Here is a 115,343-nt window from a genome sequence, read left to right on the forward strand (position 1 = left end):
GCCAGCAGGTCGAAGACGCCGTAATGCAGCCCCTCGCCCCCGGCGGAGAGCGCCGCCTGCAGGGCGGAGAAATCGGTGCGGCCGTCTGCCGTCATCGCCGTCATCTCGCCGTCCAGCAGCACGCCGTCCAGGCCCGGCCGTGCCGCCAGCGCCCGGGCGATGCCGGGGAAGCGGTCGGTCCAGTCGAGGCCCGATCGGGTGCGGATGACGGCCCGGCCGCCCGACACCGCGGCGAGGGCGCGATAGCCGTCGAGCTTGATTTCGAACACCCAGCCGGGCCCGCGCGGCGGCCGGTCGGTCAGGGTGGCGAGCATCGGCGCCACGAAGCCGGGCAGGGGGGCGGCCTCGCGCTTCGGCTGAACCGCCACGCTGCCGGGGTGGCGGCGGGTCACCTCGCCCGTCGGGTCGGCATCGGCGTCGTCGCGCTTGATCAGCAGCCAGTTCTCGGCCTTTTCCGGCGCCCGTCCGGCCTTGGCCGCCGGTTTCATGCGCACCAGCACGAAACGGCCGCGCAGCCGCTCGCCATGGAGGATGAAGTCCAGCCGGCCGGCGGCGAGCCCGTCCTCGGCATCACCCACCGGCTCCCAATGGCCGCGATCCCACAGCACCACTTCGCCGGCGCCGTACTGGCCCGCGGGGATCTGCCCTTCGAAACCGGCATAGGCGAGGGGGTGGTCTTCGGTGCGCACCGCCAGCCGTTTCTGCCTGGGGTCCAGGCTGGGGCCGCGGGTGATCGCCCAGCTTTTCAGCACCCCGGCCCATTCCAGCCGGAGATCGTAATGCAGCCGCCGGGCGTCGTGCTTCTGGATGGCATAGGTCAGCCTGCCGCCTTCAGGGGTGCGCCCGCTCCTGGCCTCCGGCTCGGGCGTGCGGTCGAAGCGACGCTTGCGGCGATAGCTGTCGAGCGGGTCGGCGGCCATCGGCCTCACCCCGCCTTGCGCCGGCCGCTCCGTGCCGCCCGTGTCTTGCCACTGGCCTTGCCGCTGTCCTTGACCGAGCGACGCAGCGCCTCGACCAGATCGACGACCTTGCCGCCGCCGCCGGTCTCTTCCGCGGCCTCTTCGCCCAGCTCGACCGATTTCTCCGCCGCCTTGGCGTCGATCAGCTGGCGCAGGGCCCGGGTGTAATTGTCCTTGAACCGCCCGGGCTCGAAGGCCGAGGTCTTCCGCTCGATCAGCTCGGCCGCCAGGTCGAGAAGTTCCGGATCGCTCGCCTCTTCGTCGATCGAGGTGAAGAAGGGGGCGGCGCGCTGGACCTCGTCGGCGAAGCGGAGCGTCTCCAGCATCAGCCCCTGGCCGCAGGGCTTCAGCGCCGCGACATATTCCCGCCCGCGCATCACGAACTGGCCGAGGCCGATCCGTCCGGCGCGTTTCAGTGCATCGCGGAGCACGGCATAGGCCTCGATCGCCAGCTCGCCGTCGGGGACCACGTAATAGGGCCGCTCGAACCAGATCGGCGCAATCTCGTCGGGGCCCACGAACTGCACCAGATCCAGGGTGTGGCGGGCCTCCACCTTCAGCGCATCGATCTCGTCCTGGTCGATCAGCACCCAGCGACCCTGGCCCAGGTCGAAGCCCTTTACGATCTCGTCGGTATCGACCGGCCCCACCCCGGGCACGATTTTCTGATAGCGGATGCGCCGGCGCGAGGGCTCGTGGACCTGGTGGAACCGGATCCGCGCGCCGCTCTTCACCGCGGCATAAAGCTTCACCGGCACCGACACCAGGGCAAGCCGCATATTGCCGGTCCAGACCGGGCGTGCCGCGGGGCGATTGGCCGCCGCCTCGCCGTCATCCTGTCGTTTCGGTTTCGCCGCCTTGCGCGCCATGGGTCGCCTCTCGTCTTCTCCGGGCCTGATCCCGTCAACCCGGCCGCTGCGGCAGCGGTTCCCGAGACCCCGGACCCCCGAGACCCCGGAACCAGGGGGCGGGCTGCCGGGTTCGCGCTGCAAGGGTAAGACCAGCCGAAGGAGGTATCCGACCCATGTCAGATGCGCGCACCACCACCGATCACGACGAAATCCGCCGCTGGGCCGAGGCGCGCGGCGGCCACCCCGCTGCGGTCAAGGCGACCCACAAGGGCGGTGACGCCGGCATCCTGCGGATCGATTTCGACGACGGCGAGCCCGATCCGGGGCTGGAGCGGATCAGCTGGGAAGATTTCTTCCGCAAATTCGACGAGACCGCCATCGCCTTCCTGCACCAGGACAAAACCGCCGACGGCAAGACCAGCCGCTTCTTCAAATTCGTGCGGCGCGAGGAGGGGTGATCCATGGCGGGGCCGAAAACGATCCGGGCTTTCGGCATCAACTGCACGCTGAAGGGCGGCGATGCCGAAAGCTCGACTGATCTGCTGCTGTCGCAGTTCCTGGCGCGGCTCGGCCGTGACGGGGTGGAGACGGCGAGCATCCGCGCGGTCGATCACGACATCAAACCCGGCATCACCGCCGATGAAGGGCCGGGCGATGCCTGGCCGGCGATCCGCCGCCAGGTGCTGGACGCGCAGATCCTGGTGATCGGCACGCCCATCTGGCTGGGCCAGCCCTCCAGCGTCTGCAAGCGGGTGCTGGAGCGGCTGAACGCCTTCCTGACCGAAACCGACGAGGCGGGGCGGCTGCGCTCTTACGGCCGTGCGGTGGCGCTGGTGGTGGTGGGCAATGAAGACGGCGCCCATCATGTCGCGGCCGAGGTCTATCAGGGCCTGGCCGATGTCGGTTTCACCATCCCGCCCAATGCCGTGGTCTATTGGGTGGGAGAGGCGATGGGCAAGACCGATTACAAGGACCTGCCCGCCATGCCCGACAAGATCGGCACCACCATCGATCTGGCGGCGCGCAACGTGCTGCATCTGGCCCGGCTGCTGGCCGAAAACCAGTATCCGCCCGATGGCCAGCCGGCGAAGTTTCGCGAGGATTGAGCCGGCGGGGGGATTGAGTGATGGCGGGCGCACTGCCCGGTGCCCGCCATCATCTGCGTCAGGACTGAACGATGGTCCCGCCATTCGGATGCAGCACCTGACCGCTCATGTAAGACGCCTCCTCGCTCGCCAGGAAGACATGGCAGGCCGCCACCTCGTTGGGCTGGCCGGCGCGGCCCATGGGGGCGCTGCCGCCGTGTTCGGCGACCTTTTCGGGCGGAAAGCTGGCGGGGATCAGCGGGGTCCAGATGGGGCCCGGGGCGACCGCGTTGACGCGGATCTTCCGGTCGACCAGCAGCTTGGACATCGATCGGGTGAAGGCCACGATCGCGCCGCGGGTGGCGGCATAATCCACCATGCTGGGATAGCCCTGATAGGCGGTGATCGAGGTGGTGTTGACGATGGCCCCGCCGTCGGGCAGATGCTCCAGCGCCGCCTTGGTCATGAAGAAACAGCCGAAGACATTGGTGCGGAAGGTCCGCTCCAGCTGTTCGGCGGCCAGATCGGTGAAGTCCTTCACCTCGTGCTGTTCGGCGGCATTGTTCACCAGCACGTCCAGCCGGCCGAAGGTCTTGACCACTTCGCGGACCATCCGGCGGCAGACCGCCTCGTCGCCGACATCGCCGGCGATGTGCATGGCCTGGCGGCCTTCGGCTTCGACCAGACGCACGGTTTCTTCGGCGTCGCGATGCTCGTTCAGATACAGAATGGCGATGTCGGCGCCCTCGCGCGCCATGCCGATCGCCACCGCCCGGCCGATGCCGCTGTCGCCGCCGGTGATCAGCGCGACCTTATCCTTCAGCCGGCCGGTGCCGGGAAATCGTGGCATGTAATCGGGGGCCGGCGACATTTCATGCTCGCGCCCCGGCTGCTGATTTTGCCTTTGGGGTGGTTGAAGATGATCCGACATATCCGTCCCTTTCCAGGCTCTGTTGCAGACATGTCGCGTGAACGCTTCCAGATATATTTGGTTCCGGCATAGGAGGAACAGTATGCCATCCGTTCAAGTTCCGTCTCCGCGTGCCGCGTGACGTGCGGCCGTCCGATGAATTAAACTGCAACGGAGGTTGATCCACCCGATGACGAACGACGTAAGAAAGGTCGGGTGCCCCCAATCCGACGTCTGGCTTCCGGAGACGGCCAGGCTGGTGACTGCCGAAACCGAAGCCTCGACCGGCCGGCGCCCATGCATCATGCATCATGGCCCGAGGCTGCCTTCGGCAGGATGATCCCATGACGAAGGAACACCCCCAACCCATGGCAAGCGCACATCCCGGACGTCGCATCGACGGGACCGACCCGAAACGGCAGGCCGAGCACGACGACCGCTCGCTCGACCGGGCCCTCCAGGATCTCTACGCCGCTTATGGAGACGACACATCGCCGCCCGAAGAGCTGATGGCTCTGGCGCGCGAGGCTGCTGCGGCTCTGGTCGGCAACCCCGTCTATGACGATGCCACGCCGAAGGATGCATCATCCGAGGCATCTTCCCAGCCGGACGCCCCGCCGGCCGACGCCCTGCCGGCCGATACCGTGCAGGGCGGCGGAAAGCCCCGATCGGACGAGCACACCTCCTGATCCGATCCGGCACCCGCAGCGGGGTGCACCGGATGTCGTCGCCGGCCCCCCATGATGCGGGGCGTCAGCGGCGGCGGCAGAGATAGATCTCGTCCGCCGGACGGGACAGGATCGTGAACCCGGCGCTGCGCAGCATCGCTTCCGTGCAGGCCCGGTTCGGGATCCACCAGTTGCTGGGGTCGCCCGCATAGGCGTGCTCCACGAAATGCAGCCGCGGATAGTCGTCGCGATCAAAGATCGCGTGTTCCGAGAAGTCATGATCCGCGGCGAGTGCGCCGGCCGTTCCGGCGCCCCGCTCCAGCGACTGCACCACCAGCAGATCCGCCGCCGCATGGGCGTGGATCAGGTCCAGCGCCAGCAGCGGGTGGCGCAGGTGGTACAGCACCCCCATGAACAGCACCAGATCGAAGCGCTCGCCCAGCCGGGGCAGGTCGTAGACCGACATCTCCCGGAACTCGACCGCGACCCCGGCGACCTCTGCCGCCAGACGCGCCTGGGCCAGATAGCGGGGGTCGTGATCCACCGCCAGCACCCGGGCGGCACCTTCCTGCTTCAGCCGGATCGAGAAATAGCCGGCATTGCAGCCGATATCGAGCACGTTGAGACCGCCGAGATCCGCCGGCAGGGCCGGGCGCAGTCTTTCCCACTGAAAGCCCGGATAGTCGCCGAGGAAATGGTCCGGCGCGGTCCGGATGCCATCAAGTTCCATGTTGTGGAACCATGGCCCGAGTTCGTCGATGCGGCGCCTGAGATCGTGATTCGGGGTGTGGTCTGGCATGGGTCGGGTCCGTCTGTCGTCGGGAGTCATGGCCCTGCGAACAGCAGCGCCACCAGCGCTTCGGCGCGGGTGCGGCGGCCGCCGGCACGGGCACGGGCGTAAAGGCCGGCCAGACGGCCGGTCTCGAAGGTCTCGATCAGCCGCTGATGGACATAGCTGCGCCGGGCGACCGCCGGGGTATTGCCCAGCATCTCGGCCACCGCACGCATCACATGCGCGATCTGCCGGCGCCGGCGGGTGACCGATCGGGCGGGATCGGTGGCGGCAAGCGCCGCACCGGCGGCGGCAGTGGCGGCGAGGGTGCGGAAATCCTTGGCCGTGACCGGGGTTTCCACCGGGCCGCGGCCGCGGGCGATCTCGGCCAGATAGGCGTTCACATCGGCCGCAGTCACCGTGTGCGGCCGGCCGTTGCCATCCGGATACTGGAACAGCCGCGTGCCCTTCAGCCCCGTCAGGCGGGTGAGGGCGGCGGCCAGATCGGCATCGTCCAGGGTGCAGGCGATCGCCCGGCCGCTCTTGCCGCGGAAATCCAGCGCCACCGCGCTTTCCGAGATCGACACCTGGCGCTTCAGCAGGGTCGCGGCGCCGCGGCTGCGGCCGGACTGAACATAGTCCTCGCAGCCGATCCGGATATGGGTGAGGTCGATCACCCGCACGATCGCGGCCAGCGCGCCGTCGCGGGTCCGGCCTGCCTGTTCCAGATCGCGCGCCACCCGGGCGCGGATGCGGCCGATCGCCCCGGCCAGCGTCGCCAGACGGTCGATCTTGTCGCGCTCGCGCACCTGTTCCCAATCCGGATGATAGCGGTATTGCAGCCGCCCGGCGCGATCGCGGCCCGTGGCCTGAAGATGGGCGCGCGGGTCGGCCGCGATGCGGACCTCGCGATAATCGGGCGGGATCGCCAGCGCCTTGATCCGGTCGATTTCGGCCGGGTCGGTGATCCGCCGGCCATCACCGTCCAGATAGACGAAGCCGCGCCCTGCCCGCCTGCGGCGGATCGGCAGGGCATCGGCCGCGGCCCGGTGCAGCCCTGCCGCGCGCATCCGCGCCGCCCGCCGGCGCTTGCGCCCGCGGGCGGGCGGCGCGCTACCCTCGCGGCTCAATGTTCCGGCGCCGCCAGGCCCAGAGAGACCGCAGCGCCGCCGGCCGGCTCGCGCCGCCGGGCCGCGGCACCGCGCAGCTCTGCCGCGGGCTTCGCCACCAGCCGGCCCTCTTCGGCCAGCAGCTCGGCGAACCAGTCGATGGTGGCGGCAAGCCCGGTGCGCAGCGGCACCCGGGGTTCCCAGTCCAGCAGCCGGCGGGCCAGGGCAATATCGGGGCGCCGGCGGCGCGGATCGTCGGCCGGCAGCGGATCATGGGTGGTGCGGATCCGCCGGCCGGTCAGCCGGCCGATCATCTCGGCCATCTCCAGGATCGAATATTCTTCCGGATTGCCCAGATTGACCGGGGTCTCGGGCCGCCGCTCGACCTCGATCAGCCGCACCAGCCCCTCGACCAGATCGTCGACATAGCAGAACGACCGGGTCTGACGGCCAGAGCCGTAGATGGTGAGCTTCTGCCCGGTCAGCGCCTGGGCCACGAAGTTCGACACGATCCGCCCGTCATCCAGCCGCATGCGCGGGCCATAGGTGTTGAACACCCGCGCCACCCGGACATCGGTGCCGTACTGGCGGACGAAGTCGTAGCACAGCGCCTCGGCCATGCGCTTGCCTTCGTCATAGCAGGCGCGGGGCCCGGTGGTGTTGACGCAGCCGCGATAGCTTTCGGGCTGGGGATGCACCTCCGGGTCGCCATAGATTTCCGAGGTCGAGGTCATGACGAAGCGGGCCTCGGCCTGGGTCGCCAGTTCCAGAAGGTTCAGCGTGCCGACCACGCTGGTGGTGGCGGTGCGGATCGGCTGGTCCTGGTAATGCGGCGGCGAGGCCGGGCAGGCCAGATTCCAGACCTGGGCCAGGCCGGCGATCTTGGGCAGCGGCCGGCGGATGTCGTGCTCCATGAACACGAAATCCGGATGATCGGCCAAGTGGGCCAGATTGCGGGCAAGCCCGGTGTGGAAGTCGTCGACCCCATAGACCCGCCAGCCGTCGTCGATCAGCCGGGTCGCGAGATGCGAGCCGAGGAAGCCGGCGGCACCGGCGATCAGGGCCACCGGGCGGTTCGGCCGCGGCCCGCGGCGGTTGGTCTGCGGGGTGGGGCCGTTCATGGGGCGATGATCAGGCAGGTGAATGCGCATCGTCTCCGGTCCTTTCGCGCTGCCCGGCCATGGTCTGCCCCTCCATGGCCTGGATGACGGGCGGGTGGGCCTCGTGAGGCCGCACCAGCCCTGCGATCAACTCGTCTGCCCGGTGCCGCCCGGTATGGGCGCCGAGCACCGCCGCACGCGCCGCGGCGGCGATGCGCGCGCGGGCCCGGGCGTCGATGGTGGTCAGCAGGCGCACCACCTCGTCGGTGGTGTCGGCGATCAGGATTGCGTCGCTCTCGGGGAAGATCGCCTCCAGCCCGGGCTGACGGTCGCTGATCACCGGCGTGCCGCAGGCGCCGGCCTCGAACAGCCGCACGCTGGGCGACCATCCGGTCGCCATCATCTCGGCCCGTGTGACCGACAGCGTGAAGGCCGATGCGGCATAGAAGGCGGGATGGTCGGCCGGCGCGACATGGTCGACCCGCTCGACATTGGCGGGCCAATTGATATCGTCCGGATATTGCGGCCCGGCCACGATGAAGCGGCGGTCGGGCAGGCGGCGGGCCGGCTCGATCAGCAGCCGCTCCAGCCCCGGCTGACGATCGGGCGAATAGGTCCCCAGATAGCTGAGATCATAGAGCGGCCGCCCGCCCGCCGGGGCGTAACGGTCGGCATCCACCGCGCAATACAGCGGCAGCGCCCGGCGTGCGCCGTAATCGCGTTCCAGCCTGTCCAGCAGCGGGCCGCCGGTGAAGCTGAAATAGACGTCGAAAGCCGGGATCAGCATGCGCGACAGCCAGCTGCACTGGTCTTCATCCAGCCGGGCGAGTGTCACCGGCGTGTCGATGTCGTAAAAGCCGACCGGCCCGCCGGCGATGGTCATCACCCGGCGGATCACCTCGATCCCGTCGGGCACGTAAGACCCGATCAGCACCGCATCGGCCCCCGCGATCAGCGCGCGATGCCTGGTCTCCAGCTCGGCCGGGCGGTCGTAGAAGACCAGCCGGCAGAAATCCGGGTCGGCCAGGTCGCGCTGGCTCGCGTACCAGGGCACGTCGCGCTCCAGAAAGGTGACGCGATGGCCGCGGGCATGGAGGCCGCGGATCAGCGCCCGGAAGGTGGTGGCATGGCCGTTGCCCCACGACGAACTGAGCGAGAGGCCGAGAATGGTGATGTCGAGCGGGCGGGTCATGCGGCGCGTTCCCTGGCTTTCCGGTCGCTGAGCCGGCGGAGGATCTGGTCCACCTCGCGGCCGCGCCGGTCATAGGTGTGGTCCTGAACGATGCGGGCACGGGCCCGGGCGCCGATGTCCGCCGCCCGTTCCGGCATCACCTGGCCCAGCATGGCGAGCACGTCCCGGCCGTCCCTGGCCACCAGGATCTCGCGGCCCGGCTCGAAGAAGGTTTCGATGCCGGGCCAGTGATCGGTGATCAGGCAGGCGCCGGCGGCGGCGGCCTCGAAGATCCGGGTGGGGGGCGAGAAACCGCGTTCGGCCATGCTGTCGCGGTTGACGTTCAGCACCATGCGCGGGGTCACGTTGAAGGCGTTGTGGTCTGCCGTGCCGACATGGCCGATCGCGCGGACATTCTGCGGCAGCTCGTCCTGCACCCAGCCGGCACCGCCCAGGATCATCCGGCAACCAGGTGCCGCGGCCGCAGGTTCCAGGAAGAAGCGCCGCACCCGCGTTTCGCGGTCGGGCAGGCGGTTGCCGAGGAAGGCGAGATCGGCGGCGAAGCGCGGATCGGGCGCCACCGGATGATGGGTGTCCAGATCGACGGCATTGTAGACCGGCAGGCAGGCGCGGGCGCCGGCCCCGGTATAGTCGGCCACCACCCCCGGCCCGCCGCCATAGGTGAGCACGGCATCCAGCCCGGGCAGCGCCGCCGCCAGAACCCGTTCGCCGCCGGTCGCCATGGCGTGCAGCGTGGCGGGGGCGTCGACATCCCAGAACAGCCGCAGGGCATCGGGCCGGGCGGCGGTCATCACCCGGTCGAGCAACTCGTCGTCATGCACGCCGACCCCGCTCGCCTTGATCACCACATCGGCTTTGGCGGCATGGGCGACCGCCATCTCCAGCCCTTGGGCATCGGGCTGCCAGACCACCACCCGGCACCAGGCCGACGGGTCGATGTCGCGGCGTTCCTGGCGGCCGAAGGCGTCGGGCTCAAGAAACGTCACCTCGTGGCCAAGGCCCGAGAGCGCGCGGACGATGCCGCGGTAATAGGTGGCGGCACCGTTCCAGTAGCTGGACAGGATGCTGGAGCCGTAGAAGGCGATCTTCATGAGGAAACGGCCTCCGCTGCCGTGGCATGAGGGTGGACGCCAGGGGCGTGTGTTGCAGGCCGGTCGGGGGCGATCTGCCGCAGGATCTCGAACAGCTCGTCCACCCGGTGTTCGCAGCCATGGCGGGCAAGGATGGTCTCGCGGCCGTTCCGCGCCAGCTCCCGCGCCATCGCCGGGTCGTCGAGCACGGCCCGCATGGCGCGGCGCATGGCCGGGCCGTCTTCGACCCGGAGGTAGTCGGTGCCGGTGCGGAACAGCCCCTCGCTGTCGTCCCAGGGGGCGCTGATCAGCGGGATGCCTGAGGCCAGCGCCTCGAACATGCGGATGGTCGGGATGCCGGGCAGCTCGCGCGCATAGAACCGGCGGGGCACGTGGATGGTCATCCGGTGGCGGGCGAAGGTTTCGGGCACATCGGCATTGGCGATCCAACCCGGCTGGTCGATGCCGGCGCGGGCCAGCGCCACCCGCGCCGGTTCGGGATAGCGCACCCCATGGACGGTGGCCGACAGGCCGAGCGCGCGCACCGGCTCGACCAGGAATTCGTCCAGCTCCGCGCCGCGCTCGCCATCGCCCCAATTGCCGATCCAGACCAGATCGCGGCTGCGCGGGATCTGGGGATGGGGTTTGAACAGGGTCAGATCCGCCGCCTCGTGCCAGACATGGACCTGATCGGCCCAGCCATGGCGGCGCCAGGTTTCGGCCAGCACGGCGCCGAAGGCGAGCACGCCGTCATAGCCGTCCAGATCCAGCGCCGCCATCTCTTCGGGGGCCGAGACCGCCCGGTGGTGGGTGTCGTGGAACAACAGCACGAAGGGCGCGCCCCGGGCCCGCATCCGGCCCAGCCGGCGGACCAGCGCCGGATCGGTCCATTCATGGACCAGCACCAGCCCGGCGCCGTCCAGCGCCGCCTCGATCTCTTCGAAACCGCGATAGTCGATGCGGTCGATATCGGGGAAGCGGCGGGCGAAGCCCGGGGCCGGATCTTCGCCGATCGCCTCGGCCAGGTTCGACCGGCTCCACCCGCCCACCGGTTCCAGCGCCACCGCCTGGTGGCCGCGCGCGGCCAGCGCTCTCAGGATGCCGCGCTGGAAATGGGCATTGCCGTGGTTCCAGCACGAGACCACCGAATGGGTGAACATGACGACCTTCATGGCACGGCGTCTCCTCTGTCGGCGGTGTGGCGGGCGAGCACCCGGGCATAGACGGCGAGCATTGCGTCGGCCTGGCGGGCGTGGGAGAAGGTGGCGGCCCGGGTGGTGGCCAGCAGGCCCATGCGGCCCAGGGCCGCCGGGTCGCGGACCAGCCCGTCGAGCGCGTCGCGCACCGCGTGCGGGTCGTGCGGGTCGACGAAACAGGCGCAGTCGTCCCAAAGCTCGCGATGGGTGGGGATGTCGGACAGCACCAGCGCCGCACCGGCGCCGGCCGCTTCCAGCACCGACAGGCCGAAGGGTTCATAGAGCGCCAGCGAGACGAAGATCGCGGCCTCGGCCATGCGGGCGCGGAGGGCGCGATTGGGCAGGCTGCCCAGATGGGTGACATGAACCGGCCGCGGCCCAGCCCCTCCCGACCCGGCCCCTCCCGACCCCGAACTTCCTGGCCCCTCCAGCGGGCCGGCGATCTCCACCGGCCAGAGCGCGCCCTCGGCGGCGGCATCCAGAACGGTCAGGTTCTTGGCCGGATCCCACCAGCGGGCGGCGGCGAGCGCCACCTGCCGCTTCCGGCCCGCCATCACCGGCACGGCGGCATTGGGCACCACCGCCAAGTCGGGAAGCGCGCCATAGATCGCGGTCATGGCGGCGGCGAAAGCGTGGCTGGGGCTGATCACCGCATCGGCCGCCGCCAGGCCCCGGGCGGTCGCCGCACCATGCCAGGCGAGGTTGAGCGGCGGGGTCTCGCCCCGCACCGCCTGCCACCAGGTCGACAGGCAGGAATGGGCGGCGGCGATGCGCGGAAGATGCGGGCTCAGAAACGGCAGCAGCGGCGGGTTGTTGACCTGCACCAGATCGGCGCCCGCGGCGGTGACCGCGGCGGCGAGCGCCCGGCCGCTTTCGGACAGGGCCTCGGGCCCCTCGACCTGCCAGTCGAGCGGCCGGTCGATCCAGTCCAGCGCGACGCCCGCCTCATAGGCCTCGTCGCGCTGCGCTTCCGACGGCCGGGGGCCGAGGCCGATCAGCAGGGGCTCCACCACCTGCGGTGCGTCATCGGCCACCGCCAGCGCCCGGCCCTTCAGCGTGCCGGCCAGGTCGAGCGCATAGCGCCACACACCCCCCACCGCATCGGTCGTGATCACCAGATTGAGCGGCGGGCTCAGCGTCCGCATGCCGCCTCCAGCCGGTCGAGGGGTACCGGGCGTTCGTCCTGAATGTCGCTGAACCGGTCGAAGGCCGCCAGATAATGCTCATGCGCCCGTTCCCAGGCCCGGTCGTCCGGGCGGCCCCAGAGCGCGTGATATTGCGGCGAGGCGGGGTAGGGATAAAGCGGCACGGGATCATTGGCCCAGACGCCATGGGCCTGAACATGGGCGCGCCAGGCGGCGATGTCGTCCGGGTCGTCTTCGGGCGTGCCGATCAGATTGGCCTGGACGAAGGGCACATGGCGGCGGGCCTCGATCAGCAGCGCGGTCAGCTCGTCGGTGCCGATGCGGCAGCGCTTGGCCAGGGCATCGCGGCCGGCGACGGTCAGGCTTTCGACGCCCGCCTCGATCGACACGCAGCCCGCCCGGCCCAGCAGCTCCAGCATGCCGGGTTTCCAGAGGTCGATGCGGGTCTGGATGCCGAAGCGCAGATCGCGCGCGACCAGCGCCTCCAGCAGCGGCTTCTGCGGCAGGAAGATCTCGTCGATGAAATAGACGTAAGTGACGCCCTGGTCGATCAGCCGGTCGATCTCTTCCAGCACCAGATCCAGCCGACGGCGGCGATAGCCGTCGCGGAAATCCAGCTTGGCGCAGAAGCTGCAGGCATAGGGGCAGCCGCGCGAGGCCTCCACCTCGGCCCCGGGGCCGTCGGGGGCGGCGTCGAAGCGGTGGTGGTGATGGTCGTGGCGCTGCAGCCATTCGGTCGGCCAGTGCAGCGCCGGCAGATCCTTGAAGCCGCCGATATGCGGGCGGCCATTGACCAGGGTGTCGCCGCCGGTCCGCCAGGCGGTGGCGGGCACGCGGCGCATGGCCTCCAGGCCGGGCGCGGCGGCGAGGCTGGCGATCACCTCTTCGCATTCGCCCATCACCACCGCATCGGCGGTCAGCTTGCGCAGCGTCGCCCCCGGGGTGGACGAACCATGGGGCCCGACCGCGATCCGGATGCCGCCGCGGCCGCCCAGGCGGTTGAGGAAGGCGGCCGGCACCCGCAATTCGGGCGGCGCACAGCGCCAGAACAGATAGCTGGGCGCGGTGGTGACCACGGTCATGGCCGGCGCGAAGGCGGCGACGCGGGCCACCGCCGCGGCCTCGTCCAGCCCTTCGAGATGGGCGTCGATCAGCAGCACCTCGTGGCCGGCCTCGGTCAGCAGCGCACGGGCATAGCCCAGTTCCAGCGGCAGATGCGGCTCGCGGCAGCCGAAATAGATGCTGCCGTCGAAGCTCCAGGGCGGGTTGACGAGTGCGATCTTCATGCGGTGAGACTCCAATCCGCCGGTGCGGTGGCATCGGTGGCGGCGATGCCTTCCGCGACCAGCCAGTCATGCAGGTGTTTCAGCCCCGCCGCCCAGTCGATCCGGCGCTGCCAGCCGGTTTCGGCCTCCAGCCGGCGGGTATCGGCCACGAACCACAGCTGATCGCCGGTGCGCGGCCGGTCGTGATCGAGGGTGACGGGACGGCCGGTCAGGCGCCGGATCGCGTCCAGCACCGTGGTCAGGCTGACGGCATTGGCGGGGCCGCCGCCCAGGTTGAAGGCGCGGCCGGCCAGGCGGTCGATATTGCCGCGCACCGCCAGATAGGCGGCCACGGCATCGTGGACATGCAGCACGTCGCGCACCTGAAAACCGTCGCCGAACAGGGTGATGGCCTCGCCCTTGAGCGCACGGATCAGGAAATGGGCCACCCAGCCCTGATCCTCGGTGCCGAACTGGCGCGGGCCGTAGATGCAGCTCATTCTGAGCACCGCGGTCGGCAGGCCGAAGGAGGCGGCATAGTCCAGAACGTACTGATCGGCCGCTCCCTTGGAACAGCCATAGGGTGTCGCAAGGTCGAGCGGCCGGTCCTCGCCGATGCCGAAGCGGCGGAGCCCGGGATCGGCCGGCAGATGGCCGGCCGGGGTCAGCTCCGTCGCCACGTCGCCCAGATGGCCATAGACCTTGTTGGTGCTGGCGAAGACCAGCGGCGGCGGCACCGGGCGCGCGCGCAGCGCCTCCAGCAGATGCAGCGTGCCGCCGGCATTGATGGCGAAATCCTCGACCGGGGCCACCAGGCTTTCGGTCACCGCCACCTGGGCCGCCAGATGAAACACCGAGGCGGCATCGCCTGCGGCATCCCCCAGGGCATCCAGATCGCGGATATCGGCGGCATGCAGCGTCACCCGGTCGCCATGGCGGGCGCGCAGCCAGTCGACATTGGAGGCGACGCCCGGCCTCGACAAATTGTCGAAGAGCAGAACTTCCTCGCCTTTCGCGAGTAGGGCATCGGCCAGATTGGCGCCGATGAACCCGGCGCCGCCGGTGATCAGCACCGGGGCGGCGGCACGCTGCGATACCGCCCCCGCCTCGCGGGTGGTGGCGATCTTGCGGCGCACCGCTTCCACCCCGCCCCGGCGCAGCAGCCGGGCCAGCAGCTTGTCGCGGCCGCGGGTGTCGAGCACGCCCATATGGTAGTGCCGGATGTCGAAGCCGCGGCCTTCCTGGATGGCGGTCTCGGCCGGCAGATCTTGCAGCGCATACCAGTAGAGCCGGTCGGCCGGGGCATCCAGCGCATCGAGGAAGCGGCGGGCCTGTTCGCGCTGATCATGGCGCCAGGTCGAATAGCCGGCCTCGGTGATCCAGATCTGGGCGTCGGGGCGGTAGCGGTCCAGCAGCGTGCGCAGCTGGCCGATATGCGCCTCCCAGCCGCCCCAGACCCCCGCCTCGCTGTCCCAGGTGCCGGGAAACCCGTGCAGGCCCACGGCCGAGACGGTGCCCAGGATGCCGCGTTCGCCCATCAACTCCAGCCAGGCCATGTCGAAGGGGCAGGGCCCCCCCAGCACCACCGGCCAGCCGCGCTTTTCCGCCCACCAGGCGGCGGCGCCGATCATCTCGCAGAAGATCGACCAGTCGCGATCCACCCGCCAGTCCCAGTCGAGCAGGTTGTTGGGCTCGTTCCAAAGCTCGATCCGCGGGAAATGGCGGCCGTGGCGGGTCAGGACATGGTCGACGAAATCGGCCAGATCCCGCGGCCGCCGCGGCGGGCCCGAGGCGGTGCCGGTGACCGAGAGCGAGGGCGGGGTATAATGGATGCAGGGCAGCACCTCCACCCGGGCGGCCAGCGTCGGCAGCAGCCAGTCGTACCAGTCCTGGCCGCCCTCGGCGTGATAATCGGCCCAGGAGAGATGCGTGCGCAGCCACGACACGCCCATCGCCTCCATATGGTCCAGGCAGGCATGCACGCGGTCGTGATCGCCGGGCCGGAACCATTCGGTCAGGCCGAAGGCGGGGCCGGATGGATTGTGATCGGGGGGAAGCGCCGTCATACCACCAGCCCCCGCGTCTCCAGCTCGCGCCGGGCATCGGCGACGCGGTCGGCCGCCTGCTGGGTGGACACCCAGCGCACCAGTTCGAACACCGTCTCTTCCAGCGGCAATTGCGGCTCGAAGCCGAGACGGGTGCGGGCATGGGTGATGTCGGCGATGCAGTGGCGCACGTCGCCGACCCGCGATTTCTGCAGGATTTCGGGGACAAGATCGTCGCGATCCATGGCGCGCGCCAGCAGGCGTGCCACGCCTGAGACGGTATAGACCCGGCCGCTTGCGATGTTGAACACCTCGCCGCCGATGCCGGGGGTTTCCAGCGCCAGGCGGAAGGCGCGGGCGACGTCGCGGACATGGACGAAATCGCGCTGCTGTTCGCCGTCTTCGAAGACCAGCGGCGGCTGGCCGTTGAGCAGCCGGCCGGCGAAGATCGCCAGCACCCCGGTATAGGGGTTGGACAGCATCTGCCCGGGGCCGAAGGTGTTGAACAACCTGAGCGCCACGGCATCGATGCCATAGGCGGCGCCCAGCATCAGGGTCAGCCGTTCCTGATCGTATTTGGTGAGGGCATAGACCGAATTGAGGTCGGGGCGCTTGCTCTCGGGCGTCGGCGCCGGCACGAGCGGCCGGCCGTCGGGTGCCACAGGATCCCAGCGGCCGGCCTTCACCTCGTCCGCCACCCGGCGGACGTCATCCACCGCAGCGCCATCCCCGGCCGTGCGGTACAGCCCCTCGCCGTAAATGCTCATCGACGAGGCGACGATCAGGCGGCGGATGCCCGCCTTGACCAGCTGCTGCATCAGCACCGCGGTGCCGAAGCTGTTGACCGACACATAGCGGTCGATCTCGTACATGCTCTGGCCGACACCGACATCGGCGGCCAGATTGATCACCGCATCCACGCCATCCAGCGTGCGGGCGACCAGATCGGCATCACGGATGTCGCCCCGCACGAAGTCGACCGCAGGCGGCAGGCCGCCATCCGGGGACGGATCGGGGCCATGCGCCTGGTCGATCAGGCTGTCCAGCACGCGGACACGATGCCCGGCGCCGAGCAGTTCGGTGCAGACGTGGCGGCCGATGAAACCGGCGCCACCGGTGACGAGGACTGTACTCATGCGGCAACTTCCCGGAGGTCGTCTTCCCTGAAGGGCCGGACCGTCCGGCCCGGTGTCTGACAATCAACCGGCCGGGGAAGAAAAGGTTGCCTCTGAGCAAGATGCCGTTGAAGACGAAGCCGTCAGGTGGAGAAGAAGAGGAAGATGCCGCGCGCGCCCTCAGGCGCCGGACCCTCAGGCGCCGGACCCTCAGGCGTCGGACCCTCAGGCGTCGGGGCGCGCCGGCCGCCGGTCGGTGTCGTCCGCAGCGATACGGCTGCGACGGCTGCCACCGGTGATGTCGTCAAGGAAGTCGTGTTCGTCCTCGCTGTCGAGCAGGCGGAGCAGGGCCGTGCGGGCCCGGCTGACCCGGCTCTTGATCGTGCCGAGGGCGCAGCCGCAGATTTCCGCGGCCTCTTCGTAACTCATGCCGCCGCCACCCACGAGCATCAGTGCCTCGCGCTGATCGGCGGGAAGCTTGCGGACGGCCTCTTCGACCATGCGCAGCTTCATCGACCATTCCTGAGCCGGCTTGACATGCACGCCGGGCAGATCCTCCACCACCAGCACGGGTTCACGCTGCTGCTTGTGATAAAGGGTGTAGAAGGTGTTGCGCTGGATGGTGAACAGCCAGGCGCGAAGGTTGGTGCCGGCGGTGAACTGGCCGGCATTGGCGATCGCCTTCGTCAGCGTTTCCTGAACCAGATCATCCGCTTCGCACGGATTCCTGGTCAGCGATCGGGCGAAGGCGCGCAAGGACGGGATCAAGGCAACGATTTCATCCTGAACGACCTGTTGGTGATGTTCCATCATGCGTGGCCCCTGTCCATTGTCATCGGGTCCGTGGTGGCTATCGGCTTTGGCGTGTCCGGGTGTCGGCGGAACCGGCTGGTGCCTCCGCTCCAGGGCGGGGCCGCCGGAAGATGTGGCGCGACCGGATGCGGCCTCCCTGCCGCCGGCCTGGAGTGGATCAGTCTGCGCGCCGTGCTGTGGCATCCGTATGTCCTCCCTGTTTCAACGGGTGGTCGCGGATCGTCGCGTGGTCATGACCCGAATTTGCGTGGCATTTCAGGCAAAAGGAGCCGATCTGCACCGGTTCCTCCGCCCCTCCCGGTCAGCGGTAGATCCTTCTGCAAAATGCGAGGATATTCACCGCAGCAGCGGGGAGGAATTGACCCACTCAGGAACCTTAATGCGGCCGCGGTAAGGATTCTTTAATCTAGTTTAACCGTTCCCGTGGTCACATGTGGCGTTTCACGAATTGTTGATGTGGTTGATATCACGGGATTTTCCCGGGCGACTCTCCCGGGGGCCCCAAATCGGGCGCGGCGGAGCGGCGGACGAGCGGGGCGCGGTTCGCCCGCAGATTGAGGGTTCGTGCCCGCCTCGGGGTAGGGGGTTCGGCCAGATGAGACTGACAATTGCAATCGGCCACGATGTGGTTGCCCGAGGTGCGATTCATCGCACCAACAGTTCCACGGCCACGATCATGCCCATAAATATAATCGTTATGACACCAACCAGATAAAGCCCGCGGGGCAACCGCCGCGGTTGGCCACCGGGGGAGGGTTCCAGCCGGTCGCCGTCCAGCCCGGGGGCCGAAACCGGGTGATGAACCGTCTCTGCCGTCGCCGCGGCCGCGATGTCTGCCCCCTGGGGCGGCGTGCCCGCCGCTTCGTCATCGGTGCCGAGCGGCGCGGCGGCGGGGTCGACCACCGGCACCTTGTCGCCCGTCTGCCCCCGATCGATCCGGTCGCGCAGCTCCGCACTGGTCGGCGGCGCATCCGGCCGCACCGGCGGCAGATCCCCTGGTGCCGGCGCGATCGGCGCCGGATGCTCGCCCGAGGGCCGGGTGTCGCGCGGATCACGCGCGCCCGCTTCCATGTCGCGCGGATCACGCGCGCGCGCTTCCATGTCGCGCGGGTCTTGCGCGCAGTTTCTGGCTTCGGTGTCGCGCGGGTCGGTCATGATGTCATATCTCCGCAGACGGGGGCTCTTCGCCCGTCAATCCGCTGCGGGGGCGGCTGTTCCGCCGGGGAGCGTGTCACGATATCCCCGCCCCTTCTCCCCCCGCGCCAGCGCCGCCGCGACGGCCCTTATGTCCGCATCCGACAGGCCGCTCGCGGCGCGGGTCATCACCTCGGCGCGGGGGCCGCCGCCGCGGGTGCCGGCGCGCCAGAGGTGGAGCTGGGTGGCGAGATAGCCGGCATCCTGGCCGGCGAGGCGAGGGATGCCGGGTTTGGGGTCGGCGCCGCCCGCACCGTGGCAGGCGCTGCAGGCGGGCACGCGGGCTTCAGGCATGCCGTCGGAGATGATCGCGGCACCCTGGGCCAGCCGCTCGGGATCGGCGTGGGCGGCGGGGTCCGGTTCCGGTCGTTGGCCGGCATAGTGGCGGGCGAGGCGGGCGATGGTGTCGTCGTCGAGACCGGCGGTCGCGACCTGCATGATGCCGCCGTCGCGGCGGCCGTCGCGGAAATCGATCAGTGTCGCCGCCAGATAATCGGTCCGCTGGCCGCCGATCACCGGCACCGCGCCGCCGTCGGACCCGCCATCCGTGCCGTGGCAGGCCACACATCCGGCCCGGGCGGGCAGGCTGTCGCCGGCGTCCGCCGTGGCGGCGCGGCCGGAAAGCTGCGCATAATCGGCTGCGTCCATCTGCGGCAGGGCGCGCAGGAAGGCGACCATCGCCCAGACCTCGTCGTCGCGCGCCGGCGCCGGCCAGGCGGGCATGCCGCTGAATTTGATGCCATGGCCGACGATGCGGAACAGCTCGGCCGGGCTCCAGGCATCGGCGGCGTGTTCAAGCCCGGGCGGGCGCGGGGTCATGTTGAAGGGCAGTGGCCCGGCCGGGGCGCCCGGCGCGCCATGGCAGAAGCGGCAGGCGGTTTCGAAATGGCCGGCGGCGCGGCGCACCAGAACCGGGTCGTCGACCTCGGCGGGCGTTTCGACGAACAGCGCATCGGTGCGCACGGAATTCTGCATCACCCAATGCAGGAACCAGGCGGTGATCCGCCAATGGCCCGAACTGGCGGTGACCGGCATCAGCCCGGCCCAGAGCGCCACCAGCGCCGCAGCGGCCAGCCCGCCCAGGCCGTAGAGCAGGTGGCGGAGACGGATCCTGCGGTTCATGGCATGGTCCCCTCACCCTGGCTGTCGCGGAACAGCCGCGCCATCAGCGCCACCCCCCCGATCAGATAGGCGAGCCCGCCGCCCAGCAGCATGATCACGCCCCCGGCCTGCTGGTCGGCGATCAGCTGCGCCGGATCGACCCCGGTGCCATGCAGCCCGGCAAGGCCGTGGGTGTAGAGCGGCCGGCCGGCGAAAGCGATCAGCGCGCCCAGCAGGGTCATGTGCATCGAGGTCAGCAGCAGGCCGACGGTGCCGAGGGCGGCACGGCGGGACCGGCCATCCGTCTCACCGCCTGCCAGGCCGTGGCCGAGACAGGCGGTCCAGACCCAGAGCCCGACGGTCAGGAAGCTCAGCTGTTCGGCGGCATGGGCGATGGGATCGGTGCGGGCGGCGGCATGCAGGGCCGGCAGGTGCCAGCCCCAGACCGTGACGAATTCCGCCGCCGAGGCGATCAGCGGCCCGAAGAGCACCGGGTGGCGCGCCGACGGGTCGAAGCGCGTGCCGGCAATGCCGGCGGCGAGCAGCGGCGCCACCACCGCCACCAGCCCCATATGCACCGCCATATGGGCGGCGAAATCCTGCTGCGAGGCCCGCATCAGCGGCCCGCCCCAGAGCAGCGCCAGCAGGATGAGCCCGGTTGCCACCAGCACCCGGCGCATCATCGGCAATCCGGGATGAACACGGCCGGCAGGCTGGTGAAGATCACCGCCACGAAGCTCAACGCCGCGACCAGGAAGGTGGCTGCCCCCATCTGGCGCATGCGGGCGCCCCGGGTCGGGTCGTCATGGGGGGGTGTGTCGGTGGTGAAGCCGGTATGGCGGTGGGCGGCGCGGGCCGCCAGCACGATGAAGACCAGCGCCGCCGCGGTGGCAGCGGCGATCACCAGCCGCACGGTGCCGAGATCCCACCCCTTGGCGCAGGCGATGGCGGCCAGGATATAGGCGGTCAGGAAATGCAGCGCCCAGACGGTGGGCGGGGCGAGCAGGGTGACGATGGTGGCGCGGTCGGGGCGGGTCAGCATGGATGGCTCTCCCCTCAGCCGGTCGCCAGCGGGAACAGGCCGATCACCGCCATGGTGATGGCGAGCGTGGCCGTAGCGAAATGCCAGTAGAGCGCGACGTTCTGGATGTCGATGTCATGGACCGGCGTCATGTGGCCGGCAAGGCTGCGGGCCAGGCAGTAGAGCTGCATCAGCACGCCCGCCGCCAGATGCAGCGCGGTCCAGATCACCAGCACCCAGACGGTCGCGTCATAGACATGCACCACGGGGTCGAGCCCGGTGGTCAGGATGGCGGCGGCCCCGGCGGCGATGGAGGCGAGCGCCAGAACTGCGCCTGCCCCCAGCGCCAGCCTTGCCGTCATCACCCGGCCGGTGCGGTTGGTGTGGCGGGCGGCCAGCACCGCCGCCCAGGCGGCAAGCCCGGTTGCCGCCGCGATGCCCGGCCAGGCGAGCCCCGGGCCGGTCGCCTGGGGCGGCGGGAATTCGGCATGGATGGTCCAGTAGAAGAAATAGCCGAAGACCAGGCTGATGAAGGCGGTGGCATCGCCGACCATGGTGATGCACATCGCCCACCAGCCGACTGAACGCGGCCCCGAGGCATAGAGCGGCAGGGTCAGCCCGCGGCCGACATCCATCATGGCCGCCTCGGGCGGGCGGGCGGTGCCGGTCCAGAGCCAGCCCAGGATCACGCCGATGCCGATGATCCCGCCGGCCGCCGCCAGCCACCACCATTCGAAGGTGGCGGCGATGAAGCAGGTGCCGATGAAGATGGCGGCGGCGAGCGGGCGGAAGGAATTGGCCGGCAGGCGCTGCACCTGTTCGGGCGTCGCATCCAGCACGCCGGTGATCAGGGTCTCGCGCTTGCCCGCGGCGGCGTCGGGCAGATAGCCCTGGCCGCGGTCCATCTCGTCGAGCACGCCCGGCTGATCCCAGAGGGGATAGCGGCTGGAGATCTGCGGCACCGAGCGCACGCCCCAGGCCTCGTCGGTGGTCTCGGCCGTCCATTCCAGCGTGCCGGCATTCCAGGGATTGCGCGGCGCGGGTGGGCCGTGGCGCAGGGCGCGGACCACGTCCACCACCACTACAAGCACCCCGATTGCCATAATATAGGCACCAAAGGTAGAAATCAGATTCAGCCAGTCCCAGCCATGGCCGGCGGGATAGGTGAAGACCCGCCGCGGCATGCCGCGCAGCCCGGTGAAATGCATCGGCAGGAAGGTGATGTTGAAGCCGGTGAAGATCAGCCAGAAGGCCCATCTGCCGAGCCGGTCGGACAGCATGCGCTTCGTGGCGAAAGGGAAGAAGTAGTAGAGCCCGGCGATCAGCGGCAGCAGCATGCCGCCGATCAGGGTGTAGTGCAGATGGGCGACGACAAAATGGGTGTCGTGGGCCTGCCAGTCGAAGGGGGCCAGCGCCACCATCACCCCGGTCAGCCCGCCGAAGACGAAGACTGCGAGCGCGCCGGCCGCGAACAGCATCGGCACCGAAAAGATCACCCGGCCGGTGGCCATGGTGGCGATGAACACGAAGATCTGCACGCCGGTCGGGATCGCCACCGCTTCGGATGCCGCCGAGAAGAAGCCCAGCGACAGCGCCGGCAGGCCGGTGGTGTACATGTGATGGGCCCAGAGCCCGAAGCTGAGGAAACCGGTGCCGACGGCGGCCAGCACGATCCAGCCATAGCCGGTGATCGGCACCTGGGAGAAGGTCGGCACGATCATCGCCATCAGCGCGATCGAGGGCAGGAAGATGATGTAGACCTCCGGATGGCCGAAGATCCAGAACAGATGCTGCCACAGCACCGGGTCGCCGCCGCGGTCGGGGTCGAAGAACGGCCAGTCGAACATCCGTTGCAGTTCGAACAGGATGTCGCCGGCGATCAGCGGCGGGAAGGCGAACAGGATCATCCCGGCCACGATCAGCACATACCAGCAATAGAGCGGCATCAGATGGATGCGCATGCCCGGCGGCCGGCATTTCAGCACGCCGACGATCAGCTCCACCGCCGCCGCGATCGAGGCGACCTCGATGAAGGACAGGCCGAGCAGCCAGATATCCGCGCCGATCCCGGCCAGATCCTTGTTGGTGGCGAGCGGCGGATACATGAACCAGCCGCTGGCCGGTGCGGCATCGAAAAAGATCGAGCCGGCGACGAACACCCCGCCGATCAGGAAGCACCAGAAACCGAAGGCCGAGAGCCTGGGAAAGGGCAGGTCGCGCGCCGCCAGCATCTGCGGCAGCAGCAGAATGGCCACCGCTTCGAAGATCGGCACGGCGAAGAGGAACATCATCATCGTGCCGTGCAGCGTGAAGGCCTGGTTGTAGAATTCCGGGGTGACCAGGTCGTTCTCGGGCACGGCCAGCTGGGCGCGGACGATCAGCGCCAGCACGCCGGCGAACAGGAAGAAGCCGAAAGAGGTGACGATGTACCAGATGCCGACCTCGGTATTGTTCACCGCCGACCAGTAGCGCCAGCCCCGGGGCGTGGCCCAGACACGGCGCAGACGCGCCGCCTGTGCCTCGGCAAGCTGCTCGCGGGAGAGATCGTCACTCATTGCAATCCCTCCAGATAGGCGGCAAGGGCCGAGAGGTCGTCATCGCCGATCCCGCCATAGGCCGGCATCAGCACGCCGGGTTTGACCGTGCCGGTGGCCGAAATGAAGTCGGCGATATGGTCGGCCGTGTTGGGCAGGATGCCGGCGCCGATGCTGTGCCGGCTGCCCAGATGGGTGAGATCGGGGCCGATCGTGCCCCGGGCGGCCGTGCCGCGGATGCTGTGGCAGGCGCCGCAGCCCTGCTCGTCGAACACTTCCGCCCCGCGCGTCGCCGCGCTGCCCGGGGCGGGCGGGGCGGCATCCCGGCTTTCGGCGGCCAGCCAGCGGGCGAAATCTTCCGCCGGCATCACCTCGGCGGTGAAGGCCATCAGCGTGTGGCCGGTGCCGCAGAATTCGGCGCAGGCGCCGCGATAGAGGCCGGGCTTCACCGGCTTCAGCAGCTGGCGGGTCACGCGCCCCGGGATCATGTCGGTCTTGCCCGCGATCGACGGCAGCCAGAAGGAATGGATGACGTCGGGGCTGGTCAGCTCCAGCTCGACCACCGCGCCCGCCGGCAGGCGCAACTCGTTGGCCGAAACCACCGGCGGGCCGTCTTCGGGCAGATAGGTCACCCGCCACCAGAACTGTTCGCCCTGAACCCGGATCTTCAGGTCACCGCCGCCGGCCCGCAATTCCGGCATCAGCCTGAGACCATGGGCGAGCAGCAGGGTCAGCACGATGGTGGGGAAGATCGCACCGGCGCCGATGATGAACCATTGCGCCCGGTTCTGGCTGACCGGCGGGCCCTTGCGGCGTGCCGTGGCGATGGCGGTGGCCATCACGCCGGTCCAGATCACGGCGGCACCGGCCAGCATGATCCAGAACAGCGTTGCCACCCGATCGGCGGCCTCGCCGGCGGGGTCGAGCGTCGATTGCATGCCTGAGCAGCCGGCGAGTGCCGCGCCCGTGGCGGCGATGGCCCAGCTCCGCGGGGATGTGCGGGCGGCCGGGCTGCGCCGTCCGGGCGTCACGGCTTCGAGCGTCACGGCGATCAGCCTCCCCCGTCATCGGCGGCGGGTGGCAGGGCATAGGCGATGATCGCATCCCCCGCCTTTGTCCCCAGCGAGCCATGGCCGCCGGCCACCACCAGCAGATATTGCCGGCCGTCGGGGCCCCGATAGGACATCGGCGTCGCCTGGCCGCCGGCCGGCAGCCGGTCTTCCCAGAGCCGCCGGCCGGTTTCGAGGTCGAAGCCACGGACATAGTAGTCGATAGTGCCGCTCATGAAGGCGACGCCGCCGGCGGTGACCAGCGGCCCGCCCAGATCGGGCACGCCCATTTCGAAGGGCAGCGGCACCGGGGCGCGGTCGCGGACCGTGCCGTTCAGATGCATCCAGGCTATGTCACCGGTGCGCAGATCCGCCGCGGCGACATAGCCCCAGGGCGGTGCCTGGCAGGGCAGGCCGAGCACGGGCGACAGCATCGGGCCGATATCGACCGCGAAGGGCGCGCCGAAATTCTCGTTGAGCCCCGGCTCGCCATCCGAGACATAGGTCCGGTCGTCATCCGTGCGCCGGATCAGCCGGATGACGAAGGCGAGATAAGAGGGCGTGGCCACCACCACCTGCCGTTCCGGATCGACCGCGACGCCGCCCCAGTTGAACACGCCGAAATTCCCCGGATAGACCAGCGTGCCCCGTTCCGAAGGCGGGGTATAGGCACCCCGATAGTCCAGGCTGCGATAGCGGATCCGGCAGGCGAGCTGATCGAACATGGTGGCGCCCCACATATCGGCCTCGGCCAGCGGCGGCGGCCGGAACGACAGGGCGGAGGCGGGCTGGGTGGGGGCGGCGTAATCACCCTCTGCCGCCCCTTGAGCGGCGGGTTCTTCGGTGACCGGCAGGATCGGTTCGCCGGTGCGACGGTCGAGCACGAAAATGTCGCCCTGTTTGGTGGGCTGAACCAGCGCCGGAACGGGACCATTGGGCATATCGAGATCCACCAGTGTCGGCTGGGCCGGCACGTCGCGGTCCCAGAGATCGTGATGCACGGTCTGGAACACCCAGCGCACCCGGCCGCTCGCCAGATCCAGCGCCGTCACCGATGACGAAAACCGCTCGGCAGCCTCGGAGCGCCGGCCGCCCCACTGGTCGGGCGGCTGGTTGCCGATCGGCAGATAGACCAGCCCCAGCGCTTCATCGACCGAGGCGACCGACCAGACATTGGGGGAATTGGCGGTATAGCTGGCGCCCTTTGCGAGCGGTTCGGTCGCCTCGGGATTGCCGGTGTCGAAATTCCACACCAGCGCGCCGGTCTCGACGTCATAGGCCCTGACCACGCCCGAGGGCTCGGTCACCGAGACATTGTCGTTCACGGCACCGCCCACGATCAGCAGATTGCGGGTCACCACCGGCGGCGAGGTCGAATAATAGAAGCCCGGCTCGACATTGGGCATGCCGCGCCAGAGGTCGATCTGGCCGTTGTCGCCGAAATCCGTGCAGACCCGGCCGGTGGCGGCATCGAGCGCGATCAGCCGGGCATCGGCCGTCGGCATGAAGATCCGCCGCGCGCAGGGCGTCGCGGGATCCGCGCCCTCGCGGGCGTGATACGACACGCCCCGGCAGGTGAGGTGCTGGCGGTTGATGTTGTCGGGAACCTCGGGGTCGAAGCGCCAGCGCTCCCGGCCGGTGCCGGCATCCAGCGCGATGACGTAATTATGCGGCGTGCACAGATAGAGGGTGTCGTCGATCTTGAGCGGCGTGACCTGATAGGTGGTCTCGACCGGATCGGTCGGCCGGCGCATGTCGCCGGTGTGATAAGTCCACGCGACCTTCAGCCGGTCGACATTGCGGGGGGTGATGTCGCCGAGCGGGCTGTAGCGCTGCCCCGCCGCGGTGCGGCCATAGGCGTGCCAATCGCCCGCCGGAACGCCCCCGCCTGCCGGCATCCCGCCCTCGTCGGGCGTCAGCTCCGCCACCCGCTCCATAGACAGCCTGCCCGAAATGCCGTGAGAGGGGGTGGCCATCGCGATCCCGGCCACCACCACCGCCAGCACCAGCGATGCCGCCAGCGGCAGGCCGCCGGGGGCAAGGCTGCGCGTGCCCAGCCGCCGGGTGATCCAGGGCATCCAGAGCCAGAGGCCCAGCAGCACGATCACATCGCCGCGCGGCGCCAGCTGCCACCAGTCGAAGCCCACCTCGATCAGCGCCCAGACCAGCGTGCCGGCCACGATCGCCGCATAGACATGCAGCGCGGCAGCCCGCCGCCGGTGCAGCAGCCAGGCGGTGACCAGGAAACCCAGCCCGGCCAGCAGATAATACCACGACCCGCCCATGGCCCCGAGCCAGCCGCCGGCGCCGATCAGCCCCAGCGCGATCAGCAGGAACAGGATCGCGGTGGCGGTGATCAGCCAGGACCGCGTGCGTGTTTCAGGCGTCGGCTCGGCCATGGGATCCCCTCCGCGTCGAACTGCCGGCGAAGGGTCAACGCGGGCAGGGGGCGAAGGTTCCATGTCATGGGCCGTCGTGGGGATGCGCACATCCCGATCTGCCACCGCCCGATCCCGGTCCAGGCCAGAACCAGCCTGAGCAGTGTTTCTCCGCCCCGGATCTGCCGCGGCCGCTCGTCATGGATCCGGACGGATGGCAGGGGGCAGGTCAGCGCCTGTGCGTGAAGGCGGCGGGGCAAAAGAAGCGAAGGCTCCCGTTGCTGGGGAGCGGTTTCGGGCCGCGCCCGCAAGGATGCGACTCTTGTCGACGACAGCCTCAATCTGAGACTGCCCGCTTCAATCCACGCACCCGCAAGGGTGCGACTCGCCTACGCCGAGTTGCCGGATCCCATCGCCGGGTTTCAATCCACGCACCCGCAAGGGTGCGACCTGATCTTCCACCGACACCCCCATCCAGACGTTCGGTTTCAATCCACGCACCCGCAAGGGTGCGACCCTATATCGGCAGCGATGCCGACAAGGAGGCCAAGTTTCAATCCACGCACCCGCAAGGGTGCGACGCGGGGAGGGGGCTACCTCCACCTGGGGTCACGCGTTTCAATCCACGCACCCGCAAGGGTGCGACGGCGTAAATCTCTATTCGGCATCTGAAGTCTCTGTTTCAATCCACGCACCCGCAAGGGTGCGACTGGAGATAGCCCGGGGACAGCGCCTCTTGCAGGTTGTTTCAATCCACGCACCCGCAAGGGTGCGACCACTCCTCAGCCGAATAGTATCCCCCGCCCGGAGGGTTTCAATCCACGCCCCCGCAAGGGTGCGACCGTCATGGACGGCTACCGCGATGAGACATTGCGGTTTCAATCCACGCACCCGCAAGGGTGCGACGCCGATAATCTGGCCGCCCGAACTGCGCGCCTGGTTTCAATCCACGCACCCGCAAGGGTGCGACCTCGCTCATTTCGGCTCCCTTTCGACGGCGTCGGTTTCAATCCACGCACCCGCAAGGGTGCGACAATTCGATCTGACCGCGGAGGTGCGCGATCAGATCGTTTCAATCCACGCACCCGCAAGGGTGCGACGGCAGGTCGCCTTGGCCACCAGACTTGATATCGCTGTTTCAATCCACGCACCCGCAAGGGTGCGACTCTTGTCGACGACGGCCTCGATCTGGGAAGTGCTGTTTCAATCCACGCACCCGCAAGGGTGCGACTATCACGCCGCCCTGGGGGCGGTACTGGAAACCGTTTCAATCCACGCACCCGCAAGGGTGCGACTCACCCCCTCTTAATAGCCTGAATCCGCAGCCGGAAAAAGGCGATCTGCGCGAACCTCCGCTGGAGACCATCTAATAGTATGAACATGAATAAAGGGTAAAATTTAAGTCTTTGAAAAGAGAGAGATATTTTCTCCGCGAACCTCCCGGGATTTTTACGGGAGATTGGGGTTCGCGGGCGAGGCGGGGCGGGTCCTCGGGCGGTATATCGTCGGTCCGGCGTGAGGGCTGACGGTTGCCTTTCGCGAGGATGACGGTATGCATTCTGGACGGAGATCGGCAGGTATGGAACCCGACATGGGCTTCAGACACCGGCCTGTGTGTTGCGGGATGGCGGATCCGCCTGCCCCACACCCCTTGCCCCGCGCCGTCCTCTCCCTTAATTTCCAAAGGACGGCTTGGAATAACGCTTTGGCATGATCCCGAAAGGGCGAGGACGCGGGTGACCGACCCCTTGAGAGACCCTTCCCTGAGACAGGCAACGGGTACGGCCGACCGGCTGCTGACCCTGATCAAGACCGGGGGACCGGAAACCGCCGCGGTGCTGGGTCGTGCGCTGGGCACCACGGGGGAGAATGCCCGTCAGCAGCTGGTCAAGCTGGCGGCCGAGGGGCTGGTGGAGGCGCGGGCGGAGATCCGCGGCGTCGGCCGCCCGGCCCAGATCTGGCACCTGACCGATCGCGGCCAGGCTAGGTTTCCCGATGCCCATGCCGAGCTGACCGTCGCCCTGATCCGCCATGTCCGCGATCTTCTGGGCGAAGAGGCGCTCGACCGGCTGATCACCGCGCGCGAGGCCGAAACCCGTGCCGCCTATGACGCGGCGCTGGCCGGCGCGACCGATCCGGAGGCGCGCCTCCAGGCGCTCGCCCGCCAGCGCAGCGCCGAAGGCTATATGGCCGAGGTGCAGCCCGCCCCCGACGGCGACGGCTGGCTGCTGATCGAAAACCACTGCCCGATCTGCGCCGCCGCCACCGCCTGCCAGGGCTTCTGCCGCGCCGAACTCGCCGTCTTCCGCGCGGTGCTGGGGCCCGGCTGCACGGTCACGCGCGAAGACCATATCCCGGCCGGCGGGCGGCGGTGCAGTTATCGGGTGCGTGCGGCGACGGGCACCAACCGGTGAGCTGCCGGAGCGCGAACAACCTGGTGGAAATTCTATCTCTCTGATAATATTCTAGAAAAGATTCTTGGAGGCGGCGTTGCATAACCTGTTATGCAAATCAGTGGGAGCCGACGGAAATTGCCCCTTTCACAGGCCGCTTGACAATGGGTTGGAAGGAGGGGAGTTTGAGGTCATGACCATTTGCTCCGGTCATGGAAACCCCGCAACCCGGCCTCCCCGGGTTGTCGGCCGCTTCAGCCCTCCGGCCATCCGCGCGCCGCGCCGTTGATGTCCGGCGCTGTCGCCGCCAGGACCTCCACACCCTCCCCACCGTCATCCCGGCGAAGGCCGGGATCCAGGTTCGTCCCCCCACAAAGACCACTGAATGCCCTGGTCCGGCGGTGATGGCCGACATGGTGGTCCGCACGCCCGGTTGCCTGTCCATTCTCGTGGAAGCCTACCTGGATCCCGGCCTTCGCCGGGATGACGGTAGAGGGGGTGTGCGGTGGGTGGCGAGGTTTGGATCGGACATAGAGGCCAGGCTTTTGGGGGTGGTTTTGCGGGGGCGTCCCGGGTCGCGGGGGTATGTGAGCCGCGGCCGACTGCGAATAACCCAGTGGAATTATTATGCTGTTGATTTTATTTTGGAAAAAGAAATAGTGGACCGGGACGCATAACCGTTTATGTAAATGGCTTGAACCCGACGGAAACCGTGCTTTTCGGAGGGCCCTTGACAAAGGCTTGGAAGGAGGGGAGTTTGAAGGCATGACCAATCGCTCCGGTCATGGAAACCACGCGGCGGAGGGAGTGCCACCGCAATAGAGTTTGAAGGCATGACCAATCGCTCCGGTCATGGAAACTGCGCCGGTGTGGGCGCCGGAGGCTGCGTGGGTTTGAAGGCATGACCATTTGCTCCGGTCACGGAAACCGCGCAACCCGGTCTCCCGGGTTGCCGGCCAGTTCACCCCTCTGACCATCCGCGCACCGCGCCGTTGATGTCCGGCGCTGCCGCTGCCAGTCCCGGCACACCCTCCCCACCGTCATCGCGGCGAAAGGCAATTTTCAGCGTCCATGCCGGATGGTGGTGCGCAGCCGGTCGGCCGTCGTGCCAGCCTTTAAGCATGACGATCCGGATGTTGAAGTGGGGGCATTGCCGGGGAATGGGTGCGCAAGGCGATATGCGACGGGTCATTTCGGCACGATGCCCGGTCGGCCGCCGACACGGGGTCAGGCCGCCTGTGTCATCGCCGTTCCCATCTCATTCCGTCCGCGGAACGCCGGTCAGTCTTCGCTGCTCATGCGCCCGCAGAAGCCGCTCTCGAAGATGATTGAAGAACCCGGGCGGCAGCACGCCATAATGGAAGCGCGGCGGCGTCTGTCCCGGAACGGGGCGAAGATCCGGTCCCGGCCACAGAAACTCGTTGGTCTCTGAGACAAGGACCCATGACCGGGCCTCATCCAGGCCCAGATGTGCCTTCACGGCCAGCGGGATCTCCACCGCGTCGGCGGAATCACGCGGTGGTGTGTGCGTGACCGGCAGAACGGTCACGACCATGCGCCCCGCGATGATCTGGCGAGCAGCGACAATGGCACAGGGGCGGTTTTTCCGGCCCTCTTCCATACCCTTGGCATGCTCTTCTGCCCAGAGATAGCTGTAGCCGGGGAAGTGTCACGGCTGCCAGCCGTCAAGCAGTCTGTCGAGTTCCGCGTATTCCGCGGGGACGCTGCTGTCGGCAATGGCCTTCAAGGTGGTGGCGTCCAGATCCTCGACGCCGCGCGCGACGCGGCCTTTCATCATCAGCTCGAAAAAGGCGGCTGAGACCAGCACGGCCTGTGTGCGGCCGTCTCTGGTAATGGCCACAGGTTCAAGCTGTGCGGCATCCTGATAATGTCCGACATTCTGCTGGAATTCGGTCGTGGTGATCTTCATCGCAACACTCCTCGAACGTCTATCATAGACACATCGGAGGCGCGGGCAAAGCCGTTGGATCATGGGGGTTGACGAGGCCTGCCCCGCTCAGAACACCGTGTTCTCGGCCGTGAACTTGGTCACCAGCCAGCCCTCCATCGCCTCGCTGCCGCCTTCCGAGCCGTGGCCGGACGCCTTGATGCCGCCGAAGGGGACTTCCGGGAAGCCGAGCGGGGCCTGGTTGATCGAGACCATGCCGCTTTCGAGATCGGCCGAGACCGCCGCGGCCGTGCGGGCGCTGCCGGTCCAGGCATAGGCGGCGAGGCCCCAGGGCAGGCGGTTGGCTTCGGCGATGACCGCGTCGTAATCGCGGAAGGTGGCGATGGGGGCGATCGGGCCGAAGGGTTCCTCGTTCATGATCCGGGCAGTGCGGGGCACGTCGGTCAGGACGGTGGGTTGGAAGAAACAGCCCTGATTGCCGATGCGGGCGCCGCCGGTGCGGAGGTCAGCGCCCGCGGCCTGAGCATCGGCCACCAGCGCCTCCATGGCCTCCACCCGGCGCATATTGGCCAGCGGCCCCATGCCCACGCCGTCATCCAGGCCGTTGCCGACCCGGATCGCGGCGGCGGCGCGGGTGAAGGCGGCGGTGAAGGGCTCTGCAATGTCTTCATGCACCAGGAAACGGGTGGGCGAGATGCAGACCTGGCCGGCATTGCGGAATTTCTGCGCCGCCAGCGCCGCCGCGGCCCTGGCCGGATCGGCATCGGCGAAGACGATCGCCGGGGCATGGCCGCCCAGCTCCATGGTGGCGCGCTTCATGTGCCGCCCGGCCAGCGCCGCCAGCTCCTGCCCCACGGCGGTGGAGCCGGTGAACGAGATCTTGGCGATCACCGGATGGGGGATCAGATAGGCCGAAATCTCGGCAGGCACGCCGAAGACCAGGTTGATCACCCCCGCCGGCACCCCGGCATCGGCGAAGGCGGCGATCAGCGCGGCACAGCTGGCCGGGGTTTCTTCCGGCCCCTTGACGATGATGGTGCAGCCGGCGGCGAGGGCCGCCGCCACCTTGCGGACCACCTGATTGATCGGGAAGTTCCAGGGCGTGAAGGCCGCGGCCGGGCCGACCGGCTCGCGGGTGACGATCTGGACATGGCCGGGGGTGCGCGACGGGATCACCCGGCCATAGCTGCGGCGCGCCTCTTCGGCGAACCAGTCGATGGTATCGGCCGAGCCCATCGCCTCGGCGCGGGCTTCGGCCAGCGGCTTGCCCTGTTCCAGGGTGAGGATGGGGGCGATGGCGGCCGCACGCTCGCGCATCAGCCCGGCAGCCTTGCGCATCAGCTTCGCCCGGTCGAAGGCCGGCACCCGCCGCCAGCTGCGGAAGGCGCGGTCCGCGGCCGCGAGCGCCCGGTCGAGATCGGCGGTCGAGGCATGGGCGACCCGGCCGATGACGGTGCCGGTGGCCGGGTTCAGAACCGCCTCGTCGCGGCCGGTGCTGCCGGCGGTCCAGCCGCCGTCGATGAACAGGCGGGTGTCGGGGTAGGAGAGGGCGGCGGGACAGGAGAGGGCGGCGGACAGTGGGGGGGGGCGTCCTCGGTCTTGAGACGTGAAAGATCAGGCGCTGGCCTGGCGGTCATCGGCGGGCGCGGTCTCTTCATGGCGCCAGCGCAGCCGCACCCCGCCCGAGGGCGTGGGGTCGAGGGTCGGGATCGCCTGGAGCAGGCGCTTCGTATAGGGGTCGGCCGGGGCGTCGAAGATCCGGTCGCGCGGGCCTTCTTCGACGATCCGGCCCTGGTTCATCACCACCACCCGGTTGGCCAGCTGTTCGACCACCGCCAGATCATGGCTGATGAACAGGCAGGCGAAGCCGTGGCGGCGCTGCAGATCGGCGAAGAGGTCGAGGATCTGGGCGCGCACGGTGGTATCCAGCGCCGAGACCGGCTCGTCGGCGATCACCAGCCGCGGCCGGCGGATGACGGCGCGGGCGATGGCGATGCGCTGGCGCTGGCCGCCCGACAGTTCATGGGGGTAGCGGCCGGCATGGGTGTCGTCGAGCCCCACCTCGGCCAGAACCTCCAGCACCCGGGCGCGGATGGCGGCCCGGTCCAGCCCCGATCCGCGCAGCGCCTCGCCGATCGCCTGAGCGACGGTCATCCGCGGATCGAGCGAGGAATAGGGGTCCTGAAACACCATCTGGCAGTTGCGGCGATAGGCGGTCCAGGCCGGGCCCGAGCGATCGGTCACCGGCTCGCCGTCGAAGATCAGCCGGCCGCCGCCGGGCTTCTGCAGGCTGGCGAGCACCCGGCCGAGGGTGGTCTTGCCCGAGCCCGAGCCGCCGACCACCGCCACCACCTCGCGCGGGCGGATGGCGAGGTCGATGCCGTGCAGCGCACGCTTCTGCGCACCCCGCCGGAAGAGCCCGCCGCGGCCGCCGAAATCGACCGTCAGCCCCTGCACCTCCACCAGCGGCGGGGCATCCGCCGCCACCTCGGGCACCGGCCGGCGGCGGGGCATGGCGCCCAGCAGTTTGCGGGTATAGGGATGGGCGGGCGCGCGCAGGATCTGGTCGGTCGGCCCCTGTTCGACGATCTCGCCCCGGCACATCACGATGACGCGGTGGGAATAGCGCGCGACCATGGCGAGATCGTGGCTGATCATCAGCACGGCGGTGTCGTTTTCGGCGGTCAGCGCCACCATCAGTTCCAGCACGTCGCGTTGCACCACGGCATCGAGCGCCGTGGTCGGCTCGTCGGCGACCAGCAGGGCCGGTTTGGGCAGCATCACCGAGGCGAGCATGATCCGCTGGCGCATGCCGCCCGAGAATTCATGCGGCCAGGCCTTGAGCACCCGTTCGGGATCGCTCAACCCCACCCGGGTCAGCATGGCGAGGATGGCGGCGCGGCGGCCTTGGGCATCGAGCCCGGTGTGCAGCGCCAGCGCCTCTTCCAGCTGGCGGCCGATGGTCAGCGAGGGGTTGAGCGAGGTCATCGGTTCCTGAAAGACCATGCCGATCCGCCCGCCGCGCAGCGCCCGCAGTTCGCGCGGGGTCATGTCTTCAAGCGGCCGGCCGTCGATCCGGATGCTGCCGCCGCGGCGGCGGATGGCGGGCGGCGTCAGCCCCAGCACGGCGCGGGCGGCGAGCGTCTTGCCGCTGCCGCTTTCGCCGACCACGGCGACGATCTCGCCCGCCCGGACCTGAAACCCCACCCGGTCGACCACCAGCCGGCCGGTCTCGCCGATGCCGAGCGAGAGATCCGAGACGTCGAGCAGCGGCGCGCCGGCGGTCATGCATCCGGTCATGCAATATTCCTCATCCGCGGATCCAGGCGGTCGCGCAGCGCGTCGCCGAGCAGGTTGATGCCGAGCAGGGTCAGGGAGATGCAGAGCCCCGGGAAGATGCCGAGCCAGGGGGCCTGGCCCATGAAGGCGCGCCCGCCCGAGAGCATGTTGCCCCAGCTGGGCGCGGGCGGCGGCGCGCCGAGGCCCAGGAAGGAGAGCGCGCTTTCCGAGAGCAGCACCCAGCCGAACATCGAGGTCGCGAGCACCGTCAGCGGCGCCACGCAATTGGGCAGGATGTGGCGGAGCATGGTGTAGATCTGGCCATGGCCCATCACGCGCGAGGCTTCGATGAAGGCGTTTTCGCGCAGCGACAGCACCGTGCCGCGCATCACCCGGGCGACCGAGGGCGTATAGGCAAGGCCCAGCGCCAGCACGATGCCGCCGGGGCTCGCCCCCAGCACCACCAGCAGGCCGAGCGCCAGCAGAATGCCGGGGAAGGCGAGCAGGGCATCGTTGAAGGTCATCACGATCCGGTCGGTCCAGCCGCGGAAATAGCCGGCCAGGATGCCGATGATGCTGCCCGCGATGATGGCGAAGACCACGGTGGTGAGCGCGATGGTCATGCTGGAGGAGGCACCGGCCATCAGCCGGCTGAGTACGTCGCGGCCGAATTCGTCGGTGCCGAGCAGATGGGCGCCGCCCGGGGCGGCGAGACGGGCGCGCAGGTTCAGGGCCAGCGGATCCTGCGGCGTCCAGACCGCGGCAAGCCCCGCCACCAGGACCATGACACCGACCAGCACTGCGCCTGAAAGGCCGCGCAGGGATCTGAAGATCATCATCATCCGGGCCTCTTCAGTTCAGGGTCACGCGCGGATCGAAGACCGGGTAGCAGAGGTCGACGATCAGGTTGACGATCACATAGGCGCCGGCGATGAACAGCAGGCAGCCCTGAATGACCGGGTAGTCGCGGGCGAAGATGCCGTCGACCAGCAGCCGGCCGAGACCGGGGATGGTGAAGACGGTTTCAACCACCGCGATGCCACCCAGAAGATTGCCCAGGATCAGGCCGATCAGCGTCCAGGTGGGGGCGAAGGCGTTGCGGAAGCCATGGCGCCACAGCACCACTGGTTCCGACAGCCCTTTGGCGCGGGCATGGGTGATGTAGTCCAGCCGCTGCACCTCCAGCATGCTGGCGCGGGCCATGCGGATGATCACCCCGGTCTCGTGCAGGAACAGGGTCAGCACCGGCAAGGTGAGGTAGAGCAGCCCGGCCTGGAAATCCTCGGCGAGCGAGACATAGCCGATCACCGGCAGCCAGCCGAGTTCCAGGCCGAAGAGCAGCAGCAGCAGCAGGCCGAGCCAGAAGGTCGGGATCGACAGCAGCAGGGTCGCCACCGCGATGAAACCGAGGTCGAGCGCACTGTCCTGGCGCCAGGCGGCGATCATGCCCGCCGGCACGGCGGCGAGCGTCGCCAGCGCCACGGCGATCGCCACGATGGTGGCGCTGATCCCGAACCGGTCCAGGATCAGCGGCAGCACCGGCAGATCGGTGGTGATGGAGCGGCCGAAATCGCCGGTCAGGATCTGGCCCAGCCAGAGCACGAACTGGACCGGCAGCGGCTTGTCGAGGCCAAGCTCGCGGTGCAGGGCGGCGACCGTTTCAGGCGTCGCCATGTCGCCCAGCATCAGCGAGGCCGGATCGCCCGGGATCAGCCGGATCAGGAAAAACACCGCCGCCGCCACGATCAGCAGCGTGGGCACGCCCATGGCGATGCGTGAGAAGATGAAGCGTCCCATGGGCCGGCTCCGCGCTCTGAGGAAGGGTCCCGCTGTGATGATCAGGGGCCGCTCAGGCGGCGGCCGCCACCGGGTCGCCGGTCAGGGTGTAGCGGGTGAAGCCCTGCTGCAGCGCCGGCAGAGGGGCCACCTCCATCACGCCGGCCGCCGGGTCCATCACCACCATGGCGACGGTGGCCGACAGATTGCCGGCCTGGTTGGGCCGGGGCGGGCGGCAGACGGCATAGGGTGTGCCGAAATCGTCGAAGAAGGCGCGCTTCATGTCGTCGATGCCGATCTGCGGCCCGGCCTCTTCAAGCAGCCGCTTCACCCGCCAGTCGCGATACAGGCTGTCGGGCATGTTGGCGATGCCGGTGTCGCGCAGCTTCGTGCGGGCGATCGGGCTGATCCAGTGATTGGCGTGGACGATGATCTCGTTCTCGGGCAGCACGGCGAAAGCCTCGTCGGGCGCGCATTCGAAATCGACCGCGAAGCCCTGGGCGGTGCTGATCATGATGTTGTTGGAGCAGGATTTGGGCGTGGTCGCCACCGCCCGGATCGCCTCGGCGAAATGGCTCTGTTCCAGCACCTTGCGGCGGATCAGCGACAGCGGCACGCCGGCGGTGCGGAAATCGCGCTCGCATTCCAGATAATTGGCGGTGATGGCGATGCCGGCTTCATTCAGGCCCGATCGGGCGAGGCCGCCGGCCTCGACGAAGGTCAGCAGATCCGGGCCGTCATTGCGCTCTACGCGCAGCACCACGCCGGTTTCGGCGCATTCCGACCGCCAGTCCCAGTTCTGGCCGTGGATCAGCCGGCCGGTCCGGCTGCGCCCGGGCAGGATGATCGCCCCGGTGCAGCCGTCTTCGGGTTCGGAAGGCGCGTCGTCGGCGGCGGGCGGCGCTGCGGTCAGCCGGCGGGCCTGGGCCACCACCTCGGTGCGGGCGTTGATCATCACCACGTCTTCGAACGAGGTGCCTGATCCTTCTGCGATGCCGCGGATCTCATCCAGGTAATGGGCGCCGAACGCCCGGATGCGCTCGGCGAAATCGGCGATCAGCCGGCGGCGGAAATCGGCATCGGCTCCCAGCCCGTCCAGCGCCCGGCCATAGATCTCGGCACTCCGCGCGATCCGGTCGGGCACGGCCGCGCCATAGGCGCAGCCGCGGTCATAGGGCGTGCCCGCGACGGACACGAAGGGGAAGGGGGAACGGGGTGGCTGTGGTCATGGGGCGCGGGTCTCGTCTGGCAGAACCGGGAGAGTCGGGGGGAGAGGGACGGGTGCGGTGGCGTTACGCCACCTCCCCCAGCGCCGTGCGGATGGTATCGACCACCTGGCCCATCTGATCGGGGGTGATGATCAGCGGCGGCGACAGCACCAGATTGTCGCCCGCCACCCGGACCAGAACGCCGTCGTCGAAGCAGCGGTTGACCGTCTCACCCGCACGCGCGCCCGGGGCACCGTCGCGGCTCTCCAGCTCGATCGCCGCCAGCAGGCCGATATTGCGGATGTCGCGCACCTGGGGCGCACCCTTCAACTGGTGGACGGCCTCTTCCCAGGCGGCGCAGATCTCCGGGCCGCGGTCGAACAGACCCTCCTGCTCGTAGGTCTCGATGGTGGCGAGGCCGGCGGCGCAGGCCAGCGGATGGCCGGAATAGGTGTAGCCGTGCATCAGCTCCACGGCGGCTTCCGGCCCGGTCATGAAGGCGTCGTAGACGGCGGTGGAGGCGATCACCCCGCCCATCGGCACGGCGCCGTTGGTCATGCCCTTGGCGCAGGTGATCATGTCGGGCGTAACGCCCAGGGCATTGGAGGCGAAGGGCGCGCCCAGCCGGCCGAAACCGGTGATCACCTCGTCGAAGATCAGCAGAATGCCGTGGCGGGTGCAGATCTCGCGCAGCCGCTCCAGATAGCCGACCGGCGGCGGCAGCACCCCGCCCGATCCGGTCACCGGCTCCACGATCACGGCGGCGATGGTCGAGGCGTCGTGGATCTGGACGATGTTTTCAAGCTCGTCGGCCAGATGCGCACCCCAGGCCGGCTGCCCGCGCGAGAAGGCGTTGTGCGCCAGATCATGGGTATGGGGCAGGTGGTCGACATCGCCCAGAAGCGGACCGAAATCGCGGCGGTGGCGCGGGATGCCGGCAACCGACAGCCCGCCGAAGCCCATGCCGTGATAGGCCTTGGCACGACCGATCAGCTTCACCCGGTTCGCATCGCCGCGCACCTTGTGATACGCCCGCGCGATCTTGAGCGCAGTATCGACCGCTTCCGAGCCGGAATTGGTGAAGAACACCCGGTCGAGCCCGGCGGGGGCGAGGTTCGCGATCCGCTCCGCCAGCACGAAAGCGGCCGGATGGCTCATCTGAAAGGACGAGACATAGTCCATCCGCGCCGCCTGGTCCTGGATCGCCCGCACGATCCGCGGCTGATTATGGCCGGCATTCACGCACCACAGGCCCGCCATGGCATCCAGAACCTGCCGGCCGTCGGCGGTGGTGTAGTACATGCCGTCGGCCGCGACGAACAGGCGCGGATCGGCCTTGAACGCCCGGTTGGCCGAAAACGGCATCCAATAGGGGGCAAGGTCGTTGGGCGCAGACCGGGCATCGGGGGCAAATCCGGCATCGGGCGCGCCGGCCAAGTCGGGGGCAGGGGACTGGACGGTCATGCCGCATCACTCCGCATCGGTGGGGATGACGGAACTATGATGCTACAAAAAACAAAATGCAAGAGGTCGATGCCCGCGGTCAGTCCATCGGTGTCGGCCGGGTCAGGCCGGCGGCCTGTTCCAGGTGGCGGCGGATCAGGGCGGCGGCGATTTCGCGCTGGTCCATTTCCAGGCGGTCCAGGATCTCCAGATGCTCGCGGCACGAGACCTTGACCCGCTCCAGCCCGTAGACCCAGTCGTAGTTGGAAAAGCGGCGGATGCGGCTCTGCTGGCGGAGCGCGTTCAGGATGAAGCGGTTGCCCGAGGCCATGGCCAGGCCCTCGTGGAAGGCAGCGTTCATCTCGAACAGCGTGATCGACGAGGTCTCGCCCCAGGGGGCCGCCAGGAAGGCCTGATGGCGGCGGCGCATGTCGTCCACCCAGGCGGGATCGAGATGAAAGTTCTGTGCCATCACGCTGGCGGGTTCGATCAGCAGGCGGAATTCATAGCTTTCCCGCCGGGCGGCATCGTCCAGGATCGGCAGGAAGGCCCAGCCATGGCCGGGCTTGCGTTCGGCCATGCCGATTTCCGACAGCTGTGCCAGCACCCTGAGCAGCAGCGGCCGGCTGACGCCGTAGCGGCGCATCAGATCGGCTTCCGAGACCTCCGCCGGCAGGCGGTTGCGTTGGCGATCCCCCGCCAGGCGGATGCAGAGCTGGTCGACCTCTCCGGGCGGGTGCGCCTCTCCGGCCGGGGCGTCGGGCACGGCGCGCAGGCTGTAGCCGCGCCGGGGCTGGTGGTCAAGCACACCCTGGCGTGCCAACTCCTCCATCACCGCCCGGACCGGCGTGCGCGAGACCTGAAGATGCTGGGCAAGGGCGAGCTCGGTCACCCGGTCACCGGGGGCGAGGCCGTTGCTGCGCAGATAATCCAGCACCCGTGGCAGCAGATCGCGTTGCAGCCGGCTTGGCCCCTCTGAATCGACAACAGGCTCTTGCGTTCCGTTTTCTTGTCTCATAGCATCTCAAAATACAAACAGGGACACAAAGCGGGCCGGGCAGACCGCGCCCCTCACCCCTCTCGAAGAAGGCCGGAGACATCATGTCCGACGGGACTGCCGCCAGCTTTGCCGAAGGATCGGCACCGGATCAAGCATCCTCGACGCCGCTTCACATGCTCGACGCCGCGGCCCAGGCCCGGCTGGTGCGCGAGGGCGGGGCGACGGCCACCCGTCTGGTCGAGGCGTCGCTGGCGCGGATCGATGCGGTGAACCCCGCCGTCAACGCCATCGTCCGGCGGATGGACGACGAGGCGCTGGCCGCCGCCGCGGCTGCCGACCGCGCGGTTGCCGAGGGGCAGCCGATCGGGCCGCTGCATGGCGTGCCGGTCACGATCAAGATCAACATCGACCAGCAGGGCCACCCCACCGACAACGGCACGGCGGTGTACCGCGACCTGATCGCACCCGCCGACAACCCGGTGGTTGCGAACCTGAAGCGGGCCGGCGCGATCGTGGTCGGGCGGACCAACGCGCCGGTCTATTCGATGCGCTGGTTCACCGACAACACGCTGCACGGCCCCACCTACAACCCTTGGCATCGTGATCTGACGGTTGGAGGTTCTTCCGGTGGTGCGGCGGCCTCGGTCGCGACCGGTATGGTGGCGATCGCCCATGGCAACGACATCGGCGGATCGGTGCGGTTTCCGGCGATGTGCAACGGGCTGGTCGGCCTGCGCCCCTCTTACGGCCGGGTGCCGTCGTTCAATGCCACGGCCAAGGGGGGAGGTTCGGTCGCGGCCCAGCTGATGGCCGTGCAGGGGCCGCTGGCCCGCACCGTGCGCGACACGGAAACCGCCTTCCGGGCGATGGCCGTGCCGCATGTCGATGATCCGCGGACAAGACCCATGGTCGCGGATCATCCGGCTGTGCCGCGGCGGGCGGCCGTGGTCTCCACCGCGGGCTGGCCGGATTGTCATCCGGCCGTGCGGGGCGCGGTGGACCGGGCGGCCACGGCCCTCGCCGCGGCCGGCTGGGCGGTGGAGGAGGTGGTGCCGCCCGCGCTCGACGAGATCCACGACATGTGGGCCGAGATCTGCATTCCCGACATCATGACCCTGCTTGCCCCCGCAATTGCAGTGGCGGGCGACGAGAACATCCGCGTCGCGGTCGACTATTGGCAGCGGGCCTGGCCGCGGGAGCTGACCCCGGGCGATGCGCTGGCCGCGGTGGCGCGGCGCCATGGCATGCTGCGGCTCTGGCAACGGTTTTTCGAGGCCTGGCCGGTGCTGGTGATGCCGGTGTCGCTGGAGCCGGCCTTCCACCGCCTGGCGGATGTCCGCTCGCCCGAGGATGCGAAGCGGATCATGCGGGCGCAGGGGCCGCTGATGGTGATTTCGGTGCTGGGCCTGCCCGGGCTGTCGGTGCCGACCGGGCTTGCCGGTTTCAACGTCGAGGGCCATGACGTCACCATGCCCACCGGCGTGCAGCTGGTGGCGGCGCCTGAACGCGAGGATCTGTGCTTCGCGGCCGGCCGTGACGTCGAGGCGGCCATGCCACGGCTGGGGGTCGTGGATCCCCGGCCCGGCTTTTGACGGAGGCGTTCCCCATGCGCAGCACCCCCGGCCATGGCGAGATCCTGAGCTATTACGATTTCGGCCGCACCACCGTGCAGGTCTGCGCCGCCGATCCGCGCTTTTCGTATTGCGCCTATGTGCCGGAAAGCTATGACGAGGCGGGCGACCGGCGCTATCGGCTGCTGGTGGTGGTGCACGGCACAATGCGCGACAACGCTGCCTGTCGCGATGCCTTCATCGATCTGGCGGAGGCGCAGCAACTGATCGTGCTGGCGCCGCTGTTTCCGGCCGGCATCACCGCCCCGCGGGAGCTTTCGAGCTATAAGCGCCTGCGCGGTCCCGGAGACACCGGCCCCGCCTACGACCTGATCCTGCTGCAGATGATCCGCGAGATGCAGGCGCTCTACCGGATCGATGCCGAACGCTTCGCCCTGTTCGGCTTTTCGGGCGGCGGGCATTTCGCCCATCGCTTCCTCTATGCCCATCCCGAGCGGCTGGCGGCGGTGTCGATCGGCGCGCCCGGCATCGTGACCCTGCTGGACGATCAGGCCGACTGGCCGGCGGGGGTGCGCGATGTCGACGCGATCTTCGGCAGACCGATCGACCTCGCGGCCATGCGGCGCGTGGCCGTGCAGATGGTGGTGGGCGCGGAAGATACAGCCACATGGGAGATCGCGATCACGCGCGACAACCCCTGGTGGCAGCCCGCCTTCGAGAGCCACGGTGCCACCCGCATCGAGCGGCTGGTGGCCCTGAAGGCGAGTTTCGAGAGCTGCGGCATCCCGGTCACCCACGACCTGGTGCCCGAGACGGCCCACAGGCAGGAGCCCCTGCTGCCGGTGGTGAAGCGGTTCCTGTCGGAGCGGTTCGCGCAGGGAGAGCGCGACGCCGGATCCTGACAGGGAAAACGGGAGCAGAGGACGGCCGCAGGCGACCGGCAAAGAGTCGCATCGGCCATGAGAGCAGAGGCCCGCTCGACGGGGCCCCAAGATGCTCGTCAGACAAAAAAGCCGATCTGATAGGGAACTAAGGTCATGAGATCATTCGCCCTGAAGGGGCTTCGCGGCGGTGCGCTCGCCGGGTCGGCCGCGCTCGCCGCCCTGCTGGCCGCGGCGCCGGCGGGGGCTGCGGACGGCCCGAAGCGCGGCGGCACGCTGGTGGTGTCGATGAACGCCGATGCCCGCAGCCTGGAGCCCGGCATCAATCGCGACGCCAATTCCGATTCCGTGGTGAACAACATCTTCGAAGGGCTGGTCGGCTATCGCACCGATCTGACCGTGGGGCCGGCGCTGGCCCAGAGCTGGACGATGTCCGAGGATGGCCGCAGCTATACCTTCACGCTGCGCGACGGCGTCACCTTCCACAATGGCGACCCGCTGACGGCCGAGGCGGTGAAATGGAACTGGGACCGCAAATCCGGTCAGGAGGGCTGGCTCTGCGCCCGCTTCTTCAACGGCCAGGCCGGCGGGCTGAAGGTGGAGGCGGTGGAGGCCCCCGACCCGAAGACGGTGGTTTTCCGCCTGGCGGAACCCTCGGGCCTGTTCCTGACCCAGCTGGCCAATATCCAGTGCGGCATGCTGGTGGCGAGCCCGAAGAGCGCAGGCGCCGACGGGACCTGGACGCCGATCGGCACCGGCCCGTTCAAATTCGGCAGCTGGAAGCATGGCGATCAGATGGTGCTGGAGCGCTATGACGGCTATGTTCCGTCATCCGAACCGGGCAGCGGCTATGCCGGGGCGCGGCAGGTGTATGTGGACGCGCTGCGCTATCAGATCATCCCCGATGCCGATGCGGCGGCGGCGGCGCTTAAGACCGGGGCGATCGACATCATCCCCCAGCTCGACACGATCAAGATCGACGAGTTGAAGGCGGCGGGCATGAAGGTGATGGCGGCGCCGGGCCTCAGCTGGTCGGCCCTGCTGATCCAGACCGAGGATCCGCTGCTCTCCAACCCCAAACTCCGTCGCGCGCTGGCCCAGGCGATCGACATCGCCCAGATCACCGAGGTGCGCACCAACGGCCTGGCCAAGCCCAACCCCTCGGGCGTTGCCGAGAGCATGCGCGCCTTTTCGGCCGATTTCCTCGACTGGCCGAAATACGACCCGGCCGCCGCCGCGACGCTGGCGAAAGAGGCGGGTTACAAGGGCGAGCCGATCAGGCTTCAGACCAACCGGCGCTATGTCGGCATGTACGACAATGCGGTGATGATCCAGGCGATGCTGTCCGCTGCCGGCTTCAACGTCCAGCTCGAAGTCCTGGACTGGGCCGCCCAGCTCGACAACTACGTCAACGGCCGCTTCCAGCTGTCGTCGTTCAGCTATTCCGGACGATTCGACCCAGGGTTGATGTATGCCGCCTTGATCGCCGATAAGGCGACGGCAAAATGGGCCCAGTGGGGCGACCCGGAAGCCCGCAAGCTGCTGGCCGAGAGCGGCACACTGACCGACCAGACCGCCCGCGCCGCCATCTTCCGCCGCCTGCACGCGAAGATGAAGGAAGAGGTGCCGATCATCGGCCTCTACTATTCCCCGACCATCGAGGGCGTGAACCCGGCCCTGCACGACTACAAACCCTGGGCGGCGGCGATCCCGCTGGCCTGGGGGGTGTGGAAGGGGTGACGGGGGTAGATTTGGGGACAGCATGAGATGAGAGATGCCGCCCTGGGGGACCGGGGCGGTGTTTTCCTTTTGGCGGCTGCGCACACCATCGAACGTGTCAGGTTATGGTCTGATACTCGTGCCCTGGCGTGCGGCCGGCACTCATGTCAGGGTCTGCACTGACAAGCCTCTGTATACCGTCATCCCCGCGAAAGGCGGGATCCACCTTTCTTTCCGCGTGAAGATTGCCTGACCTCGAACCGAAACGCCGGGGCGTCTCTATAGGATCTTTCCACCGCCCGTACCGCCTGAGAGCCTGCGCCGTTTCGCCCGCGAACCCCAAGCTCCCGTAAAAATCCCGGGAGGTTCGCGGAAAAAAATTCTCCCGATGTTTCAATCGGTTAAATTTTTCAATTTCTGCATGTTCATGCTTTTGCGTGAGTTCCGGCGGAGGTTCGCGCGGATCGCCTTTTTCGATCGTGTCCCAAGGATTGGTGTAACAGCGCAGTCGCCGCTTGATCTCCGGCAAGGTTGTCCGGGATAGTCAGGCTGCCGCGACGGGCGGCAGGCTGGTCAGCGGATCATCGCCCAAGGGGGCGACGGATTCCAGGGTCATATAGCGGGATCGCTGGACGGCCCATTCGTCGTTCTGTTCCAGCAGGATGGCGCCGATCAGTCGGGTGATGGCGGCCACGTTGGGGAAGATGCCGACGACCTCGGTGCGGCGCTTGATTTCGCCGTTGAGGCGCTCGATGGGATTGGTCGAGTGCAGCTTGGCGCGATGCGCGGCGGGGAAGTCCATGTATGCGAGGACGTCGGTTTCGGCGTCGTCCATCAAGTCCGCCAGTTTCCGGGCTCTGGGGCGCAGTTGGTCGGCCACCTGGCGCCATTGCGCACGGGCGGCCCGGGCGGTGTCCTGGGCGAAGGCGGTGCCGATGAAGGCCGAGACGACGGTTTGCCCGCATGGGCCAGCACGTTGCGCATGAAATGGACGCGGCAGCGCTGCCAGGTGGCATTCATCACCTTGGCAATGGCCGCTTTCAACCCTTCGTGGGCGTCGGAGACCACCAGCCTGACGCCGCGCAGGCCCCGCCGCGCCAGCTTGCGCAGGAAATCGGTCCAGAAGGTCTCGGCCTCGCTGGGGCCGATGGCGATGCCCAGGACTTCACGTCGCCCGGCGGTGTTGGCACCGACCGCGATGATCACCGCCACGCTGACGATGCGGCCGTCCTGGCGCACCTTGACGTAGGTGGCGTCCAGCCAGACATAGGGCCAGTCGCCCTCCAGCGGGCGGTCGAGGAAGGTTGCGATCTTGCCGTCGATTTCGGCGCACAGGCGACTGACCTGGCTTTTCGAGATGCCGGTCATGCCCATGGCCTTGACCAGATCGTCGACCGACCGTGTCGAGATGCCCTGGACATAGGCCTCCTGGATGACGGCGGTCAGCGCCTTTTCCGCCATCCGGCGGGGCTCCAGGAAGCACGGCAGATAGCTGCCCTTGCGCAGGCGTGGGATGCGCAACGCCACCGTCCCCGCCCGGGTCTCCCAGTCGCGCTCGCGGTAGCCGTTGCGGTGGACAAGGCGCTGATCGGGCTTGCGCTCGCCATGCCCGGCGCCGGTCAGCGTCGCCACCTCCAACTCCATCAGCCGCTCGGCGGCAAAACCGATCATCTCGCGCAGCAGATCGGCATCTGCGCTCTTTTCCAGCAGGCCACGAAGGCTCATCATCTCATCGGTCATCGTCTTGATCCTTGGTTCGGTTGGGGGTTGCAACCAAACCCTACCGAAGATCGACGATGACCACCCCGATTTCGGGGGGCGCCTGGGGATGATGCCTCCGGGCGCGCCGCGCCCTGCGCCATCATCCCCAGGCAAACGCTGTTACACCACTCGGCGGGACGTCACCGGCCGGCGCCCGGAGTCGAGAAATCCACGCCTGAATGTGTCCTGAAATTCGGATCTTCGACGGCGAGCAGGATAGCCAGATGGGTTGTCCCCAAGGCGTTGCCCCCGCGGCCTTGAGCAATCAGCGCGTCGGCACGAGCACGCAACCCCCCGGCACCCGATCGCGCATCCCAGTATCCCCTGGCGCCATACCCCACGAGTCCGATCATCAAAAGAGCAATCAGACCCCCGATATATCTCAATATCCGCATCATTCTGTCTTCTTATCCTCAGATTCTTGCATCGAGAACTTCCTTAATATGCGCATGGCCTTAATATGCGCATGGCTGTGATCTGGATGTGATAAAGCGATGGTCGGAATATTTATGGGATATTGAACCACGCCCTATTACGCCGACCGGCACGCGCCTCTGACCCGGATCCCGGCCGGGCGGATCATTCATCGGTCGCTCGACGATGCCGCGGCAGCCCCGGCCGGGCTTGCCCCCTATCCCAGCCTGGGAGATGCAGGATGAAGCACGTCCTTCCAATTGCCGGCCTGGCCGTCCTGGCATTGGCGGCGCCACCTGCATCCGTCCAGGCCGAGGATTACGACATCGACTGTGCCGTGATCCTGTGCATGGCCGGCGGCTTCCCGGCGAGCACGCCCTGTTCTGCGGCTCATGGCTACATGATGAAGCGGCTGAAGAAGGGCAAACCGCCCTTCGGCACCTGTGCGATGTCAGATGGCAAGGCCTTCACCGATTACGACCTCGACATGGGCATCCACTATTATTGCGAGGCCGGGCTGGTGATGCGCTGGCCGGATGACCGCGACAACTGGAGTGGCAACCGGCCCGGCTGCTACATCGAAGAGGTGGTCGGCCGGGATGATGAGCGGCGCTACACCTGTGTCCGGGCGGCGGCCGGCGGGCCGTATATGGAGATCACGATCAGCCCGGGGAGCGCTGAGGCGTACAGGTCGGGGAAGCTGTATTATTAAGGGGTTAGATCATGATGGGCGACGGATTGTTGATGTTCGGTTCCGTTTATCCATCCAATTCCATCCATTTTCATCCGAGTCAGGGGGCGTAGCTGGCCTGTCTGGTGATGCGCTGGCCGGATGAGTGCGGCGCCCTCTGTTCGGCGGCCGGTTGGCGTGGGCACTGCGTTGAAATACATAAAAACCATATATACGCAAAAACATTAATGTATATATGGAGAATGGGATGTGTCCCGGAATATCGTCGCGCTGCACCGACCGGGCGCTCTTCTGCACGAAGCCTGTCGCTGATCGCCTGAAGCAGCGGGCAGGCCAAACGGGCTGCTCACGGGAACAGCACTTTTTCCAGCGCCTCGGCCAATTCGCGCCGCTTGTCGGCGGACAGCTTTTTGAGATTGCGCTGTTTCCATAAGACGGCGGGCAGGTTCTGCGCGCCAACGATGCCGGGCAAGGTCCAGTCCGGCTCGCCGCGCTTGAAGCTGGTAAGGAAGCGCCGGTGATCTTCTGGCATGGCGGCCACCATCTCGGCGATGATCGCCTCCCGCGCGGTCTCCAGGTCCGCAAGCGGGACAGGTTCCTGTGTCATGCCATCAAAGCCCCGCGCGAACTCCTTGTGCAGCGGCTTGCGGGTCGGGGCCAGAACTTCAGCCATCGGACGGTTGTGGCTGATGACATAAACCAGAAAGGCGCGACGCAACTCGTCACCGACGCCCTCGTTCTCCAGCAGGCCGCGCACATCAAAGAGGTCGCGCGGGTGCTGGCGGTCAAAGGCTGCCACGATCTTGCCCGCGTAGAGATCGGCGAAGGACACGACTTGCATTTCGGCGAAGCCGAAGGTGTCCTCGACAGCGGGAACCACGCTCATGACGACAGGATCATAGACCGCACCGCGGAGCACGGGGGTTACCTCGATCTTGATCTGCACGCCGGGCGTCCGAACGATCAGCTTGGTGATGATATCCTCATCGGCAGAACGCGAAGCATTGACGCTCGCGGTGGGGATACCCCGCTCGATCCGTTCTTTTATCCCCTGCATGGCGGCGTTGATTGCCGCAAGCGATGTGGCCCGGTCTTGGATCGGCAGATAAGTCAGGTCAATGTCTACGGAGAGGCGCGGCATGTCGCGCACGAACAGATTGATCGCGGTGCCGCCTTTGAGCGCGAAAGCCCGCTCTTTCGCGACGAAAGGAAGGACGCGAATAAGCAGGGCGACCTGCTGGCGGTATGTGTCGAGGAAGGCCATGGAATTCACACGCCTCCAAGGTCGGATGGCACGGTGATGTTGTAGCGCGGATCGAGTTTGCCGCCTTTGACGAGGGCGCGTTTGCCCGAACCCAGATCGATGTAGGACATGTCGAGCCGGAATCGCCACGCATGGCGGTGGCGGTCGGCGAAGAAAAGAAAAAGCCGCTTCACCTTCACGCTGGCGCAAGCCTCCAGCAGGGTTTGCAAGCGGCGCGGGCTTAAGTCGCTCATCCCTTCCATCAAGGCATCGGCCTGATGAAAGCTTTCATGGTCGGGCAGCTCGTCGAGCAATTCGAGAACGGCGCGCTCCTTGCTGGAATATCGGATAGGTAAGGTCAGACCGCCGACGCCGACCATGACGGGGCTTGGCTCGGATGGCGCGTCGACATCATCGGGAAACAACCGCAGGCTGTTGTGCCAGCGAAAGGTTATATCGAGTGGCAGGCTCGCCAGCCAGGTCGGCGGACGCTTCGGTCCGTAAAGATGAACCTCGTGCATGGCTGTCGAAAGGTAATGGGCATAGCCTTGCTGTTCGAGCGCGGTGCGTCCGCCGACCGTCAACGGAAGCTCCAGCACCGTCTGGAGAGAAACGATCACCTGCTGCCAGGTGAGCGGCGTGCGCGAGCGGCGATAGACGCGCCGCGCCGGGCTATTGAGCCAGCCCGCGCGAACATACTGGCTGCGCAGCGCCGACGAGTAGCCGTGCGCCTCCATCCAGGCGGCATCAGCCAGGAGACCCTCGGGGAGTTCCTGCTGAAGCCGGTTTAGTTTTTTGCCAGAATGCATATCCATACTTAGCGTTTTATAATATTTTTAAACCGATGTCGCGTTCGAATTTGCCAAGATTCGCTAAGTCATGCTTTGTATTTTGGGGAATATATAAACCGTGGGGAGTGAATCGCGCCGGGTTTGCCGGAGGCTCCAACTCTTGAGAGGGTGGAGCCATGACCAGCAGGACGACGAACAAGTTTGCCCCCGAAGTGCGTAGCCGCGCGGTCCGGATGGTTCTCGAGCACGAGAGCGATCACGCCTCCCGCTGGGCCGCCATCGCCTCGATCGCCGCCAAGATCGGCTGCACACCGGAGACGCTGCGGCTGTGGGTGAAGCGGGCCGAGCGTGAGGGCGGTAAGATCGACGGCGCCGCCCCGGACCTGAACGCCCGCCTGAAGGCACGCGAGCGGGAGAACCGCGAGCTGCGGCAGGCGAACGAGATCCTGAGATGGGACTTCAAGGCGTTGTTCGTGGTCGACCGATCCGGACGACCATCTCGGACAAGGCAACGCCATGCCCGCATGACCTCGTCAATCGACAGTTCAGGGCGCCGGGACCCAACCGGCTCCGGGTCTCCGATTTCACCTATGTGGCGACCTGGGTGGGTTTCGTCTACGTCGCCTTCGTGATCGACGTGTTCGCGCGGCGTATCGTCGGTTGGCGGGCGAGCCGAACCGCGCATGCGAGCTTCGTTCTCGATGCCCTCGAGCAAGCCCGCCATGCGCGCCGGCCGGCACCCGGTGGCGGCCTCGTTCATCACAGCGATCGAGGCGGCCAATACCTGTCGATCCGCGACACCGAACGCCTCGCCGACGCCGGCGTGGTACCCTCGGTGGGCAGTATCGGGGATTCCTACGCCAACGCCCTCGCCGAGACGATCAACGGGCTGTACAAAGCCGAGGTGATCCATCGGCGCGGACCTTGGCGGTCCTTGGAAGCCGTCGAGTATGCGACCCTCGAATGGGTCGACTGGTTCAACAACCGCCGGCTCCTCGAGCCGATCGGCAACATCCCGCCGGCCGGGGCCGAGCAACGCTGGTGGGACGAACAGGAGCAGGCGGCCATCGCAGCCTGGCTCAATGCTCCGAGCCTCCGACGAATCCGGCGCGGTTCAGAGCCCTACCATAAAGCTCGCAAGAGGCCGCGCTTTTTTGCATTGGGAGGCGGCCACAGCCGCTTGTCGAGTGTCGATTATCACTCTACATTCGCGACGTTAAGCTAGCGCGAATCGACACAGATGCACCCAGGGACGATCATCCGGCAGGATTGCCTTGAAAGGAACGGGCTGAGCGTCACCGACGCCGCTCGCATCCTTGGCGTTGATCGGCAGACCCTCAGCAACCTGTTGAACGCCCGGTCAGGCATTTCGCCGGAGATGGCCGTTCGGTTGGAAAAGGCGTTCGGCACGCCCGCCCGCGAATGGCTGATCCAACAGCTTGACCATGAACTGGCCGAGGTCATGCGTCGGGCCGATGAAATTGTGGTCGAGCCGTTCCAGGGCCTCGCCGGCGAAAGGCAGGGCGAAGCATGAACGCGGTCGAGATCGGGGAGGCCGTCACCGAGCTTGTGGAAAATTCTTTCGACGCAGCAGAGTTTCCGTATCAATTTCTTGGCTGGCCGGTGTTGTCGGTTGAAGAATACCAAAGATTGAAGAGTAGCAAGGACAAGAATTTGACCAAGAACGATACGACCCGTCCAACGAGAACCGAAGAGAACTGAGCTGCATCGATGGCAACGATCACGCCCGAACGCGATCTTGAGGAGGCTTTGGTCTCAAAGCTAAAGGACCTCAAGTATGAATATCGTCCTGATATCAGAGATCGTGCTACACTAGAGCGAAACTTCCGTGAGAAGTTCGAGACCCTCAATCGCGTCCGCCTGACCGATGCCGAGTTCTCGCGCCTCATGGATGAGATCGTCACGCCGGATGTTTTCACGGCAGCCCGCACCCTGCGCGAGCGAAACAGTTTTACCCGCGATGACGGCACGCCCCTAAACTACACGCTCGTCAACATCAAGGACTGGTGCAAGAATTCCTTTGAGGTGGTCAACCAGCTCCGCATCAACACAGACAACAGCCACCATCGCTACGACGTTATTCTCCTGATCAACGGCGTGCCGGTCGTTCAGATTGAACTGAAGACCCTTGGCATAAGCCCGCGTCGTGCCATGGAGCAGATCGTCGAATACAAGAATGACACCGGGAACGGATATACCAAGACGATCCTATGCTTTCTTCAGCTCTTCATTGTCAGCAACCGCGATCGCACGTTTTATTTTGCGAACAACAATGCACGGCATTTCGCCTTTAATGCCGAGGAGCGCTTTCTGCCGGTCTACGAGTTTGCCGATGTAGACAACAAAAAGATTGTCCATCTCGATAGCTTCGCCGACACTTTCCTCGTCAAATGTACCCTCGGCCAGACGATCAGCCGCTACATGGTGCTGGTGGCAAGTGAGCAGAAGCTCCTGATGATGCGGCCGTATCAGGTCTACGCGGTGAAGGCGATTGTCGATTCCATCGCCCAGGACTGCGGCAACGGTTACATCTGGCACACTACGGGCAGCGGCAAGACGCTAACCTCCTTCAAGGCATCAACGCTGCTGAAGGACAATCCCGACATCGAAAAATGCCTCTTCGTCGTGGACCGCAAGGACCTCGATCGGCAGACGCGCGAGGAGTTCAATAAGTTCCAGGAAGGTTGCGTCGAGGAAAACACCAACACCGCCTCTCTCGTCCGGCGCCTTCTCTCTGATGACTATACCGACAAGGTCATCGTCTGCACGATCCAGAAGCTTGGCCTTGCGCTGGACGAAAACAGCAAGCGTAACAAGCAGCAGAAAAAAGACGGCAAGAAGAGCTTCAAGGAACAGCTTGAGCCCCTTCGCGACAAGCGTATCGCCTTTATCTTCGACGAATGCCATCGCTCACAGTTCGGCGAGAATCATAAGGCCATCAAGGAGTTCTTCCCGCGGGCGCAGCTCTTCGGCTTCACCGGAACGCCCATCTTTGATCAGAACGCTGCTCAGCAGAAAATCGAGGACACCCAGGCCAGCATGAAGACGACGGAAGACCTCTTCCAGAAGCGTCTTCACACCTACACGATCACGCATGCGATCGAGGACGGAAACGTCCTTCGCTTCCACGTCGACTATTACAAGCCGCAGGGCAAGACCGTGCCCAAGCCGGGCGAACCGCTGGCCAAGCGGGCGGTCATCGAGGCGATCCTGTCCAAGCACGATGCGGCCACCGGTCAGCGCCGGTTCAACGCCCTGCTCGCCACGTCGTCGATCAATGACGCCATCGAATATCACGCGCTGTTCAAAACCATGCAGGCCGAGAAGCAAGCTGCCGATCCCAGCTTCCAGCCGCTGAACATCGCCTGCGTCTTCTCTCCGCCTGCCGAGGGCGATCCTGACGTAAAGCAGATTCAGGAGGACCTGCCGACGGAGAAGGAAGACAACGCGGTTGAGCCAGAGAAAAAGAAGGAGGCCCTGAAAGCCATCCTCGCGGACTACAACGCCAACTACGGTACAAACCACAAGATCGGCGAGTTCGACCTGTATTATCAGGACGTGCAGAAGCGCATCAAAGACCAGCAATGGCCCGAAGCTGACCTACGGAAAGCCTATCCCGATGTGCCGCACCACAAGATCGACATCACGATTGTCGTCGACATGTTGCTGACCGGCTTCGACTCCAAGTTCCTGAACACGCTCTACGTCGACAAGAACCTCAAGCATCACGGCCTGATCCAGGCCTTCTCGCGGACCAACCGCGTGCTGAACGCCACCAAGCCCTATGGCAACATCCTCGACTTCCGCCAACAGCAGGATGCGGTCGATGCCGCTATCGCCCTTTTCTCCGGCGAGGCGGCCGCCGAAAGGGCTCGCGAAATCTGGCTGGTCGACAAGGCGCCCGTGGTTATCCAGAAGCTGGAAACCGCCGTCCAGAAGCTCGACACCTTCATGAAGTCGCAGGGCCTGGACTGCGCCCCCGACGCCGTGCCCAATCTCAAGGGCGATGCCGCCCGCGCGGCCTTCATCGAGCATTTCAAGGAGGTCCAGCGGCTTAAGACCCAGCTGGATCAATACACCGACTTGACCCCCGAAAACGCCGCAACGATCGAACGCATCCTGCCGCGCGACAACCTCGTTGGCTTCCGCGGGGCCTATCTGGAAACCGCACAGCGCCTTCGCGCCCAGCAGGGCAAGGGCGCGGACAAGCCGACACAGGAAGCCGACCAGCTTGATTTCGAGTTCGTCCTCTTCGCCTCGGCCGTGATCGACTACGACTACATCATGGGCCTGATCGCCCGCTATTCCGAGGCGACCCCTGGCAAGCAGAAGATGAGCCGCGAGGAACTGATCGGCCTGATCCAGTCCGACGCCAAGTTCATGGACGAGCGTGAGGATATCGCGGCCTATATCAACACCCTAAAGGCGGGCGAGGGACTCAGCGAAAAGGCCATCCGCGACGGCTACAGCCGCTTCAAGGCGGAAAAGAACGCGGCGGAGCTGGCGAGCATCGCGGACAAGCACGGACTAGCGACCGAGGCGCTGCAAGGCTTTGTCGACACCATCCTGCAACGCATGGTCTTTGATGGCGAGCGGCTCACCGACCTGATGGAACCCCTTGGCCTAAACTGGAAGGCGCGGCGGGTCAAAGAGTTGGACCTGATGGCCGACCTGGTGCCGGTGCTGTTGAAGCGCGCTGGCGGGCGCGAGATTTCAGGGCTGAGCGCTTATGAGCAGTAAGGGGAAATCCTCTGCCGAGACGGGCGGTGGGGCTATGCTTGTGCCGAAGCTGCGGTTTCCGGAGTTCCGGAATGCCGGAGATTGGAAACCAAAGCGCTTGGGCGCGCTTTTCTCACAGCGGGAAGAGAGTGGAAGGACCAATCTGCGTCTGCTGTCGCTGACGGATAAGGATGGCATTATCCCGCAAGAAGAAAGCAACCGTAAGAACACCTCTAACGGAGATTTGAGCAGATACCTTCGCGTTGTGCCCGGTGATATTGCCTACAATACAATGCGCATGTGGGAGGGGAGAAACGCGCTCTCACGAATAGAAGGGATTGTCAGTCCAGCTTATACAGTCTGCAGACCCACCAAAGACGCCAACAGCGTCTTCTTTTCCTATTACTTCAAGACGCCGCAACTGATTGCCCAGTTCGCGCGATATTCGCAGGGTCTCGTCAAGGATACGCTCAACTTGAAGTTTGAGGCGTTCTCCCGCATTCTTGCCGCGACGCCTCCGACGCTCCCCGAACAACAAAAGATCGCCGACTGCCTGACTTCGTTGGACGCGCTGATCGAGGCGCAGGGGCGGAAGGTGGAGGTGCTGAGGGCCCACAAGAAGGGCCTGATGCAGCAGCTTTTCCCCCAGGAAGGCGAAGCCCTACCCCGCCTCCGCTTCCCCGAGTTTGAGGGAGCTGGGGAGTGGGAAGAAGGCACCATTTCCGACATTGGGACCGTGTTGCAGGGCTACGGCTTCCCTGAGAGGTACCAAGGTCAGCAAAGCGGTGATTTCCCCTTCTACAAGGTGAGCGACATTTCAAGGTCGCTTGGCGCAGGAAAGACGTTCATCGAAGAAGCAGCAAACTACGTCAACAAAAACCAATTGAAGGAATTGAGAGCCAAGCCGATCCCTGCCGGAACGGCCGTCTTCGCCAAGATTGGCGAAGCGATCCGTTCCAATAAGCGCGCTATCACGACGGTTCCATGTTTGATCGACAACAACGCGGCGGGAGTTAAGTCGATCAAGGGGAAGGCAACAGATTTCTTCATCTATCTGACGATGGAGCAGATTTCGCTGATCGATCACGCCGGGGGCGTGGTTCCTGCGGTCAACAAGTCAGCGATTGAAGCCATACCCGTGAAGTTTCCTCAGGTCGCAGAACAACAACGTATCGCCGACTGCCTCACCTCCCTCGACGACCTTATCGCCGCCGAAACCCGAAAGCTCGACAGGCTCAAGACACACAAGAAAGGGCTGATGCAACAACTTTTCCCGCGGGTCGGGGAGGCTGACACATGAGCACCTACAAGAACCTGAAAACTTTGGTGGCCAGACTTCGTGACGATCTGAACAATCCAACTGGGCCAGTCTCGCTGGTCTTGATCTATGCCTACAACCGCACCGGCAAGACACGTCTGTCGATGGAGTTCAAGGACGCGGGGAAGCGCAAGACCAAGAAGAACCCGACCGGCACGCCTGACACGCTCTATTTCAATGCCTTCACAGAGGATCTGTTCGTCTGGGAAAACGACCTCGAAGGCGACAGCGTTCGCCGCCTGCAACTGAACGAAAAGTCATCCTTCTTCAACGCGATGACGGAACTCGCACTGGACGAAACAATTGCGGGTTATCTTTCCCGATATGCCGATTTCGATTTCGACTTCACCTACAAGGAAATTCAGCAGGGCAACGAGACCATCTCCAAGCCCGATTTCGTGAGCTTCCGAAAGGGGGATCAGTCCAATATCAAGGTTTCGCGGGGTGAACAGAATATCTTTGTCTGGTGCATCTTCATGGCCATCTGCGAACGGATGCTGGATGGGCATGAATCCTATCAGGGGAAGAAGTATCTCTACATCGACGACCCGATCTCGTCGCTGGATGACAACAACGCGATTTCCGTGGCCTGCGATCTGGCTAAGCTTCTCCGCCGGGCAGCCACGCGGAAGGATGCTGCCGGTGGGCCCGCTCCGATCAAGTTGATCTTCTCGTCCCACCATGCGCTGTTCTTCAACGTCATGTGCAATGAAATGGGCAGGCGGACCGATGGCGAACCGAAGATCACCCACAAGCGCTATTTCCTGCACCGCCCAAACGGCGACGGCGCTTACACGCTTCAGGCGACCGAGGATACGCCCTTCTTCCACCACGTCGCCACTTTAGCCGAGTTGCAGCGTGCCGCCGATCCCGACAAGGGGAAGCTCTACACCTTCCACTTCAACGCCTTGCGCAGCGTCATGGAGAAGACAGCCTCTTTCTTCGGTCATCCAAGCATAGCCTTCTGCTTGAAGGCGCTGAACAACGAAGAAGACCGGGCGCTGTTCAACCGGGCCCTGAACCTGCTGAGCCACGGCGCCTATGCCATCCATGAACCCACAGAGATGGGCGAGGACAACAAGGAACTGTTCCGCCGCATCCTGGGCGAATTCATCACGCGGTTCGAATTCGCCCTGCCGGGAGTTGTTCCAGCCCAGCCCGCAGCCCCGGCGAAAGCGCCCGCCCCTGAGGAAGCACCCGCACAATGAACGACCAAAATCAAAAGCAACTGGGCAAAACGCTCTGGAACATCGCCGATACGCTTCGCGGCGCTATGAATGCGGACGATTTCCGCGACTACATGCTGTCGTTCCTCTTCTTGCGCTACCTCTCTGACAACTACGAGATGGCCGCGAAGAAGGAGCTTGGGCGTGACTACCCTGATCCTAATGCGATCGGCAATGGCGGGCGCTCGCCCCTATCTGTGTGGTACGCGCAGAACCCCGATGATGTTGCTGCTTTTGAAAAGCAGATGCGTCTCAAGGCGCACTACGTCATCAAGCCGGAACACCTCTGGACCAGCATCGCTCATATGGCGCGCACCCAGAACGACGAACTGCTGAACACCCTGCAGGCGGGCTTCAAATACATTGAGAACGAGTCCTTTCAGAGCACATTCGGCGGCCTTTTCTCGGAAATCAATCTTGGCTCTGACAAGCTCGGCCGGACATACGCTGATCGCAACGCCAAACTCTGCGCCATCATCACGGAGATCGCCAAAGGGCTCGCCGACTTCTCGTCCGACGTGGATGCGCTGGGCGACGCCTACGAATATCTGATCGGCCAATTTGCCGCCGGCTCCGGGAAGAAGGCAGGCGAGTTCTATACCCCGCAGCAGGTGTCAGACATCCTTTCCGCGATCGTGACGCTAGACAGCCAGGAGCCGGCAACCGGAAAGAAAGAGCGGCTCGCCAGCGTGCTCGATTTCGCGTGTGGCTCCGGCTCGCTGCTGCTGAACGTGCGCAAGCGCATGGGGCCGCACGGCATCGGCAAAATCTACGGGCAGGAAAAGAACATCACCACCTACAATCTCGCCCGCATGAACATGCTGTTGCATGGCGTGAAGGACACGGAGTTCGACATCTACCACGGCGACACGCTGAACAACGACTGGGATATTCTGCGCGAGTTGAACCCAGCCAAGAAGCCCTCCTTCGATGCCATTGTGGCCAATCCGCCCTTCAGCTTGCGCTGGGAGCGGACCGAGGCGATGGGCGATGATGTGCGGTTCAAGAACTACGGTTTGGCGCCCAAGTCGGCCGCCGACTTCGCATTCCTGCTGCACGGGTTCCACTACCTGAAGGATGAGGGCGTGATGGCCATCATCCTGCCTCACGGGGTGCTGTTCAGAGGTGGGGCGGAAGAGCGCATCCGCACCAAGCTTCTGAAGGATGATCACATCGACACGGTCATCGGCCTGCCTGCGAATCTGTTCTATTCGACGGGCATCCCGGTCTGCATCCTTGTTCTGAAAAAGTGCAAAAAGCCGGATGACGTACTCTTCATCAATGCGGCCGAGCATTTTGCGAAGGGTAGGAGACAGAACAAGCTCACCGATGATCACATCGCCAAAATCATCGAAACCTATCAATTCCGAAAGGAAGAGGAGCGCTACTCCAAGCGCGTGGGCATGGATCGAATTGCTGAGGAAGGCTTCAACCTCAACATCTCTCGCTACATCAGTACGGTGGTTGGTGAGGAAGAGATCGAGCTGTCAGCCACCCAGGGTGAACTCGTCGAGCTTCAAAAGCAGATCCGGGAGGCAACTTCGAAACACAACGCTTTCTTGAAGGAGCTTGGATTGCCTCTTCTGCCAGGGGAGAATTGAGGCCATTTCGCCCATATCAACGACGAGAAATAAGGGCGCAGCGTTATCGCGCGATGGCTGAACCGCGCCGGGTTTGCCGGAGGCTCCAACTCTTGAGAGGGTGGAGCCATGACCAGCAGGATGACGAACAAGTTTGCCCCCGAAGTGCGTAGCCGCGCGGTCCGGATGGTTCTCGAGCACGAGAGCGATCACGCCTCCCGCTGGGCCGCCATCGCCTCGATCGCCGCCAAGATCGGCTGCACACCGGAGACGCTGCGGCTGTGGGTGAAGCGGGCCGAGCGTGAGGGCGGTAAGATCGACGGCGCCGCCCCGGACCTGAACGCCCGCCTGAAGGCACGCGAGCGGGAGAACCGCGAGCTGCGGCAGGCGAACGAGATCCTGAGATGGGACTTCAAGGCGTTGTTCGTGGTCGACCGATCCGGACGACCATCTCGGACAAGGCAACGCCATGCCCGCATGACCTCGTCAATCGACAGTTCAGGGCGCCGGGACCCAACCGGCTCCGGGTCTCCGATTTCACCTATGTGGCGACCTGGGTGGGTTTCGTCTACGTCGCCTTCGTGATCGACGTGTTCGCGCGGCGTATCGTCGGTTGGCGGGCGAGCCGAACCGCGCATGCGAGCTTCGTTCTCGATGCCCTCGAGCAAGCCCGCCATGCGCGCCGGCCGGCACCCGGTGGTGGCCTCGTTCATCACAGCGATCGAGGCGGCCAATACCTGTCGACCCGCGACACCGAACGCCTCGCCGACGCCGGCGTGGTGCCCTCGGTGGGCAGTGTCGGGGATTCCTACGACAACGCCCTCGCCGAGACGATCAACGGGCTGTACAAAACCGAGGTGATCCATTGGCGCTCCTTGGAAGCCGTCGGGTGTGCGACCCTCGAATGGGTCGACTGGTTCAACAACCGCCGGCTCCTCGAGCCGATCGGCAACATCCCGCCGGCCGGGGCCGAGCAACGCTGGTGGGACGAACAGGAGCAGGCGGCCATCGCCGCCTGACTCAACGCGCCGAGCTTCCGACGAACCCGGCGCGGTTCAGAGAACCATCTGCTTCGGCAGATTGGGAGTCAACGACCCGCAAATTGGTAGCCGAAAGACCGCAATCTGGGAAGAAATAAGAAAAATCGCCATCTGCAATCGAGCTTTAGCAGGTTGCCGAAGAACGATCAGCGCTGAGCCTTCATCCCGATCCGTCGCCCGTGATGGAAGCCGACCTCGACCCTCCAGGTCACTCGTGGTGCCGGTAGCGGCTCCTCCTTTGGCCGATCACCGTCTTTGATCCAGCCGAACGCCTCCTCGATGCCCGAGCGCGGTCCGCTAGAGTGGCACCTTATTCAATTTCGCCACTTTTCCGCAGCCGGCCAAACATCCCGGCACTATCTCCCTCACCTGGTGCCTATATCTATGATAACGTCCTTTATCATAAATATAATTTGACATGACGGATGTGTTGTTATAAAATACCACTAACTCAAAATGGAAAGGAGATGATGTTATGATAATAAAAATTTTACATAACGGAATCCCGTTCATATCAAATAGCGATGCGAGATTGGTATGTTCTGGAATTCGATATCACTATATCGTACTTTTATAGAAATTTACCATAATACGCGGTCCCCACGCCTTTAGAGGCGTGGGAACTGATCTGGGGGCTTGAATGGGGTTGGTGACACAGACTTTCAAATGGCTTGCTTGTAGCCAGCCGTTAATTTCTACAGCTGGCGAACCGGCCCAACTGCGCTTCCTCGAATTCTTCGTTGCCCGGATCCGCAACCCGCACACCCGGCGTGCCTATGGCCGGGCGGCCGAAGACTTCCTCACCTGGTGCAGCGGCGTCGGGCTGACCACGATCGGTCAGGTCCAGCCGCTGCATGTCGCGGCCTGGGTCGAGCTTCAGGGCCGGCACTTCGCCGCGCCGACCGTCAAGCAGCGCCTGGCCGGGCTGAAGCATCTGTTCGACTGGCTGGTGACCGGCCAGATCCTGCCCGCCAACCCGGCCGCGTCGGTGCGCGGCCCGGTGCATCGGGTCAAACGGGGCAAGACCCCGGTTCTGGAGGCGGCCGAGGCGCGGCGGATTCTGGAGGCGATCGACGTCTCAACCCCGATCGGGCTGCGCGACCGCGCCCTGATCGGGCTGATGGTCTACAGTTTCGCCCGGATCGGTGCGGCCCTGGCCATGCGGGTGGAGGACGTCTATGTCCAGAACCGCCGCCTCTGGGTGCGGCTGCACGAGAAGGGGGGCAAGCGTCACGACATGCCCTGTCACCACAATCTCGATGCCTGGCTGCACGACTATATGGAGGGCTGTGCGCTGGCGGATGACCGGCGGAGTGCCCTGTTCCGGACCATCGCTCGCGGCACCGGCCGGCTGAGCGACCGGGCGATGCAGCAGGCCGATGCCTATGCGATGATCCGGCGTCGGGCCGCGGCGGCCGGGATCGAGACGCCGATCGGCAATCACAGCTTCCGGGCCACGGGGATCACCGCCTATCTCAAGAACGGGGGCACGCTGGAAAAGGCGGCAACCATGGCCAACCATGCCTCCACCCGCACCACCCAGCTTTATGACCGGCGGCCGGATGATGTGACACTGGATGAGGTGGAGCGGGTCATGCTCTGACCGCTGCTGCCCGGGGCTCGGACAGCAGGTTTTCGGCCGCGATCAGGCAACACCAGGCATCGGCGAGCGGGTCGTGGGGGCGATCCTCGACCGGCAGTTTCAGGCCGGCCTTTTGCAGGTAGGGGCGGGCCGCACGGGGATCCTCTCCCGCTGCCAGCAGCAGCGTCGCCAGATCGTGAAGCGGGAAGGGGGCCTGGAATTCGCGGGTTGCAGGATCGCGCTCGACACAGCGGCGGAACAGTCCGGCTTCGACCGGGGCGGCGCAATGGGCGATGCAGACCAGATCCTCGTCGCCGGCCGCCTCGACCTCTGCCCGATAAAACACCCAAAAGTCGTCGAGCAGCGCGTCCAGCCCGTCATGGGTGCAGGGAATATCGGTCATCATCGGGATGACCTCGCGGTCCACCCAGGGATCGACCGGCCCGATCAACGGGCACCGGCCCAGAAAGACGGCGGGCGCAGCGCCGCCGCCACGCGCCACCGCCGCGATGGCAAAAGGCGCGCCATAGAGCCCATTGGTTTCTGCATCCACGGCGAGGATCCGTCTGGGCGTGACTCGCGTGTCAGGCGTAAACATGTGGCATCTCATTCATATGCGCGGCATGATGTGACGATAATGCAATCATACGTGGACCACCGCCATGGCGACATCCCCGGAGGGCCCCGGGCCCGGTCAACCCTACTACATCCGGATGGAGTGCGTGAATTTCAGCGCGGTCCTCTCGGATACCGAGGATCTGAGCACCATCCGCGGCAGCGGCCTCGCCATGCTGCATGCCGTCGAATATGCGGCCAAGGCCCTGAAGGAGCTGACCCGGGGCGCGGTCGAGCAGGTGACGACCGGTGCATCGGTGGGGGTGTTCCGGGTGAGCGCGGCGGATCAGGCCGACGCCTGGACGGTCGCCCGCAATCTGCGGGCGCGGCTGACGGCCCATGCCCCCGCGGCAGCCAACGATGAGGAGAGTGAGCCAGCCAGGCCGCTTCCGGGCGCCATCGATGAAGCCGAGCTTCTCCGGGTCCTGGACCATCTGAGCATCCTGACGGCCGCCTGTGCCGCGACGGCGGACTTCCGGGCCGATATGGAAACCCTGCTGGCGCTGATCCGCTGGCAGCAGCAGCAGGCCCCCTCGCTGGTGCTGCCTGCGGCGGGGACCAGCTGGGACAAGACAAAGCTGATCTGCCCGAACGATCATACCCGGCTTGCGGATACCTATATTTTCCGGCGCAAGGATGAGGGCCCCGGCCGATATCCGGCGAGCCGGAGCGTGCGCGACCGCCATGCCTATGGCCGCCATTATAAGCAGACGCTTTATGATCGGGTGATCGACGGCATACCCTATCTGAAGGACGACGGCTCTAAGCGGCGCAAGCGCGCATATGCTGACGAACTCGCCGATCCGGCCCGTCAGCCCGACAAAGCCCTCGATGGCAAAATGGCCGCGCTCTATGCCGACGAACTCGCCGATCTGGCCCGCCGGCTCGGTGCGCCCCTCGATGGCAAAATGGCCGTGCTCTATGCCGACGGCAACCGGTTCAGCGAACAGATCCGCGACCTTGTGAAGGCAAGCGACACCCCGATCGAGACCCAGAAGGCGATCGACAAGGCGCTTCAGGGCTGGCGCAGTAAGCTATTGGAGAAGGTGGTCAAGCTGATCGAGCTGGATGATCGGGATTATCCCCTCACGCGGATCGAAACCCTGCTCTGGGGCGGGGATGAACTGATCTGGGTGCTGCCGGCCTGGCGGGGGTGGGAAGTGGCTGCGCTCTTTGCCGAGCATATCCGCAACGAGCCGGTGGAGGGGAAGGGCAGGTCGATGGACGTGCCGGAGAAGGATGGCTGGTCGATGAACATGTCCCACGGTCTGGGCATGGTGTTCTGCCACTATGATGCGCCGATCAACGGCATCCGCACGCTGGCGAAAAATCTGGCCGACAAGGTCGCGAAGGCAGAACGGACAAGCACCCGTCTGGCGGTCATGGTGCTCGAATCCTTCGATGCCGTCGGCCAGGACCTGGAGGCGCATCTGACGCGGACCTATGGAACAGCGGGCATCACGCCGAGCGCCATGTGCCTGACGGCCCCGCAGGGGGCAAGCTGGAACGACGTGCCGTGCGCCGTGGCGAAGATGAAGGAACATCTGCCCCGTCGCCGGCTGCATGCCCTGGCCGATGCCCTGCTTCGTCACGGGCCGGTGACGACGGAGACCGACCGGGCCCGGGGTCGGTTCTGGCGCGATCTGGATGCACCGGCCGAGGCGGCGATCCGCGAGGCTGCGGAGACGCTGGGGAGGTGCTGGGGGTTCGATGCGCAGGGAACGGATGCCCGGCTCTGGCTGCATCTCGACATGCTCTGGGACTATCTGGCCCCGGACGTACAGGACATGGCGGAGGTCTGAGGGCCATGGAGATCAGCCGTTACGAGTTGAGCCTGACGGTCGCCGGACCGGTTCTGCCCCGCGCCACCGCCATCGGCCGGCCGGGCATCCACACGCCGATCCTGCGCCAGGGCGACCGGCTGGACGGCCTGCCGGTCATTCCCGGCAGCCATGTCGCCGGCAAGCTGCGCGAGGCCTGGACCCAGCTGGGGGAGATTGCTCCGGACCAGTTTACCGATGTCGACACGCTGTTCGGCGCCCCGGGCTTCGCGCCCGACGCGGCCGTGGAGGGGCCGGCCGGGCAGCGCAAGCGGGTGATCCTGCCCGGCGATCTGGTGGCGGACCATGCCGGCCGTCCGGACGGGCGCCGGACCCGGGTGAAGATCAGTGATGAGACCGGGACGGTCGAGCGCGGGGCGCTTCAGGTCCTGGAAGCCCCCTATGCCCCCGGTGACCAGGTCACCTTCACCGGCGCGCTGATCATTCTGGGTAATTCCGACGAAGCGCCCTATGCGGCAGAGATCGCCGACCGGCTGCGGATCTGCCTCAACTGGATCCTGCAGCTGGGTGGGTTGCGCGGCGCCGGCTTTGGCCGTGTGCTGACGGCGGAACTGAAGGAGGCGAACGGCAAAGGGCAGGGCGCCCTGCCGGAAGATGCCGACCGCCTGCGGTTGGTTCTGGCCTTCGAGACCCCGTTCTGCATTTCGGAGCGGCCGGTCTATGGCAACATGTTCCATTCGGTGGATCATGTGGCGGGGCGGGTGATCAAGGGCGTGCTGGCCCGGCTGATCTCTCATGCCCATCCCGAGAGCGGCGTGATGGCGCCCGTGACGCCCGCGATCCTGACCCGGCTGCATATCGGCCAGGCCGAGCCGGTGCACTGCCCCGGCACCGCTGCGGAAGAACGGCTTGAAGCGGCCGGCGGTCTTTCGGGCCGGCGGCCGCTGCCCTGCCCGGAATCGCTGGCGACGGCGGGCGACGAGGTGGTGGTCGATCTGGCCGAAGAGACCGAGCCGGTTCTGATCGACGGCATGGCGCCATCCCACCCGACCGACTGGAAGAACACGCCCGACACCGTCACGGCGATGATGCGCAATGGTGCCGATCTCGCGTCGGCGGGCGGGAAGGCGGTGGGCCGGGTGATGCGGGTGCGCACCGCGATTTCGCCCGAGCGGCGCCGGGCGGCGCGCAGCCAGCTTTTCGGCCAGGAATGCTGCCGGGTGGAGGATCATGTCTGGCTGGGCCATATCGACCTCTACGGCCTGGATCAGGATGAGCGTGGCCATGTGCGGGCGGCTCTTGCCAATCTTGCCCGGACCGGGCTGGTCGGCATCGGCAAGACCGATGCCACGGCGCTGATCCGGGTGGTTCCGGAGAGCCTGCCCGCGGTGCCGGTTCCAGAGGTCGGCCGCCCGATCCGGATGCTGATCGTGACCGAAACCCTGCTCTGCCCGCCGGATGTGCTGGGCCGGCATCAGGGGCTGGCCGAGTTGCGTGCCGCCTATGCCCGCGTGATCGACGAGCTGTCGGGCGGCACGCTGCGCCTGCACCGGGCCTTCACGACCGAGGCGATGCGCGGCGGTGCTTTCCATGCCCGTAAGCGCCCGCCAAAAACGCAGTATCGGCCCTGGGGCGTAACCCAGCCCGGCAGCCTGTTCGTGATCGAGCCGACCGGCACGGGCGACGCCACCCCGGTGCTGACGCGCTGGAGCCGCATCGGCCTGCCGGTGCCGCCATCGGTGCTCAAGGACTATGAGCTGGACGGGATCGCGGCCGATCAGCTGTGGAACCATTGCCCCTGGTTGCCGGAAAACGGCCATGGCGCGGTGGTCTTCGACCCGCCGCGCCCCGAAGGCCATCTGCAGGACCGGACACGCCTGACCCGGATCCACCTGCCCGACGGCCTTTGGGCGACGCCCGAACCCGATCCGGCACGGACCTCCGCGGGAGGTGAGGCATGACCAGGAAACCCGCCTTCGGGCCGCGCTGGCTGATCACCGGCAGGCTTCGGCTCACCTCGGAGCTGCATCTGGGCACCGGCGAAAGCCGGCCCGACGACGCCCTGCGCGGCCCCCGCATGACTGAGGACGAGACCCCCGACATCGCGCTGGTCGCCGGCAGCGACACCGGGCGTCATTACATCCCTGGCACCTCGCTCAAAGGTGCGCTCAGGGCCTGGATCAATCGGCATCTGGCGCAGCTGGCACCCGACGGCCTGATCACTGACGACTGGCAGCGGGACGTCTTCGGCCATGTCACTACCCGCAGCGATCGGCCCGGGGAGGAAGATGACGGCCTGGGCGGCCGCGTCATCATCGGCGATGCCGAAGTCAGCGCCACGCAGACGATCCAACCCGCCCGCGAGGCCCGCATCGCCATCGACCCGCGCACCCGCACCGTCGACGGTCGCCGCCTGTTCCACCAGCAGACCCTGCCGCCGGGCACGGTTTTCGATATCCGCGTGGTGATCGAGACGCCGCCTGCGGAGGACGGGCGCCAGCTCGTGCCCTCAGCCGAAATCGCCCAGGCCCTGCTGACCGCCTTCGCCGGCTTCGACACCGGCCCCGAAGAGACCCGCATCCGGCTGGGCGCCGACAAGGGTATGGGCAAGGGGGCGGCGGTGTTCGAGCTGGGGGAGGTGCGGTGTTATGATGCGGAGATCGTGAAGCTCTGGCTGGGGTCGGGCGGGAAAGACCGCTGGGATGACGCCCGAGCCGTCGCAAAACGGGCGAGACGTAAGGCTGATGCCCTGCTGCAAGAACATAAGATGCAGTGGAAGAATGCCCGACCAGCTGGCCCGATGCCGTCCTGGCCGTGGATTTTTGCCGTCACAATCGATCTTCATTTCACGTCCCGGCTGCTGATGTCCAGTCCTGATCCGTCTGCTCGTCGCGCACATGCCGAGAAACGCAGGCAGGTTGAAGATGGCGGGATCGAGCCGCTTGTCCTGGAGTATCGACGGACATCGACCGGAGATCCGGCCTTGCCGGCGACCTCGGTCAAGGGCGTTCTGCGCGCCCGGGTGCAGCGCATCCTGAACACCATTTTTACGACCACCGGACAGGCCATGGCCGACGGCCTGACCGGAACATTGTTCGGCAGTGTCGGGCATCGAGGGCGCGTGCGGATCGGCACCCCACAGATCGCCCAGCGGAGCTTTTCCAGGGTCGAGCAGGAATATATCGCGCTCGATCGTTTCAGCGGCGGCGGCGCAGACGGGCGGAAGTTCAAAGTCGCCGGAATTGAGAATGGGCACTGGTCGGTTCCGGTTGCGCTGAACCTGGAAGGCCTGGAAGAGGATCAGCGAATATTCTGCTTCGCCTGCATGTGTCTGTTGTTCAAGGATCTTGCCGATGGTGACGTGACCTTCGGCCATGGTGCAGCCCGGGGATATGGGCGCAGTAAGGCCACGATCAGAGATCTGCGGATCGGCGAGGCACTGGACTCTGACGTCTGGTCGACCCTGCGTGGGATCGGCCCGGAAACCAATTTAATGACGTCTGAAGTCTTCATTCTGACGGCCCGTCAGGCACTGCGGAAACTTCACGTGGCCAAGGCATCAGTGACCGATATCTCTGCGGGAGACGCGTCATGAGCACATCCTCCTCCGATCTCTTCATCAATCCATACCAGTTCATCGATATTTCGGAGCCCATTGAAAAGCATCGTGACGAGCTGCTTGGAACCTATCCGATCATCCGGGAGCTGAAGACCGCCGGTGCAGACCTTGGACATCTGACCCATGACAGGTGGCTGGAGGGCAGCTATTCAGGACATTTCGTCTGTACGCTCATGACGTTCTCGCCCGTGGTTGTCGGCGGCCAGCAGACGGCGGCGACAAGTGATGCTTATGGCCGGGTGGAACCATTCAGATATCGGGGCAAGATTGCGTTACCTGCCAGCAGCCTGAGGGGAATGCTCTCCAGCATTGCGGAGATTGCGAGTGGTTCCGCCCCGCGAATCCTGGATCGGAGGGGCATCCTTTCTTATCGGGTCGACCTGTCTGACGCACTTTCGGCAATGGCCATGGTCGAGCGAGACCTCAGAGATCCCACGAAACTGGTGCTCAGACCGCTTGCCGTCCCCACTTTTGAGATTAAGAAAAAATCACCCGGAAAATGGATGATTGATGATTTCGATCGGTTCAGCAGGAAGTGGTCAAAGTGCTTCCCGGGACTATCATTCAAATATTACTTCGATAAAGATCAAATTCCTTATGAAGATTCTTCATTTGTATCTGAAGACGGTCATCGTCGGAAATATGAATGCCCTGCGGCGGCATTGGTTCCGCGCTTTCAGCGCGAATATGATATTGTCGCGACGGAAAATAAGTGGGATCTGACAGTTGATGGCAAAAAAATTCCGATCAAGGTAAAGATCCAGGACGGCCGTTATTTCGTGCTTGGGGGATATGCCGGCAGCACTCCTGCGCCTCACGACGAGGAAACCTCGTCTTCCGGGGCAGCTGTCGGCTATGTGCGCGGTATAGAAGCGGCTGGAGAGACGGTGCAGGTCCGCAAATACGATGTGTTTCTGCGGGAGGTGGCACGGAACACCCCGACACTGCCTTTGCCGGAAGAGGTTGTGCGGCGATATGTCCGCCTGGCGGAGGAAGCCTATGAAAGCGCGCTGGCCGAGCGCCGACGGAGCAAAGGTCGGACGCCCGCCGTGCTCTATCCTCGGAATGCGCCGAAGAACAAGGCCGACGGGTTCCGTCCGCGCCCCGGCGATATTGTCTTTTTCGACACGTCCGATAAGGACGGCTCCGTCATCGAGATCAGCTACAGCGCTGCATGGCGGCGATATGCATTGCGCAATACGGGAGACAATTCGTTTGAAGCCGCCGATATCCATGATTTTTTCGAAGCCAGTGAAGAACGCGCAGGCCGCCGTCTGCGTCCGGTGACAGCTGAGACCGCCGGGACGCCTCTGTCTCGGGCGGAGGCCCTGTTCGGCTTCGTTGCCGACACTGGTGTCGCTGACGAGGAGGGCGACCGCGCAGGGTTATCCTATGCCGGCCGCGTTCAGGTCGGTTTTGCAACCCTTGGCAAACGGGTCTCTCAGGAGGACCCGCTGGACAACAGGAAGGTTCTGCGCGTTCTCGCCAGCCCGAAACTGCCGTCGGAGTCCTTCTACTTTCATACAACGGACGTCGATACGAAGGGGCCGCTCTCACTGACGAACCATCGTCCTAACGGTACCAAGATGTATGTGCACAACGGATCTCCTCGTCCAATCAGCATTCGAAAGATCGCTCAAGGTGATGATCAGGCCCGCCAGAAACTTGAGGTGCGCCCGATAAGCGAGAAAACGAAATTTATATTTCGTGTGTATTTTGAGAATCTGGATATTCGAGAACTTCAGCTTCTTGCTTTCGCAATTACGCCGTCAGATAATTTCTGTCACAAGATCGGGCTGGGCAGAAACATTGGGATGGGGACCGTCATTATCAAGGTGAAATCTCTCGTATTGTGGGATCGGGGACAGCGATATATCGATCCCTTCGATACCGGCCATCAACAGCAATTCGATGGCGAGGATAACAATACCCCCCTTGCACCCCGGCAGCTTGCAGCCGGTTGGCGTCGTCTGTTGGAAGAGGCCCTTCCTCAGACGGCCCGGGCCCTTGACACGCTTGGCAGGTTGCCTCCCAAAGATGGCCCGGCCGTAGCCCATCCTTTTGCCCTGGATCAGCAGATCCATACGGAAGACAAAACGTTCAGCTGGTCAGCGAACAACAAGCGCCTGGCGGCCGGGAAGCGACAGACGCTCGGTCCCATCCGCGACGGAAAGCTCTCGACCCTGAAACCGAATGGTAACGGGAGTAAGGAGAGCGATAAGAGCGGCGGTAAATGACGCCATTCGGCCCTGCCAAGGTCGGCCCGGGGCAAGATCAGAAACCTGCCACGGCACCAACATCCGCGGCAGAACGCCTCACCACCCCCGCCCTGACCGGCGGGTTCGACCTGCTCGGCCCGGTCTTCACGCGAGAGGTGATCCACCTCCGCTGTGCGGCCCCGGCCGGGCTGGAGGATGGGCCGTGGATGGGGGCGGCCGTGCGGGGCGCGCTGGGGCGGGTTCTGGAAGAGCGGGCGGCAAACGGAGGGGCGGGCGGTCGGCGGGATCCGTTCAACCGGCCCGCGGCCTTCGCGATCCTGTTCCAGACCCAGGCCATGCTCACCCGCCGGCTGGAAGTGCCCCGGCCCTGGCGGTTGCGGGTGCAGCGGCGCGGCCGCAGCCTCACCATCGAGATCGCGCTCTACGGCTTCGCCGGCTATTGGGCGCCCGCCGTCGCCGATGCCCTGGTCGAGGCGCTGGCCGCCGGCGTGTCGCTGCGCGCGCTCGGCCGGATGCGCGTGCCCTGGCCGGTCGAGGCGCTGGAGATCCGCCGGGTCACGGGCCTGCCCACAGGACCCGACACCCGACTGCCCGACACCTCGCGCGCCCTGGTGCTGGACATCGAAACCCCGCTCGCCCTCAAGGCCGGCGGCGCGCTGGCCGGCCATCTCGACAATCTGCCGATGATGCTCGCCGACCGCGCCAGCGGCCTGGCCCGCTGGCACGACATCGCCATCGCCGCCGATTTCAGCGCCCTGCGCACCGCCTCACGCAGGCTGCGCATCCAGGCCGACGGCCTGATCCCCGACCGCTGGGAACGCCGCTCCGGCCGCCTCGCCGGCCGCATCATCCCGATGGCCGGCTTCCGCGGCCGCCTGATCCTGCAGGATCTGGACCCGGCCTTCGCCCTGCCGCTCGCCATCGCCGCCGATGCCCATCTGGGACAGGGCGCGACGGCCGGCCTCGGGTGGTTCAGCGTCTCGGAAGACTGACGGCAGAAGACCGGGCTGCCGCCCGGACCCGCCCGGAGGCGCGGCCTCCGGACCTCGGGCGTGGATGGGGAGCGGAGCCATTGGTCATGGCTTCAAACTCAAGCGCAGGTACGAAGCAAACCTGCCAAAGGTTTCCATGACCGGAGCCATTGGTCATGGCTTCAAACCGAGATCCACCTCGACGTCGAGTCCACCTGTTTCCATGACCGGAGCCATTGGTCATGGCTTCAAACACCATCATCCAAACTCCGTGGGGGAGATATGGTTTCCATGACCGGAGCCATTGGTCATGGCTTCAAACTGCGCCATTACGCGACGGAGCTTCTGGTCGAGTTTCCATGACCGGAGCCATTGGTCATGGCTTCAAACTCCCCTCCTTCCAACCCATTGTCAACTGGCCTCTGAAGATCCCATTTTCCGTCGGCATCCTTGATGCTTCATACGATAGCATGATGTCCTCCGGTGATTTTGATATTTTATATTATATTTCAATAAGATAATAATATCCACTGGGTATCCGGCCCTCAGAGGGGGGCTTCTGGGCCGCAGGGGGCGTATAGGTGCAGAAGCCTGTGGCCAGAGAGACCAGCACGACCAGGACATGCCCCAGGCCGATATTGCGCAGGGCCGCCCGGTCGGGGTCGCGGCCGGGGTGGACATAGGTGGTGTAGCAGGCAATGCGCCTGTGCAGCCAGCGGCGCAGCCCGCCCTCCGGCAGACGGCGGCAGGCGGCGTCGAGGTACCGCGCCAGCCGGTTCGGTCTGGCGGCGGACGGGGGCTCGGCCGGGTGGGGGCGGCCGAACAGCTCTCGCCGGTACAACAGCGCCGAGACGCCGCAGCCGATGATATAGGCCACGGCCCAGACCGGCAGATGAGCGATGGCCGAAGCCCCGGACAGCAGATCCCAGATCGGCGCCTCGCCCTTGGCGTCGCTGCCGGCGACGAATTCCTTCAGCCCCAGCAGGCCGATCGCGATCACCACCGGCAGGCCCAGGCCGAACAGCACCGCCTGAACCCGGGCGCCGCGGCGTTCGATCATTGCGGCGGCTTCTTCGGTCAGGCTGGCGAGCCAGCTTTCGGTGCGGGTGATCTTGTCGTCGATCAGCCGGTATTCGGCATCGAGCCGCGCCTGACGGCGCATCAGCTCGAACAGCTCCCGCCCCTGGACCTGGGTGGTGACATCGCCATACCACAACCCATCATTGAAGCGGATCAGCCGCCGGCGCAGATCCCGGAACTGCGCGCGCTGATCGTTGACCGGGTCGGCATCGCCTTCCACCAATTGTGGCAGGCGGCGGACCACGTCGGCGGTGAACTGCGTCAGCACACCGGCCTGGATCTGGGTGATCAGGAACAGCCGGCGATACATGGTCGGCATCTGCACCGCATGGATCACATTGCGCGCGAACCAGCCACTGCCCCACATCACGAAGGAATGGCTGGTGGCGGCAAACCACGAGCCATCGGCATCGAAGCGACCATAGGCGGCGGCGGCAATCTCGGCGCGGGTGGCCCCGGGGTCATAGGCGGGGCCGCTGCCATAGGGATCGACGGTGGCGAGCCGGCCGCGCAGCCAGAGCCGGCGCTCGACCGCCTCGGCCTGATCGGGCACCTGCCCGAGCGTCACCAGGGAGTGGACGACATGGGCGCGATCATCGGTCAGCAGCCGCGGTGCCAGCCTTGCCCGGTCCCAGCCCAGCGCCGCGAAGGCGATGTCGATCAGCGCGCCGAACCAGCCGGTCAGCCGCTGATCATCCGGCGTCACGGCATGGCCGCGGATCATATGCCCCAGCATCCCGGACGGGCCATGAAGGCTGATCGCGACATGGCCGCCGGTCGGCTTCTCGGGCAGCCCGGCCTCTGCGAAGCCTGAATGGGTGAAGCGGCCAAGGGCCGCCCAGTCCAGCGCATCGGCGACGGTGAAAACCGGCCCGGCGGGTGGGGTCAGAAGCGCCCGCCAGCCCTGGGGGACATCCTCGTTCGCGGCCTTCCAGGGCTGCATCTGCGCGGCCAGGCTCAGATGTTCCTCGCCCGAGGGGCCGGGGTTCAGCCGGTCGCCCAGAATGACCTCCAGGATCAGCACCGAGCGGAAGGCCAGATGCAGGCGCAAGCCCACCACCGGCGCGCAGCGGGCCGAGGCGCGGCTGTTGTGGACATAGCGGAGCGACAGCGGACCTGTCGGCTGCCCGTTGAGCCGGCCGCCCGCGCCGACATCGATCATCAGGCTGATCAGGGCATGACCATGGGTCAGCGCGTCGGCAAGCGCCGTGCAGCCGTCGGCCGGCCCGGTCTGACCGGCGGAAACGGCGGGGGCGAAGATGTCGCGCACCTGATCGGCCAGATAGATCCGTTCCTCGTCGGTGGCCTGCAGAAGGTGAACCGGGCGGTTCGGGTCGCGGGTCGCGGCACAGAGCGCCTGGATGTCGTCTGCCGTCAGCTCCTGCTTCAGGCCCAGGATCTGGCTGAAGGACAGCCGCCAGCCCGCCACCGGCCGGTTGCCGTTCAGCAGATTGGCCAGGATCCTGTCGGCAAGGGCATCCAGCGCCGCCGCATCGGTGCCGGTGCGGTCTTCGGCGCCGAAGAACAGGCACTCGCCGCCGCCGCCGTAATAATGGAGCCGACCGGTCCCCCAGGCCGCCCGCAGATCGGGCCGGAACCAGTCGCGCATCAGCCCGGCATTGCGGCGGGCGCCGTAATGTTCCAGGGCGACGGTCCGGGGCGCCGGCGCCTCGTCCGCGGCCTCCCCGGTTTCGGGCCGCCGGGTGACCAGGATCAGCAGATCGGTCTCGGCATCGGGCCGTCCGCCGCCGGTCTGCCACATCCTGAGCAGGATCGCCTCGGCGGCGATGTCGCGATCGGTCTCGGGCACCTCGGCCAGAATCAGCCGTTCCCCGCCTGAGGCCCGGTCGGCGCCCGGGGTAAATGCCCGCAGCCGGAGCGGTTCCCGCGCGACATCGTCCACCCGGCCCAGCCAGGCGTTGACTTCCGTCGCTGGTGCGCGACAGATCCGGGACAGGATCGCCCCGGCATCGACGGGGGCCATGCCATGGCTTTCATGGTGGTCGCGCATCTCCTGGGCGATCACCGCATCCCAGGCGCGGATCCGGAGCATGATCCGGATCAGCACCTCTCCCGCCAGCACCTCGGGGAGATGCGTCTCGCCCGCTCTCTCCTGCGCCTCGCCATGCGTCGGTGGGGCTGTGGCATCCGGGCATGGCAGGTTCCAGGCCTCGGCAGGCAGGCGGCGGCTGACCGTGCCCCAGTCGACCTGGTCGCAGGGGCTGATGTCGACACCGACGAGCTGCGAGAGCGCTTTGCAGGCGGCGGCCGATGCAGCGGCCTTGCGGCAGACCATCGCCTCCAGCGCGCCGATCAGCCCGGCCATGCCGCCCAGATCATTGGCGATGATCAGCCGGTCCAGCACGGGGATCTGATCCCGGTCATGGCCGCCGAATTGTTCCAGAAGCGACACCGGCCGTTGCGGCGCAGCGGCAAACCCCGCCGCCGCAGCGCCGGTGCCCGGGCCGTCATCCACCACCACATGGCCCGGATGGCAGCGCAGCCTGACCCCGGTTGCCGCAATCACCGCGGCGGCGTCGGCATCGGCGATCCCCGCCAGCACCACCTCGCGCAGGCGCGGCGTGGCGACTGTCTCGGACGCCGCCAGCCGGGTCATCACCCGGTCCAGCAGATCGGCCGGCATCCCACCCGTCTGCCGCCAGGACCCCGCGACCGCGAGCGTTTCAGTCCCGCGCCCGCTCTCTGCCGCCAGGACCTCCGCCACCCGGGCGGTCACCAGATCCCGCACCACCACCACGACCAGCCGCATGGCGCCCCCCACTCCGATCAACCCTGGGACGAGGCTATCATCCGGACGGGTGAGCGGGAAGAGTGAAGGGTCACAGGATCGGAGGGGGAGAGGATCGCTTTTGAAAAGGAAGAGGGTAAGACACAGGAAGACTCATGACCGGAGCGATTGGTCATGGCTTCAAACGTGTTATTGCCGCGGCGGGGCGGGAAATAGTTTCCTTGACCGGAGCGATTGGTCATGGCTTCAAACCTGTTCATCGATGCCTTCAAGCTGGGCATCATGTTTCCATGACCGGAGCGATTGGTCATGGCTTCAAACGCGTCGACTCCTACAACAAGGAGCACGGCCTGGAGTTTCCATGACCGGAGCGATTGGTCATGGCTTCAAACCACTCAATCGCCAAAACCTATCCTCTCGAGTTTCCATGACCGGAGCGATTGGTCATGGCTTCAAACACGGGCCGTTCCCGTTCCTCGACGTCGCCAGGTTTCCATGACCGGAGCGATTGGTCATGGCTTCAAACCATGACCATGACCGTTTCCGATCTCGTTCTGGTTTCCATGACCGGAGCGATTGGTCATGGCTTCAAACGAGACTTCGCATGCGGTCCTCGTTTTTCGCCGTTTCCATGACCGGAGCGATTGGTCATGGCTTCAAACTATACACTGTATAAGGAGGCGAAGCAGCGGAGGTTTCCATGACCGGAGCGATTGGTCATGGCTTCAAACTCCCCCTCTTCCAGGCCATTGTCAAGATATCCTGTTTTGGTCCATTTTCCGTCGGGATCGGGATCATTTCATACACAGGTATTCGTCCCTTGAAGACATCCAGGTTTCTGCAATAATATCAGACAATTATGAATTCCACTGGGTCTTTCCGCCATGTTCGACCGTCTGCTTGCTCCCGATCGGCTCTGGGAAGCCTGGTTCAAGGTGTTGCGCAACCGTGGCGGTCCCGGTGGCGATGGTGAAAGTCTGGATGCCTTCCATATCGGTGTCGAGCCCCGGCTTGCCCGGCTGGCGGCCGATGTGCGGGGCGGAACCTACCGGCCAGGGCCCTATCGTCTGCTCGATGTTCCGAAGGATGATGGCGGCACCCGCCGGCTGGCCATTCCCTGTGTCGCGGATCGGGTTCTGATGACATCCGCGGCCCTGGTCATGGGGCCGATGCTTGATGCGACCTTCGAACCCTCAAGCCATGGCTATCGGCCGGGCCGTGGGGTTCGCACCGCCATTGCCCGGGTCGAGAGCCTGCGGGATCAGGGTTTCCACTGGGTGCTGGATGCCGATATCACCAGATTTTTCGATCGCGTGCCCCATGACCGCCTGCTCGATCGCTTGCAACAGGCCACCGGGGATGCTCGTCTGGTCGATCTCGTCGGCCTCTGGCTGGATGGCTATGATCGGGAAGGCGAAGCCGGACGGGGGGACGGTCTCGGGCTGCCGCAGGGCTCTCCCGTCTCGCCACTTCTGGCCAATCTCTATCTGGATACGGTCGATGAACGCATCGCGGCCGCCGGGCTTCATCTGGTGCGGTTTGCCGATGATTTCGTGATCCTGGCGGCAGACGAGGCGGCGGCGGAAGGCGCGCGCGCCCATGTCGCCGCCCTGCTTGCCGATCACGGCCTGCATCTTCATCCGGACAAGACCAGGGTGGTCAGTTTCGATCAGGGGTTCGCCTTTCTGGGCAAGCTCTTCGTCCGCTCCCTGGTGCTGCCCCGGCCCGATGACGATCCAACGCCGGAGGCGGCCATGCCTCCGGCGACGGCATCCCCGGTGCCTGACCCGATCGCGATGACGCCAGGCGATCCCGAAGCTTCGCCGATCCTGCGGCCACTCTATGTCGTCGAACCCGGGCGCCGGCTCAGCGTCCGCAATCAGGCCTTCACGGTGGAAGAGATCGAGACGGGGCGGGAGCTGATCGCGCTTCCGGCGGCACGTGTCGGTCGCATCGAACTCGGTCATCGGGTCGCCGCCGATGCCCGGTCCCTGCGCCATGCGGCGGCCGCCCGTATTCCCGTCGCCCTGCTCGACGGCCTGGGCGGGGTCGAAGCCTGGCTGGAGCCAGATGGCGGTGCCCGGGGGCAGCGCCATCTTGCCCAGGCGCGTCATATCCTGAACCCCGACAGCCGGCTCACCCTGGCCCGGCTGCTGGTGGATGCCCGGCTTCAGACCACCCAGGCCCTGCTCAAGCGTCTGAACCGACGCAAGCGTCTGGCAACGGTCGATGCGGCTGCCGATCGGCTGAAGCGGATCCGGCGGAAACTGCCGCTGGCCGCCGATATCCCGCAGCTGATGGGACATGAGGGCGAGGCCGCCGCGATCTACTGGCCGGCCCTTGGAGCCCTGATCGACCATGGCTGGGTCTTCCGTCGCAGATTGCGGCGCAACGCGGCTGACCCGGTGAACCTGATCCTGGACTGGCTGGCATCATTGCTGGCCCGCGAGATTAAGGCCCTTGCCACCCGCCACGCTCTGGATCCGGGTCTCGGTGTGCTTCACGAGGTGCGCGACGGCCATGATGCGCTGGTCTCGGACCTGATCGAAATCTTCCGGGCGCCACTCGCTGAAGCCTGCACGGTCTATCTGTTCAACAACCGGATCCTGGGGCCCGATGACATCATCCGCTATCCGCCGCCGCCGGATGCCCCCGATCAGGCGGGTGTCCCTGGCCAGCCGGATGGCGGCTGGCGGGTGCTGCCGGAAGCGGGGCGGCGGGTGATCCGCACCTGGGAAGGCTGGCTCGACCGGCCGGTGACCGGCCCGGATGGGCGGCGGCGGGCCTGGCGCGGCCTGATCGACACCCAGCTTGCCGCCTGGTGCCGGCATATCGAGGACGACGCACCCTTCGTCCCCTATCACCTGGACTACTGAATGCCCGCCTGCCAGCAGAAAGCCGCCCTCATGTCCGAGACCCGCTTCGTGATGGTCTATGCCTATGACATCGTCGCCGACCGTGACCGCGACCGGATCGCCGGCCTCCTGGAAGATGTGGCCGTGCGCGTGCAGCGCAGCGTGTTTGAAATTCGCCAGACCCGGGAGGAGGCCGACCGGCTCATCGCCCGCCTGACCCCGTATCTTGCCCCCGGTGACAAGCTCAGGGTCTATGCCCTCGGGGCCACCGGTCTTGATCACAGCCGTGTTTTCGGCGGGCCGCCGCTTCCGGAACCCGCGGATTACTGGTTGCTGTAAACCTCACCCGATGCGACGCCGGAAAGCGTGGGAACCCAGGTTCCCCGCGGCGCAAGGGGCAAGCGCCAGCGGCGGTGCCGCCGTCGTCGATCGCGGGGTCTCCCCAGCCTTCGGCGGCAGGCCGCCTGCAGGCCGGCGCGCAGCGCCGCCCCGGGCTCGGGCCCGGGGTGGGTGATCCCCCTCCCCGCGATCGACCCCTCTGAGCTGCGCCGCTTCCCCTCCTTCGTTCGCCCCTTGGGCGTTGTCGGTCGATGAAATCGACCGACACATCAAGACGGAGGAGACCATGAAGCAGGATCTTCACGCCGAGGTGACCGCCCGGATCGTGGCGCAGCTTGAGACGGGTGTGCGGCCCTGGATGCGCCCCCCCGACCGCAACCAGAAAAATCGACGGGGGAGAGCGTTGCAGGCCGGCCGCTTCGGGCCACGGGTGAGCCCTATCGTGGAATCAACACCCTCATTCTGTGGGAGGCGAGCCTCATCCGCGGCTATCATGCGCCGACCTGGATCACCTTCCGGCAGGCCGGATTCTTAATGGGTGTGGGGCAGAAGGCGGCACAGTCCGTCGGGGTGAGCGCGGGACCACGGTTGTCTACAGCTCTGCCCTCACCCGTACCGATGTCGATCCGGAGACGGGCGAGGAAGCAGAGACCCGGATCCCGTTCCTGAAGAGCTATACGGTGTTCAATGTCGAGCAGTGCGACGGACTGCCGGACCGATTGACGGCTCCGCTTCCCGCGTGCCCCGAACCTGAACGGATCGCTGCCGCCGAAGCCTTCATCGAGGCGACGGGCGCCCGCATTGAGGCCGGGGGTGGGCGTGCCTTTTATGCGCCGGCCCGGGATATGATCGGCATGCCGGCACGCGCTGCCTTCCGCGACGCTCATGGCTGGTACGCCACCCTTTTGCACGAGCTGACTCATTGGACCGGTCATCCCGCCCGGTGTCATCGTCAGTTCGGCCGGCGCTTCGCCGATCAGGCTTACGCCCGTGAAGAGCTGGTTGCCGAGCTTGGCGCGGCCTTCCTGTGCGCGGATCTGGGCGTTGCACTCACGCCGCGCGAGGACCATGCCGCCTATCTCGCGAGCTGGCTCGATGTGCTCAGGGCAGACAAGCGTGCGATCTTCCAGGCCGCGAGTTTTGCGGCACGGGCGGTCGACTATCTCCATGCGCTGCAGGCGGCGGCATCGGGGCAGGCTGTCGCGTAGCCATAAAAATGCACTTACATCACTGTATATACAGTGATGTAAGTGCATCTCAATATATCATTGGCCTCTGATGGGCGGAAGGACAGTGACGGGCATGGGCAGGGCAATCGGGTGAAACAGTGCGTGACAGGACGGAAAAAGTCTGAATCTCTCGTTGTCGACGTTGCTGGCTTGGGAGGGATGGATGGAACCGTGTGGGGCCTTGGGCGAAGCGATTGGGTTTCTTGAGCATTTTGAGGAGCTTCCGGACGGGCGGCAAGCTGGCAAGATTGTGTATCCGCTTGATGAGGTGCTGCTCCTGAGCCTTCTGGCGGTGCTGGCGGGAGCGGAGACCTTCACGGACATCGCGCGCTTTGGCCAAAAGAAGCTCGATCTGCTGCGGCGCTTCCGGCCATTCGCGGATGGCACGCCGCCGCACGACACGCTGGGTGACATCTTCGCGTCGCTGGACGCGGAGAGCTTTCAGCGGTGCTTCGTGTCGTGGGTGGCGTCGGTTACCGGGACGCCTGAGGGCGTGATCGCCATTGATGGCAAGACCGTGCGGCGTTCGGGCGGGAAGAAGGACGCGAAGGCGCCCATCCACATGGTCTCGGCCTTCGCCGCCCGGCAGCGTCTGGTGCTGGGTCAGGTCAAGGTGGACGAGAAGTCGAACGAGATCGTGGCCATTCCCAAGCTATTGGACCTGCTGGCGATCGAAGGGGCCATCGTGACCATCGACGCCATGGGATGCCAGCGCGACATTGCGGCCAGGATCACCGACAAGAAGGCCGATTACGTGTTGGCCCTCAAAGGCAATCAAGGATCGCTGCGCGAGGACGTCGCCCTGTTCGTCGCCGAACAGCAGGCCAAGGGCTTCCAGGATACGACCATCAGCCAGCACGAGACCGTCGACGGCGATCATGGCCGGATCGAAACCCGCAAGACCACCGTCATCCATGATGTCGCCTGGCTCCGGGCGCGACATGACTGGCCCGGCCTCAAAAGCATCGTCGTCGTGGAAAGCACGCGACGGATCGGCGACAAAATCGACAGCGAAACCCGGCTCTACATCACATCATTGGCGCTCATCGCCGCTCTCGTCGGGCCGATCATCAGAAGTCATTGGGCCATCGAGAATAGTCTCCACTGGGTCATGGATATGGTCTTCCGTGATGACGAATGCCGGGTGCGTACCCAAAACGCCCCAGCCAACTTCACAACCCTGAAGCACATGGCACATAACCTGCTGCGACAAGCACCGGGAAAGGACTCCCTACGCCTCCGACGCAAGGTCGCCGCCTGGGACGACGACTTCCTCGCAAGCCTCATCGCAGTTTAAAAACTTTCACCCGATTCCCCTGCGGGCATGGGAGCGTGGCTTGTCTTAAAATCTCCGTCCGAAGGGCCGGTGTCGATCGGATGAATTCTGGTAGTCTGAGGCTGTCATGGTGGTGTTCTGAGCGAATACCATGAGATGCCTGCGCTGCAGGGACGGGCTTGTTCTTTGGGGTGAGTTTAAGTAATTTCAATGGGTTGAAGGTAAGAGGTTCCCCCGCACGGGCGGGGATAGACCCGACTACGGCTATCACCCCGTGCGGCTGGTCAAGGTTCCCCCGCACGGGCGGGGATAGACCCCAGCACACTCCGATTCGGCATTCCCTCTCGCTGGTTCCCCCGCACGGGTGGGGATAGATCGGCTGACGAGCAGAGCCCACGTTCGTGCGAGCCCTGCGGCCTTCAGTACGTCGGAGAGGTTGAGGGGAGCATCAGACAGTTCAGGTTCGCTTGCGGTCCTGGTTCGCCAGACCTGCATTGCTGACGATCGTCGCGTGGCTGGGGTGCCGGTAGCCGTCTGCAAGATCATGCGATCGGGGCGGGGGATCGCCAGGCGCCGCCCATTTTCTTTTAAGAATCAGGCCGACGGTCGGGCCGCGCTCCCGCGCGATATCTCTTCAGATCGCTCTTTTTGCGTTTCATGCTGGTTGGCCCCTTTGCCTTCACGAGCCAGTTTCGCTTCCCCCTTCCACCACTGGGAAGAACAGCATGTCTCATCATGCATAAAATCATATTTGCATATATACAGCTAAACACTAATGCATCTATGTAGATACGTATAAGAGCCTGAAGGAGACCGTCGATGCCCGTCATCGCACTCGCCAACAGCAAAGGCGGGGTGGGGAAGTCGACCACTGCCCTGGTCCTTGCGCAGGTGTTTGCGGCCCAGGGCGCCGGAGTGACGCTGCTCGATGCCGACCCGAACCAGCCGCTTGGGGCCTGGGCGGCACGGGATCCCGAGCGGGTGCCGGCCCTGCTCCGGGTGGTGCCTGATGTGACGGAGGAAAACATCCTCGATCACATCGACAGTGCTGCGGCCCGTGATCCCTTCGTGATCGTCGATCTGGAGGGCACGGCCAATATGGCGGTGTCCTATGCGATCGGCCGGGCGGACATGGTGCTGATCCCCATGCGCGGATCCCAACTGGATGCGGATCAGGGGGCGCGGGTCATCAAGGTGATCGCCCGCCAGGCCCAGGCCTTTCGCAGGACGATCCCCTATGCGGTCCTCTTCACCTGCACGAGCGTCCTCAGGGGACGGGACTTCCGCCATATTGCGGCCAGTCTTCAGGATGCCGGCATTCCCATTCTGCCGGCGGAGATGGTCGAGCGTGCGGCTTTCCGGGCGATCATGCAGATCGGAGGCACCATCTATGACCTCGGCCCTGGTTCTGATTCAGGTTCGGGCGACGTCGCCAATCCCGAAGCGGCGATCGAGAATGCGGAAGCCGTCGCGGCAGCTGTGGTGGACTATTTGAAGGGACATGTGAAGGGAGATGGGGCATGAGCGAGAGCAAGCGTGACGGCGCCCGCAAGCGCGCCACCCTGGATCTCAGTGGCTTTGCTCCAACGCCGGCGAAGCCGGCCGCGGCCGATGTCGCTGCCGCAATCGGACGCGAGGCCGGGTTCACCTCCCGGGCGGCTTCAGGTTCCACTCCGGCGCCCACCTCCACTCCGACACCCGCGCCGCGCCGTGATGCCCGCATGACCATCGTGCTGCCGGCGGGTCTGCATGACTGGCTCCGCGAGCAGGCTTTTCACCGCGGCACATCGATGCGCGGGGTGATCATGGCGGCGCTCAAGGGGGCCGGGGCGCCGGTCGATGACGACGATCTCCACGATCGACGCCAGACACGCGACTGAGTTCGGCAGAGGTCGGGCCGCGAGGGGATGGGGCAACACGCACCCATCCCCTTTTTTGTGTTTTTGGGTAGGCGCGATGTGCCCACGCGACGGTTGCGAATCACATCTGGTCAATCTTGTCCCGAATCGGCTAGCATTCGGCCCGATGGTGATTCGAGGGCTGCGCAGCAACCTTTCGCGGATCCGACGAAAGCCAGATGTAACCGACAACCCCGCCGGGTAATCCACGATGATTTCTACAATGATTCTGGGACTCCTTTGAAAAATGGGTTGCCGGGGCGCGGAAAGAGGCTTCACGTGAAAGCTATGATGAGATCTTCGCGCTCGGAGATACGGCACGCCGTGGCCGCCCACTGCTCCCGACAGCACGCTGCCGGGAATGGGATGCTGTATGTCTATGTGCCGACCGAGCTGGATCGACTGAAGAGTGTGCGGGGGGTGAGCAGTCGTGCCCCGCTTGTGGAAGAGGCACTGAGGGAATTTATCGAACGCAATCAGGCCGAAAAGTAAAAGCCTCGGTCGTTGGTGCGACCGAGGCTTTCAGAGATTGAGTGTAAGACCCGCGAAGCCGCTAAACTAGCGCGTATCGGACAAGTATAGATCCAATGATAGCGGCTGGCGGCCCCCTCGGCAAGATCCATCTTGCGCGAGCGGATGTCTTTGTGCCCGATCTCCGGCCTCTGGAGAGGACGGACAGGAGTATGAAAACCGCGACAGGCGCGGTGCGCGATGAGCCGGCGGCTCATGCGCGACCAGGCGGCCATTGCCGATGGCGACGGTGTCGGCGAAGACGAGATGGATCGCCTGCTGGATGCCGAACAGGAGCGGTTGCGCGCTGAGGGGTATTGACCGCGACCTGATGGGCCGCCGCCGGGCTGGCCGACGGGCCACCGGTCTGATGATCCGTGCGGCCGCAGCCCTGATGGCGCTGGTGCTGACGTCTGGCGGCGCCGGGGCGGCCGGGACGGTGACGCCGGAGATCTGGCCGGTGCCGGCGCGTGCGCTGGCGGCCGATCCGGTGCTGGAGGCGCAGATCGATGCTCTTCTGGGCCGGATGACGCTGGACGAGAAGGTCGGCCAGACGATCATGGCCGATGTGGCGGAGGTGACCCCCGCCGATCTGGCGCGCTGGCCGCTGGGGGCGCTGTTCGCCGGGGGCAATTCCTCCCCCGGCGGTACCGGGCTGGTGCCGCGCGAGCGCTGGCTGGCGGCGGCGGATGCATATCATGCGGCATCGCTGGCACGCAGCGGCATTCCGGTGATCTGGGGCACCGATGCGGTGCACGGCCACAATCGGTTGATCGGTGCCACGGTCTTTCCGCACAACATCGCGCTGGGGGCGGCGGGCGACCCTGATCTGGTGCGCCGGGTGGGCCGGGCGATCGCGGCCGAGGTGGCGGCGACCGGCCTGGACCAGAGCTTCGGCCCGACGCTGGCGGTGGCCCGCGATGCCCGCTGGGGGCGTGTCTATGAAAGCTTCGGCAGCGACCCCGCTCTGGTCGCGCGGCTGGCGGGGGCGGCGGTCGAGGGGTTGCAGGGGCGGGTGGGACAGGATTTCCTGAAAGATGGCCGGGTGATCGCCACCGCCAAGCATTTCATCGGCGATGGCGGTACCACCAAAGGCACTGATCGCGGCGATACGCAACTGCCTGAAGTTGTGCTGCGCGACATCCACGGCGCCGGCTATCCGCCGGCCCTGGCCGCCGGGGTGCAGACGGTGATGGCCTCGTTCTCGTCGTGGAACGGCGCCGCGCTGCATGGCCATCAGGGGCTGCTGACCCGGGTGCTGAAGGATCGGATGGGCTTCGACGGCATCCTGCTGGGCGATTGGGACGGCCATGCCGCGCTGCCGGGCTGCACCCCGGGCAGCTGCCCCGCAGCGATGACCGCCGGGCTGGACATGTTCATGGCCGCCACCGACTGGCGGGGGCTGTTTCAGGATACGGTCCGGCGCGTGCAGACCGGCGAGATCGCCATGGCACGGCTGGACGATGCGGTGCGGCGGATCCTGCGGGTCAAGCTCCGCTCCGGGCTGTTCGACCGGCCCGCGCCGTCGGAACGCGCCGCCGGCCTGCCCGAACCGGGGGCCGCAGCCCATCGCGCCCTGGCGCGCGAGGCGGTGCGCCGCAGCCTGGTGCTGCTGAAGAACGACGGAAACCTGCTGCCGATCGACCCCGGGCTGCGGGTCGCGGTGGTCGGGCCCGGCGCCGACGATATCGGCATGCAATCCGGCGGCTGGACGCTGGACTGGCAGGGCGGCATCGGCCGGAACGGGATGTTTCCCGGCGCGACCTCCGTTTTCGACGGCATCCGGGAGGCCGTGACCCGTGCCGGCGGCAGCGCCGAACTGGCGCCCGACGGCCGCTTCGCCACCCGCCCGGACGTGGTGATCGCCGTCTTCGGCGAAACCCCCTATGCCGAAATGGCCGGCGACCGCCCGGATCTGGATTTCGGCCGCAGCGACGGCGGCCGGGCACAGGCGATGCTGCAAAATCTGAAGGCAGCGGGCCTGCCGGTGGTCAGCGTGTTCCTGTCGGGCCGGCCGCTGTTCATCGGCCCGGAGATGGCGGCATCGGACGCCTTCATCGCGGCCTGGCTGCCGGGCAGCGAGGGGGCGGGCATTGCGGATGTGCTGTTTCGCGCCGCCGACGGAACCATTGCCCATCCCTTCACCGGTCGGCTGCCGATGGCCTGGCCGGGGGCCGGCGATGCGGCCCGGATTCCGGAATGAGAATGCCAATCCTCGCTATTGATAACCATTCTTAAAAATATGGGCACAGTCGCTGACGACGGGAGCCCCCATGATTTCTGGAGCGGCGGCAACAGGGCGAGCCCAATCGTTGCCCGGTACATTGCGCGGATTGGTCCAGGAGGGTCGTGATGCCGAAGATGATGGTCGTGTACAAGGTCACGTGGCCGAATGGCAAGATATATGTCGGTAGTGACATGACCGACTCGATTACCTATTTCGGTAGTCCGGACAAGAGCCTCATCGAAGCTGACTTTCCCGACCGTCAGTCCCGTCGCGACATGACCGTGCGGCGTGAGATCTTGTGGGAGTCTGAGACTGCCACCCCATCAGATGTCCTGCGACGGGAGCGTGCATTGATCATTGCACTTCGCGCCAATGATCCGACGGTGGGGTACAATAGAACACCTCGTCTGCGCCGGGGACGCTGACCTCGAAGCGATCAGAGATGTGCGCATCCCCGAAGGCCCGGATGGCAGGATCGATGGCGGAACGGGCGGCGGCAGAATAGTCACCCGGCCGATGACGTCGCCACAAGCGGCCCCGGGTCATAGCCGAGCCGGCGCAGCATGCTGCGTGCGGTGCATTCGGCGGTGGAGGTGACCGGCTTGCCGAGCCTCTGGCCCGCCGCCGCCAGCACGTCGAAACTGGGCATCTGGACGCAGGCCGACATCACCACGCAGTCGGCACCATCCGTATCCAGGTCGCCCAGGGCGGCGAGCAGCCGGTCGCCCGGGATGCGGCCGACCTCCTGATTGTCGGTGACGCTGAAATTGCGGTAGTCGACCACCTCGATGCCTTCGGCCGCGACATAATCGGCCACGATGCGGGCCAGGCCGTCGGCATAGGGCATCAACAGCGACACCCGCCGGTGGCCCAGCCGGGTGAGTTCGTCGCACAGCGCGCCGGCAGAGGTCACCACCGGAAAGGGGCGCCCGCCTTCGGCGGCGATGGCACCGAGGGCGGCTTCGGAGCTGCGGTGATAGCCCGGCCCCATCGCCATGATCGCGACCAGACAGGCATAGCCGGCGACATCGATCGGCGCATCCGAGAGTTCGGCGGCACAGCGGCGGCTGTCGGCATCCATCGCCGCCAGCTCGTCCAGGGTGACGTGCTTCATGCGCATGCGCGAGGCGTGGAAGGTGAAGCGCAGATCGTCGCGCGCCGCCGACCAGCGGTTCAGGAAGGCGGGGATCTCGGTTTCCATGGTGGTGTTGGAACTGGGCACGATCTGCCCGATCCGGTGGATCCTGGGGGTGGTCATCACGCGTCCTTCGCAGGCTGAGGGGAACGGAAAGTCAGACGCTGCCGCAGGGTTTCTGACGCAGGTGCCGGAAAGGCGATGCGTGTGTGCGCTGCGGCGTGATAGGAAGGGGGCAGTCATCGAAGAGGGAAGAGGCAGGCATATGGCCAGGACGGCGAAGGCCGGGACGAACGGGACGCCCGAAGCGCCTGAGACGCAGGCCACCGATGCCCCGCGCGACATGCGTAAGGCGCTGGTGGAGAAGCAGATCATGGAGCAGGCCTGCATCCTGTTCGCCCGCAAGGGCTTCGACGGCACCACGCTGACCGATGTCGCCGACGCCGTGGGGCTGACCCGTGCCGCGGTCTACTACTATTTCCGCAACAAGGAGGCGCTGCTGGAGGCGATCGTGGTCGAGGCGACCGCCGCCCCGCTGGCGGAAAGCGCCGCCTGGCGCGAGACGGCGCCCGAGGACCCGGTGGAGCGGCTGCGCAGCTTCGTCGAGATGCGGGTGCGGGGCGTGCTCACCCGTCAGCTCAAGATGCGGATGATCGAGGTGACCGAGGCCGTGCTGCCGCCCGACATGGCCGCGCGCCATATCGAGGCCAAGCGCCGGGTGCTGGCGGAGTACCGCGCCATCCTGCGCGAGGGCATGGAGGCGGGGGCATTCCGGGCCCAGGACGAACGCGTGGCCGCACTCGCGATCATCGGCATGGTGAACTGGACGGTGAACTGGTTCGCCCCCGGCCGCGGGGCCGATCTCGCCGCCGTGGCGCGGCAGATCGCCGACATGGCGGTCCAGTCGGTGATCTCGGCGCGCAGCGACCGCAACCGGCTGTCGGACCCGAAAGCCGCGCTGGCGGCGCTGCGCGACGATGTCGAACAGCTGGCTTTACTGCTGGCGGCCGATCGCAAGGTCTGATCCGAGGATCGCTCCCCCGTATCGGTCTCCGTCAGGCCGGCTGATTGGTCCCGATCACCGTGACGGTGTCGCGGCCCCATTCGGCCACTTCGCCGTCCAGGCCGCCGGTGAACATCCCGTACCAGAGCGCGGGCTTCATCCCCAATGCCTTGCGTTCGAACGTCATCGGACCATCGGTTTCGATCATCCAGTAGCCCTTGCGGGGGTCGGAGATGCGATAGCCGTCACGGCCGCGCGACACGTCGACCAGCGGCCTGAATTCAGGCACATCCACAACATAAAGACGGGGCATCACGCTTCCTCCAGCCAGGCGTCGACCAGGGCGGCCTTGCGGCGCCATACGGCATCGATATCGGTCATCCGCGTGCCGGAGGCGCGGGCGGCGTCCTCAAGCTCGATGGCGGCACGCAATGTCAGCTCGGCGTCCTCGGCATCGATCCGTTCGATCGCGCGCAGACGCAGCGTCACCTCCAGCGGATAACCGTTGGGGTCGAGGAAATAGATCGATTCGATACCTTCATGCCGGGTGTAGGGCGAAACGATGACGCCCCGGGCCTCCAGCGTGTCCTTCCAGCGCTCCAGCTCCTCGCGGCTTTCCACCCCCCATGCGGTGTGGGTGGCCGCATAGAAATAGTGGTCCTCGGGCAGGTACTTCTCAGGGCGGTCGGTGCCGATGTAGTAGAAGAAGGCGATGGTCGCACCGTTGCCGGCATCGAAAAAGAAGTGCAGGAAGTCGGGGTGGTCCGGCTGGCCCCAGCCGCGGGCGCTGATCGTGTGGATCAGCTTCAGGCCGAGGATGTCGCGGTAGAAGGTCACCGTCTCGCGCAGCTTCCAGGTCGGCCGGGCGGTGTGGTCGACGCCGTGCAGGCGGAGCTGCACCCCGTCTTCCGAGGCGGACTTCAACGCCTGCACATCCGGATCCTGGGTGCGGTAGGCGCGATTGGTCGAGAAGGCCGTATCCTGGCGAGCCTTCTGATGGATGGTGTCTGCGGTCATCTGGCGATTTCTCCTCCGGTGTCAGGCGAAGCCCTTGTCCGCCAGCCAGGCGGCGACGGCGTCGCCGGCCACGATCTGGCCATTGGGCTTTTCGGGGTCGACCGCGCGGCCGTGATGATTGCCGTGGACGCGCAGCCGGGTTTTGTCGGCGGCACCGATCAGGCCGAAGAGACGCTCCGCCTCGGCCGGGAAGACGCTGTTGTCGCCGGTATATTCGATCATCAGCACCGGCTGGCCGATATCGGGCGCGCAGCTGTCCATCGAGGCGTTGGTCGAAAAGGCCGACCAGTTCGACAGCCAGCTTTCCGGCGTGCAGACCCGGGCGAAGCCGACCGAGCCGTAATTGCTGACCAGCTGATTGGCGCCCCAGAGCGTGCCATAGGCACGGTCCGACGGGTCGAGCGAGAGGTCGAAGCAGCGCGGATCGGCATCGGTGCGCCAGACCTGGAAGATCGGCGAGAAGGCGGCGAGGATCGCATCCTCGCGGCTGCCATCGGCTTTGGCGGCCTTGCGTGCCGCGGCTTTGCGGGCGAGCAGGGCCTTTGCCTTCTCGTCGATCCGCCGCACCCGTGCGGTCTGGGCGGCGCGATAGCGGGCCAGGAAATCCGGAGCGTAGGAGGATGAGTCCGGCGCCGGCCGGAAGCCGTTGTCGGGGGAGAAGGGATCGAGCGCCGGATCGACCGAGAGGGGGTCGTCTTCGTCGGTCACCGACGGGTCGATGCAGGCGAGCAGCAGGGCCCCCTGGCCCAGATGCGACGAGACCAGCACCACCCCGTCGGGCGCCGGCATCGCCGCACGGTCGAGCCCGGTGGGCCGGCCGCCGGGGGAGCGGGCGATCCGGTCTTCGGGTGCGCGGGCGGCCTGCTGGCAGTAATAGGCGGCAAGCGGCCCGCCGCCCGAGATGCCGAGCAGAACGGTCTGCGCGTATCCGGCCTCGCGGCGCAGGAAATCCTGGCCGGCGGCCATGTCGTGCAGCGCGGTTTCGTGCTCCAGCCGGATGTCGTTGCCGGGCGCGCGCGATCCCTGCACCCAGACCGCGACCCCGGCGGCGAGCAGATCGGGCACGATGTATTGGGTGACACCCAGCTCGCGCGGGTGCATCAGGCAGACCACGCTCCGCTCGGCCCCGCGGCGGAACAGGAAGCCGGTCACCGGCGCGCCGTCCGCCGTGGTGAGCGCATGGGCGGTCATCGACGTGCCGGCGGGCAGGCGCGCCGGATCCCATGTGGTGCCGCGCAGACCGGCGGTGGTGGTCGCCTGGCGGCGGGGAGCCGTGTCGGGACTGGTCATGAGGCGGTCATCCCTTCGCGAACCGCGTGGCGGGGGAAAGCTTGTGGAGGATTTCGGGCAGGGGGCCCGACCGTGCCGCCTGATCGTCGAGCACGGCGCAGAGCGCCGGCGGCACCGGCATGGTGACGGTGCGGTCCTCGTCGGAGACGCGGATCGAACTCACCCGGCCGATGAAGACCGGCCGGCCGTCATCGGCACGCCGGGCGGCGATCAGGAGATGCGTGGTATGGGCGCCGGCGCCCCCCGGATGGATCTCGATGTCGAAGACGTCGCCGGGCCAGAGGGGGCTCAGAAACTCCATCTCGATGCCTTTGCCCGGGGCACGGTGGCTGATGCCGGGCGGCAGGGCGGGCTTCAGCACGTGTTCGCCGAAGAGATGGCAGGCATCCAACATGTAGAGCGGGAAGCGCCCGGCATAGACCACCCCGGCCGGATCGCAATCCGACCAGCGGGCGGTGCGGCGCACCACGAAGGGATGCATCGAGACGATGCCCTCCTGGACCGGGAGATGGTCGGGGGCGGCGGTCATGCGGTCAGCTCCAGCCCGGCATCCTGCGCGCGGCGCGGGGCGATGTGGCGGGCATAGAACTCCGGCGCATACTCCTTCAGCCGGTCGTCATCGACCCGCCCGGTGCGGGTGAGGAAGTCGTGAACGAAGCTGACCAGATCGGTCTGCATCGCCTGGCGCACGCCTTCATACCAGTCATAGCTGCGGGCGGTCGCCTCGGTGAACAGGTCGCGTACCGGCCGGCGGGCGGCGACATAGCGGTCGAGCGCCCCGGCGACCGGGCCGCCCTCGATCAGGGCATCATGCAGGGCCACGGCGTCGTCCATGGCGAGCCGGGTGCCGGAGCCGATCGAGAAATGGGCGACGCGGAGCGCATCGCCGATCAGCACCGCCCGGCCGTCGGTCCAGCGCTCGGCGATCCGGGCATCGAAGCGGCGCCAGATCGAGTTGTTCTCCAGCAGCCGGCCGCCGTCGAGCACATCGGCATAGATCTCTTCGATCAGCGCCTTGCGCTGGCCGTCGGTCATGCGGTCCAGGCCACAGCCCTCCCAGGTTGCGGCATCGCATTCGGCGACGAAGGTGCTGAGCCCGTCGGCATAGGTGTAGTAATGGGCGATGAAACAGCCGCCGCGATGATAGCGGAAGATCAGCGCATTGGGCTTCAGCGCCCGGTCGACGCCATACCAGGCGAAGCGGTTGCCCAGCTGGTGGGACCTGACCGGGAAGGCATCGGGCCAGATGGTGCGGATCACGGAATTGGCGCCGTCGGCGCCGACGATCAGGTCATAGCCGTCCAGATCGGCGGCCCCGGTGATCCGGCGGTCGTGCACCACCTCGACACCGACCTCGTCGCAGAGCCGGCCCAGGATCTGCAGCAGGGTCAGCCGGGCGATGGCGCCCGACGAGCCCGGATAGGTCAGCACCAGGCTGTCGCCGTTGAGGCCGATCTTCTGGCTGCCCGAGAAGGTCATCGCCCGGGCCAGGCGGTCGAGGGTTTCAGGGTCGACCTCGCGCAGGCGGTCGCGGGCGGTGCCGGCCAGCACCACGCCGAAGCCATAGGTGGCGTCGCGCGGATTCTGTTCGAACACCCGCACCTCGGCATCCGGGCGGCTGCGCTTGATCAGCCGGGCGAAGAACAGGCCGGCGGGACCACCGCCGACGATGGCGATCTTCATATCTGAGGCTCCTTCACTCGCATGGCCGCGATCAGGCGAGCGCGTCGGAGGCGGCGGGGGCGCGCTCCTCGCGCAGGATCCGGGCGATGCGTTCCTTCAGCAGGGGTTTGGACGGCTTGCCCGAGCCGGTGAGCGGGAAATCGGCCACCGTCTCGATCCGCTCGGGCCATTTGAACTTCGCCATGCCCAGGTTTTCGAGGAAGGCACCGGTCTCGCGCAGGTCGGGGGCCGTGGTGCCGGGCACCGGCACGACGAAGGCGCACATCCGCTCGCCATAGAGCGGATCGGGCATCGGTACGCACAGCACCGCGGCGATCCGCGGATGGCCGAGCAAAGCGCGTTCGACCTCGGAACAATTGATCTTCTCGCCGCCACGACTGACCACATCCTTCACCCGGCCGTCGAAGGTGAGATGCGGGACGCCGCCGATATGGCGGATGCTCATCAGATCGCCCGATTTGACATAGCCGTCGGCGGTGAAGGCCTCGCGGTTACGCTCTTCCGCGTCGTAATAGCCGCGGGTGGAGCTGGGGCCGCGGAAGACCATTTCGCCGATCACGCCGTCCGGCAGCGGCTCGCCGGTCTCGGGATCCTGGATGCGGATGTCGGTCAGCGGATCGATCGGCCGGCCGACCGTGTCCGACAGGATGTCGAGGCCGTCGCCGGCGGCGCTGTAGCAGATGATGCCCTCGGTCATGCCATAGAGCGTGACGGTGGGCGCGCCCAGCTTCTCGGCCAGCGGCCGGGCATTTCCGGCGGCGATCTGCAGGGCGGCGCGCAGATCCCCGACCTCCAGCAGATCGGCCGAGAGCAGGCGGTACATCAGCGGGCCGGGCACCGCCATCAGCGTCGGCCGGCGGGCGCGGATCAGATCGGCCATGATCTCGGGCGTCGGCACCGGCATGCACACGACCTCGCCACCCGCCCAGAAGGTCGAGCCCCAATAGCAGACGATGGGGGCGTTGTGCATCATCGGTGCGGCCGAGAACGACACCGTCCGGTGATCCAGCCCGTGAAAGGCGCCGGCACTGCGGATCTGCCAGAGATATTCGTTGTGGAAGCGCGGGATGATCTTGGGAACGCCGCTGGTGCCGCCCGAGAGCTGGAACACCGCCACCTGCGCTGGATCACGCTCCACCCCGGCCAACCGCTCGCGCGCCGTGGCGGTGTCGGTCGCATCGATCAGCGCCTGGAGGCCGTGAAAGCCCGGGCGGTTTCCGGTCGGGCCACGGGCGACGATCACGTCGTCGAGCCCGGGTGCCACCTGCCGCATGTCTTCGGCGAAGCCGGCGGCATCGAATTTGGCCTCGTCGGTGCAGATGAAATGTGCCCGGGCGCCGGAATGCTGCGCCAGATAGCCGATCTCCAGGGCGCGATGCGCGGTCAGCGTGCAGACCGGGATCACCCCCGCCTTCAGGCAGCCGAGCAGGCAGAGCACCAGCTCGCGGCTGTTGGCGATCTGGAAGATCGCCCGGTCGAGCGGTCGCAGACCCAGCCCGAGCAGGGCGCCGCCGAGGCGGGTCGACAGGGCATCCAGCTCCCCCAGGGTCCAGCTGCCGTCGGGATCGGTGACCGCCACCCGGTCGGGATGGCGTGCCGCCATCTGCTCCCAGGCTTCGGGCATGGTGAGGGTGTCGAAGAGGCCGAGCGCATCATAGCGGGCGGTGTCGGCCGCCGACGGATAGACGACACCCGGGATCGGGGTCCGGACGCTGGGCATGGTTTCCTCCCGTGTCTGTTCTTGGATCAGACCATAGCGCTCTCCGGCGTCAGGAATCAACGATAACGTAGATTATTCTTCAGATTCGTAGAATTTTGTCGATCAGAGCATCTGCTCCAGCCGTCCGATCTGGTTGCGCATGCCGTCGAGCAGGGCGTCGATCGAGCCGGCCGGGCTGTCGCTGCGGTCGGTTTCGAGCGCGCGGACCGCCATGTCGGCGAAGATCTCCGCCAGTTCGGCCGGGGCCGGCGGCCGGTCGGGGCTGTGCCATTGCGCCGTCCAGGCGGCCATGCCGATCACGGCGAGGGCCGCCACCCGGTCGTCGACCGGGCGGAACACGCCGGCCCGGATGCCGTCGCGGATGATCCGGCGGCAATCTTCCAGATAGCGGCGCTTCGATGCGGCATGGCGCGCGGCGAGCGCGGGCGGCAGGGCGGCCTCGGTGACCGCGATCATCCGCATCAGCACCTGGCGGTCGATGACGCTGACGACATGGCGGCGCACCATGTCGCGGAGTTCTTCCGCCGGGCCCGCCGCCGCGCGGTCATGGCAGCCAAGCAGGGTCTGGATCGGGCGTTCCGACACCTCGGCGACGATCGCTTCCAGCAGCGCCTCCTTGTTCTCGAAGTAGTAGTAGATCGCCGCCCGGCTCAACCCCACCGCATCGGCGATGTCGGTCAGGCTGGTGCCGTCGAAGCCCTTGCGCGCGAACAGCGTGCAGGCCTTGTCCTTGATTTCGCGCTCCAGCAGGGCCTTGCGCCGCTCCCGCACCGTGCCGGATCCGGTTCCGTCCATCTCGCTCATACCTGTCTCCCATCGGGGGCGTCGCTCGGGAAATTGCGCCGCGCCGTGTCGTGGCTGTTGACATCCTCGCAGATTTTAAACGAGATAGTTAAAAGTTTCACGCAAACGTAGATTTGCGGAACCTGACGGGAGAAAACGAAGATGATGGGCACATACAAACGCCTCCGCATGGCTGCGGTGGTGACGGCCGGCTTCACCCTTGCGGCTTTCAACCTCGCGGCGCCGGCCGCGGCGGGCCAGACGCTCACTTACAGCGAATACGGCACCGAACGCGGCGTTCAGGGCATCGTGCTGGCGAAATTCGCCGACCAGCTGCGCGAGGCCACCGATGGCGCGCTGAATGTGCGGATCACGTATGGTGCTGCGCTGATCGCACTGCGGGACGTGCTGCGCGGCGTCGGTGACGGGGTGGCCGATATGGGGACCGTGGTCGGTGTCAGCACGCCGGCGGAGCTGTTCAACTTTCGGGTCGGCGATCTGCCGATGGGCAGTTCCGATCCCTGGGTCGGCATGAAGGTGATGCAGGAACTGGCGGCGACCAACCCGACGATCAAACGGGAATTCGCCGATCAGAACGTCCGGCTGATCGCCAATTTCACCACCACGCCGGTGGTGCTGATCTGCACCAGCCCGGTGACCGGCCTGGCGGATCTCAAGGGCCGGAAGGTCCGCGCCAACCCGCCGCATTCGCTGGCATTCGAAGCCTTCGGCGCGATCCCGGTGTCGGTCGCCTTCACCGATGTCTACCAGTCGCTGGATCGGGGGTTGATCGACTGCGCGCAGACCTATGTCAACGCCATCATCCCCTTCCGCCATTTCGAGGTGGCGAAGCATGTCACCATCCTGGATTTCGGCCAGAATCTGGCTTTCGGCGTGGTGATGAACGAGCGCAGCTTCCGCCGCCTGCCGGCCGAACGTCAGGCGGCGCTGCTCAAGGCCGCAGACGCGCTGTCCACCGCCGGCGCCCGGCTCAACATCGAGACGATCGCCTCGGCGCGGGCCGAGCTTGAAACCAGCCACGGGGTGACCTTCCACACCCTCTCGCCCGAGGATCACGCCCGGCTGCTGGAGGCGGGGAAGATCACCGTCGATGCCTTCCTGGAGAAGGGCGATCCGGCGGTGCTCGACCAGTTCAAGGCGCTGCAGGCGAAGTATCAGGCCGAGCTGGCAACGGAGGGCTATCCGTGGACGCGCAAGTGAGCGCGGCCGTCCGGCCGGTGCCCTGGCTGGATCTGGCCGAAAAGGGGCTGGGCGCGATCGGCGTCGCGGCACTCGCCTTCAGCGTGATCTATGTCGGCATCGCGGTGGCCGGCACGCTGGTGGGCCTGGTGCCGCCGGACGAGGACCTGCTGGTGGCCGAGGCCATGGTGGTCGTGGCCTTCCTGCCGCAATGGCTGCTGGTCCGCCGCCGGCGCCATGTGGCGGTGGAGGCGCTGACACGGGCCCTGCCGGCGGGGGTGCAGCGGGCGCTCGATGTCTTCGCGGCGCTCTGCGGCATCGCCGCCTATGGCATCCTCGGCTGGGCGGCCTGGATCGCCTTCGACCGGGCCTGGCTCAGCGGCTCGCTCTATATCGGCGAGCTTGAACTCATGGCCTGGCCGGGGCGGCTGCTGGTGGTCATCGGCCTGGCGGGCGGCCTGGCGGCCTGCCTGCTGGAGCTGTTGCGGGCGGTGACGGCAGGGGCGGCCAGGGCGGAAGGGCAGGCCAGGGAAGGGGGACCGGGAGATGAACTCGGCCTATGCGATCGGCGCCAGTTTTCTGGCCGTGCTCGGCTTCGTGGGGCTGCGCGTTCCCATCGCCTTCGCCCTGATCCTGGGGGCGGTGGCCGGGCTGTTCCTGGTCTATGGCTGGTACCCGGGCGAGGCCTTCGATCCCGAAGCCGCACTCCGGCCGATGATGTCGGTGCTGGCCGACGTCCCCTTCCGCTTCGTCCACAGCTATGAACTCAGCACCATCCCGCTCTATATCCTGCTGGGTGCCGTGGCGCATAAATCGGGCATCACCACCGATGTTTTCCGGTCGATGCGGGTGCTGCTGGGCCGCATGCCGGGCGGGCTGGCGGTCGCCTGCATCTTCGGCTGCGGCGGGTTTTCGGCGCTGTCGGGATCGAGCCTCGCCTGTGCCGCGGCCATGGGCCGGATCTCGATCCCCGAGATGATCGACAACGGCTATGACCGGCGGCTCGCCGCCGGCACGGTGGCGATGGGCGGCACGGTCGGCTCGATGATCCCGCCCTCGATCCCCTTTCTGCTGTTCGCGATCCTGGCCGAGGTGTCGGTGGGGCAGCTGCTGCTGGCCGGCATTCTGCCGGGGCTGCTGACCCTGCTCGGCTATGTGATCACGGTGCAGATCTGGGTGCGGCTGCGCCCCGAAGCGGCGCCCGGGCGGGCGGTACGGGTCTCGGGCCGCGACATGCTGGGGGCGATCCTCGGCCTCTGGCCGGCGACCCTGCTGTTCGCGATCATCGCGGTCGGCATCTTCACCGGCCTGTTCACCACCATCCAGTCGGCGGCGGTGAGCGTGATCGCGGCCACCCTGATCGGCATCGCCCGCGGCGCGCTCCGCCTCAGCGACATGTACGAGGCGCTGGAGGAGGCGGTCTCGCAATCGGCCCAGCTCTTCATCATGGCCTTCGGCGCCAAGGTGCTGATCACCCTGGTCGCCGCCTCGAACCTCACCTCCGGCCTGATCGGCTGGACCCAGCATGCCGGGCTGGAGCCCTGGCAGATCATGGCGGCGATCATCGTGCTGTTCCTGATCCTGGGGATGTTCCTCGATCCCTCGGGCATTCTGCTGCTGATGGTGCCGATCACCCTGCCCATCGTGTCGGATCTGGGCTACGACCTGATCTGGTATGCGGTGATCGTGGTCAAGCTGCTGGAGATCGGCTTGGTGACGCCGCCCATGGGGCTGAACGCCTTCATGGTCAATGCCTCGGTGCCACGCAGCCATGCGGTGGATCTGCGCGAGGTCTTCGCCGGCATCGCCCCCTTCCTGGTGCTGGAAGCGGTGGTAACCGGGCTGCTGCTCGGCTTCCCGATCATCTCGCTGCTGATCCCGGGCATGATGTGACCTCCGCCCGTCCCGCTGCCGGTCAGCGGATCTTTTCCGCAAACGACCAGGCGAGGTCCGCCAGCGGCACCGCCTTGCGGCCGACCTCTTCGGCATCGGCATTGGCGGCGGTGCCGTCCTGCGCGCGGCGGGCGATGCCCTGCAGGATGGCGGCCAGGCGGAACACCACATAGACATCCCAGGACGGCGAGGGCGCAAAGCCGGTGCGGGCCAGCCACATCTCCAGATAGGCGCGTTCGTCCGGGATGCCGGCGGCGGCGAAATCGGTGCCGGCCAGGCCGCGGAACAGGCCCGGGGCGATGCGCCAGGTCATCATGTGATAGGCGAAATCGGCCAGCGGATTGCCGAGCGTCGACAGCTCCCAGTCCAGCACCGCCACCACCCGGGGTTCGGTCGGGTGGATGATCACATTGTCCAGCCGGTAGTCGCCATGAACCAGGCGGGTGTCGTCTTCCGCCGGCACATGTTCGGGCAGCCATTGGATCAGCCGTTCCATGGCCGGATTGGCCACGGTCTCGGATGCCCGGTACTGGCGGGTCCAGCGGGCGATCTGGCGTTCGACGTAATTGCCGCGCCGGCCATGATCGCCCAGCCCGATCGCATCCGGGTCGAGCGCATGGATGCGGGCGATGGCGTCGTTCATCGACGAGAAGATCGCGCCGCGCTCGGCCGGGGAGAGGTCGGGGAGACGCGGATCCCAGAAGATCCGGCCGGGCACGAAATCCATCACATAAAACATCGATCTGAACACCGCCGGATCGGTGCAGAGCGCATGCACCGGCGGCACCGGCACGCCCGTGCCCTGAAGTGCGGCCAGCACGCGGAATTCGCGGTCGACCGCATGGGCGGAGGGCAGCACCTCGCCCAGCGGCTTGCGGCGCAGCACATAGGTTCCGGCCTCGCTCCGGATCCGGAAGGTCGGGTTCGACTGGCCACCGGCGAAGCGCTCCAGCGCCAGCCGGCCATGCCGGCCGGGGACGTGGTCGGCGAACCAGGCTTCGAGGGCTTCGGTGTCGGGTGTGGTGGTCTCGGGGGTGATGCTCATGGGCCGGCGGCTCCTGCGACCTTGTTTTGGTCATCAGTTTACCCGTGGGTCGAGCCGGGTTCCAGAGGGTTGCGGGAGGGGGTCCCCCGGCGCAGACTGTGCACCCACATCCGGAGCCCCGCCCATGACCTGGTCCCCCGCCCGATATCTGACCTTCGAGGCCGAGCGCACCCGCCCGGTGGTCGATCTGCTGGCCCATGTGCCGACCGATCCGGTCCGGAGCGCGGTCGATCTGGGCTGCGGCCCGGGCAATTCGACCGAGGTGCTGATCCGCCGCTTTCCGGGCGCGCGGGTGACCGCACTCGATTCCTCGCCCGAGATGGTGGCGGCCGCCAGGGCAAGATTGCCGGATATTGATGTCGCGCAGGATGATGTCAGCCGCTGGCAGGCGACCGGGCCCTTCGACGTGATCCTGTCCAACGCCGTGCTGCAATGGGTGCCGGGGCATGACGTGCTGCTGCCGGCGCTGGTGGAACGCCTGGCCCCGGGCGGCAGCCTGGCGGTGCAGATGCCCGACAACATGGCCGAACCCAGCCATGTGCTGATGCGCGAAACCGCCGCCGAAGGCCCATGGGCCGACCGGCTGGCGGGTGCTGCCCGCGCGCCCCTGCCGCCCGCCGCCTGGTATTACCAGCTGCTGCGCAATCTGGCGTCCCGCGTGGATATCTGGCGCACCACCTATATCCACGTCCTGCCCGGCGGGCCGGATGCGGTGGTGGAGTGGGTGAAGGCGACGGGGCTGCGCCCCTTCCTGGACCCGCTGAGCCCGGGTGAGCGCGACGACTTCCTGAACCGCTACCGTGCGAAGATCGCCGCCGCCTATCCGGCGCTTGCCGACGGTACGGTGCTGCTGCCCTTCCCGCGCCTGTTCATGATCGCCACCCGCTGAGCCGGAGCCCCAAGCCCCATGTCCGACGAGCTGATCCTTTACACCAACCCGCAATCGCGCGGCATGATCGCGCGCTGGATGCTGGAAGAGGTGGGCGTGCCCTATCGCATGGTGGTGCTGGAGTATGGCGCGCCGATGAAGGCGCCCGATTATCTGGCGCTCAACCCCATGGGCAAGGTGCCGACCCTGGTCCATAACGGCGCGGTGGTGACCGAATGCGCCGCGATCTGCGCCTATCTGGCCGAAACCTTCCCCGAAGCGGGGCTCGCCCCCCGTCCCCATGAACGCGCGGCCTGGTTCCGCTGGCTGTTCTTCGGCGCGGGGCCGCTGGAGGCGGCGGTCAGCAACCGCGCACTCGGCATCGAGGTGCCGGCGGAACGCGAGCGCAGCATCGGCTATGGCAGTTTCACCCGGGTGATGGACACGCTGGAGGTGGCCGTTTCCGCCAGCCCCTACCTTGCCGGCGACCGCTTCACCGCGGCGGATGTGTATCTCGGCGCCCAGATCGGCTGGGGCCTGCAATTCGGCACCATCGACCGACGCCCGGCCTTTGAAACCTACTGGGCCCGCCTGGCCGGCCGGCCGGCGTTGACGCGGGCCTCGGCGACCGACGACATGGCGGGGTAGGCATGGCCGTGGGCTATGTCAGTCAATGCGCCGGTACAAGCTCGATGCGATAACCATCGGGATCTTCCAGGAAGGCGATGATCTCGCCCAGCCCGCCCCGTTGCGGCGAAAGATGGGCCATTGGTCCAGCCGGGCGGATCAGGTTTGCGCCCCTGGCTTCGAGACGGGCGCACTGCGCGTAAACATCGTCCACGGCGATTGCGATATGGCCCCAGGCATTGCCGCGATCATAGGCGGTGATGTCCCAATTCCAGGTGAGTTCGACGGTCGCCCCGGTCGTCTCTTGACCATACCCCAGGAACGCCAGCGTAAAGCGTCCGGTTGGATAGTCTTCGCGCCGGAACAATGTCATGCCCAGCACTTGCGTGTAAAAACCTATGGAACGGTCGAGATCGGCGACCCGGATCATTGTGTAGGCAACGCGCATGACGCGGCTCCTCGGGAAACTGGTCAGGTAGCGGGCTGGTCCGGATGGCGGGGGAGAAGCGGCAGGCTGCCGGGAAAGTCGGCCCTGCCGGTCAGACCACCTGTCTGCCGGATCGGGCCGATTGGCGACCTGGCCTGCCGCCCCACTGCGCGCATCAGTCAAGCGCGGGCCGCGCGCAACGGCAGGTCACCCGGCTGAAATCGCGTCGCCCAGTTCGGCATTGCTCAAGGCCCTGCCACCGAGATTCCAGGTTCCGTCGACGGCGTGGACACCATCCGACCAGATGCGATCCTTGCTGAGCACGCCGCCGGACAATTCGTGCAGGATTTCAGTCGCGTCGCCCAGGAAGGCGGTCTGGATCGCGCGATCCGCGAGCGCGAATGAGGGGGTCTTGGTCTCGATCCACGCGCCGTCGACCGGCTTGCCGCCGGCGTAGGTTTTGCCCTTGGGCAGCACGTTGACGTGCGAGGTGACGTTGGGGGTCATGACGCTGTTTCCGGCGAGTCCGTGATGGCGCAGGAACGACGCGACGATGCGCTCCACCGCAACGCCTTCTTTTTCGGCGGGAATGACGCCTTCGGTCAGTGTGAGGACGATGGGCATGGTTTTCGACTTTCCGTGGGGAGGCAGGTTCGGGCGCTGCCTGTCGCAGGCGGACGTTACGTAACGACCGTGATGCAACTATTGAATAACGATCGTTATTCTGTCAATGTCAAAAATAACGATCGCTATGAGAGGACGCTGATGCGCTACTCGGACCGTCAGAAAGCCGAGGCACGAGACCGGTTGCTGAATGCCGCCGGGCGTGCATTCCGGCGCGAGGGCTATGGCGGAATCGGGGTCGATGGCCTCGCCAGGGAAGCGGGTGTCACCTCCGGCGCCTTCTATGGGCATTTCAAATCCAAGGATGAGGCATTCGCCGAAGTCGCTGTTGCGGGCCTGGAACAGCTGGAGGCGGCGATCCGGGATCTGCAAACGGCCCATCCGGACGACTGGGCAGAGCGCTTCATCGATCTTTATCTTGGCGAGCGACTGGCCTGCGACCTGGATGTGAGCTGTGCGCTCCAGAGCATGACGCCCGATGTCATGCGATCCGGTGAGGCGACCCGGCAGCGCTACGAGGTGGTTATCCAACGCATCGTCAAGCTGGTGGCAGGCGGCATAGCCGGGCCCACGTCAGAGGCATCGGAACGCATGGCCATTGCGCTTCTCGCCATGCTGTCCGGCGGCGTGACGATGGCGCGCAGCCTTGGATCCGAGGCAATGCGTGCGGCGTTTGCGCGGCAACTCAAGGACGCCGCGAAGCAGTTGCTCAAATCGGACTGAGGACCCGGCGCCCGTTCAGGCTACGGAAGCCGCGAGACCATCGTCCGGGCGCGCCGCCGCAGCACCCGCCACCCGCCCCAGCGTCACCGCGGTGAGCAGGCCGTTGCCCGAGAGATAGCCCGCGGCTTTGGACCCCGAGACACCGCAGGCGGCGCCGCCGGCGGCGTAGAGGTTGGGGAGGGGGTGGCCTGAGGTGTCGAGGACGCGGGCCGTGGCGTCGACGACCAGGCCGCCCTGGGTATGGAAGAGCGCGCCGGTGACCTTGACCGCGCAATAGGGGGCGGCGAGCGGGCGCGTGGTGGTGAAGTCGCGGCCGAAGGCGTCGGGGATGGTGCCGGCGCGGGCCGCGTCGACCGCGGCCATGGTGCGGGTGAGTGTGTCGGCGGGAACGTTCATGCGGCGGGCGAGGGTTGGCAGGTCGTCCGCCGTGATCACGGCGCCCATGGCCTCGGCGCGCTTGAAATCTTCGAACTGGCGGGTGATGGCGGCGATGCGGCCGTCGAACACCGTCCAGGCGAGGCCGTCCGGCTGGCGCAGCACCTCGGCCGCCTGTTCGGAATAGCCGGTGGCCTCGTTGGAGAAGCGCTCGCCCGCCAGATTGACCTGAATGCCGCCCTCGGTGATCGTCGCCCAGCTGATCAGGATGCCGACCGGATGGGCGACCGAGCCATGGCCCTGATGGCCGGGCAGATGGCGGGTGGCGGCGCCCAGCGCCTGGCCCCAGAGCAGCGCATCGCCCTTGTTGCCGTCATGGCCGAAATAGAGCGCATCGGCGAGCGACGGGATGTGCTCGCGCACCAGCGACTTGTTGCCGCCATAGCCGTTGCAGGCCAGGATCAGCCGGCCGCAGCCGACCTCGTCGACCGAGCCGTCGGGCCGGGTGAAGGCGAGGCCGGTGACGCGGCCCGCCGCATCGGCATAAAGCCGGGTGACGGTCGCCTCGCACAGGATGTCGATGCCGGCGGCCTCTGCCGCACCGCGCAGCGCATCGATCAACTCCTCGCCCGAGCGGGTCGGCAGGCCGTGCATGCGCCGGGCGCTGTGGCCGGGATAGCTGAAATCCGCCACCACCGAGAAGGGCAGGCCGTAGCGCGCGCCCAGCCATTCGATGGCGGGGCCGGCTTCGCGCGTCACCAGCGCCACCAGATCGGGGTCGGGCTCTCCCTTCGCCTTGGCCATGATGTCGGCGGCGAAGGCCTCTGCCGTGTCGGCGATGCCGGCGGCTTTCTGCCAATGCGTGCCGGCGGCCGGGATCAGCCCGGCGGAGAGGGCGGTGGAGCCGCGCGGCACGACATCGCGTTCCAGCACCAGCACCTCGGCACCCGCCTCGCGCGCCGCCAGCGCCGCAACCAGACCGGCGGCTCCGGCGCCGACCACCACCACGGGCACGGTGAATTCGAACAGCTTCGTGCCGTCCCGGACCACCTCGCTCACCATCAGCCTCCCTGCTTGCCCCTACCGGACCCCGTTGTCGACAGGACCGCAACCTGTTGCATGAAACGGAGTGTAACCTGTATCAGATCTGATACAAGATTTGTCATACGCGGGTAAAGCGTCGTAGGCTTGATGACAGGCAGATGCGCCGGGGAGGACGGATGGACGGGAGGTTGGCCTTTACGCCGGTCAGGCTGGGCGGGCTTCGGCTGAAGAACCGGATCGTATTGCCGCCGATGCAGCAGTATCAGGGTACGGCCGAGGGTTTCGCCACCGCCTATCACCTGCACCATTATGCCCGGCGCGCCCGGGGCGGGGTGGGGCTGGTGATCCTGGAATCGACCGCCATCGCGCCGGAAGGCCGGCTGATGGCCGATGACATCGGCATCTTCACAGCCGCGCATATCCCGTCGCTTGCGGCGATCGCAGAGGCGGTCAAGGCCGAGGGCGTGCCGGTGATGGTGCAGCTGAGCCATGGCGGGCGGAAGTCGCGGCCACAGGGCGGCGGCCGGCTGCTGGCGCCTTCGCCAATCCCGTACAGTGCAGATTATGGCATGCCGGAGGCGATGACCGCGGTCGACATCGACCGGGTGGTGGCGGCCTTCACCACAGCGGCAAAGCGCGCCCTGGCCGCGGGATTCGACGGCATCGAGCTGCATGCCGCGCACGGCTATCTGCTGCACCAGTTCCTCTCGCCCCTGTCCAACCATCGCAATGACGGCTATGGCGGCACATCCGACGGCCGGGTGCGGCTTCTGGCCGAGGTGCTGGCTGCCGTGCGCGATGCGGTGGGGCCGGATGTGCCGGTCACCGTCCGGGTGTCGGCCGCGGATTACGACCCGGGCGGGCTGACGGCGGCCGAGGTGGCGGAGATGCTGGCCGGGCTGGTGGGGCAGGGGCTGGACGGCGTTCATGTCTCGTCCGGCGGATTGACGCCGACACCGCCCGATGCGACCGGCCCCGGCTACCAGCTGGGCTTCGCCCGCGAGATCCGTGAACGCACCGGTCTGCCGGTGATCGGCGTCGGCAACATCCGCGGCCGGGCACAGGTGGAGGCGGCGCTTCAGGGCGGTATGGCCGATCTGGTCGCGATCGGCCGGCCGCTGCTGGTTCACCCCGATCTGGCGCGGGTGTTGTGACAGCCATTGCGGTGCAGGCTTGACAAGCAGGGTACTGCGGTTCGAATAATACAGGCAGCTGTATTATGAATGGGACAGGAGAGGGGCCGCATGGCGGGGGTCGAGCCGTTGAAGGCACGCAGGCTCTACCTGCTGCTGCGTGACCGCATCATCAGCGGCGAGGATCGCCCGCAGACCCGCCTGCCCAGCGAGCCGATGCTGGCCGAACAGCATGGCGTGTCGCGGGTGACCGTGCGCCGGGCGCTGGACAAGCTGGCCGGCGAAGGGCTGATCGAGCGGCGGCCCGGATCGGGCACCTTCGTGGCGGGGCGGCGCACAGAGGCGCCGGTGACGGCGGATTTTTCCAACCTGCTGACCCATCTGGTCGAAATGGGCCGGCGGACCGAGGTGCGCCTGCTGTCCTTCGGCTATGTGACGCCGCCACCGGCGGTGGCCGAGGCGCTGGGCCTGGCGGCGGGGGAGCGGGTGCAGCGGGCGGTGCGCCTGCGCCTGATCGACGGCGCGCCCTTCTCGTATCTCATCACCCATGTGCCGGAGCGCATCGGCGTGTCCTATTCCGAGGCGGAAATGGCCTCCACGCCGCTGCTGGAACTGCTGGAGCGATCGGGCATCGTGGCCGACCGCGCCAGCCAGACCATCGGCGCGACACTTGCCGGCCCCGACCTCGCGGAAGCGCTGGGGCTGGAAATCGGTGCGGCCCTGCTGTCGATGACCCGCGTGGTGCAAGGCGTCGACGGCGAGGGCATCGAGCATCTGCACGCCTTCTACCGGCCCGATCTCTATTCCTTCCGGATGGATCTGGTGCGCACCGGGCCGGGGGATGCCCGGTCGTGGACACCGGTGGGGCCGGCCCGCAAGGGCGCCACCCGATCCCGCGGCCAGGCCGCGGCGCGGGCGGAGACCGAAACCCATCAGCGGCGGAGCACGGTGCGGCGGGGGAGCACGCCGCGCAAGACGACGCCGTGATCGAAGCCCGCCCCCCAAGAGGGCGGGACGGGATCGACACACAAAAGACGATGACAGCGGCCGGCGGTGGGACGACGGCCGGCAGAGGAGGCACGATCATGACTTTGTTCGACAAATCGATCAGCCGCCGTACCGCGCTGAAGGGCGGGATGGCCGCGGCGGCGGTGATGGCGGCACCGGCGGTGCTGCGCGCTGCCGAACCGCCGGCGGTGAAGATCGGCGTGCTGCAGCCGGTGACCGGCGCGCTGGCGATGGACGGTGAATTCGGCCGCACGGGCGCCGAGCTTGCCATCGCCGACATCAACGCCTCGGGTGGCATCAAATCGCTGGGCGGTGCGAAGATCGAGATGGTCTTCGGCGATGCGCGATCGAACCCCGAAGTCGGCGTGCAGGAAGTGGAGCGGATGCAGAGCGAGGGCGTGGCCGCCGTCGTCGGCGGCTTTGCCAGCCCGATCTGCCTGGCCACCACCCAGGCGGCGGCGCGCTATGACCTGCCCTATATCGTTGATGTCGGCGTGTCGGACCAGATCATCAGCCGCGGCCTGACCAATACCTTCCGCTTCGCCCCCGGTTTCAGCATCTGCACCCGCACCGCGATCGACAATCTGGTGCGGATCAACAACGCCGCCGGCCGCCCGGCCAAGACCGTGGCGCTGGTGCATGAAGACGGGCTGTTCGGGTCGGGCCTGGCCAAGCTGATGCAGACCGAGCTGCCCAAGCACGGCTTCGAGATCCTTGAGACCATCGCCGTGCCGACGCCGTCGCGCGATCTGTCGAACGTGGTGCTGCGGCTGCGGTCGCTGCGCCCGGATCTGGTGATCCCCAGCACCTATTACGGCGAAACCGTGCTGCTGGCGCGGACCATGCAGCAGCAGCGCGTGCGGCCGAAGGCGGTCTATGCCGTGGTCAATGGTGCGGCATCGAATATGCGCTTCGTGAAGGAATTCCCCGAAGCGGCCGAGAACATCATGGACGTGAACCACTGGCACGATCCGCGCAATCCGAAGAATGCCGCGCTGCAGAAGCGGGTGGCCGATGCCGGCAAGCAGTGGAACTACAACACCCCGCTCAACTATTCCTGCATGATGCTGCTGGCCGATGCGATCGAGCGTGCGGCGAGCGCCGATCGCACCAAGATCATCGAGGTGCTGGCCTCTTCGACCTTCTCGGACCATCTGATGCCCTATGGCCCGACGAAGTTCGAGGGCGGGCAGAACCAGGGTGCGGCACCGGTGTCGACCCAGGTGCAGAAGTCCCAGATCCGGGTGGTCTATCCGGAAAGCTTCGCGGACGCCAAGCCGATCTTCCCTGTCGAGAGCTGATCCGGGCGACCGGGCGGCGCCTGGCCTCTGCCGGCGCCGCCCGGTCCCCGTTTGCCGAAACGGATCGCACGATGTACTCCCTTCCCATCGTCGCGGAAGCCATGCTGAACGGGCTTCTGACCGGTGCGGTCTATGCGCTCATCGCGCTGGGTCTGACGCTGGTGTATGGTGTTTTGCACATCATCAATTTTGCGCACGGCGCCCTGCTGACCTGCGCGATGTTCGCCGTCTGGCTGGTCTACACCGCCTTCGGCCTGGATCCCTATCTCGCGATCCTGCCGCTGACGCTGGTCTTTTTCGCCATCGGCTATGGCGTGCAGCGCTTCATCATCGGGCCGGCCGCCCATGGCGATGACGGCAATATCCTGCTGGTGACGCTGGGCCTGTCGATCGTGATCGAGAACGTGCTGCTCGCGGTCTTCCAGTCGGATACCCGGTCGCTGTCGACCGATTATTCCTTCCAGGTGGTGGAGCTGGGGCCGCTGCTGATTTCCCAGGCCCGGCTGTATGGCTTTGCAGGCGCTGTGGTGGTGAGCGCGCTGCTCTGGCTGCTGCTGGCACGCACCGATACCGGCAAGGCGATCCGCGCAGTGGCGAAAGAGAAGCTGGGCGCACGGCTGGTCGGCATCAATGTCGCCCATGTCTTCGCCGTCACCTTCGGCCTGGGTTGCGCCACGCTCGCCATCGCCGCCTGCCTGCTGATGCCGACCTTCTACGTCAACCCGCGCGTCGGCGGCGCCTTCGTGCTGGTCGCCTTCACCATCGTGGTTCTGGGCGGCATGGGGTCGATCACCGGCGCGCTGCTCGGCGGGCTGTTCATCGGCGTGGTCGAAAGCCTGTGCGGGCTGTATCTGGGCGAAAGCCTGGGCCAGATCGGCATCTTCCTGATCTTCATCCTGGTGTTGCTGTTCCGGCCCACCGGTCTGTTCGGAGCAAGGGCGTGATGCGACGCGGCTATCTTCCCATCGCCCTGATCCTGGTGGTGCTGGCGGCCCTGCCGCTGGTGGTGACCTCCAACGTCATCCTCAATTTCGTCGTCTTCGTGCTGATCATCACCCTGGTGGCGCAGGGCTGGAACCTGCTGGGCGGCACGGGCGGCCAGTCATCCTTTGGCCATGCCGCGTTTTTCGGCACCGGCGCCTATGCCTCGGCCATCCTTCAGACCCGCTATGGCGTGAATGCCTGGGCGGCGATGGCGGCGGGCGTGATCGCGGGCGCCGTGGTCGGCCGGGTGATCGGCTATCTGGCCTTCCGCGCCGGGTTGCGCGGATCCTATTTCGCGCTGGTGACGCTGGCCTTCGCCGAGGTGCTGCGCATTCTGGCCAATGCCTCGGGCTTCACCAATGGGGCGGCCGGTCTGCTGCTGAAGCTGGATGTCGGCTTCTGGAACATGCAGTTCAGCAGCCGCGGCGCCTTTCTGTGGCTGGCGCTGGCCTTTGTGGCCGCCGGTCTGGTGATCTGCCAGATGATCGCCAATTCCCGCTTCGGCGCCCAGCTGGTGGCGGTGCGCGAGAACGAGGAAGCGGCGCGGGCGCTGGGCGTCGACGTGCTGGCGGTGAAGCTGCGGGCGATTACGGTCTCAGGCGCACTGACCGCGGCCGCAGGCTGCCTCTATCTGCAGTATTTCCTCTACATCGATGCCAACATCGCCTACGGGCTGTGGATTTCGGTCGAGGCGCTGCTGGCGCCGATGGTCGGCGGGCGCGGCCTGGTGCTGGGGCCGATCATCGGCGCCTTCACCCTGCACGGGCTGGGTGAGGCGACCAAGATGTTCACCGGCCGGGTGCCGGGCATCGATCTGGCGGTCTATGGCGCGGTGCTGGTGCTGGTGATCGCCTTCGCTCCGGGCGGTGTGCTGGGCCTGCTGCACAAGCTGCGGCGCGGCGGGCGTGCCAAAGGAACCGGAACCGGCGGGGAGGGCGCGTGATGCTGGAAGTTCAGGACATCACCATGCGCTTCGGCGGGCTGACCGCGGTGGGCGGCGCCTCGCTGAAGGTGGTGCCCGGACGGATCGTCGGGCTGATCGGGCCCAACGGCGCCGGCAAGACCACGCTGTTCGCGATCATCGCCGGGTTTCTGACCCCGACCGCCGGCCGGGTGGTGCTGGAAGGGACCGACATCACCGGACGGCCTGCGCACGAACGTGCGAAACTCGGCATTGCCCGCACCTTCCAGATCGTCCAGCCCTTCGCCGGGCTGAATGTGCGCGAGAACATCGCCGTCGGCGCCTATCTGCGCCATGCCGGTGCCGCCGAGGCCCATGCCCGGGCCGAGGCCGTCGCCCGCCGGCTGGGGCTGGGGGGGGATCTGGACAAGCCGGCATCGAGCCTGACGGTCGCCGGCCGCAAGCGTCTGGAACTGGCCCGGGCGCTGGCGACTGAGCCGCGGCTGCTGCTGCTGGACGAGGTGCTGGCCGGGCTGAACCCGTCGGAGATCCGCGACATCGTCCCGGTGATCCGCGCGATCCGCGACGAGGGCATCACCATCCTGATGATCGAACATGTGATGCAGGCGGTGATGAACCTGTGCGACGAGGTCTATGTGCTGGCCCAGGGCGAGATGATCGCAGAGGGCACGCCCCGCGAGGTCTGCGTCGACCCGAAGGTGATCGAAGCCTATCTGGGCCGCGGCGCCGCGGAACGGCTGAAGGCGGAAGGGGCACGGCCATGACCGGGGGGCAACACGTGCTGGAGGTTGAGGGCCTGAAGGCCGGCTATGGCGGGGTGGAGGTGCTGCGCGGCATCGACCTGGCGGTGGGGCCGGGCGAGATCGTCGCGGTGCTGGGATCGAACGGTGTCGGCAAGACCACGCTCAACAAGGTGCTCTCGGGCGTGCTGCCGGCGCGCGCAGGCCAGATCACCTTCGAAGGCCGCCGGCTGGACGGCGTGGATGCGGCGGCAATCGTCGAGGCCGGGCTGATCCAGGTGCCGGAAGGCCGCAAGATCTTTCCCAACCTCGACATTCAGGAAAATCTGGAACTCGGCAGCTATCGCCGGGCGCGGAAGAACCGGGCGCGCAATCTGGAACGGGTCTACGAGACCTTCCCGCGGCTGCGCGAACGCCGGACCCAGGCGGCCGGTACGCTGTCGGGCGGCGAGCAGCAGATGCTGGCCATCGGCCGCGGCATGATGGCCGAGCCGCGGCTGCTGATCCTGGACGAGCCGTCGCTGGGCCTGTCGCCGCTGCTGGTCGAGGAAATGTTCACCCTGATCCGCCGGCTGAATGCCGATGGCATGCCGATCATGCTGGTGGAACAGAATGTGGTGCAGTCGCTGGAGATCGCGAGCCGCGCCTACATCGTCGAGAACGGGCTGGTGACCATGTCGGGCAATGCGGCGGAAATCGCCGCCGATCCCGAGCTGCGCCGCGCCTATCTCGGATTGTAAGGAGCCGCCCCCATGGCCATCGTCACCCCCGGTGTCGTGCCGGCCTCGGTTCTGCTGGCAGAGCCGCGTCCGGCCTGGCTGAAGCGCTTCGCCGAGGCGGCAACCACCATCCGCTTCGGCGATTTCGACGCCGATTTGTCCGCTCAGGCGCGGCTGGTGGTGCTGGACTGCCTGGGCGCCATCGCCGCCGGCATGCAGGAACCCGAGATGCGGGCGCTGACCGCGCGCCTCGCCCGCCGCGGCGGGCGGGTCACGGCCCCCGCCGTGGGCGCCGGGCTCGCCCTCCGCGCCGATGATGCGGCGCTGGCCAACGGCATCGCCGGCACCATGCTGGAACTGGACGAGGGCAATTCCTTCGCCCGCGGCCATCCCGGCATCCACGTGCTGCCGGCCCTGCTGGCGGTGCGGCCCCTGGCGGAGGTGTCCGGCCCGGACTTCCTGCACGCCTTCGTCTTCGGCTACGAGGCCGGTGCCCGGATCGGCGCCGCATCCCGGCTGCGCAATGCGCTGCACCCCCATGGCACCTGGGGCACCGTGGGGGCGGCCGTGGGCGCCGCCCTGCTGGACGGCGCCGGGGCGGAAGAGGTGATCGGCGCGATCAACCTCTCGTCCAGCCTGTCGGTCGGCTCCAGCCTCAGGACCATGCTGGAGGGGGCGACGGTGCGCAATGCCTATGCCGGCATGTCGGCACGCAACGGGCTGACCGCCTGGGATCTGGTGACGGCAGGCTTCACCGGCGAGACCGACGGGGTGCGCAGCGTGTATGGCGGCGTGCTGGCCGAAGGCTTCCGCCCCGAGGAGATGGTGGCGGAACTGGGCACGCGCTGGGAGATCCGGCGCAACTACTTCAAGCGCCATGCCGCCTGCCGCTTCACCCATGCCGCCCTCGACGTGGTGGCGGGGCTGATCGCCGGGCACGGCCCGATCGCGCCCGAAGCGGTGGCCGGCATCGAGGTGGTGACCTATGTCTGGGCGGCGCAGCTGGACGGGGCCCGGCCCGACAACATGCTGGCGGCCAAGTTCTCGGTGCCGTTCGCGGTCGCCACCATGCTGGCCCATGGGGCTGCGAGCGTGCCGGCCTTCCGGGCACCGGCGCTGACCGATGCGCGGATTCTGGATCTGGCCGGGCGGGTGACGGTCGACGAGGACCCGGCGATGAGCGCCATGCTGCCCGACCGGCGGCCGGCACGGGTCACCATCCGCCTGACCGACGGCCGGGTGCTGACGGCCGAAACCTTCACCAATCGCGGCGATGCCGTCGACCCCTACGGGCCCGACGAGGTGGTCGCGAAATTCATGGAACTGGCCACGCCCGTCTGGGGCGCGGCCCATGCCACCCGCATCAGGGAGGCGGTCGACGGCCTGGACCGGGCCGCCGATCTTGCGGATCTGGATGCGCTGCTCAAAGAGCCGGCGCGCGAGGAACATTGAGATGAGCCTGAAGCAGAGACTGACGACCGCCGCCCCCGTGGTCGCCCCCGGCGTCTATGACGCCCTGACCGCATCGATCGCCACCGCTGCCGGGTTCGAGGCGCTGTACCTGTCGGGTGCCGCCATCGCCTATACCCGCCTCGGCCGCCCCGATATCGGGCTGGTATCGATGAGCGAGGTGGCCGAGGTCGTCACCCTGGTGCGCGACCGCGTGCCGACGCCGCTGATCGTGGATGCCGATAACGGCTATGGCAACGCGCTGAACGTGCAGCGCACCGTGCGCCTGTTCGAACGCGCGGGCGCGACCGCCATCCAGCTGGAAGACCAGACCCTGCCCAAGCGCTGCGGCCATCTTCAGGACAAGAGCCTGATCACGGCCGCCGAGATGGCCGGCAAGGTGAAGGCCGCGGTCGATGCGCGGCAGAGCGACGAGACCCTGATCGTGGCCCGCACCGATGCGGTGGCGGTGGAAGGCTTCGACCGTGCCATCGACCGCGCCCATCTTTACGCCGAGGCCGGCGCCGACGTGCTGTTCGTCGAAGCGCCCCGATCGCGCGAACAGCTGGTGGCGGTGACCCGCTCGCTGGGCGGTATCCGGCCTTTGCTGGTCAACATGGTCGAAGGCGGCGACACGCCGCTTGCCAGCGCCGAGGATCTGGGCGGGCTGGGGTTCAGGATCGTGATCTTCCCCGGCGGCATCGTCCGCGCGCTGGCCCATACTGCCCAGGCCTATTACCGCTCGCTGAAGGCCAACGGCACCAACCAGCCGTTCAAGGACCGGATGTTCGACTTCAACGCCTTGAACGCGCTGATCGGCACGCCCGAGATGCTGGCGCTGGGGCGGAGCTATGAAGAGCCGGAAGAGGGGGCGGTGGCGTAACCGCGCCCCGGACACCGCCCGAGAGAAAACCAGGGAGGCAGATCCATGCCGGTCGTCGAGACCACCGTCATCGAAGGCTATGACGCCGCCACCAAGGCCCGGCTGCTGAAGGGCATGACCCGTGTGGTGCGGTCGGTGATGGCCGCGCCGCCGGACGGGGTGGTGACCATCCTGCGCGAGGTGGCCGCCAGTTCCTATGCCCGCGGCGGCGTGTCGCGCGTGCCCGGCCCGCCGCTGCCGCCGGCAACGGATCTCGCCGGGGCGCTGGCGGCGGCGCTGGGGCGCGGCGATGTGGCGGCGGCGGCGCCGCTGGTCGCCGGGGACTTCGTGGCGGTGACGGCAGAGGGCGCGCGGCTGGATCTGGCGGCGGCTGCTGCTGCGGATGCCGAAGCCGGTCGGCGCTATGACGGCTTCGTCGAGGCGCTGACCGATGATGGCAGCCTGGTTTTCGGCCATGGGCGTCTTGCCGACGGCCGGCGCTTCATCGACCGCTTCCGCCTGGCCGGGCCGGTGATCGCCGACCGCGAGAGCTGGTGAGCGGGGTGGAGGCCGGGACCCTTCCGGTCGTCGTCGTCGGGGCCGGTGCCGCCGGCCTGACCGCGGCGCTGGCCGTCCGCGATGCCGGGGCACCGGTGGTGGTGCTGGAGCGCGATGCGGTGCCCGCCGGCAACACCGCGCTGACCCTCGGCATGCTGCCGGGGGCCGGCACCCGCTTTCAGCGCGCGGCCGGCATCGAAGACGATGCGGCGCTGTTTCTGGCCGATATCCTGGCCAAGGCCAAGGGCCGGACCGATCACGATCTTGCCCGGGCGATCACCGCGGCCTCGGGGCCGGCGGTGGAATGGCTGGCGGATCGCCACGGCGTCGCCTTCGAGCTGCTGGACGACATTCTCTACCCCGGCCATTCGCGCCATCGCTATCACGTGCCGCCCGACCGCACCGGCACCGCCTTCATGGCCGATCTGCTGGCGGCGGCGAGCCGGGCGGGGGTGCAGCTGGTGACGGAGGCCATCGTCGAGGCGCCCGAGACGGATGCGGACGGCCGGGTCACCGGGGTGGTCTGGCGCGACGATGCCGGACGGCGGCATCACACGGCCTGCCGGGCGCTGGTGCTGGCGAGCGGCGGCTATGGTGCCGACCCGGAGGCCGTTGCCCGATACATCCCCGAGATGGCCGGCGCGGTCCATGGCGGCCATCACGGCAGCCGCGGCGATGCCCTCGTCTGGGGCGAGAGGCTGGGCGCTGCCCTGGTCGATCCGGGCAGCTATCAGGGCCATTGCGTCGCCGACGGGCCGAACCTGCCGGTGACCTGGGCGCTGATCATCCGCGGCGGGTTTCAGGTCGGGTCCGACGGCCGGCGGTTTTCCAACGAGATGAGCGGCTATTCCGAACAGGCCCATGCGGTGGCGGCGCAGCCGGGCGGGGTGGCCTGGACGATCTATGACCGGCGCTGCGAGGAACCGGCGCTGACCTTCCGCGACTATCACCGCGTGCTGGAGAGCGGTGTGGTGACGACGGGTGAGACGGTGGACGACCTCGCCCGGGCCTGCGGCCTGCCGGTGGGCGCGCTGGCCGAAACGCTGGCCGAGGTCGAGGCAGTGACCAGGGGCCATGCCCCCGACCGCTTTGGCCGGGTTTTCGACGGCACACCGCCCTTGCAGCCGCCCTTCCGGGCGGTGCGGGTCAGGGCGGCGCTGTTCCACACCCAGGGCGGGCTTGCCATCGATACCCGGGCGCGGGTGCTGGACCGGGCGGGCCGGCCGCTGCCCGGACTGTTCGCCGCGGGCGGTGCGGCGCGGGGCCTCTCGGGTCCTGCAGCCTGGGGTTATCTGGGTGGCAATGGTTTGTTGACTGCGGTTGTGCCGGGCCGTTTCGCCGGCACCGCGGCCGCCGCGTGTTGAGATGCAGGGAGCCGAAATCATGGCCAGGGTTCTGGTGATCGTGCCGTTTCCGATGGATGCGGACAATCTGGAGATGCGCCGCGCGCAGCTGCGGTCGGTGCGGCTGGGACCGGGGATGGATTTCGACTTCCGCCCGGTCCGGATCGCGCCGGTCAATTATGTCAGCCAGCAGGACAGCGTGCTCTCGGATGTGGGCATTCTGGAGGCCGGCATCCGCGCCCAAGCCGAGGGCTATGATGCCGTCTGCATCGACACGGTCAGCGATGGCGGCATGGCGCCGCTGCGCTCGGTGCTCGACATCCCGGTGATCGGGGCCGGGCGTCATGCCATGCTGACCGCGCTGATGCTGGGCGACCGCTTCTCCATCCTCGCCATGTGGGACCGCTGGCGGCATCTCTATACCAAGACGCTGGCCGAACTGGGGCTGGGGGCGAAATGCGCCTCGCTGCGCTCGGCCGATCTTCAGCCCGACAATCAGAGCCTGATGGCGGGCAAGGAAGAGGCGTTCTTTCCGGCGCTTCATGCCGCGGCGCTGCGCTGCGTGGAAGAGGATGGCGCCGATGTCATCGTGCTCGGCTCCACCACCATGCATCAGGCCCATGCCTATCTGGCCGAACGCCTGCCGGTGCCGGTGATCAACCCCGGCCCGCTGACCTACCGCCTGGCCGAAATCGCCATCCGCCAGAAGCTTACCCACAGCCGGGCGAGCTTTCCCCGCCCCGCCGCCCCGGCCGACGCGGCGCTGGCCGCCATGGGTGTGGCGGCGACGCGGCTTTGACAGGGAGAGACCGGATGTCCCGGATTCTGATGATCTTCACCGCCGACCACCCGGCGCCCGAAAGTGCCGAGGCGGAGGTGGTGACGCTGACGGCACCCGGTCTGCCGGCCGGGCTGATCAGCGCCCATGACTGGACGCTGGCCGATCTGGCGGTGCTGGCGGCGGGCCAGGATGCTGCGAACCAGGGGGCGGCGGCAGAGGGCTATGCCGCGGTCTGTGTCGCCGACCCCGGCGATTACGGGGCGAATGCGCTCCGCTCGGTGCTGGATGTGCCGGTGGTGGGGGCCGGGCGGAGCGCACTGTTCTATGCCCTGACGCTGGGCGCCTGTTTCGGCGTGCTGGCACCGGCGGGCGGTTACACGCGGGCGAAGAAGCTGGTGCAGGAATACGGGCTGGCGACGCAGTGCACGGGGGTACGCCGGATCGGCGCGGGCGACGACGCCATCCTGACCGCGGCGCGCGCTGCGATCACGGAAGACGGCGCCGAGGTGCTGGTGCTGTGGCAGCCGCTTACGGCAGCCGCGACCGCCCGGCTGGCCGCGGACCTGCCGGTGCCGCTGATCGAGCCCGCCAGCCTGTCGCTGCGGCTGGCCGAGGCCTTTCTGGGGCTGGGCTTGGCCCAGAGCCGGCGGACCTGGCCGATGCCGCAGGTCGCGAAGCCTGATCTGATCGCGGCCCTGGTGGCCGCAGGGGCGGAGGCATGATCCCGGCGGCACCGGTTCTGACCGAACCTTCCGAAACCGCCCATGCGCTGGCCCGGCTGGCGCTGACGGTGCGGCTGGACGATCTGCCCGCCGCGGTGGTGGCCCAGGCGAAGCGGATCCTGCGCGACACCGTGGGGGTGATGCTGGGCGGAGCGGCCCTGCCCGAGATCCGCAATCTGGCCGCCATCGCCCCCGGCCTGGCGGTGGGCGGCGCCTCGCTGTTCGGGACCGGCACCCGGGCGGCGGCCCATATGGCGGCGCTGGTCAACGGCACCGGCGGGGTGTCGCTGGAACTGGACGAGGGCAACCAGTTCGCGGTCAACCATCCGGGCGTGCACATCATCCCGGCGCTCTGGGCGCTGGCAGAGGAAGAGGGCGCATCGGGCGCCGCCCTGCTGGAAGCCCTGGTTGCGGGCTACGAGATCGCCGTCCGGGTGGGGGCGGCCACAAAGCTGCGCGGGCCGGTGCATCCCTTCGGGACCCATACCATCATCGGCACCGCGGTGGGGGCGGCGCGGCTGCTGGGCCATGATGCGGCACTGACGGCGCGCGCGATCGAACTGGCGGCCGGGCTGCCGATCGCGTCCTCGCAGATGGCGGCCAATTCCGGCGCCTCGGTGCGCAACCTCTTCACCGGTTTCACCAATCATAACGGGCTGCTGGTGGCGAAGCTTGCCCGCGCCGGCTTCTGCGGCGAGCCGGGGGCGCTGGAAACGGTCTTCGGGCAGATCCTGGGCGAGCGGTTCGGGATCGCCGTCGAGGCACGGATCGACCATTTCTACCTCACCCGCAACTACTTCAAGATCTATGCCTGCAGCCGCTGGAACCATGCCCCGATCGAGGCGGCGCGCGATCTGCGCGCGGCCCACGGGCTGACGCCGGCGATGATCGATCGGGTGGTCGTCCACACCTACGATCCGGCGACCCGGCTGGGCGGCGGCCGGGTGGCCAATGCCTATGCGGCGAAGCACTCGATCCCGTTCAACGTCGCGGCACGGCTGATGCATGGCAGCAATGATGTCGGGGTCTACAGCGATGCCGTGGTCCGCGACCCGGCGATGGTCGATCTGATCGCCCGGGTGACGGTGCGCGAGGATCCGGCGCTGACCGCGCTGCTGCCGGGGGTGCGGGCGGCCAGGGTGGAGATCCGTCTGCGCGACGGCCGGGTGGTCTCGGCACAATCCGACACCCCGATCGGCGGCTTCGACAACCCGCTGCCCGAGGCCGATCTGCGGGCCAAGTTCCGCCGGCTGGCGGGGTTCACGCTCGACGAGGCTGCGATCGACGCCCTGGAAGCCGATCTGGACCGGCTCGAAAGCCTGGCGCGGATCAGCCCGGTCTGAACACTGGCGTCGGAACCATGTCCGGCCATGGCGGTTTCTCCCCGATGATCCGCAACGAGGAGAGATCCTGTATGGCGACCGATCCCCGCACCGACACCGCCCGCCCCGACTCTGCCCGCATGACCCCGCCCGCCTCGCCCCGCCGCAGGCGCGGGCTGATCTGGATCGGGCTGCTGGTGGTGGCGGTCGCGGTGGTGCTGGCCCTTGCGGTCTACTGACCGGCCGCCATCCGGGTGAGGAGAGCTGTCATGACCGGCAACGGACCGGGCGGCCCGGATAAGACGGGCCCCAGCTATACCGGCGATGAGACCAGCCAGGGAGAGATCATCCTGCGGACGAAGCGCCGCCGGCAGATCTTCATCGGCGGGCTGATCCTGATGGGGGTGCTGGCGGTGGTGTTCAGCCTGATCTGACCCGCTTAAGCCCTTGAACCACCGCTTCCCGCGGTGGGTGGCTTGACATTCTCTCCGCCGGGCTGAATGTTGGCCCTGCCTGCGCGTTCATACGGGCAGGCAG

At 66.9% G+C, this 115,343-nt stretch carries 95 protein-coding genes, 7 pseudogenes and 2 CRISPR repeat arrays (1 of these 104 running past the window's edge); of the genes and pseudogenes, 55 read left to right on the forward strand and 47 right to left on the reverse strand.

From position 1 onward, the window contains the following. Both ligD and TMO_RS19440 read right to left on the reverse strand, forming a co-directional pair. Positions 1-920: the 5' portion of a DNA ligase D gene (ligD, locus tag TMO_RS19435; RefSeq protein ID WP_014747391.1), read on the reverse strand. It extends 1,519 nt beyond the left edge of the window; the window shows 920 of its 2,439 coding nt (coding positions 1-920); it begins with the start codon at positions 918-920; the stop codon falls past the left edge of the window. A 5-nt stretch (positions 921-925) separates the two neighbouring features. Further along, positions 926-1,828, reverse strand: coding sequence for a Ku protein (locus TMO_RS19440; protein WP_014747392.1), 903 nt, complete (start codon positions 1,826-1,828; stop codon positions 926-928). A gap of 155 nt (positions 1,829-1,983) precedes the next feature. On the opposite strand from TMO_RS19440, the gene TMO_RS19445 reads away from it, so the two are divergent. Together TMO_RS19445 and TMO_RS19450 are read left to right on the forward strand one after the other, a co-directional pair. Continuing rightward, the gene (locus TMO_RS19445) at positions 1,984-2,268 is read left to right on the forward strand and encodes a hypothetical protein (RefSeq protein WP_014747393.1); all 285 of its coding nucleotides are present in this window, start codon (positions 1,984-1,986) and stop codon (positions 2,266-2,268) included. 3 nt (positions 2,269-2,271) lie between these two features. Then, positions 2,272-2,916 (forward strand): flavodoxin family protein, encoded by a 645-nt coding sequence (locus TMO_RS19450; protein WP_014747394.1) that lies wholly within the window; start codon positions 2,272-2,274, stop codon positions 2,914-2,916. A gap of 58 nt (positions 2,917-2,974) precedes the next feature. Here TMO_RS19450 and TMO_RS19455 read toward each other — a convergent pair whose 3' ends face one another. Next, positions 2,975-3,826, reverse strand: a complete 852-nt coding sequence (locus TMO_RS19455) for an SDR family oxidoreductase (protein ID WP_014747395.1) — start codon at positions 3,824-3,826, stop codon at positions 2,975-2,977. Positions 3,827-4,173: 347 nt separating this feature from the next. Between TMO_RS19455 and TMO_RS30650 the strand changes: the two genes are divergently transcribed. Then, positions 4,174-4,494 (forward strand): hypothetical protein, encoded by a 321-nt coding sequence (locus TMO_RS30650; RefSeq protein WP_014747396.1) that lies wholly within the window; start codon positions 4,174-4,176, stop codon positions 4,492-4,494. A 64-nt stretch (positions 4,495-4,558) separates the two neighbouring features. Here TMO_RS30650 and TMO_RS19460 read toward each other — a convergent pair whose 3' ends face one another. From TMO_RS19460 to TMO_RS19545, 18 genes are all read right to left on the reverse strand, one after another. Next, complete coding sequence (locus TMO_RS19460; protein WP_014747397.1) at positions 4,559-5,272, reverse strand: TIGR04290 family methyltransferase; 714 nt, start codon at positions 5,270-5,272, stop codon at positions 4,559-4,561. Between the two features lie 26 nt (positions 5,273-5,298). Then, on the reverse strand, positions 5,299-6,375 hold the full coding sequence (locus TMO_RS19465; RefSeq protein ID WP_145978298.1) for a DNA topoisomerase IB: 1,077 nt from the start codon (positions 6,373-6,375) through the stop codon (positions 5,299-5,301). Then, positions 6,372-7,475 carry a UDP-glucuronic acid decarboxylase family protein gene (locus tag TMO_RS19470; protein WP_014747399.1) on the reverse strand — a complete coding sequence of 368 codons (1,104 nt, stop codon included), beginning with the start codon at positions 7,473-7,475 and terminating at the stop codon, positions 6,372-6,374. Before TMO_RS19470 ends, TMO_RS19465 begins: the two co-directional genes overlap by 4 nt. Positions 7,476-7,485: 10 nt before the next feature. Continuing rightward, on the reverse strand, positions 7,486-8,646 hold the full coding sequence (locus TMO_RS19475) for a glycosyltransferase family protein (RefSeq protein WP_014747400.1): 1,161 nt from the start codon (positions 8,644-8,646) through the stop codon (positions 7,486-7,488). Beyond that, complete coding sequence (locus TMO_RS19480) at positions 8,643-9,737, reverse strand: glycosyltransferase family protein (protein ID WP_014747401.1); 1,095 nt, start codon at positions 9,735-9,737, stop codon at positions 8,643-8,645. The genes TMO_RS19475 and TMO_RS19480 overlap by 4 nt, the downstream gene beginning before the upstream one ends. Further along, complete coding sequence (locus TMO_RS19485) at positions 9,734-10,888, reverse strand: glycosyltransferase family protein (protein WP_014747402.1); 1,155 nt, start codon at positions 10,886-10,888, stop codon at positions 9,734-9,736. The genes TMO_RS19480 and TMO_RS19485 overlap by 4 nt, the downstream gene beginning before the upstream one ends. Next, on the reverse strand, positions 10,885-12,057 hold the full coding sequence (locus TMO_RS19490) for a glycosyltransferase (protein WP_014747403.1): 1,173 nt from the start codon (positions 12,055-12,057) through the stop codon (positions 10,885-10,887). The genes TMO_RS19485 and TMO_RS19490 overlap by 4 nt, the downstream gene beginning before the upstream one ends. Further along, positions 12,045-13,343, reverse strand: a complete 1,299-nt coding sequence (locus tag TMO_RS19495) for a TIGR04295 family B12-binding domain-containing radical SAM protein (protein ID WP_014747404.1) — start codon at positions 13,341-13,343, stop codon at positions 12,045-12,047. Before TMO_RS19495 ends, TMO_RS19490 begins: the two co-directional genes overlap by 13 nt. Beyond that, positions 13,340-15,388 (reverse strand): NAD-dependent epimerase/dehydratase family protein, encoded by a 2,049-nt coding sequence (locus tag TMO_RS19500; protein WP_014747405.1) that lies wholly within the window; start codon positions 15,386-15,388, stop codon positions 13,340-13,342. The genes TMO_RS19495 and TMO_RS19500 overlap by 4 nt, the downstream gene beginning before the upstream one ends. Continuing rightward, complete coding sequence (locus tag TMO_RS19505) at positions 15,385-16,503, reverse strand: NAD-dependent epimerase/dehydratase family protein (RefSeq protein ID WP_014747406.1); 1,119 nt, start codon at positions 16,501-16,503, stop codon at positions 15,385-15,387. The genes TMO_RS19500 and TMO_RS19505 overlap by 4 nt, the downstream gene beginning before the upstream one ends. Positions 16,504-16,707: 204 nt before the next feature. After that, positions 16,708-17,478 (reverse strand): sigma-70 family RNA polymerase sigma factor, encoded by a 771-nt coding sequence (locus tag TMO_RS19510; RefSeq protein ID WP_228382335.1) that lies wholly within the window; start codon positions 17,476-17,478, stop codon positions 16,708-16,710. 462 nt (positions 17,479-17,940) lie between these two features. After that, positions 17,941-18,450 carry a hypothetical protein gene (locus TMO_RS19515; RefSeq protein ID WP_014747408.1) on the reverse strand — a complete coding sequence of 170 codons (510 nt, stop codon included), beginning with the start codon at positions 18,448-18,450 and terminating at the stop codon, positions 17,941-17,943. Positions 18,451-18,486: 36 nt separating this feature from the next. Next, positions 18,487-19,611, reverse strand: a complete 1,125-nt coding sequence (locus tag TMO_RS19520; RefSeq protein ID WP_014747409.1) for a c-type cytochrome — start codon at positions 19,609-19,611, stop codon at positions 18,487-18,489. Further along, positions 19,608-20,273, reverse strand: coding sequence for a cytochrome c oxidase assembly protein (locus TMO_RS19525; RefSeq protein ID WP_014747410.1), 666 nt, complete (start codon positions 20,271-20,273; stop codon positions 19,608-19,610). The genes TMO_RS19520 and TMO_RS19525 overlap by 4 nt, the downstream gene beginning before the upstream one ends. After that, positions 20,270-20,632, reverse strand: a complete 363-nt coding sequence (locus TMO_RS19530; protein WP_014747411.1) for a hypothetical protein — start codon at positions 20,630-20,632, stop codon at positions 20,270-20,272. The genes TMO_RS19525 and TMO_RS19530 overlap by 4 nt, the downstream gene beginning before the upstream one ends. Positions 20,633-20,646: 14 nt before the next feature. Then, the gene (ctaD, locus tag TMO_RS19535) at positions 20,647-23,166 is read right to left on the reverse strand and encodes a cytochrome c oxidase subunit I (RefSeq protein WP_014747412.1); all 2,520 of its coding nucleotides are present in this window, start codon (positions 23,164-23,166) and stop codon (positions 20,647-20,649) included. Then, positions 23,163-24,191 (reverse strand): c-type cytochrome, encoded by a 1,029-nt coding sequence (locus TMO_RS19540; RefSeq protein ID WP_014747413.1) that lies wholly within the window; start codon positions 24,189-24,191, stop codon positions 23,163-23,165. The genes ctaD and TMO_RS19540 overlap by 4 nt, the downstream gene beginning before the upstream one ends. A gap of 5 nt (positions 24,192-24,196) precedes the next feature. Next, positions 24,197-26,593 (reverse strand): glucose/quinate/shikimate family membrane-bound PQQ-dependent dehydrogenase, encoded by a 2,397-nt coding sequence (locus tag TMO_RS19545; RefSeq protein ID WP_014747414.1) that lies wholly within the window; start codon positions 26,591-26,593, stop codon positions 24,197-24,199. Positions 26,594-26,926: 333 nt separating this feature from the next. Then, positions 26,927-27,867: direct repeats of the CRISPR family, unit length 31 nt; unit sequence GTTTCAATCCACGCACCCGCAAGGGTGCGAC. 453 nt (positions 27,868-28,320) lie between these two features. Here TMO_RS19545 and TMO_RS19550 point away from each other — a divergent pair. Next, positions 28,321-28,986 carry a helix-turn-helix transcriptional regulator gene (locus TMO_RS19550; RefSeq protein WP_051045570.1) on the forward strand — a complete coding sequence of 222 codons (666 nt, stop codon included), beginning with the start codon at positions 28,321-28,323 and terminating at the stop codon, positions 28,984-28,986. 1,237 nt (positions 28,987-30,223) lie between these two features. Here the strand turns inward: TMO_RS19550 and TMO_RS19555 are convergent. The 9 genes from TMO_RS19555 to TMO_RS19595 form a co-directional block, all read right to left on the reverse strand. Beyond that, a complete protein-coding gene (locus TMO_RS19555; RefSeq protein WP_014747418.1) occupies positions 30,224-30,586 on the reverse strand; it encodes a type II toxin-antitoxin system PemK/MazF family toxin in 363 nt (120 codons plus the stop codon). A 48-nt stretch (positions 30,587-30,634) separates the two neighbouring features. Further along, complete coding sequence (locus tag TMO_RS19560) at positions 30,635-30,895, reverse strand: type II toxin-antitoxin system prevent-host-death family antitoxin (RefSeq protein WP_014747419.1); 261 nt, start codon at positions 30,893-30,895, stop codon at positions 30,635-30,637. Between the two features lie 87 nt (positions 30,896-30,982). Beyond that, complete coding sequence (locus tag TMO_RS19565) at positions 30,983-32,452, reverse strand: NAD-dependent succinate-semialdehyde dehydrogenase (RefSeq protein ID WP_041606899.1); 1,470 nt, start codon at positions 32,450-32,452, stop codon at positions 30,983-30,985. 36 nt (positions 32,453-32,488) lie between these two features. After that, on the reverse strand, positions 32,489-34,174 hold the full coding sequence (locus tag TMO_RS19570) for an ABC transporter ATP-binding protein (RefSeq protein ID WP_014747421.1): 1,686 nt from the start codon (positions 34,172-34,174) through the stop codon (positions 32,489-32,491). Continuing rightward, positions 34,171-34,995: an ABC transporter permease gene (locus tag TMO_RS19575; RefSeq protein ID WP_014747422.1), complete on the reverse strand. Its 825-nt coding sequence runs from the start codon at positions 34,993-34,995 to the stop codon at positions 34,171-34,173. The genes TMO_RS19570 and TMO_RS19575 overlap by 4 nt, the downstream gene beginning before the upstream one ends. Positions 34,996-35,005: 10 nt before the next feature. Further along, complete coding sequence (locus TMO_RS19580) at positions 35,006-35,950, reverse strand: ABC transporter permease (protein ID WP_014747423.1); 945 nt, start codon at positions 35,948-35,950, stop codon at positions 35,006-35,008. Positions 35,951-36,002: 52 nt separating this feature from the next. Beyond that, positions 36,003-37,124: a C45 family autoproteolytic acyltransferase/hydolase gene (locus TMO_RS19585; RefSeq protein WP_014747424.1), complete on the reverse strand. Its 1,122-nt coding sequence runs from the start codon at positions 37,122-37,124 to the stop codon at positions 36,003-36,005. A 97-nt stretch (positions 37,125-37,221) separates the two neighbouring features. Continuing rightward, positions 37,222-38,601 carry an aspartate aminotransferase family protein gene (locus TMO_RS19590; protein WP_014747425.1) on the reverse strand — a complete coding sequence of 460 codons (1,380 nt, stop codon included), beginning with the start codon at positions 38,599-38,601 and terminating at the stop codon, positions 37,222-37,224. Between the two features lie 79 nt (positions 38,602-38,680). Further along, on the reverse strand, positions 38,681-39,517 hold the full coding sequence (locus TMO_RS19595) for a GntR family transcriptional regulator (RefSeq protein ID WP_322111271.1): 837 nt from the start codon (positions 39,515-39,517) through the stop codon (positions 38,681-38,683). Between the two features lie 164 nt (positions 39,518-39,681). Here TMO_RS19595 and TMO_RS19600 point away from each other — a divergent pair, with 164 nt between their 5' ends. From TMO_RS19600 to TMO_RS19610, 3 genes are all read left to right on the forward strand, one after another. Continuing rightward, positions 39,682-41,172: an amidase gene (locus tag TMO_RS19600; RefSeq protein WP_014747427.1), complete on the forward strand. Its 1,491-nt coding sequence runs from the start codon at positions 39,682-39,684 to the stop codon at positions 41,170-41,172. Positions 41,173-41,186: 14 nt separating this feature from the next. Then, positions 41,187-42,053: a hydrolase gene (locus TMO_RS19605; RefSeq protein WP_014747428.1), complete on the forward strand. Its 867-nt coding sequence runs from the start codon at positions 41,187-41,189 to the stop codon at positions 42,051-42,053. Between the two features lie 135 nt (positions 42,054-42,188). Further along, on the forward strand, positions 42,189-43,772 hold the full coding sequence (locus TMO_RS19610) for an ABC transporter substrate-binding protein (RefSeq protein ID WP_014747429.1): 1,584 nt from the start codon (positions 42,189-42,191) through the stop codon (positions 43,770-43,772). A gap of 523 nt (positions 43,773-44,295) precedes the next feature. Here the strand turns inward: TMO_RS19610 and TMO_RS19615 are convergent. After that, positions 44,296-45,491, reverse strand: a pseudogene (locus tag TMO_RS19615) (IS256 family transposase). Positions 45,492-46,167: 676 nt separating this feature from the next. On the opposite strand from TMO_RS19615, the gene TMO_RS29770 reads away from it, so the two are divergent. After that, positions 46,168-46,638, forward strand: coding sequence for a hypothetical protein (locus TMO_RS29770; protein WP_014747432.1), 471 nt, complete (start codon positions 46,168-46,170; stop codon positions 46,636-46,638). Positions 46,639-46,963: 325 nt separating this feature from the next. Here the strand turns inward: TMO_RS29770 and TMO_RS19625 are convergent, their stop codons facing one another. Further along, complete coding sequence (locus TMO_RS19625) at positions 46,964-47,881, reverse strand: nucleotidyl transferase AbiEii/AbiGii toxin family protein (protein WP_041606900.1); 918 nt, start codon at positions 47,879-47,881, stop codon at positions 46,964-46,966. Positions 47,882-47,886: 5 nt separating this feature from the next. Beyond that, on the reverse strand, positions 47,887-48,675 hold the full coding sequence (locus tag TMO_RS19630) for a type IV toxin-antitoxin system AbiEi family antitoxin (RefSeq protein ID WP_014747434.1): 789 nt from the start codon (positions 48,673-48,675) through the stop codon (positions 47,887-47,889). Positions 48,676-48,827: 152 nt separating this feature from the next. Between TMO_RS19630 and TMO_RS19635 the strand changes: the two are divergent. From TMO_RS19635 to TMO_RS19670, 9 genes and pseudogenes are all read left to right on the forward strand, one after another. Further along, positions 48,828-49,876, forward strand: a pseudogene (locus tag TMO_RS19635) (IS3 family transposase). A gap of 15 nt (positions 49,877-49,891) precedes the next feature. Then, positions 49,892-50,185: a HigA family addiction module antitoxin gene (locus TMO_RS19640; protein WP_041606902.1), complete on the forward strand. Its 294-nt coding sequence runs from the start codon at positions 49,892-49,894 to the stop codon at positions 50,183-50,185. Further along, positions 50,182-50,265: pseudogene (locus TMO_RS32940) on the forward strand (type II restriction endonuclease subunit M); the annotation flags it as partial. The gene TMO_RS19640 and the pseudogene TMO_RS32940, both read left to right, overlap by 4 nt. A gap of 117 nt (positions 50,266-50,382) precedes the next feature. Continuing rightward, a complete protein-coding gene (locus tag TMO_RS19645; protein ID WP_014747437.1) occupies positions 50,383-53,412 on the forward strand; it encodes a type I restriction endonuclease subunit R in 3,030 nt (1,009 codons plus the stop codon). Between the two features lie 97 nt (positions 53,413-53,509). After that, positions 53,510-54,691, forward strand: coding sequence for a restriction endonuclease subunit S (locus tag TMO_RS19650; protein WP_228382336.1), 1,182 nt, complete (start codon positions 53,510-53,512; stop codon positions 54,689-54,691). Beyond that, positions 54,688-55,917: an AAA family ATPase gene (locus tag TMO_RS19655; RefSeq protein WP_014747439.1), complete on the forward strand. Its 1,230-nt coding sequence runs from the start codon at positions 54,688-54,690 to the stop codon at positions 55,915-55,917. Before TMO_RS19650 ends, TMO_RS19655 begins: the two co-directional genes overlap by 4 nt. Beyond that, positions 55,914-57,536, forward strand: a complete 1,623-nt coding sequence (locus tag TMO_RS19660) for a type I restriction-modification system subunit M (RefSeq protein WP_014747440.1) — start codon at positions 55,914-55,916, stop codon at positions 57,534-57,536. The genes TMO_RS19655 and TMO_RS19660 overlap by 4 nt, the downstream gene beginning before the upstream one ends. Before the next feature lie 108 nt (positions 57,537-57,644). After that, positions 57,645-58,534: pseudogene (locus TMO_RS19665) on the forward strand (IS3 family transposase). Positions 58,535-59,195: 661 nt separating this feature from the next. Beyond that, positions 59,196-60,158 (forward strand): tyrosine-type recombinase/integrase, encoded by a 963-nt coding sequence (locus TMO_RS19670; protein ID WP_014747442.1) that lies wholly within the window; start codon positions 59,196-59,198, stop codon positions 60,156-60,158. Here TMO_RS19670 and TMO_RS19675 read toward each other — a convergent pair. Next, on the reverse strand, positions 60,148-60,690 hold the full coding sequence (locus tag TMO_RS19675) for a hypothetical protein (RefSeq protein WP_014747443.1): 543 nt from the start codon (positions 60,688-60,690) through the stop codon (positions 60,148-60,150). The genes TMO_RS19670 and TMO_RS19675 overlap by 11 nt on opposite strands. 109 nt (positions 60,691-60,799) lie before the next feature. Between TMO_RS19675 and TMO_RS19680 the strand changes: the two genes are divergently transcribed. Genes TMO_RS19680 through TMO_RS19700 form a run of 5 tightly spaced genes read left to right on the forward strand, consistent with a single transcriptional unit; the run spans position 60,800 to position 69,363 of the window. Continuing rightward, positions 60,800-62,554 carry a Cas10/Cmr2 second palm domain-containing protein gene (locus tag TMO_RS19680; protein WP_145978299.1) on the forward strand — a complete coding sequence of 585 codons (1,755 nt, stop codon included), beginning with the start codon at positions 60,800-60,802 and terminating at the stop codon, positions 62,552-62,554. A 5-nt stretch (positions 62,555-62,559) separates the two neighbouring features. Next, the gene (locus tag TMO_RS19685; RefSeq protein WP_014747445.1) at positions 62,560-64,494 is read left to right on the forward strand and encodes an RAMP superfamily CRISPR-associated protein; all 1,935 of its coding nucleotides are present in this window, start codon (positions 62,560-62,562) and stop codon (positions 64,492-64,494) included. Further along, positions 64,491-66,128 (forward strand): RAMP superfamily CRISPR-associated protein, encoded by a 1,638-nt coding sequence (locus TMO_RS19690; protein WP_014747446.1) that lies wholly within the window; start codon positions 64,491-64,493, stop codon positions 66,126-66,128. The genes TMO_RS19685 and TMO_RS19690 overlap by 4 nt, the downstream gene beginning before the upstream one ends. Then, the gene (locus tag TMO_RS30665; RefSeq protein WP_014747447.1) at positions 66,125-68,389 is read left to right on the forward strand and encodes a TIGR03986 family CRISPR-associated RAMP protein; all 2,265 of its coding nucleotides are present in this window, start codon (positions 66,125-66,127) and stop codon (positions 68,387-68,389) included. Before TMO_RS19690 ends, TMO_RS30665 begins: the two co-directional genes overlap by 4 nt. Then, entirely contained in the window at positions 68,386-69,363 is a 978-nt protein-coding gene (locus TMO_RS19700; protein ID WP_014747448.1) for a hypothetical protein, read from the forward strand. The genes TMO_RS30665 and TMO_RS19700 overlap by 4 nt, the downstream gene beginning before the upstream one ends. A 481-nt stretch (positions 69,364-69,844) precedes the next feature. On the opposite strand, the gene TMO_RS19705 is transcribed toward TMO_RS19700, so the two are convergent. Continuing rightward, complete coding sequence (locus tag TMO_RS19705) at positions 69,845-73,192, reverse strand: hypothetical protein (RefSeq protein ID WP_014747449.1); 3,348 nt, start codon at positions 73,190-73,192, stop codon at positions 69,845-69,847. 128 nt (positions 73,193-73,320) lie between these two features. Further along, positions 73,321-73,902: direct repeats of the CRISPR family, unit length 37 nt; unit sequence GTTTCCATGACCGGAGCGATTGGTCATGGCTTCAAAC. 153 nt (positions 73,903-74,055) lie between these two features. Here TMO_RS19705 and cas1 point away from each other — a divergent pair. The 10 genes and pseudogenes from cas1 to TMO_RS19750 all read left to right on the forward strand — a co-directional run bounded on the left by cas1 (position 74,056) and on the right by TMO_RS19750 (position 83,930). Continuing rightward, complete coding sequence (gene cas1 / locus TMO_RS19710) at positions 74,056-76,047, forward strand: CRISPR-associated endonuclease Cas1 (protein ID WP_014747450.1); 1,992 nt, start codon at positions 74,056-74,058, stop codon at positions 76,045-76,047. A 30-nt stretch (positions 76,048-76,077) separates the two neighbouring features. Further along, positions 76,078-76,365, forward strand: a complete 288-nt coding sequence (cas2, locus tag TMO_RS19715; protein ID WP_041607140.1) for a CRISPR-associated endonuclease Cas2 — start codon at positions 76,078-76,080, stop codon at positions 76,363-76,365. A 354-nt stretch (positions 76,366-76,719) separates the two neighbouring features. Continuing rightward, positions 76,720-76,833, forward strand: a pseudogene (locus TMO_RS32845) (antirestriction protein ArdC); the annotation flags it as partial. Then, positions 76,830-76,991, forward strand: a pseudogene (locus tag TMO_RS32850) (hypothetical protein); the annotation flags it as partial. The pseudogenes TMO_RS32845 and TMO_RS32850, both read left to right, overlap by 4 nt. Positions 76,992-77,045: 54 nt before the next feature. Beyond that, positions 77,046-77,573, forward strand: coding sequence for an ArdC family protein (locus tag TMO_RS32855; RefSeq protein ID WP_014747452.1), 528 nt, complete (start codon positions 77,046-77,048; stop codon positions 77,571-77,573). Positions 77,574-77,757: 184 nt separating this feature from the next. Continuing rightward, positions 77,758-78,891: an ISAs1 family transposase gene (locus TMO_RS19725; protein WP_051045304.1), complete on the forward strand. Its 1,134-nt coding sequence runs from the start codon at positions 77,758-77,760 to the stop codon at positions 78,889-78,891. 798 nt (positions 78,892-79,689) lie between these two features. Then, positions 79,690-80,394, forward strand: a complete 705-nt coding sequence (locus TMO_RS19730) for a ParA family protein (RefSeq protein WP_014747454.1) — start codon at positions 79,690-79,692, stop codon at positions 80,392-80,394. Continuing rightward, positions 80,391-80,750: a hypothetical protein gene (locus TMO_RS19735; protein WP_041606910.1), complete on the forward strand. Its 360-nt coding sequence runs from the start codon at positions 80,391-80,393 to the stop codon at positions 80,748-80,750. Before TMO_RS19730 ends, TMO_RS19735 begins: the two co-directional genes overlap by 4 nt. A gap of 898 nt (positions 80,751-81,648) precedes the next feature. Then, positions 81,649-83,481 carry a glycoside hydrolase family 3 protein gene (locus tag TMO_RS19745; RefSeq protein ID WP_145978300.1) on the forward strand — a complete coding sequence of 611 codons (1,833 nt, stop codon included), beginning with the start codon at positions 81,649-81,651 and terminating at the stop codon, positions 83,479-83,481. Between the two features lie 149 nt (positions 83,482-83,630). After that, complete coding sequence (locus tag TMO_RS19750; RefSeq protein WP_322111272.1) at positions 83,631-83,930, forward strand: GIY-YIG nuclease family protein; 300 nt, start codon at positions 83,631-83,633, stop codon at positions 83,928-83,930. 80 nt (positions 83,931-84,010) lie between these two features. Here the strand turns inward: TMO_RS19750 and TMO_RS19755 are convergent, their stop codons facing one another. Next, positions 84,011-84,763 (reverse strand): Asp/Glu racemase, encoded by a 753-nt coding sequence (locus tag TMO_RS19755; RefSeq protein WP_014747458.1) that lies wholly within the window; start codon positions 84,761-84,763, stop codon positions 84,011-84,013. Between the two features lie 142 nt (positions 84,764-84,905). Between TMO_RS19755 and TMO_RS19760 the strand changes: the two genes are divergently transcribed. Beyond that, positions 84,906-85,664 (forward strand): TetR/AcrR family transcriptional regulator, encoded by a 759-nt coding sequence (locus TMO_RS19760; protein ID WP_014747459.1) that lies wholly within the window; start codon positions 84,906-84,908, stop codon positions 85,662-85,664. 31 nt (positions 85,665-85,695) lie between these two features. Here TMO_RS19760 and TMO_RS32860 read toward each other — a convergent pair whose 3' ends face one another. From TMO_RS32860 to TMO_RS19795, 7 genes are all read right to left on the reverse strand, one after another. Next, positions 85,696-85,956, reverse strand: a complete 261-nt coding sequence (locus TMO_RS32860; protein WP_014747460.1) for a hypothetical protein — start codon at positions 85,954-85,956, stop codon at positions 85,696-85,698. After that, positions 85,956-86,660: a VOC family protein gene (locus TMO_RS32865; RefSeq protein WP_014747461.1), complete on the reverse strand. Its 705-nt coding sequence runs from the start codon at positions 86,658-86,660 to the stop codon at positions 85,956-85,958. Before TMO_RS32865 ends, TMO_RS32860 begins: the two co-directional genes overlap by 1 nt. A 21-nt stretch (positions 86,661-86,681) precedes the next feature. Continuing rightward, entirely contained in the window at positions 86,682-87,950 is a 1,269-nt protein-coding gene (locus TMO_RS19775) for a hypothetical protein (protein ID WP_014747462.1), read from the reverse strand. A gap of 7 nt (positions 87,951-87,957) precedes the next feature. Further along, positions 87,958-88,479 carry an acyl-CoA thioesterase gene (locus TMO_RS19780; protein WP_014747463.1) on the reverse strand — a complete coding sequence of 174 codons (522 nt, stop codon included), beginning with the start codon at positions 88,477-88,479 and terminating at the stop codon, positions 87,958-87,960. Next, a complete protein-coding gene (locus TMO_RS19785) occupies positions 88,476-89,633 on the reverse strand; it encodes an FAD-dependent monooxygenase (RefSeq protein ID WP_014747464.1) in 1,158 nt (385 codons plus the stop codon). The genes TMO_RS19780 and TMO_RS19785 overlap by 4 nt, the downstream gene beginning before the upstream one ends. Before the next feature lie 31 nt (positions 89,634-89,664). Then, positions 89,665-91,353 carry an AMP-binding protein gene (locus TMO_RS19790; protein WP_014747465.1) on the reverse strand — a complete coding sequence of 563 codons (1,689 nt, stop codon included), beginning with the start codon at positions 91,351-91,353 and terminating at the stop codon, positions 89,665-89,667. A 102-nt stretch (positions 91,354-91,455) separates the two neighbouring features. Beyond that, on the reverse strand, positions 91,456-92,157 hold the full coding sequence (locus tag TMO_RS19795; RefSeq protein ID WP_014747466.1) for a TetR/AcrR family transcriptional regulator: 702 nt from the start codon (positions 92,155-92,157) through the stop codon (positions 91,456-91,458). Between the two features lie 141 nt (positions 92,158-92,298). Here TMO_RS19795 and TMO_RS19800 point away from each other — a divergent pair, with 141 nt between their 5' ends. The 3 genes and pseudogenes from TMO_RS19800 (at position 92,299) to TMO_RS19810 (ending at position 95,229) form a co-directional block, all read left to right on the forward strand. After that, positions 92,299-93,357 carry a C4-dicarboxylate TRAP transporter substrate-binding protein gene (locus TMO_RS19800; RefSeq protein ID WP_014747467.1) on the forward strand — a complete coding sequence of 353 codons (1,059 nt, stop codon included), beginning with the start codon at positions 92,299-92,301 and terminating at the stop codon, positions 93,355-93,357. A 152-nt stretch (positions 93,358-93,509) separates the two neighbouring features. Further along, a pseudogene (locus TMO_RS32345) lies at positions 93,510-93,818 on the forward strand (TRAP transporter small permease); the annotation flags it as partial. A gap of 64 nt (positions 93,819-93,882) precedes the next feature. Then, positions 93,883-95,229: a TRAP transporter large permease gene (locus tag TMO_RS19810; protein WP_041606912.1), complete on the forward strand. Its 1,347-nt coding sequence runs from the start codon at positions 93,883-93,885 to the stop codon at positions 95,227-95,229. A gap of 22 nt (positions 95,230-95,251) precedes the next feature. Here TMO_RS19810 and TMO_RS19815 read toward each other — a convergent pair whose 3' ends face one another. Next, positions 95,252-96,274: a phosphotransferase gene (locus TMO_RS19815; protein WP_014747470.1), complete on the reverse strand. Its 1,023-nt coding sequence runs from the start codon at positions 96,272-96,274 to the stop codon at positions 95,252-95,254. A 124-nt stretch (positions 96,275-96,398) separates the two neighbouring features. Here TMO_RS19815 and tam point away from each other — a divergent pair, with 124 nt between their 5' ends. Continuing rightward, positions 96,399-97,163, forward strand: coding sequence for a trans-aconitate 2-methyltransferase (tam, locus tag TMO_RS19820; RefSeq protein WP_014747471.1), 765 nt, complete (start codon positions 96,399-96,401; stop codon positions 97,161-97,163). An 18-nt stretch (positions 97,164-97,181) separates the two neighbouring features. After that, positions 97,182-97,790 (forward strand): glutathione S-transferase family protein, encoded by a 609-nt coding sequence (locus tag TMO_RS19825; RefSeq protein WP_014747472.1) that lies wholly within the window; start codon positions 97,182-97,184, stop codon positions 97,788-97,790. Between the two features lie 22 nt (positions 97,791-97,812). Here the strand turns inward: TMO_RS19825 and gloA are convergent, their stop codons facing one another. Together gloA and TMO_RS19835 are read right to left on the reverse strand one after the other, a co-directional pair. After that, positions 97,813-98,217 carry a lactoylglutathione lyase gene (gloA, locus tag TMO_RS19830; RefSeq protein ID WP_014747473.1) on the reverse strand — a complete coding sequence of 135 codons (405 nt, stop codon included), beginning with the start codon at positions 98,215-98,217 and terminating at the stop codon, positions 97,813-97,815. Positions 98,218-98,403: 186 nt separating this feature from the next. Next, positions 98,404-98,820 (reverse strand): hypothetical protein, encoded by a 417-nt coding sequence (locus tag TMO_RS19835; protein ID WP_014747474.1) that lies wholly within the window; start codon positions 98,818-98,820, stop codon positions 98,404-98,406. A 141-nt stretch (positions 98,821-98,961) separates the two neighbouring features. Here TMO_RS19835 and TMO_RS19840 point away from each other — a divergent pair, with 141 nt between their 5' ends. After that, positions 98,962-99,543: a TetR/AcrR family transcriptional regulator gene (locus tag TMO_RS19840; RefSeq protein ID WP_041606913.1), complete on the forward strand. Its 582-nt coding sequence runs from the start codon at positions 98,962-98,964 to the stop codon at positions 99,541-99,543. Between the two features lie 15 nt (positions 99,544-99,558). Here TMO_RS19840 and TMO_RS19845 read toward each other — a convergent pair whose 3' ends face one another. Further along, positions 99,559-100,980, reverse strand: coding sequence for an FAD-dependent oxidoreductase (locus TMO_RS19845; protein ID WP_014747476.1), 1,422 nt, complete (start codon positions 100,978-100,980; stop codon positions 99,559-99,561). A gap of 158 nt (positions 100,981-101,138) precedes the next feature. Between TMO_RS19845 and TMO_RS19850 the strand changes: the two genes are divergently transcribed. The 16 genes from TMO_RS19850 (at position 101,139) to TMO_RS31760 (ending at position 115,240) form a co-directional block, all read left to right on the forward strand. Then, positions 101,139-102,116, forward strand: coding sequence for a tRNA-dihydrouridine synthase (locus tag TMO_RS19850; RefSeq protein WP_014747477.1), 978 nt, complete (start codon positions 101,139-101,141; stop codon positions 102,114-102,116). Between the two features lie 90 nt (positions 102,117-102,206). Then, positions 102,207-103,082, forward strand: a complete 876-nt coding sequence (locus TMO_RS19855) for a GntR family transcriptional regulator (RefSeq protein ID WP_014747478.1) — start codon at positions 102,207-102,209, stop codon at positions 103,080-103,082. A gap of 98 nt (positions 103,083-103,180) precedes the next feature. Then, a complete protein-coding gene (locus TMO_RS19860; protein WP_014747479.1) occupies positions 103,181-104,404 on the forward strand; it encodes an ABC transporter substrate-binding protein in 1,224 nt (407 codons plus the stop codon). A 71-nt stretch (positions 104,405-104,475) separates the two neighbouring features. After that, positions 104,476-105,348 carry a branched-chain amino acid ABC transporter permease gene (locus TMO_RS19865; RefSeq protein WP_041606915.1) on the forward strand — a complete coding sequence of 291 codons (873 nt, stop codon included), beginning with the start codon at positions 104,476-104,478 and terminating at the stop codon, positions 105,346-105,348. Then, positions 105,348-106,331, forward strand: a complete 984-nt coding sequence (locus tag TMO_RS19870) for a branched-chain amino acid ABC transporter permease (RefSeq protein ID WP_014747481.1) — start codon at positions 105,348-105,350, stop codon at positions 106,329-106,331. The genes TMO_RS19865 and TMO_RS19870 overlap by 1 nt, the downstream gene beginning before the upstream one ends. After that, positions 106,331-107,074, forward strand: coding sequence for an ABC transporter ATP-binding protein (locus tag TMO_RS19875; RefSeq protein ID WP_014747482.1), 744 nt, complete (start codon positions 106,331-106,333; stop codon positions 107,072-107,074). Before TMO_RS19870 ends, TMO_RS19875 begins: the two co-directional genes overlap by 1 nt. A 14-nt stretch (positions 107,075-107,088) precedes the next feature. Continuing rightward, positions 107,089-107,790 carry an ABC transporter ATP-binding protein gene (locus TMO_RS19880; protein WP_041607158.1) on the forward strand — a complete coding sequence of 234 codons (702 nt, stop codon included), beginning with the start codon at positions 107,089-107,091 and terminating at the stop codon, positions 107,788-107,790. A 12-nt stretch (positions 107,791-107,802) separates the two neighbouring features. Continuing rightward, positions 107,803-109,221: an MmgE/PrpD family protein gene (locus TMO_RS19885; protein WP_014747484.1), complete on the forward strand. Its 1,419-nt coding sequence runs from the start codon at positions 107,803-107,805 to the stop codon at positions 109,219-109,221. A gap of 1 nt (position 109,222) precedes the next feature. Further along, a complete protein-coding gene (locus tag TMO_RS19890) occupies positions 109,223-110,101 on the forward strand; it encodes an isocitrate lyase/PEP mutase family protein (RefSeq protein ID WP_014747485.1) in 879 nt (292 codons plus the stop codon). 45 nt (positions 110,102-110,146) lie between these two features. Then, positions 110,147-110,638 (forward strand): tautomerase family protein, encoded by a 492-nt coding sequence (locus tag TMO_RS29780; RefSeq protein ID WP_014747486.1) that lies wholly within the window; start codon positions 110,147-110,149, stop codon positions 110,636-110,638. Further along, the gene (locus TMO_RS19900; protein ID WP_228382337.1) at positions 110,635-112,002 is read left to right on the forward strand and encodes an FAD-dependent oxidoreductase; all 1,368 of its coding nucleotides are present in this window, start codon (positions 110,635-110,637) and stop codon (positions 112,000-112,002) included. The genes TMO_RS29780 and TMO_RS19900 overlap by 4 nt, the downstream gene beginning before the upstream one ends. Before the next feature lie 19 nt (positions 112,003-112,021). Further along, positions 112,022-112,780: an aspartate/glutamate racemase family protein gene (locus TMO_RS19905; RefSeq protein WP_014747488.1), complete on the forward strand. Its 759-nt coding sequence runs from the start codon at positions 112,022-112,024 to the stop codon at positions 112,778-112,780. Positions 112,781-112,794: 14 nt separating this feature from the next. Beyond that, the gene (locus TMO_RS19910; protein ID WP_014747489.1) at positions 112,795-113,484 is read left to right on the forward strand and encodes an aspartate/glutamate racemase family protein; all 690 of its coding nucleotides are present in this window, start codon (positions 112,795-112,797) and stop codon (positions 113,482-113,484) included. Beyond that, positions 113,481-114,827 (forward strand): MmgE/PrpD family protein, encoded by a 1,347-nt coding sequence (locus tag TMO_RS19915; RefSeq protein WP_014747490.1) that lies wholly within the window; start codon positions 113,481-113,483, stop codon positions 114,825-114,827. The genes TMO_RS19910 and TMO_RS19915 overlap by 4 nt, the downstream gene beginning before the upstream one ends. A gap of 71 nt (positions 114,828-114,898) precedes the next feature. Then, positions 114,899-115,045, forward strand: a complete 147-nt coding sequence (locus TMO_RS31755) for a hypothetical protein (RefSeq protein ID WP_014747491.1) — start codon at positions 114,899-114,901, stop codon at positions 115,043-115,045. A gap of 30 nt (positions 115,046-115,075) precedes the next feature. Continuing rightward, positions 115,076-115,240: a hypothetical protein gene (locus TMO_RS31760; RefSeq protein ID WP_014747492.1), complete on the forward strand. Its 165-nt coding sequence runs from the start codon at positions 115,076-115,078 to the stop codon at positions 115,238-115,240. The last annotated feature ends 103 nt before the right edge of the window (positions 115,241-115,343 follow it).

Origin of the sequence: Tistrella mobilis KA081020-065 (assembly GCF_000264455.2) — a bacterium.
In the GTDB taxonomy this organism is placed as follows: Bacteria; Pseudomonadota; Alphaproteobacteria; order Tistrellales; family Tistrellaceae; genus Tistrella; species Tistrella mobilis.

Coding starts and splice junctions, on each gene's coding strand:
- TMO_RS19570 (WP_014747421.1), bottom strand. CDS start 34,174: ATGACCGGATGCATGACCGCCGGCGCGCCGCTGCTCGACGTCTCGGAT.
- TMO_RS19745 (WP_145978300.1), top strand. CDS start 81,649: ATGATCCGTGCGGCCGCAGCCCTGATGGCGCTGGTGCTGACGTCTGGC.
- ctaD (WP_014747412.1), bottom strand. CDS start 23,166: ATGAGTGACGATCTCTCCCGCGAGCAGCTTGCCGAGGCACAGGCGGCG.
- TMO_RS19655 (WP_014747439.1), top strand. CDS start 54,688: ATGAGCACCTACAAGAACCTGAAAACTTTGGTGGCCAGACTTCGTGAC.
- TMO_RS19755 (WP_014747458.1), bottom strand. CDS start 84,763: ATGACCACCCCCAGGATCCACCGGATCGGGCAGATCGTGCCCAGTTCC.
- TMO_RS19460 (WP_014747397.1), bottom strand. CDS start 5,272: ATGCCAGACCACACCCCGAATCACGATCTCAGGCGCCGCATCGACGAA.
- TMO_RS19630 (WP_014747434.1), bottom strand. CDS start 48,675: ATGGATATGCATTCTGGCAAAAAACTAAACCGGCTTCAGCAGGAACTC.
- TMO_RS19610 (WP_014747429.1), top strand. CDS start 42,189: ATGAGATCATTCGCCCTGAAGGGGCTTCGCGGCGGTGCGCTCGCCGGG.
- TMO_RS19815 (WP_014747470.1), bottom strand. CDS start 96,274: ATGAGCATCACCCCCGAGACCACCACACCCGACACCGAAGCCCTCGAA.
- TMO_RS19560 (WP_014747419.1), bottom strand. CDS start 30,895: ATGAAGATCACCACGACCGAATTCCAGCAGAATGTCGGACATTATCAG.
- TMO_RS19850 (WP_014747477.1), top strand. CDS start 101,139: ATGGACGGGAGGTTGGCCTTTACGCCGGTCAGGCTGGGCGGGCTTCGG.
- TMO_RS19625 (WP_041606900.1), bottom strand. CDS start 47,881: ATGGCCTTCCTCGACACATACCGCCAGCAGGTCGCCCTGCTTATTCGC.
- TMO_RS19680 (WP_145978299.1), top strand. CDS start 60,800: ATGGCGACATCCCCGGAGGGCCCCGGGCCCGGTCAACCCTACTACATC.
- TMO_RS19810 (WP_041606912.1), top strand. CDS start 93,883: ATGAACTCGGCCTATGCGATCGGCGCCAGTTTTCTGGCCGTGCTCGGC.
- TMO_RS19730 (WP_014747454.1), top strand. CDS start 79,690: ATGCCCGTCATCGCACTCGCCAACAGCAAAGGCGGGGTGGGGAAGTCG.
- TMO_RS29770 (WP_014747432.1), top strand. CDS start 46,168: ATGAAGCACGTCCTTCCAATTGCCGGCCTGGCCGTCCTGGCATTGGCG.
- TMO_RS19600 (WP_014747427.1), top strand. CDS start 39,682: ATGTCCGACGGGACTGCCGCCAGCTTTGCCGAAGGATCGGCACCGGAT.
- TMO_RS19545 (WP_014747414.1), bottom strand. CDS start 26,593: ATGGCCGAGCCGACGCCTGAAACACGCACGCGGTCCTGGCTGATCACC.
- TMO_RS19485 (WP_014747402.1), bottom strand. CDS start 10,888: ATGAAGGTCGTCATGTTCACCCATTCGGTGGTCTCGTGCTGGAACCAC.
- TMO_RS19845 (WP_014747476.1), bottom strand. CDS start 100,980: ATGGTGAGCGAGGTGGTCCGGGACGGCACGAAGCTGTTCGAATTCACC.
- TMO_RS19835 (WP_014747474.1), bottom strand. CDS start 98,820: ATGCCCATCGTCCTCACACTGACCGAAGGCGTCATTCCCGCCGAAAAA.
- cas1 (WP_014747450.1), top strand. CDS start 74,056: ATGTTCGACCGTCTGCTTGCTCCCGATCGGCTCTGGGAAGCCTGGTTC.
- TMO_RS19760 (WP_014747459.1), top strand. CDS start 84,906: ATGGCCAGGACGGCGAAGGCCGGGACGAACGGGACGCCCGAAGCGCCT.
- gloA (WP_014747473.1), bottom strand. CDS start 98,217: ATGCGCGTTGCCTACACAATGATCCGGGTCGCCGATCTCGACCGTTCC.
- TMO_RS29780 (WP_014747486.1), top strand. CDS start 110,147: ATGCCGGTCGTCGAGACCACCGTCATCGAAGGCTATGACGCCGCCACC.
- TMO_RS19855 (WP_014747478.1), top strand. CDS start 102,207: ATGGCGGGGGTCGAGCCGTTGAAGGCACGCAGGCTCTACCTGCTGCTG.
- TMO_RS32860 (WP_014747460.1), bottom strand. CDS start 85,956: ATGCCCCGTCTTTATGTTGTGGATGTGCCTGAATTCAGGCCGCTGGTC.
- TMO_RS19670 (WP_014747442.1), top strand. CDS start 59,196: ATGGGGTTGGTGACACAGACTTTCAAATGGCTTGCTTGTAGCCAGCCG.
- TMO_RS19785 (WP_014747464.1), bottom strand. CDS start 89,633: ATGAAGATCGCCATCGTCGGCGGTGGTCCCGCCGGCCTGTTCTTCGCC.
- TMO_RS31755 (WP_014747491.1), top strand. CDS start 114,899: ATGGCGACCGATCCCCGCACCGACACCGCCCGCCCCGACTCTGCCCGC.
- TMO_RS19580 (WP_014747423.1), bottom strand. CDS start 35,950: ATGGGACGCTTCATCTTCTCACGCATCGCCATGGGCGTGCCCACGCTG.
- TMO_RS19825 (WP_014747472.1), top strand. CDS start 97,182: ATGTCCGACGAGCTGATCCTTTACACCAACCCGCAATCGCGCGGCATG.
- tam (WP_014747471.1), top strand. CDS start 96,399: ATGACCTGGTCCCCCGCCCGATATCTGACCTTCGAGGCCGAGCGCACC.
- TMO_RS19840 (WP_041606913.1), top strand. CDS start 98,962: ATGCGCTACTCGGACCGTCAGAAAGCCGAGGCACGAGACCGGTTGCTG.
- TMO_RS19525 (WP_014747410.1), bottom strand. CDS start 20,273: ATGATGCGCCGGGTGCTGGTGGCAACCGGGCTCATCCTGCTGGCGCTG.
- TMO_RS30665 (WP_014747447.1), top strand. CDS start 66,125: ATGAGCACATCCTCCTCCGATCTCTTCATCAATCCATACCAGTTCATC.
- TMO_RS19440 (WP_014747392.1), bottom strand. CDS start 1,828: ATGGCGCGCAAGGCGGCGAAACCGAAACGACAGGATGACGGCGAGGCG.
- TMO_RS19555 (WP_014747418.1), bottom strand. CDS start 30,586: ATGGAAGAGGGCCGGAAAAACCGCCCCTGTGCCATTGTCGCTGCTCGC.
- TMO_RS19910 (WP_014747489.1), top strand. CDS start 112,795: ATGTCCCGGATTCTGATGATCTTCACCGCCGACCACCCGGCGCCCGAA.
- TMO_RS19645 (WP_014747437.1), top strand. CDS start 50,383: ATGGCAACGATCACGCCCGAACGCGATCTTGAGGAGGCTTTGGTCTCA.
- TMO_RS19515 (WP_014747408.1), bottom strand. CDS start 18,450: ATGACCGACCCGCGCGACACCGAAGCCAGAAACTGCGCGCAAGACCCG.
- TMO_RS19445 (WP_014747393.1), top strand. CDS start 1,984: ATGTCAGATGCGCGCACCACCACCGATCACGACGAAATCCGCCGCTGG.
- TMO_RS19505 (WP_014747406.1), bottom strand. CDS start 16,503: ATGAGTACAGTCCTCGTCACCGGTGGCGCCGGTTTCATCGGCCGCCAC.
- TMO_RS19700 (WP_014747448.1), top strand. CDS start 68,386: ATGACGCCATTCGGCCCTGCCAAGGTCGGCCCGGGGCAAGATCAGAAA.
- TMO_RS19860 (WP_014747479.1), top strand. CDS start 103,181: ATGACTTTGTTCGACAAATCGATCAGCCGCCGTACCGCGCTGAAGGGC.
- TMO_RS19475 (WP_014747400.1), bottom strand. CDS start 8,646: ATGACCCGCCCGCTCGACATCACCATTCTCGGCCTCTCGCTCAGTTCG.
- TMO_RS19640 (WP_041606902.1), top strand. CDS start 49,892: ATGCACCCAGGGACGATCATCCGGCAGGATTGCCTTGAAAGGAACGGG.
- TMO_RS31760 (WP_014747492.1), top strand. CDS start 115,076: ATGACCGGCAACGGACCGGGCGGCCCGGATAAGACGGGCCCCAGCTAT.
- TMO_RS19660 (WP_014747440.1), top strand. CDS start 55,914: ATGAACGACCAAAATCAAAAGCAACTGGGCAAAACGCTCTGGAACATC.
- TMO_RS19455 (WP_014747395.1), bottom strand. CDS start 3,826: ATGTCGGATCATCTTCAACCACCCCAAAGGCAAAATCAGCAGCCGGGG.
- TMO_RS19800 (WP_014747467.1), top strand. CDS start 92,299: ATGATGGGCACATACAAACGCCTCCGCATGGCTGCGGTGGTGACGGCC.
- TMO_RS19905 (WP_014747488.1), top strand. CDS start 112,022: ATGGCCAGGGTTCTGGTGATCGTGCCGTTTCCGATGGATGCGGACAAT.
- TMO_RS19780 (WP_014747463.1), bottom strand. CDS start 88,479: ATGACCGCCGCCCCCGACCATCTCCCGGTCCAGGAGGGCATCGTCTCG.
- TMO_RS32865 (WP_014747461.1), bottom strand. CDS start 86,660: ATGACCGCAGACACCATCCATCAGAAGGCTCGCCAGGATACGGCCTTC.
- TMO_RS19725 (WP_051045304.1), top strand. CDS start 77,758: ATGGAACCGTGTGGGGCCTTGGGCGAAGCGATTGGGTTTCTTGAGCAT.
- TMO_RS19605 (WP_014747428.1), top strand. CDS start 41,187: ATGCGCAGCACCCCCGGCCATGGCGAGATCCTGAGCTATTACGATTTC.
- TMO_RS19750 (WP_322111272.1), top strand. CDS start 83,631: ATGCCGAAGATGATGGTCGTGTACAAGGTCACGTGGCCGAATGGCAAG.
- TMO_RS19795 (WP_014747466.1), bottom strand. CDS start 92,157: ATGAGCGAGATGGACGGAACCGGATCCGGCACGGTGCGGGAGCGGCGC.
- TMO_RS19870 (WP_014747481.1), top strand. CDS start 105,348: ATGCGACGCGGCTATCTTCCCATCGCCCTGATCCTGGTGGTGCTGGCG.
- TMO_RS19875 (WP_014747482.1), top strand. CDS start 106,331: ATGCTGGAAGTTCAGGACATCACCATGCGCTTCGGCGGGCTGACCGCG.
- TMO_RS19500 (WP_014747405.1), bottom strand. CDS start 15,388: ATGACGGCGCTTCCCCCCGATCACAATCCATCCGGCCCCGCCTTCGGC.
- TMO_RS19865 (WP_041606915.1), top strand. CDS start 104,476: ATGTACTCCCTTCCCATCGTCGCGGAAGCCATGCTGAACGGGCTTCTG.
- TMO_RS19915 (WP_014747490.1), top strand. CDS start 113,481: ATGATCCCGGCGGCACCGGTTCTGACCGAACCTTCCGAAACCGCCCAT.
- TMO_RS19450 (WP_014747394.1), top strand. CDS start 2,272: ATGGCGGGGCCGAAAACGATCCGGGCTTTCGGCATCAACTGCACGCTG.
- TMO_RS30650 (WP_014747396.1), top strand. CDS start 4,174: ATGGCAAGCGCACATCCCGGACGTCGCATCGACGGGACCGACCCGAAA.
- TMO_RS19685 (WP_014747445.1), top strand. CDS start 62,560: ATGGAGATCAGCCGTTACGAGTTGAGCCTGACGGTCGCCGGACCGGTT.
- TMO_RS19480 (WP_014747401.1), bottom strand. CDS start 9,737: ATGAAGATCGCCTTCTACGGCTCCAGCATCCTGTCCAGCTACTGGAAC.
- TMO_RS19890 (WP_014747485.1), top strand. CDS start 109,223: ATGAGCCTGAAGCAGAGACTGACGACCGCCGCCCCCGTGGTCGCCCCC.
- TMO_RS19705 (WP_014747449.1), bottom strand. CDS start 73,192: ATGCGGCTGGTCGTGGTGGTGGTGCGGGATCTGGTGACCGCCCGGGTG.
- TMO_RS19520 (WP_014747409.1), bottom strand. CDS start 19,611: ATGAACCGCAGGATCCGTCTCCGCCACCTGCTCTACGGCCTGGGCGGG.
- TMO_RS19735 (WP_041606910.1), top strand. CDS start 80,391: ATGAGCGAGAGCAAGCGTGACGGCGCCCGCAAGCGCGCCACCCTGGAT.
- TMO_RS19575 (WP_014747422.1), bottom strand. CDS start 34,995: ATGATGATGATCTTCAGATCCCTGCGCGGCCTTTCAGGCGCAGTGCTG.
- TMO_RS19690 (WP_014747446.1), top strand. CDS start 64,491: ATGACCAGGAAACCCGCCTTCGGGCCGCGCTGGCTGATCACCGGCAGG.
- TMO_RS19490 (WP_014747403.1), bottom strand. CDS start 12,057: ATGCGGACGCTGAGCCCGCCGCTCAATCTGGTGATCACGACCGATGCG.
- TMO_RS19590 (WP_014747425.1), bottom strand. CDS start 38,601: ATGACCGTCCAGTCCCCTGCCCCCGACTTGGCCGGCGCGCCCGATGCC.
- TMO_RS19510 (WP_228382335.1), bottom strand. CDS start 17,478: ATGCCACAGCACGGCGCGCAGACTGATCCACTCCAGGCCGGCGGCAGG.
- TMO_RS19530 (WP_014747411.1), bottom strand. CDS start 20,632: ATGCTGACCCGCCCCGACCGCGCCACCATCGTCACCCTGCTCGCCCCG.
- TMO_RS19495 (WP_014747404.1), bottom strand. CDS start 13,343: ATGAAGATCGCACTCGTCAACCCGCCCTGGAGCTTCGACGGCAGCATC.
- TMO_RS19775 (WP_014747462.1), bottom strand. CDS start 87,950: ATGACCAGTCCCGACACGGCTCCCCGCCGCCAGGCGACCACCACCGCC.
- cas2 (WP_041607140.1), top strand. CDS start 76,078: ATGTCCGAGACCCGCTTCGTGATGGTCTATGCCTATGACATCGTCGCC.
- TMO_RS19470 (WP_014747399.1), bottom strand. CDS start 7,475: ATGAACGGCCCCACCCCGCAGACCAACCGCCGCGGGCCGCGGCCGAAC.
- TMO_RS19885 (WP_014747484.1), top strand. CDS start 107,803: ATGGCCATCGTCACCCCCGGTGTCGTGCCGGCCTCGGTTCTGCTGGCA.
- TMO_RS19790 (WP_014747465.1), bottom strand. CDS start 91,353: ATGCCCAGCGTCCGGACCCCGATCCCGGGTGTCGTCTATCCGTCGGCG.